The organism is Streptomyces sp. NPDC048516 (assembly GCF_043199875.1).
Classification (GTDB): Bacteria; Actinomycetota; Actinomycetes; order Streptomycetales; family Streptomycetaceae; genus Streptomyces.
The window spans coordinates 84859-198036 of sequence record NZ_JBICWS010000014.1 but is presented as its reverse complement, the minus strand read 5'-3'; the positions used below and the strand labels follow the sequence as shown (position 1 = coordinate 198036).

Annotated in this window: 105 protein-coding genes, 1 tRNA gene, 2 pseudogenes and 1 riboswitch (1 of these 109 only partly in view); of the genes and pseudogenes, 51 read left to right on the top strand and 57 right to left on the bottom strand. The window is 71.0% G+C overall.

What is annotated here, in order from left to right; all coding sequences use genetic code 11:
- From ACGFR7_RS26445 to ACGFR7_RS26430, 4 genes are all read right to left on the bottom strand, one after another.
- Positions 1 to 935, bottom strand: the 5' portion of a protein-coding gene (locus tag ACGFR7_RS26445; protein ID WP_393323986.1) for an ABC transporter substrate-binding protein. It extends 103 nt beyond the left edge of the window; the window shows 935 of its 1038 coding nt (coding positions 1-935); its start codon is at positions 933 to 935; its stop codon lies off the left edge, out of view.
- Positions 936 to 945: 10 nt separating this feature from the next.
- Entirely contained in the window at positions 946 to 1770 is an 825-nt protein-coding gene (locus ACGFR7_RS26440) for an ABC transporter ATP-binding protein (RefSeq protein ID WP_393323983.1), read from the bottom strand.
- Complete coding sequence (locus tag ACGFR7_RS26435) at positions 1770 to 2864, bottom strand: FecCD family ABC transporter permease (RefSeq protein ID WP_393323980.1); 1095 nt, start codon at positions 2862 to 2864, stop codon at positions 1770 to 1772. Before ACGFR7_RS26435 ends, ACGFR7_RS26440 begins: the two co-directional genes overlap by 1 nt.
- 125 nt (positions 2865 to 2989) lie before the next feature.
- A riboswitch (cobalamin riboswitch) is annotated at positions 2990 to 3063 on the bottom strand.
- Positions 3064 to 3105: 42 nt separating this feature from the next.
- Positions 3106 to 3693, bottom strand: a complete 588-nt coding sequence (locus tag ACGFR7_RS26430) for an FABP family protein (RefSeq protein ID WP_328385282.1) — start codon at positions 3691 to 3693, stop codon at positions 3106 to 3108.
- A 333-nt stretch (positions 3694 to 4026) separates the two neighbouring features.
- Here ACGFR7_RS26430 and ACGFR7_RS26425 point away from each other — a divergent pair, with 333 nt between their 5' ends.
- Positions 4027 to 4392, top strand: a complete 366-nt coding sequence (locus ACGFR7_RS26425) for a DsrE family protein (protein ID WP_392377216.1) — start codon at positions 4027 to 4029, stop codon at positions 4390 to 4392.
- Between the two features lie 21 nt (positions 4393 to 4413).
- Here the strand turns inward: ACGFR7_RS26425 and ACGFR7_RS26420 are convergent, their stop codons facing one another.
- The 7 genes from ACGFR7_RS26420 to ACGFR7_RS26390 form a co-directional block, all read right to left on the bottom strand.
- The gene (locus ACGFR7_RS26420) at positions 4414 to 4701 is read right to left on the bottom strand and encodes a DUF3099 domain-containing protein (RefSeq protein ID WP_086718475.1); all 288 of its coding nucleotides are present in this window, start codon (positions 4699 to 4701) and stop codon (positions 4414 to 4416) included.
- A 193-nt stretch (positions 4702 to 4894) separates the two neighbouring features.
- The gene (locus tag ACGFR7_RS26415) at positions 4895 to 5182 is read right to left on the bottom strand and encodes a DUF1416 domain-containing protein (protein ID WP_030085405.1); all 288 of its coding nucleotides are present in this window, start codon (positions 5180 to 5182) and stop codon (positions 4895 to 4897) included.
- 37 nt (positions 5183 to 5219) lie between these two features.
- Positions 5220 to 6065, bottom strand: a complete 846-nt coding sequence (locus ACGFR7_RS26410) for a sulfurtransferase (RefSeq protein ID WP_393323975.1) — start codon at positions 6063 to 6065, stop codon at positions 5220 to 5222.
- Positions 6066 to 6256: 191 nt separating this feature from the next.
- On the bottom strand, positions 6257 to 6364 hold the full coding sequence (locus tag ACGFR7_RS26405) for a putative leader peptide (RefSeq protein ID WP_350252853.1): 108 nt from the start codon (positions 6362 to 6364) through the stop codon (positions 6257 to 6259).
- A gap of 284 nt (positions 6365 to 6648) precedes the next feature.
- On the bottom strand, positions 6649 to 7350 hold the full coding sequence (locus ACGFR7_RS26400) for a DUF2993 domain-containing protein (protein WP_393323972.1): 702 nt from the start codon (positions 7348 to 7350) through the stop codon (positions 6649 to 6651).
- Positions 7351 to 7539: 189 nt separating this feature from the next.
- A complete protein-coding gene (locus tag ACGFR7_RS26395) occupies positions 7540 to 8991 on the bottom strand; it encodes a hypothetical protein (RefSeq protein WP_393323969.1) in 1452 nt (483 codons plus the stop codon).
- Positions 8992 to 9001: 10 nt separating this feature from the next.
- Entirely contained in the window at positions 9002 to 9247 is a 246-nt protein-coding gene (locus ACGFR7_RS26390; protein WP_129298521.1) for a MoaD/ThiS family protein, read from the bottom strand.
- A 206-nt stretch (positions 9248 to 9453) separates the two neighbouring features.
- Here ACGFR7_RS26390 and ACGFR7_RS26385 point away from each other — a divergent pair, with 206 nt between their 5' ends.
- The 7 genes from ACGFR7_RS26385 to ACGFR7_RS26355 all read left to right on the top strand — a co-directional run bounded on the left by ACGFR7_RS26385 (position 9454) and on the right by ACGFR7_RS26355 (position 19447).
- Positions 9454 to 11187, top strand: coding sequence for an ABC transporter ATP-binding protein (locus tag ACGFR7_RS26385; protein WP_393323967.1), 1734 nt, complete (start codon positions 9454 to 9456; stop codon positions 11185 to 11187).
- Positions 11188 to 11300: 113 nt separating this feature from the next.
- Complete coding sequence (locus ACGFR7_RS26380) at positions 11301 to 13196, top strand: ABC transporter ATP-binding protein (RefSeq protein ID WP_393324116.1); 1896 nt, start codon at positions 11301 to 11303, stop codon at positions 13194 to 13196.
- Between the two features lie 522 nt (positions 13197 to 13718).
- Positions 13719 to 14573 carry a response regulator transcription factor gene (locus ACGFR7_RS26375; protein ID WP_393323964.1) on the top strand — a complete coding sequence of 285 codons (855 nt, stop codon included), beginning with the start codon at positions 13719 to 13721 and terminating at the stop codon, positions 14571 to 14573.
- A gap of 80 nt (positions 14574 to 14653) precedes the next feature.
- The gene (locus ACGFR7_RS26370) at positions 14654 to 15679 is read left to right on the top strand and encodes a LacI family DNA-binding transcriptional regulator (RefSeq protein WP_393323961.1); all 1026 of its coding nucleotides are present in this window, start codon (positions 14654 to 14656) and stop codon (positions 15677 to 15679) included.
- 115 nt (positions 15680 to 15794) lie between these two features.
- Entirely contained in the window at positions 15795 to 16931 is a 1137-nt protein-coding gene (locus ACGFR7_RS26365; protein ID WP_393323958.1) for a S1C family serine protease, read from the top strand.
- Between the two features lie 282 nt (positions 16932 to 17213).
- Positions 17214 to 17951 (top strand): response regulator transcription factor, encoded by a 738-nt coding sequence (locus ACGFR7_RS26360; protein WP_350252863.1) that lies wholly within the window; start codon positions 17214 to 17216, stop codon positions 17949 to 17951.
- Complete coding sequence (locus tag ACGFR7_RS26355; protein WP_393323954.1) at positions 17948 to 19447, top strand: ATP-binding protein; 1500 nt, start codon at positions 17948 to 17950, stop codon at positions 19445 to 19447. Before ACGFR7_RS26360 ends, ACGFR7_RS26355 begins: the two co-directional genes overlap by 4 nt.
- Before the next feature lie 132 nt (positions 19448 to 19579).
- Here ACGFR7_RS26355 and ACGFR7_RS26350 read toward each other — a convergent pair whose 3' ends face one another.
- Complete coding sequence (locus ACGFR7_RS26350; RefSeq protein WP_393323950.1) at positions 19580 to 20968, bottom strand: DUF2993 domain-containing protein; 1389 nt, start codon at positions 20966 to 20968, stop codon at positions 19580 to 19582.
- A 299-nt stretch (positions 20969 to 21267) separates the two neighbouring features.
- Here ACGFR7_RS26350 and ACGFR7_RS26345 point away from each other — a divergent pair, with 299 nt between their 5' ends.
- Positions 21268 to 22149, top strand: coding sequence for an NAD(P)H-binding protein (locus tag ACGFR7_RS26345; RefSeq protein WP_393323947.1), 882 nt, complete (start codon positions 21268 to 21270; stop codon positions 22147 to 22149).
- A gap of 35 nt (positions 22150 to 22184) precedes the next feature.
- Here the strand turns inward: ACGFR7_RS26345 and ACGFR7_RS26340 are convergent, their stop codons facing one another.
- Both ACGFR7_RS26340 and ACGFR7_RS26335 read right to left on the bottom strand, forming a co-directional pair.
- Complete coding sequence (locus ACGFR7_RS26340; RefSeq protein ID WP_393323944.1) at positions 22185 to 22439, bottom strand: hypothetical protein; 255 nt, start codon at positions 22437 to 22439, stop codon at positions 22185 to 22187.
- Between the two features lie 248 nt (positions 22440 to 22687).
- Positions 22688 to 24526 carry a bifunctional metallophosphatase/5'-nucleotidase gene (locus tag ACGFR7_RS26335; RefSeq protein ID WP_393323942.1) on the bottom strand — a complete coding sequence of 613 codons (1839 nt, stop codon included), beginning with the start codon at positions 24524 to 24526 and terminating at the stop codon, positions 22688 to 22690.
- Positions 24527 to 24749: 223 nt separating this feature from the next.
- Here ACGFR7_RS26335 and mshD point away from each other — a divergent pair, with 223 nt between their 5' ends.
- Entirely contained in the window at positions 24750 to 25688 is a 939-nt protein-coding gene (gene mshD / locus ACGFR7_RS26330; protein ID WP_393323939.1) for a mycothiol synthase, read from the top strand.
- A 127-nt stretch (positions 25689 to 25815) separates the two neighbouring features.
- On the opposite strand, the gene ACGFR7_RS26325 is transcribed toward mshD, so the two are convergent.
- A complete protein-coding gene (locus tag ACGFR7_RS26325; RefSeq protein WP_393323936.1) occupies positions 25816 to 26433 on the bottom strand; it encodes a GNAT family N-acetyltransferase in 618 nt (205 codons plus the stop codon).
- A gap of 93 nt (positions 26434 to 26526) precedes the next feature.
- Between ACGFR7_RS26325 and ACGFR7_RS26320 the strand changes: the two genes are divergently transcribed.
- The 6 genes from ACGFR7_RS26320 (at position 26527) to ACGFR7_RS26295 (ending at position 33855) form a co-directional block, all read left to right on the top strand.
- Positions 26527 to 27678, top strand: coding sequence for an ATP-binding cassette domain-containing protein (locus tag ACGFR7_RS26320; RefSeq protein WP_393323933.1), 1152 nt, complete (start codon positions 26527 to 26529; stop codon positions 27676 to 27678).
- Positions 27675 to 28715 carry an ABC transporter permease gene (locus ACGFR7_RS26315; RefSeq protein WP_393323930.1) on the top strand — a complete coding sequence of 347 codons (1041 nt, stop codon included), beginning with the start codon at positions 27675 to 27677 and terminating at the stop codon, positions 28713 to 28715. Before ACGFR7_RS26320 ends, ACGFR7_RS26315 begins: the two co-directional genes overlap by 4 nt.
- 432 nt (positions 28716 to 29147) lie before the next feature.
- The gene (locus ACGFR7_RS26310) at positions 29148 to 31430 is read left to right on the top strand and encodes an RNA degradosome polyphosphate kinase (RefSeq protein ID WP_393323927.1); all 2283 of its coding nucleotides are present in this window, start codon (positions 29148 to 29150) and stop codon (positions 31428 to 31430) included.
- A 190-nt stretch (positions 31431 to 31620) separates the two neighbouring features.
- On the top strand, positions 31621 to 32820 hold the full coding sequence (locus tag ACGFR7_RS26305; protein ID WP_393323924.1) for a CHAD domain-containing protein: 1200 nt from the start codon (positions 31621 to 31623) through the stop codon (positions 32818 to 32820).
- Between the two features lie 106 nt (positions 32821 to 32926).
- Positions 32927 to 33346: an NUDIX hydrolase gene (locus tag ACGFR7_RS26300; protein ID WP_393323921.1), complete on the top strand. Its 420-nt coding sequence runs from the start codon at positions 32927 to 32929 to the stop codon at positions 33344 to 33346.
- A gap of 332 nt (positions 33347 to 33678) precedes the next feature.
- Positions 33679 to 33855, top strand: a complete 177-nt coding sequence (locus ACGFR7_RS26295) for a hypothetical protein (protein ID WP_393323918.1) — start codon at positions 33679 to 33681, stop codon at positions 33853 to 33855.
- A gap of 9 nt (positions 33856 to 33864) precedes the next feature.
- Here the strand turns inward: ACGFR7_RS26295 and ACGFR7_RS26290 are convergent, their stop codons facing one another.
- Together ACGFR7_RS26290 and ACGFR7_RS26285 are read right to left on the bottom strand one after the other, a co-directional pair.
- Entirely contained in the window at positions 33865 to 34062 is a 198-nt protein-coding gene (locus tag ACGFR7_RS26290; RefSeq protein ID WP_393323915.1) for a DUF397 domain-containing protein, read from the bottom strand.
- Positions 34059 to 34895 carry a helix-turn-helix domain-containing protein gene (locus ACGFR7_RS26285; protein ID WP_393323912.1) on the bottom strand — a complete coding sequence of 279 codons (837 nt, stop codon included), beginning with the start codon at positions 34893 to 34895 and terminating at the stop codon, positions 34059 to 34061. The genes ACGFR7_RS26290 and ACGFR7_RS26285 overlap by 4 nt, the downstream gene beginning before the upstream one ends.
- Before the next feature lie 192 nt (positions 34896 to 35087).
- Between ACGFR7_RS26285 and ACGFR7_RS26280 the strand changes: the two genes are divergently transcribed.
- Positions 35088 to 35246, top strand: a complete 159-nt coding sequence (locus tag ACGFR7_RS26280; protein WP_393323910.1) for a hypothetical protein — start codon at positions 35088 to 35090, stop codon at positions 35244 to 35246.
- A 773-nt stretch (positions 35247 to 36019) separates the two neighbouring features.
- Complete coding sequence (locus tag ACGFR7_RS26275; RefSeq protein ID WP_393323908.1) at positions 36020 to 36343, top strand: Lsr2 family protein; 324 nt, start codon at positions 36020 to 36022, stop codon at positions 36341 to 36343.
- A gap of 154 nt (positions 36344 to 36497) precedes the next feature.
- Here the strand turns inward: ACGFR7_RS26275 and ACGFR7_RS26270 are convergent, their stop codons facing one another.
- On the bottom strand, positions 36498 to 37505 hold the full coding sequence (locus ACGFR7_RS26270) for an aldo/keto reductase (RefSeq protein WP_393323905.1): 1008 nt from the start codon (positions 37503 to 37505) through the stop codon (positions 36498 to 36500).
- Between the two features lie 171 nt (positions 37506 to 37676).
- Here ACGFR7_RS26270 and ACGFR7_RS26265 point away from each other — a divergent pair, with 171 nt between their 5' ends.
- Positions 37677 to 38564, top strand: coding sequence for a helix-turn-helix domain-containing protein (locus ACGFR7_RS26265; RefSeq protein WP_393323902.1), 888 nt, complete (start codon positions 37677 to 37679; stop codon positions 38562 to 38564).
- Between the two features lie 161 nt (positions 38565 to 38725).
- Here the strand turns inward: ACGFR7_RS26265 and ACGFR7_RS26260 are convergent, their stop codons facing one another.
- Positions 38726 to 39703: a class I SAM-dependent methyltransferase gene (locus tag ACGFR7_RS26260; RefSeq protein ID WP_393323900.1), complete on the bottom strand. Its 978-nt coding sequence runs from the start codon at positions 39701 to 39703 to the stop codon at positions 38726 to 38728.
- Positions 39704 to 39881: 178 nt separating this feature from the next.
- Here ACGFR7_RS26260 and mshA point away from each other — a divergent pair, with 178 nt between their 5' ends.
- From mshA to ACGFR7_RS26245, 3 genes are all read left to right on the top strand, one after another.
- The gene (gene mshA, locus ACGFR7_RS26255; RefSeq protein ID WP_393323898.1) at positions 39882 to 41252 is read left to right on the top strand and encodes a D-inositol-3-phosphate glycosyltransferase; all 1371 of its coding nucleotides are present in this window, start codon (positions 39882 to 39884) and stop codon (positions 41250 to 41252) included.
- Complete coding sequence (locus ACGFR7_RS26250) at positions 41245 to 41874, top strand: YbjN domain-containing protein (RefSeq protein ID WP_393323896.1); 630 nt, start codon at positions 41245 to 41247, stop codon at positions 41872 to 41874. Before mshA ends, ACGFR7_RS26250 begins: the two co-directional genes overlap by 8 nt.
- Before the next feature lie 274 nt (positions 41875 to 42148).
- Entirely contained in the window at positions 42149 to 43075 is a 927-nt protein-coding gene (locus tag ACGFR7_RS26245) for a class I SAM-dependent methyltransferase (protein ID WP_393323893.1), read from the top strand.
- A 147-nt stretch (positions 43076 to 43222) separates the two neighbouring features.
- Here the strand turns inward: ACGFR7_RS26245 and ACGFR7_RS26240 are convergent, their stop codons facing one another.
- Together ACGFR7_RS26240 and ACGFR7_RS26235 are read right to left on the bottom strand one after the other, a co-directional pair.
- On the bottom strand, positions 43223 to 44632 hold the full coding sequence (locus ACGFR7_RS26240; RefSeq protein ID WP_393323890.1) for an alpha/beta hydrolase family protein: 1410 nt from the start codon (positions 44630 to 44632) through the stop codon (positions 43223 to 43225).
- A gap of 234 nt (positions 44633 to 44866) precedes the next feature.
- Positions 44867 to 46378, bottom strand: a complete 1512-nt coding sequence (locus ACGFR7_RS26235) for an MDR family MFS transporter (RefSeq protein WP_393323887.1) — start codon at positions 46376 to 46378, stop codon at positions 44867 to 44869.
- 296 nt (positions 46379 to 46674) lie between these two features.
- On the opposite strand from ACGFR7_RS26235, the gene ACGFR7_RS26230 reads away from it, so the two are divergent.
- Positions 46675 to 47436: a phosphoglyceromutase gene (locus ACGFR7_RS26230; RefSeq protein ID WP_393323884.1), complete on the top strand. Its 762-nt coding sequence runs from the start codon at positions 46675 to 46677 to the stop codon at positions 47434 to 47436.
- On the opposite strand, the gene ACGFR7_RS26225 is transcribed toward ACGFR7_RS26230, so the two are convergent.
- Positions 47370 to 47708, bottom strand: coding sequence for a tyrosine-type recombinase/integrase (locus ACGFR7_RS26225; RefSeq protein WP_393323882.1), 339 nt, complete (start codon positions 47706 to 47708; stop codon positions 47370 to 47372). The two genes, ACGFR7_RS26230 and ACGFR7_RS26225, sit on opposite strands and share 67 nt — an antisense overlap.
- Before the next feature lie 331 nt (positions 47709 to 48039).
- Here ACGFR7_RS26225 and ACGFR7_RS26220 point away from each other — a divergent pair, with 331 nt between their 5' ends.
- Entirely contained in the window at positions 48040 to 48513 is a 474-nt protein-coding gene (locus tag ACGFR7_RS26220) for a DUF3592 domain-containing protein (RefSeq protein WP_392747803.1), read from the top strand.
- A gap of 245 nt (positions 48514 to 48758) precedes the next feature.
- On the opposite strand, the gene ACGFR7_RS26215 is transcribed toward ACGFR7_RS26220, so the two are convergent.
- The 5 genes from ACGFR7_RS26215 to ACGFR7_RS26195 form a co-directional block, all read right to left on the bottom strand.
- The gene (locus ACGFR7_RS26215) at positions 48759 to 48884 is read right to left on the bottom strand and encodes a hypothetical protein (protein ID WP_393323879.1); all 126 of its coding nucleotides are present in this window, start codon (positions 48882 to 48884) and stop codon (positions 48759 to 48761) included.
- Between the two features lie 62 nt (positions 48885 to 48946).
- Complete coding sequence (locus ACGFR7_RS26210) at positions 48947 to 49210, bottom strand: hypothetical protein (RefSeq protein WP_393323877.1); 264 nt, start codon at positions 49208 to 49210, stop codon at positions 48947 to 48949.
- A gap of 235 nt (positions 49211 to 49445) precedes the next feature.
- Positions 49446 to 49715: a hypothetical protein gene (locus tag ACGFR7_RS26205; protein ID WP_393323874.1), complete on the bottom strand. Its 270-nt coding sequence runs from the start codon at positions 49713 to 49715 to the stop codon at positions 49446 to 49448.
- A 271-nt stretch (positions 49716 to 49986) separates the two neighbouring features.
- Positions 49987 to 50691, bottom strand: a complete 705-nt coding sequence (locus ACGFR7_RS26200; RefSeq protein WP_393323871.1) for a hypothetical protein — start codon at positions 50689 to 50691, stop codon at positions 49987 to 49989.
- Positions 50692 to 50999: 308 nt separating this feature from the next.
- Entirely contained in the window at positions 51000 to 52259 is a 1260-nt protein-coding gene (locus ACGFR7_RS26195; protein ID WP_393323868.1) for a lanthionine synthetase LanC family protein, read from the bottom strand.
- Between the two features lie 433 nt (positions 52260 to 52692).
- On the opposite strand from ACGFR7_RS26195, the gene ACGFR7_RS26190 reads away from it, so the two are divergent.
- The gene (locus ACGFR7_RS26190; protein ID WP_393323865.1) at positions 52693 to 53082 is read left to right on the top strand and encodes a hypothetical protein; all 390 of its coding nucleotides are present in this window, start codon (positions 52693 to 52695) and stop codon (positions 53080 to 53082) included.
- Positions 53083 to 53154: 72 nt separating this feature from the next.
- Here ACGFR7_RS26190 and ACGFR7_RS26185 read toward each other — a convergent pair whose 3' ends face one another.
- Both ACGFR7_RS26185 and ACGFR7_RS26180 read right to left on the bottom strand, forming a co-directional pair.
- Entirely contained in the window at positions 53155 to 53766 is a 612-nt protein-coding gene (locus tag ACGFR7_RS26185; protein ID WP_393323862.1) for a hypothetical protein, read from the bottom strand.
- A gap of 87 nt (positions 53767 to 53853) precedes the next feature.
- Complete coding sequence (locus ACGFR7_RS26180; protein ID WP_393323859.1) at positions 53854 to 54603, bottom strand: hypothetical protein; 750 nt, start codon at positions 54601 to 54603, stop codon at positions 53854 to 53856.
- A 342-nt stretch (positions 54604 to 54945) separates the two neighbouring features.
- On the opposite strand from ACGFR7_RS26180, the gene ACGFR7_RS26175 reads away from it, so the two are divergent.
- The gene (locus ACGFR7_RS26175; protein ID WP_086721184.1) at positions 54946 to 55194 is read left to right on the top strand and encodes an SCO4226 family nickel-binding protein; all 249 of its coding nucleotides are present in this window, start codon (positions 54946 to 54948) and stop codon (positions 55192 to 55194) included.
- 611 nt (positions 55195 to 55805) lie between these two features.
- On the opposite strand, the gene phoU is transcribed toward ACGFR7_RS26175, so the two are convergent.
- A complete protein-coding gene (phoU, locus tag ACGFR7_RS26170) occupies positions 55806 to 56483 on the bottom strand; it encodes a phosphate signaling complex protein PhoU (protein ID WP_129294800.1) in 678 nt (225 codons plus the stop codon).
- A gap of 626 nt (positions 56484 to 57109) precedes the next feature.
- Between phoU and ACGFR7_RS26165 the strand changes: the two genes are divergently transcribed.
- Positions 57110 to 58378, top strand: a complete 1269-nt coding sequence (locus ACGFR7_RS26165; protein WP_093492019.1) for a cell wall metabolism sensor histidine kinase WalK — start codon at positions 57110 to 57112, stop codon at positions 58376 to 58378.
- A complete protein-coding gene (locus tag ACGFR7_RS26160; protein ID WP_086721180.1) occupies positions 58375 to 59055 on the top strand; it encodes a response regulator transcription factor in 681 nt (226 codons plus the stop codon). The genes ACGFR7_RS26165 and ACGFR7_RS26160 overlap by 4 nt, the downstream gene beginning before the upstream one ends.
- 396 nt (positions 59056 to 59451) lie before the next feature.
- Here the strand turns inward: ACGFR7_RS26160 and ACGFR7_RS26155 are convergent, their stop codons facing one another.
- Positions 59452 to 60096, bottom strand: a complete 645-nt coding sequence (locus ACGFR7_RS26155) for a DUF461 domain-containing protein (RefSeq protein ID WP_393323854.1) — start codon at positions 60094 to 60096, stop codon at positions 59452 to 59454.
- Between the two features lie 1043 nt (positions 60097 to 61139).
- Between ACGFR7_RS26155 and ACGFR7_RS26150 the strand changes: the two genes are divergently transcribed.
- From ACGFR7_RS26150 to ACGFR7_RS26120, 7 genes are all read left to right on the top strand, one after another.
- Positions 61140 to 61622 (top strand): CarD family transcriptional regulator, encoded by a 483-nt coding sequence (locus ACGFR7_RS26150; RefSeq protein ID WP_003953493.1) that lies wholly within the window; start codon positions 61140 to 61142, stop codon positions 61620 to 61622.
- A 417-nt stretch (positions 61623 to 62039) separates the two neighbouring features.
- Positions 62040 to 62786, top strand: a complete 747-nt coding sequence (ispD, locus tag ACGFR7_RS26145) for a 2-C-methyl-D-erythritol 4-phosphate cytidylyltransferase (RefSeq protein ID WP_393323851.1) — start codon at positions 62040 to 62042, stop codon at positions 62784 to 62786.
- Entirely contained in the window at positions 62779 to 63324 is a 546-nt protein-coding gene (gene ispF, locus ACGFR7_RS26140) for a 2-C-methyl-D-erythritol 2,4-cyclodiphosphate synthase (RefSeq protein WP_393324114.1), read from the top strand. Before ispD ends, ispF begins: the two co-directional genes overlap by 8 nt.
- Before the next feature lie 146 nt (positions 63325 to 63470).
- Positions 63471 to 63875 carry a PPOX class F420-dependent oxidoreductase gene (locus ACGFR7_RS26135; protein ID WP_350252936.1) on the top strand — a complete coding sequence of 135 codons (405 nt, stop codon included), beginning with the start codon at positions 63471 to 63473 and terminating at the stop codon, positions 63873 to 63875.
- A 122-nt stretch (positions 63876 to 63997) separates the two neighbouring features.
- Positions 63998 to 65392 carry a cysteine--tRNA ligase gene (gene cysS, locus ACGFR7_RS26130; RefSeq protein ID WP_393323848.1) on the top strand — a complete coding sequence of 465 codons (1395 nt, stop codon included), beginning with the start codon at positions 63998 to 64000 and terminating at the stop codon, positions 65390 to 65392.
- A 128-nt stretch (positions 65393 to 65520) separates the two neighbouring features.
- On the top strand, positions 65521 to 66477 hold the full coding sequence (rlmB, locus tag ACGFR7_RS26125) for a 23S rRNA (guanosine(2251)-2'-O)-methyltransferase RlmB (protein WP_393323845.1): 957 nt from the start codon (positions 65521 to 65523) through the stop codon (positions 66475 to 66477).
- Between the two features lie 202 nt (positions 66478 to 66679).
- A complete protein-coding gene (locus tag ACGFR7_RS26120) occupies positions 66680 to 68347 on the top strand; it encodes a DoxX family membrane protein (RefSeq protein WP_393323843.1) in 1668 nt (555 codons plus the stop codon).
- A 387-nt stretch (positions 68348 to 68734) separates the two neighbouring features.
- Here the strand turns inward: ACGFR7_RS26120 and ACGFR7_RS26115 are convergent, their stop codons facing one another.
- From ACGFR7_RS26115 to ACGFR7_RS26105, 3 genes are all read right to left on the bottom strand, one after another.
- A complete protein-coding gene (locus tag ACGFR7_RS26115) occupies positions 68735 to 69463 on the bottom strand; it encodes an NDP-sugar synthase (protein ID WP_393323840.1) in 729 nt (242 codons plus the stop codon).
- 30 nt (positions 69464 to 69493) lie between these two features.
- Positions 69494 to 69910 (bottom strand): hypothetical protein, encoded by a 417-nt coding sequence (locus ACGFR7_RS26110; RefSeq protein WP_350252942.1) that lies wholly within the window; start codon positions 69908 to 69910, stop codon positions 69494 to 69496.
- Between the two features lie 424 nt (positions 69911 to 70334).
- Positions 70335 to 71471, bottom strand: a complete 1137-nt coding sequence (locus ACGFR7_RS26105) for an ABC transporter ATP-binding protein (protein WP_393323837.1) — start codon at positions 71469 to 71471, stop codon at positions 70335 to 70337.
- Positions 71472 to 71649: 178 nt separating this feature from the next.
- Between ACGFR7_RS26105 and ACGFR7_RS26100 the strand changes: the two genes are divergently transcribed.
- Positions 71650 to 71723: transfer RNA gene (locus ACGFR7_RS26100), tRNA-Thr, on the top strand.
- Between the two features lie 91 nt (positions 71724 to 71814).
- Here ACGFR7_RS26100 and ACGFR7_RS26095 read toward each other — a convergent pair.
- Positions 71815 to 72105, bottom strand: a pseudogene (locus ACGFR7_RS26095) (tyrosine-type recombinase/integrase); the annotation flags it as partial.
- Between the two features lie 326 nt (positions 72106 to 72431).
- Between ACGFR7_RS26095 and ACGFR7_RS26090 the strand changes: the two are divergent.
- The 4 genes from ACGFR7_RS26090 (at position 72432) to ACGFR7_RS26075 (ending at position 76432) form a co-directional block, all read left to right on the top strand.
- Positions 72432 to 72866 carry a hypothetical protein gene (locus ACGFR7_RS26090; protein ID WP_393323835.1) on the top strand — a complete coding sequence of 145 codons (435 nt, stop codon included), beginning with the start codon at positions 72432 to 72434 and terminating at the stop codon, positions 72864 to 72866.
- Positions 72867 to 73608: 742 nt separating this feature from the next.
- Entirely contained in the window at positions 73609 to 73953 is a 345-nt protein-coding gene (locus tag ACGFR7_RS26085) for a hypothetical protein (protein ID WP_393323834.1), read from the top strand.
- A 95-nt stretch (positions 73954 to 74048) separates the two neighbouring features.
- A complete protein-coding gene (locus ACGFR7_RS26080) occupies positions 74049 to 74255 on the top strand; it encodes a hypothetical protein (RefSeq protein WP_393323831.1) in 207 nt (68 codons plus the stop codon).
- Positions 74252 to 76432, top strand: coding sequence for a permease (locus tag ACGFR7_RS26075; RefSeq protein ID WP_393323829.1), 2181 nt, complete (start codon positions 74252 to 74254; stop codon positions 76430 to 76432). The genes ACGFR7_RS26080 and ACGFR7_RS26075 overlap by 4 nt, the downstream gene beginning before the upstream one ends.
- Before the next feature lie 81 nt (positions 76433 to 76513).
- On the opposite strand, the gene ACGFR7_RS26070 is transcribed toward ACGFR7_RS26075, so the two are convergent.
- Positions 76514 to 77497: a helix-turn-helix domain-containing protein gene (locus ACGFR7_RS26070; protein WP_393323826.1), complete on the bottom strand. Its 984-nt coding sequence runs from the start codon at positions 77495 to 77497 to the stop codon at positions 76514 to 76516.
- A gap of 370 nt (positions 77498 to 77867) precedes the next feature.
- On the opposite strand from ACGFR7_RS26070, the gene ACGFR7_RS26065 reads away from it, so the two are divergent.
- The 3 genes and pseudogenes from ACGFR7_RS26065 to ACGFR7_RS26055 all read left to right on the top strand — a co-directional run.
- On the top strand, positions 77868 to 78002 hold the full coding sequence (locus ACGFR7_RS26065; RefSeq protein ID WP_393323823.1) for a hypothetical protein: 135 nt from the start codon (positions 77868 to 77870) through the stop codon (positions 78000 to 78002).
- Positions 78003 to 78333: 331 nt separating this feature from the next.
- Positions 78334 to 78705 (top strand): VOC family protein, encoded by a 372-nt coding sequence (locus tag ACGFR7_RS26060; protein ID WP_393323820.1) that lies wholly within the window; start codon positions 78334 to 78336, stop codon positions 78703 to 78705.
- 170 nt (positions 78706 to 78875) lie between these two features.
- Positions 78876 to 79357 (top strand): annotated as a pseudogene (locus tag ACGFR7_RS26055) (IS701 family transposase); the annotation flags it as partial.
- A gap of 609 nt (positions 79358 to 79966) precedes the next feature.
- Here the strand turns inward: ACGFR7_RS26055 and ACGFR7_RS26050 are convergent.
- From ACGFR7_RS26050 to ACGFR7_RS26015, 8 genes are all read right to left on the bottom strand, one after another.
- Entirely contained in the window at positions 79967 to 80293 is a 327-nt protein-coding gene (locus tag ACGFR7_RS26050; protein WP_393323818.1) for a MerR family transcriptional regulator, read from the bottom strand.
- Positions 80294 to 83046: 2753 nt separating this feature from the next.
- The gene (locus ACGFR7_RS26045; RefSeq protein WP_393323815.1) at positions 83047 to 83355 is read right to left on the bottom strand and encodes an SCO5918 family protein; all 309 of its coding nucleotides are present in this window, start codon (positions 83353 to 83355) and stop codon (positions 83047 to 83049) included.
- A gap of 60 nt (positions 83356 to 83415) precedes the next feature.
- Complete coding sequence (locus tag ACGFR7_RS26040; RefSeq protein WP_393323812.1) at positions 83416 to 83808, bottom strand: CBS domain-containing protein; 393 nt, start codon at positions 83806 to 83808, stop codon at positions 83416 to 83418.
- Positions 83809 to 83868: 60 nt separating this feature from the next.
- Positions 83869 to 85389 carry a DEAD/DEAH box helicase gene (locus tag ACGFR7_RS26035; protein ID WP_393323809.1) on the bottom strand — a complete coding sequence of 507 codons (1521 nt, stop codon included), beginning with the start codon at positions 85387 to 85389 and terminating at the stop codon, positions 83869 to 83871.
- 338 nt (positions 85390 to 85727) lie between these two features.
- Positions 85728 to 85931 (bottom strand): cold-shock protein, encoded by a 204-nt coding sequence (locus ACGFR7_RS26030; protein WP_006604711.1) that lies wholly within the window; start codon positions 85929 to 85931, stop codon positions 85728 to 85730.
- A gap of 814 nt (positions 85932 to 86745) precedes the next feature.
- Positions 86746 to 88146: an MFS transporter gene (locus ACGFR7_RS26025; protein WP_393323806.1), complete on the bottom strand. Its 1401-nt coding sequence runs from the start codon at positions 88144 to 88146 to the stop codon at positions 86746 to 86748.
- Entirely contained in the window at positions 88146 to 89729 is a 1584-nt protein-coding gene (locus ACGFR7_RS26020; protein ID WP_393323803.1) for an FAD/NAD(P)-binding protein, read from the bottom strand. Before ACGFR7_RS26020 ends, ACGFR7_RS26025 begins: the two co-directional genes overlap by 1 nt.
- Positions 89730 to 90321: 592 nt before the next feature.
- On the bottom strand, positions 90322 to 91803 hold the full coding sequence (locus ACGFR7_RS26015; protein ID WP_393323800.1) for an amidase: 1482 nt from the start codon (positions 91801 to 91803) through the stop codon (positions 90322 to 90324).
- A 92-nt stretch (positions 91804 to 91895) separates the two neighbouring features.
- On the opposite strand from ACGFR7_RS26015, the gene ACGFR7_RS26010 reads away from it, so the two are divergent.
- Together ACGFR7_RS26010 and ACGFR7_RS26005 are read left to right on the top strand one after the other, a co-directional pair.
- Complete coding sequence (locus ACGFR7_RS26010; RefSeq protein ID WP_393323797.1) at positions 91896 to 92531, top strand: TetR/AcrR family transcriptional regulator; 636 nt, start codon at positions 91896 to 91898, stop codon at positions 92529 to 92531.
- Positions 92532 to 92687: 156 nt separating this feature from the next.
- Positions 92688 to 93569: a GNAT family N-acetyltransferase gene (locus ACGFR7_RS26005; protein ID WP_393323795.1), complete on the top strand. Its 882-nt coding sequence runs from the start codon at positions 92688 to 92690 to the stop codon at positions 93567 to 93569.
- Positions 93570 to 93659: 90 nt separating this feature from the next.
- On the opposite strand, the gene ACGFR7_RS26000 is transcribed toward ACGFR7_RS26005, so the two are convergent.
- The 11 genes from ACGFR7_RS26000 to ACGFR7_RS25950 all read right to left on the bottom strand — a co-directional run bounded on the left by ACGFR7_RS26000 (position 93660) and on the right by ACGFR7_RS25950 (position 103602).
- Positions 93660 to 94196, bottom strand: coding sequence for a hypothetical protein (locus tag ACGFR7_RS26000; RefSeq protein WP_393323792.1), 537 nt, complete (start codon positions 94194 to 94196; stop codon positions 93660 to 93662).
- Positions 94197 to 94289: 93 nt separating this feature from the next.
- The gene (locus tag ACGFR7_RS25995) at positions 94290 to 95183 is read right to left on the bottom strand and encodes a phytanoyl-CoA dioxygenase family protein (protein ID WP_393323789.1); all 894 of its coding nucleotides are present in this window, start codon (positions 95181 to 95183) and stop codon (positions 94290 to 94292) included.
- Between the two features lie 77 nt (positions 95184 to 95260).
- The gene (locus ACGFR7_RS25990) at positions 95261 to 96547 is read right to left on the bottom strand and encodes an MFS transporter (RefSeq protein ID WP_393323786.1); all 1287 of its coding nucleotides are present in this window, start codon (positions 96545 to 96547) and stop codon (positions 95261 to 95263) included.
- 14 nt (positions 96548 to 96561) lie between these two features.
- Entirely contained in the window at positions 96562 to 98121 is a 1560-nt protein-coding gene (locus ACGFR7_RS25985) for an amino acid adenylation domain-containing protein (protein ID WP_393323783.1), read from the bottom strand.
- Entirely contained in the window at positions 98121 to 98363 is a 243-nt protein-coding gene (locus ACGFR7_RS25980; protein ID WP_393323780.1) for a phosphopantetheine-binding protein, read from the bottom strand. Before ACGFR7_RS25980 ends, ACGFR7_RS25985 begins: the two co-directional genes overlap by 1 nt.
- Positions 98363 to 99487, bottom strand: coding sequence for an acyl-CoA dehydrogenase family protein (locus tag ACGFR7_RS25975; RefSeq protein ID WP_393323777.1), 1125 nt, complete (start codon positions 99485 to 99487; stop codon positions 98363 to 98365). Before ACGFR7_RS25975 ends, ACGFR7_RS25980 begins: the two co-directional genes overlap by 1 nt.
- Positions 99484 to 99933: a hypothetical protein gene (locus ACGFR7_RS25970; RefSeq protein WP_393323775.1), complete on the bottom strand. Its 450-nt coding sequence runs from the start codon at positions 99931 to 99933 to the stop codon at positions 99484 to 99486. The genes ACGFR7_RS25975 and ACGFR7_RS25970 overlap by 4 nt, the downstream gene beginning before the upstream one ends.
- On the bottom strand, positions 99926 to 100204 hold the full coding sequence (locus ACGFR7_RS25965; protein WP_393323772.1) for a hypothetical protein: 279 nt from the start codon (positions 100202 to 100204) through the stop codon (positions 99926 to 99928). Before ACGFR7_RS25965 ends, ACGFR7_RS25970 begins: the two co-directional genes overlap by 8 nt.
- 77 nt (positions 100205 to 100281) lie before the next feature.
- Positions 100282 to 101058 carry a hypothetical protein gene (locus tag ACGFR7_RS25960; protein ID WP_393323769.1) on the bottom strand — a complete coding sequence of 259 codons (777 nt, stop codon included), beginning with the start codon at positions 101056 to 101058 and terminating at the stop codon, positions 100282 to 100284.
- Positions 101059 to 101102: 44 nt separating this feature from the next.
- The gene (locus ACGFR7_RS25955; protein WP_393323766.1) at positions 101103 to 102242 is read right to left on the bottom strand and encodes a YcaO-like family protein; all 1140 of its coding nucleotides are present in this window, start codon (positions 102240 to 102242) and stop codon (positions 101103 to 101105) included.
- On the bottom strand, positions 102235 to 103602 hold the full coding sequence (locus tag ACGFR7_RS25950; protein WP_393323763.1) for a TfuA-like protein: 1368 nt from the start codon (positions 103600 to 103602) through the stop codon (positions 102235 to 102237). The genes ACGFR7_RS25955 and ACGFR7_RS25950 overlap by 8 nt, the downstream gene beginning before the upstream one ends.
- 920 nt (positions 103603 to 104522) lie before the next feature.
- Here ACGFR7_RS25950 and ACGFR7_RS25945 point away from each other — a divergent pair.
- The gene (locus ACGFR7_RS25945; protein WP_393323760.1) at positions 104523 to 105776 is read left to right on the top strand and encodes a hypothetical protein; all 1254 of its coding nucleotides are present in this window, start codon (positions 104523 to 104525) and stop codon (positions 105774 to 105776) included.
- A gap of 21 nt (positions 105777 to 105797) precedes the next feature.
- On the opposite strand, the gene ACGFR7_RS25940 is transcribed toward ACGFR7_RS25945, so the two are convergent.
- A complete protein-coding gene (locus ACGFR7_RS25940; RefSeq protein WP_393323758.1) occupies positions 105798 to 107231 on the bottom strand; it encodes a sensor histidine kinase in 1434 nt (477 codons plus the stop codon).
- A 1-nt stretch (position 107232) separates the two neighbouring features.
- The gene (locus ACGFR7_RS25935) at positions 107233 to 107895 is read right to left on the bottom strand and encodes a response regulator transcription factor (protein ID WP_393323755.1); all 663 of its coding nucleotides are present in this window, start codon (positions 107893 to 107895) and stop codon (positions 107233 to 107235) included.
- A gap of 394 nt (positions 107896 to 108289) precedes the next feature.
- Here ACGFR7_RS25935 and ACGFR7_RS25930 point away from each other — a divergent pair, with 394 nt between their 5' ends.
- The 5 genes from ACGFR7_RS25930 to ACGFR7_RS25910 all read left to right on the top strand — a co-directional run bounded on the left by ACGFR7_RS25930 (position 108290) and on the right by ACGFR7_RS25910 (position 113047).
- Positions 108290 to 109069 (top strand): DUF3159 domain-containing protein, encoded by a 780-nt coding sequence (locus ACGFR7_RS25930; RefSeq protein ID WP_393323752.1) that lies wholly within the window; start codon positions 108290 to 108292, stop codon positions 109067 to 109069.
- A gap of 66 nt (positions 109070 to 109135) precedes the next feature.
- Complete coding sequence (locus ACGFR7_RS25925) at positions 109136 to 110353, top strand: cytochrome P450 (protein ID WP_393323749.1); 1218 nt, start codon at positions 109136 to 109138, stop codon at positions 110351 to 110353.
- Between the two features lie 53 nt (positions 110354 to 110406).
- Entirely contained in the window at positions 110407 to 110601 is a 195-nt protein-coding gene (locus tag ACGFR7_RS25920; RefSeq protein ID WP_350253000.1) for a ferredoxin, read from the top strand.
- The gene (locus ACGFR7_RS25915; protein ID WP_393323746.1) at positions 110601 to 111782 is read left to right on the top strand and encodes an NAD(P)/FAD-dependent oxidoreductase; all 1182 of its coding nucleotides are present in this window, start codon (positions 110601 to 110603) and stop codon (positions 111780 to 111782) included. Before ACGFR7_RS25920 ends, ACGFR7_RS25915 begins: the two co-directional genes overlap by 1 nt.
- Before the next feature lie 161 nt (positions 111783 to 111943).
- Positions 111944 to 113047, top strand: coding sequence for a M24 family metallopeptidase (locus ACGFR7_RS25910; RefSeq protein ID WP_393324111.1), 1104 nt, complete (start codon positions 111944 to 111946; stop codon positions 113045 to 113047).
- Positions 113048 to 113178 lie beyond the last annotated feature (131 nt).

Sequence of the window (113178 nt, the reverse complement as noted above, 5' to 3'; positions counted from 1 at the left end):
CGGTGGTGCTTGACCGCCGGGACGCCGGCGAGCGGGGCGTAGGACTCCAGGAACGCCTTCTTCCGTGCGGCGGAGGTGTCGCCGTAGTTGTTGATCACGATGACGTCGGGATTGCGGGCGACGACGGTCTCCCAGCCGACGGTCGTCCAGGAGTCCGTGAGGTCCTTCATGATGTTCTCGCCGCCCGCCTTGGTGATGATGTCGTGCGGTCCGGCGTACTTGCCCGAGGTCAACGGCTTGTCGCGGCCGTCGTCGTAGAGGAAGACGGTGGGGCGGTCGCCGGGCGCGGGGGCCAGGGCCGCGGCGTCGGCCACCTGCCTCTTGTACTTCTTCACCAGGGCGGCCGCCCGGTCCTCGACGCCGAAGATCTTCCCGAGCGTCGTCAGGTCGGTGTAGAGCGCCTTCAGGGGCGGCATCACGCCGCGGGCCGTGCCGTCCGTGCCGTGGTGGCAGGACTCGGTCAGGACGTAGCTGCCGATGCCGAGCTTGCCGAGGGCGGCGGGGGTCAGGCCGGTGTCCTCGCCGAAGCCGTAGTTCCAGCCCGCGAAGACCAGATCGGCACGGGCGTCGAGGACCATCTCCTTGGTGAGCGGCTTCTCGGAGAGCCGCGGGACCTTGTCGTACGCGGCCTTCCAGGGCAGGCCGTTGAGGTCGCCCTTGTCGTCCGGCATGGCATAGCCCGCCATCCGGCCCTCCAGGCCCAGCGCGAACATGATCTCGGTGATGCCGACGTCGTTGGTGACCACCCGGCGGGGCGCCTTGTCGTAGGTGGTGCGGGTGCCGCAGTTCTCGACGGTGACGGGGTGGTGGCCGGCGGCCCCGGCGGAGTGCCGGCCGGATGCGTCGCTGCCGCCGTCGCCGGAGACCTTCGCGCCGCAGCCGGTCAGGGCGAGCGCGAGGGCGAGGACGGTGAGCGGGGCGGTGGGGCGGCGCATGGCGGGGTCCTCAGGAGTCGGCTTCGGCGGCGGGGGCGGGGGTGGCGAGACGGTCGAACAGCAGCTGGACGGCGCCCGATCCGGGATGCCGTACGCGGTGGGCGCGGACCCCGAAGACCTCGGCGAGCAGTTCGGGGGTGAGCACGTCGTGGGGCGGGCCCGCGGTGACGATCCGGCCGCCGTCGATGACGTACAGCTCGTCGCAGTGCACGGCGGCCAGGTTGAGGTCGTGCAGCGCGGTCAGCACCGTCAGCCGTCGCCCGGGCTTTGGCGGGGAGGTGCCGCCGGCCCGCACCAGCGCCAGCACCTCCAACTGCTGGGCGATGTCCAGGTGGTTGGTCGGCTCGTCGAGGACCAGCACCTGCGGGTCCTGGGCCAGCGCCCGGGCGATCAGCACCCGCTGTTTCTCGCCGCCGGACAGGCCGAGGAAGCCGCGCCGGGCCAGGTGGTCCGCGCCGACCCGGGCCAGCGCCTGAGCGCACCGTGCGGTGTCCTCGGCGCTCGCCCGGCCCGCGCCGCGCTGATGCGGCAGCCGCCCCATCGCCACGACCTCGGCCACGGTGAAGTCGAACTCCGTACCGGACTCCTGGGGCAGCGCGGCCAGCAGCCGGGCGCCCTCGCGCGCGTCCATGGCGTGCAGGTCAGCGCCGTCCAGCCGGACGGAGCCGGCGGCTGGGCGCAGCGCGCGGTAGACACAGCGCAACAGGGTCGATTTGCCGCTGCCGTTGGGACCGACCAGGCCGACCATCCGGCCGCTGCCGGCCCGGAGCGTGATGTCGTGGACCAGCCGCCTCCCGGCCACCTCCACGGACAGGTCCGTGAGCTCGATCCGCATCAGGCGCCGCCTCCGAAGGTGTAGCCGCGCCGCCGCATCAGCAGCACGAAGCAGGGCACGCCGATGACGGCGGTGAGCACGCCGACCGGCAGCTCGACGGGCGCCAGCAGCACCCGCGAGAGCAGATCCACCCACACCAGCAGCACCGCGCCGAGCAGCGGTGCGACGGCCAGTACCCGGCGGTGGTCGGCGCCGACCAGCATCCGGGTCACATGCGGCACCATCAGCCCGACGAAGCCGATCGCGCCGCTGACCGCGACCACCGCGCCGGTGACGGCGGCCGCGACGACGAACAGCTCGCGGCGCAGCCGGTGCGCGTCCACGCCCAGGGCGGCGGCGGTCTCGTCGCCCATCGCCAGGGCGTTCAGCCGGCCCGCGGAGAGCAGCAGGTGGACCAGGGCCGCGGCCACCGCGGCAGCGGCGATCGGCACCGAGTTCCAGCCGGCCCCGCTCAGGCTCCCGAGCAGCCACATCATCGCCGAGCGGGCCGCCTCGCCGCGGTCGGCGGTGAAGACCATGAGGGTGGTGACGGCGGAGAAGCCGTAGTACATCGCGGTGCCGGTCAGCACCAGGCGCAGCGGGGTGAGCCCGTGGGCGGTGCGGGCGGCCGCGTAGACCAGGGCCATGGCGATCAGCGCGGAGACGAACGCCGACACCGACAGCGCCCAGACGCCCAGGCCGCCGAGCGCCCCGAAGAGCAGGACGGCGTTGGCACCGACGGCGGCGCCGGAGGAGATGCCGAGGACGAACGGGTCGGCGAGCGCGTTGCGGACCAGGGCCTGCACGGTGACACCGATGGCGGAGAGCCCGGCGCCGACCACGGCCGCCAGGACGGCCCGGGGGAAGCGCAGCTCCCACACGATGGTGTACGCGGAGACCTCATCCGCCGAGATCGTGCCGCCGGTCAGCCCGGCGCCCAGACAGCGCAGCGCCTCGGACCAGCTCAGACCGGCGGCGCCGAAGCCGGTCCCGCACAGCAGGGAGCCGAGCAGGACGGCGGCGAGGACGGCGACCAGGGGCGGCAGGGGCAGCCGCCGGGGCGGCGGCGGTGCGCCGGCCCGGTCCGTCCTCGGGTGCGCGGTGGGGGTCGCCACGGTCGGTCGGCCGCCTCGGGGTCGGGCCGTGTCCGTACGTACCAAGGGCCGGCCCCCGACCGCGCCGGTCCGGTGGCGTCCCCTCGCAGTCCACGGCGAGTTGTGCGGGAAGCTGCGCGCACCACGGGCAATCGGGCTTGCGGAAGGATTCCTTCCGCCTACCGTTGCGGGTCAGCGCCGGACTTCGACCGGCTTCCCCCGCGGGGCGCTGGGCAGGGAGAGCGGGGCTCTCCCGTCATGCTTACGGGTTGTAGGGCGTGCCGTCGGGCCGGAAGAAGGAGACGCCGTCCGGCGTGTCCTCGGGGAGGCTTTCCGCCCACTCCTTGAGGTCGGCGACCTTCTTCAGATGCGCCGACATGTACGGCCGCAGCGGGACGTCCGGGGTGGACTTCTCGCCGACCCACATCAGGTCGCTGTTGACGTAGCCGTAGAGCCGCTTGCCACCGCTGTACGGGCCGGAGGCGGCGGTGCGGGCGATGGCGTCGGTGGCCAGGTCGATCTGCGGCTTCTGGTCGGCCAGCTCGCCGTACCAGACCTCCACCACGCCCTGGTCGCGGCACATCACGATCTCGACCTTGCGGTCCGCGTCGATGCGCCAGTAGCCGCTCTCGCTCTCCAGCGGGCGCACCTTCTTGCCCTCGGCGTCGAGCACCCAGCTGTGCGAGGTGTACTCCAGGAAGTCGCGGCCGTCGTGGGTGAAGCTGACCTCCTGCCCGAAGTTGCACTTCTCGGTGCCGGGGAATTCGGCGACGCCGGCGCCCTCCCAGTTACCGAGGAGGAAGGCGAGCGGCACCAGGGCCGGGTTCAGGTCGGACGGGATCTCGATCATGAGAGCTCAGGCGATCTATGTGGAGGGGAACCGACAGGGGCGCGCAAGGCGCTCCGTGGAGGCTGGTGGATGGGCTGCCACCCGCTGAGGGGGGCTGCCACCCGCCGGTGGCTGGGGGAGCGAAGGCTCAGCGCTGGCCCTGGTACAGCTTCTTCCAGGTCAGACCGGCGAACGAGATCACGCCGATGGCGACCAGAACCAGCAGGGTGGTGAAGAATGCCTCAAGCACGAGCGCGCTCCCTGAACGGAGTGAGGGTGTAACGGACCGCCTGAGAGTCTAGTCGGCGGCGGTGACAACGGCGCTGTGAGGTCCACCGCCCCTACTCTTGGCTCATGGCGAAGAAGCTCGTGATCAAGGTGACGGCGGGTGCGGATGCGCCCGAGCGGTGTTCGCAGGCATTCACGGTGGCGGCGGTGGCGGTGGCCAGCGGTGTCGAGGTGTCGCTGTGGCTGACCGGGGAGTCGGTGTGGTTCGCGCTCCCGGGGCGGGCGGCGGATTTCGAGCTGCCGCATTCGGCCCCCCTGCCGGAGCTGATCGACGGGATCCGCGCCGGTGGCGGCGCGATCACCGTCTGCACCCAGTGCGCGGCCCGGCGGGACATCGAGCAGAAGGACCTGATCGAGGGGGCCGGGATCGCCGGTTCCCAGCTGTTCGTCAGCGAGATCATGCCGGACGACGTCCAGGCGCTGGTGTACTGAGGCCGGCGGTGCCCGGGGCGGCTACTGCGTGTGCTTGTCGTCGCCCCGGTCGTCCAGCTCGCGCCACCAGCGGTCGGACTCCGGGTCGCCGGACTCGTCCCACCAGCGCTCACCGGGCTCCCGGCGGTTGCCGATGATCGCCGCGACGGGCGGGATCACCATGGCGACCACACACATGCCCACCGCGGCCGGCACCGACCACAGCCGCACCACGCCCCAGGCCAGGACGAACAGCACCAGGCACACGCCCATCAGGACGAAGTACCTGCGATGGCGGCGCTGTACGGGCGACCGGCGGTGCGCGTCCATGAATCCACGGTAAGTCCGCGCGGGGCGGGACAGAAGTCGGCGGCGGAAACGCTGTTCGCGCCCGGACGGCACGGAGGCGCACGGCACGGAGGGCCGCACCCCGGCCAAGGCGTCCAAACCTCCGGGGTGCGGCCCTCCGGCCGTACGGATCGTGGCGAGGGCCCCTGCTGCGGAGCCGCGGCCACTCCCGCCGTCAGACAGCGATGGCGACCTCCGCCAGGCCGCCCTGCTGGGCGACGACGGTGCGGTCGGCGGTGCCGCCCGGGACGAGCGCACGCAGCGTCCAGGTGCCCTCGGCCGCGTAGAAGCGGAACTGTCCGGTCGCGGAGGTGGGAACCTCGGCGGTGAACTCACCGGTGCTGTCCAGGAGGCGGACGTAGCCGGTGACGGGCTCGCCGTCGCGGGTCACGCTGCCCTGGATCGTGGTCTCACCGGGCTTGATGGTCGAGGCGTCCGGGCCGCCTGCCTGTGCTCCACACATAGGTACTTCCTTGAGGGGTGAGGGAGAAGCTGCTTGCTTACTTGTTGGCGCCGAGCTCGATCGGGACACCGACCAGCGAGCCGTACTCGGTCCAGGAGCCGTCGTAGTTCTTGACGTTGCTCTGGCCGAGCAGCTCGTGCAGGACGAACCAGGTCAGCGCGGAGCGCTCACCGATGCGGCAGTAGGCGATGGTGTCCTTGGCGAGGTCCACCGACTCACCCTCGTAGAGGGCCTTGAGCTCGTCGTCCGACTTGAAGGTGCCGTCGTCGTTGGCGTTCTTCGACCACGGGATGTTGCGGGCGCTGGGCACGTGGCCGGGGCGCTGCGACTGCTCCTGCGGGAGGTGCGCCGGGGCGAGCAGCTTGCCGCTGAACTCGTCGGGGGAGCGCACGTCGACCAGGTTGAGGTTGTCGATCGCGGCGACGACGTCGTCCCGGAAGGCGCGGATGGCGGTGTTCTGGGCCTTGGCCTGGTAGGCGGTGGCCGGGCGCTGGGGAACCTGGGAGCCGTCGACCAGGTCGCGGGAGTCCAGCTCCCACTTCTTGCGGCCGCCGTCGAGCAGCTTGACGCTGTCGTGCCCGTAGAGCTTGAAGTACCAGTAGGCGTAGGAGGCGAACCAGTTGTTGTTGCCGCCGTAGAGGACCACCGTGTCGTCGTTGGCGATGCCCTTGGCCGAGAGCAGCTTCTCGAAGCCCTCCTGGTCGACGAAGTCGCGACGGACCGGGTCCTGGAGGTCCTGCTTCCAGTCGATCCGGACGGCGTTCTTGATGTGGTTCTTGTCGTAGGCCGAGGTGTCCTCGTCAACCTCGACGAGAACCACCTTCGGGTCCTCCAGGTGGGCCTCGACCCAGTCGGCGTCTACGAGGACGTCGCTACGGCTCATGTTCTTCTCCTCCGGGGCAGTTACGGGGGGCAGTGGCAGAGTGGCACGCGGGTACGCCGGGTGCGCGCCGATGACTTCCGGACCGGGGTCCGGGGCGGCGCTGGGCCGGAACGCGTGAGGGTGCGGCCTCAGTGGCCGACCGGGCTGGGAACACCTCCCAGCCGGAGCTGGGGGAGGGTGCGAAAAGCCCGTCAGACAGGGCGACAGAGCATGGCGGCGACGCGGCACAGGTCTACTGCCCGCCGCTTCGTCAGTACCGCACGTCCCCGCGGACGGAGACCGCTCAATGAGCTCTGCATGGCACCGATCGTAGGGACGCAGGGCGGCACGTGTCACCGGCGTGTCGAATGGCGAGACGCGTTTGTCCGCAATGTGGGATCGGTGGTGTCGCCACGCGTGGGTGCACGGGTCCCGGGTGCCCGTACGCCGGTGGGGGGTCTGGCGTACGGACTCGGTCGTCTCAGGAAGTGGACGAAGGGTGGATCAGCCGGAGGATGGGCGGCGGAGGGGCGGCGGGCCGGTGGGGCGGCCCGCCACGGCGGTCCGGTCAGCCGGAAGTGTCCGGTCGGTACCGGACGGCCGGTCAGCCGGGGAGCTTGACGTTCTTGCCGGCGGCGGAGATCGAGAGCCCCTCGGGCGTGGTCACGACCTTCTCCAGCTTCAGGTTGCCGGGCAGCTGGTCCAGCTTCCAGTCGTGGTCGGTCTGGGCGCGCACCTTGCTCTCACAGCCCGGCAGGGCCCTGCACACCGCCGGGAGCCCGTCGGCGCGCAGCCGGACGGTGTTGCCGCCCACGATCGTGATGGAGCCGGTCACGTCCAGCGAACTGAGGACCGGGATCTTCGGCGAGATCTTGACCTGGCTGCGGCCGTCCTTCTGTCCGCCGTAGCCGATCGTGACGCCGCCGCCCGCCGCCTTGGTCAGGTCGGCGTAGTTGATCCGGGCGTTGCCGGTGGCCGTGGCGGCGCTCTCGATGGAGCTGTAGTCGCTGGTCAGCCCGACCTCGTGGAACTGCGCCGACAGCCGGTCGATGCGCAGCGCATGCCCCTGGGCGCGGGCCTCGATCCCCCCGAGCTCGGCGTCCACCTCCTCGAGGCTGTGACCGGCGACCTGGGTCAAAAACGGGAAGCCCTTGATCGAGACCTCCGGGGCCTTGTCGAGCCCCTGGCTGCCGCGGATCTTGTCCGCGGCCATGTCCTCGGCCAGATTCACCGCCACCCGGTCGGCGGCCACGAACAGGCCGCCGAATATGACGAGGATGATCAACAGCACACGAAGTGCACGCATCGAACCACTTCCCCCACACCTGGGCCGGATCCCGGCCGTGTCCGTGCAGGCCCCCTGCCTGCGCTCCGGGGAGCCTAGACGACGTGGTCGGGGAAACGGCAGCGGCGGCCGCCGGAACGCGCCAGGGGCGCTTCCGGCGGCCGCCGCCCGGTGCCGCTCACGGCTCCGCGGGGAAGTCGCAACCGGGAGTTATCCCAGCGCCCGTCCCAGGACGTACACCGCGGGCGCGGCCAGCGCCAGCGGCAGGGCCACGCCCGCCGTCAGGTGGACGAAGCGGGACGGGTAGTCGTAGCTGGCCACCCGCAGACCGATCAGGGCACAGCCGCCGGCCGCCAGGCCCAGCAGCGCACCGGACGCGCCGAGGCCGGTCAGCTGACCGGCCGCGATACCGGCGCCCGCGGCGGCCGCCAGGCAGATGCCGATCGAGGCGGCGGAGGGCAGCGGCAGCGCACGGGCGAGGGTGGCCACCGCGACCGCGCAGGCGCCCGCCACCACCGCCTGCGGGCTCGCCGCGAGGTGGCCGGCGGCCAGCACCGCGAGCGCGGACGAGGTCAGGCCGGCGGTCAGCGCGTACATCCGCTCGTCGGCGCTGCTGCGATTGCGCAGTTGCAGGACGAGGACGAGCAGACACCACACCCCGAGCGTGCCGATGCCGACCAGCGGCGCGCTCGCGCGGTCGGTGGCGAGCAGCGCGACATCGGTGGTCAGTCCGCCCAGGAAGGCGAGCGCGATGCCCTGACGGGCCGGCCACATACCGTTGAGCCGGAACCAGCCGGCGGCGGTGACGGCCTGCAGCAGCGCCACCGGTACGGCGAGCACCGGGCGGCCCAGCGACGCGGTCAGCGCCAGCAGCAGGGCGAGCCCGGCGGTCAGCGCGGCCGGCTGGATCCCGGGCGGGATGATCGGCGAGCGGCCCTCGGCGCGGGCGCGCTGGTTGGGGGCGAGCGGCGCGGAGGAGACCGAAGCGGTGGAGACGGGCGCGCTCGCGGCCGGTGCGGCGGCCGCCGGCCGGGGCTGCTGGGCCTGCTGGGGCTGCTGGGTGTGCTGGGGGTGCCGGCGGGCGTACGGCTCGTCGGCCGGGCGGGCGGTCTGGTGCTGGAGGGGCAGCGGCGCGGTCTCCGCCGGGTGCGGGCCGCCGTAGCCGTCCTGGCCGTGGGCCGGCCGCTGCGACTGCGGCTGTTGTGGTTGCTGCGGCTGCCGGTGCTGCTGCGGTGGCTGCTGCTGTCCGTAGGTGTCGTACCCGTACTGGCCGCGTCCGTACGGGTCACGCCCGTACGGGTCGGGCCCCGGCCGGCCGTGTCCGTGAGGTCCGTGTCCCTGCGGTCCGTGCCCGTACTGCTCGGACCTCGGCTGCTGCTGCGCATAGGGGTCGTAGGCCTGCTGACCCTGCCCGTAGGACGACGGCTGCCCGTGCGCTGCCTGGTGCCCGTGTGCTGCCTGCTGCCCCTGCGACTGCTGTCCCTGCGACTGCTGCTGTCCGTAGGGGACCTGCGGCTCGTACGGCGCCTGCTGCCCGTAGGCCGCCTGTGCGGACTGCGGTGCCTGCTGCCCGTAGGGAGCCTGCTGCCCGTAGGGGGCCTGCGGGGCGTAGGGATCGTGCGGCTCGTACGGATGGCGGTGCTGCGGCTGGTTGTCGCTCATGGTCGTGTGTTCACCCTCCCGCGAACGGCGGCAGGACCTCGACGGTGCCGCCCTCGGCAAGCGGCACCGCCTGATGGTCGCGGGTGCCGACCGGATCGCCGTCCACCAGGAATGAGCAGCGCAGCAGGACGCGCGCGAACTCGGGGTTCGCGGCGTGCGCCGTGCGCGCCGCGTCGAGCGCCTCGGCGAGCGTCGCGGCCGCATACGGCTCCTCTGCCGTGCCGGCGGCGGCCTTGGCCGCGGCCCAGTAGCGCACGGTGCCAGTTGTTGTCACGGCGGCCTCTTCGTCGTGTCGGTCGGGGGACGCCCCCGTGGTGGCGGGGCCCCGTCGTTGCCGCCTCCATGATGGCCTACGCGCCGGGTGATCCGGCTCCGGACAAGTTCTGGCAAAGGCTCCGTGCCCGTGCAGGCCGTACGCGGAAATTCGATTGCCGTGGGCAAGTGTTCGCCTAGGCTCATGTCGTGTTGGTCCGACTCGCACGGGCGCATTTGCGGCCCCACCGGCGCTCGATATCCGTGATCGTGCTGCTTCAGCTGATCCAGACCCTGGCAACCCTCTATCTGCCCACCCTCAACGCCGACATCATCGACAACGGTGTCGTGAAGGGGGACACGGGCTACATCCTCGGCGTCGGCGGTTTCATGGTCGCCGTCACCCTGCTGCAGATCGTCTGCGCGACCGGTGCCGTCTACTTCGGTGCCCGTACGGCCATGGCGCTCGGCCGGGACATCCGTGCCGCGGTCTTCGACCGGGTGCAGTCCTTCTCCGCCCGCGAGGTGGGCACCTTCGGCGCGCCGTCGCTGATCACCCGCACCACCAATGACGTCCAGCAGGTCCAGATGCTGGTGCTGATGACGTTCACGATGATGGTCTCGGCGCCGATCATGTGTGTCGGCGGCGTCATCATGGCGCTCAACCAGGACGTGCCCCTGTCCGGCCTCCTCCTGGTCATCGTCCCGGTCCTCGGGATTCTCGTCTCACTGATCGTGCGCCGGATGCGTCCGCTGTTCCGCGGGGTGCAGGAGCGCATCGACACCGTCAACCGTGTGCTGCGCGAGCAGATCACCGGCATCCGCGTCATCCGCGCCTTCGTCCGCGACCGGCACGAGCGCGAGCGGTTCGCCGGGGCCAGCACCGATCTCTACGACGTGTCGCTGCGCGCCGGCCGGCTGATGTCGATGATGTTCCCGCTGGTCATGCTGATCGTGAACCTCTCCAGCGTGGCCGTGGTGTGGTTCGGCGGGCTGCGGATCGACAGCGGGTCCATGCAGATCGGCGCGCTGACGGCGTTCCTCAGCTACCTGATGTACATCCTGATGTCGATCATGATGGCGACGTTCATGGTGATGATGCTGCCGCGCGCCGAGGTCTGTGCCGAGCGCATCCAGGAGGTGCTGGGGACCGACTCCAGCGTCACCCCGCCCCGAAGCCCCGTCACCGAGCTCCGCCGCCATGGCGAACTGGAGCTGCGCAACGTCGAGTTCCGTTTCCCGGGCGCCGAGCAGCCGGTCCTCAGGGACATCTCGCTGATCGCCCGCCCCGGTGAGACCACCGCCGTCATCGGCTCCACGGGCTCCGGCAAGTCGACCCTCCTCGGGCTCGTCCCGCGGCTGTTCGACGCGACCGGCGGCACGGTCCTGGTCGACGGCGAGGACGTCCGCACCCTCGACCAGGAGACGCTGGCCAGGGCCATCGGCCTGGTCCCGCAGAAGCCGTACCTCTTCTCCGGCACCGTCGCCACCAACCTGCGCTACGGCAATCCGGACGCCACCGACGACGAGCTGTGGCACGCCCTGGAGACCGCCCAGGCGCGGGACTTCGTCGAGCGGATGGAAGGCGGCCTGGAGGCCCCCATCGCGCAGGGCGGCGGCAATGTCTCCGGCGGCCAGCGCCAGCGGCTGGCGATCGCCCGCGCCCTGGTGCGACGCCCGGAGATCTACCTCTTCGACGACTCCTTCTCCGCGCTGGACTACGCGACGGACGCCGCGCTGCGGGCCGCGCTCGCCCGCGAGACCGACCGCGCCACGGTGGTGATCGTCGCCCAGCGGGTGGCCACCATCCGCGGCGCCGACCGGATCGTCGTCCTCGACGAAGGCCGGGTCGTGGGCACCGGCACCCACACCGAGCTGATGGCCGGCAACGAGACCTACCGGGAGATCGTGCTCTCCCAGCTCACCGAGCAGGAGGCGGCGTGACCACCGCGGACAAGGGGGCGGCCCCCCGGGCCGAGACCCCGGCGGCCACCGAGGAGACACATCGGGCGGCCCCGAGAAGAGGCCCGGCCCCCGCGGTCGGGCCCGCCCGGATGATGGGCGGCCAGCCCACCGAGAAGTCGATGGACTTCAAGGGCTCCGGCAAACGGCTGCTGGCCCAGATGCGGCCCGAGCGCGCCGTCATCTTTGCCGCGCTGGCGCTGGGCGTGCTGAGCGTGGCGCTCACGGTCGTGGGCCCCAAGATCCTCGGCCACGCCACCGACCTGATCATGTCCGGCGTCATCGGCCGCCAGCTGCCCCGCGGCGTCGCCAAGGACCAGGCAGCGGAGCAGCTGCGCGCCCACGGCCAGGACGGGCTCGCCGACATGATCGGCGCGATGCCGGTCCACCCCGGCCACGGCATCGACTTCGGCGCCGTCGGCCAGGTCCTGCTCTGGGTCACCCTGATCTACGCGGCGTCCTCGCTCTTCGGCTTCGTCCAGGCCAGGATCGCCACCCGCGTCGTCCAGCGCACGGTCTTCCGCCTGCGCGAACAGGTCGAGGAGAAGCTGGCGCGGCTGCCGCTGAGCTACTTCGACCGGCAGCAGCGCGGTGAAGTGCTCTCCCGGGCGACCAACGACATCGACAACGTCCAGCAGACGCTGCAGCAGACCCTCAGCCAGATCGTGACCTCGCTGCTGACCATCGTCGGGGTGCTGGTCGTGATGTTCTGGATCTCGTGGCTGCTGGCGCTGGTCGCCCTGATCACGGTCCCGGTCTCCGTCGTCGTCGCCACCAAGGTCGGCAAGCGCGCCCAGCCGCAGTTCGTCCAGCAGTGGAAGACCACCGGCAAGCTCAATGCGCACATCGAGGAGATGTACACCGGCCACAGCCTGGTGAAGGTCTTCGGCCGCCAGCGGGAGTCCGCCGAGCTGTTCCGCGAACAGAACGAGGCCCTGTACGCCGCCGGGTTCAAGGCCCAGTTCATCTCCGGGATCATCCAGCCCGCGATGATGTTCATCGGCAACCTCAACTACGTCCTGGTGGCCGTGGTCGGTGGCCTCCGCGTCGCCTCCGGGGCCCTGTCCATCGGCGACGTCCAGGCCTTCGTCCAGTACTCCCGGCAGTTCAGCCAGCCGCTCACCCAGGTCGCCTCGATGGCCAACCTCGTCCAGTCCGGTGTCGCCTCCGCCGAGCGGGTCTTCGAACTCCTCGACGCCGACGAGCAGGACCCCGACCCCGAGCGCCCGGCCCGGCCCGGCCGCATCGAGGGCCGGGTCGCGTTCGAGGACGTCTCCTTCCGCTACGCGGAGGACAAGCCGCTCATCGAGGACCTGTCGCTGGCCGTCCACCCCGGCCAGACGGTGGCGATCGTCGGGCCGACGGGCGCCGGCAAGACCACCCTCGTCAACCTCCTGATGCGCTTCTACGAGGTGCGCGGCGGCCGGATCACCCTCGACGGCACCGACATCGCCGCGATGTCGCGCGAGGAACTGCGGGCGCACATCGGCATGGTCCTCCAGGACACCTGGCTCTTCGGCGGCACGATCGCCGAGAACATCGCCTACGGAGCCCCCGCCGGCACCCCGATGGACAAGATCGTGGCGGCCGCCCGGGCCACCCACGTCGACCGCTTCGTCCGCACCCTGCCGGACGGCTACGACACGGTGCTCGACGACGAGGGCAGCAATGTCTCCGTCGGCGAGAAGCAGCTGATCACCATCGCCCGCGCCTTCCTCGCCGAACCCGCGATCCTCGTCCTGGACGAGGCCACCAGCTCGGTCGACACCCGCACCGAAGTCCTCATCCAGCACGCCATGGCCCAGCTCCGCACCGGCCGCACCAGCTTCGTCATCGCCCACCGTCTCTCCACGATCCGCGACGCGGACGTCATCCTCGTCATGGAAAACGGGGCGATCGTGGAACAGGGGCCCCACGATGCGCTGTTGGCCGCGAACGGCGCGTATGCGCGGCTTTATGCCGCGCAGTTCTCCGAGGCGATTACCGGGTGACCCGCACGGCGGGAAAGCCGGAAACGCGGGAGGCGGTCCACATCGTGGGACGGTCCAGAAGAAATACCCGGCCTTCCGCCGCGCCCGGCGCAGCCAACGGCGGAGCCGGTCCGTGGAGCCCCGGCCGAGAAGGCCGGATCCGCTTCAGACCGGGGTCGACCGGGGGTGCGGGAGCCCCCGGAGCCGACCGTCGGCGGCGGTCACCACACCGCCCCGGCGAGCACATGACGTGACCGGCGGAACACAAAAAGCTGCAAAGTCGACCCCCGGTCGGGAGGCCAGGTGAGCTATCCTGCTGGGCAAGAAGGATCCGGGCAGCGTTGCCCCCGGGTCCTTTTGTGCTTTCAGCCGCCCCGTCGCGCGGCTGAAAGGATCGTACGAAGCAGTGCCGCAGACTCCCCCGGCCGAGGCCGGGAGCCCCGTCGCAGGGACCGAGGAGGAACCAGACGTCATGGGCGAGCGAAGCAGGCAGGACCGCACACAGAGGATGGAATACCCCAAGATGAGGGTAGGTGGTCGCAAGTGAGTTCACTTCTGCTGCTGACCAACGCACTCCAGCCGTCGACGGAGGTGCTTCCCGCGCTCGGCCTGTTGCTGCACAGCGTCCGGGTGGCTCCCGCCGAGGGCCCGGCTCTCATCGACACCCCAGGTGCCGACGTCATACTGATCGACGGCCGCCGTGACCTCCCGCACGTACGGTCGCTGTGCCAGCTGCTGCGGTCCACGGGGCCCGGCTGCCCGCTGGTCCTGGTCGTGACGGAGGGCGGACTCGCCGCCGTCACCGCGGACTGGGGGATCGACGACGTGCTGCTGGACACCGCGGGCCCCGCCGAGGTCGAGGCGCGGCTGCGGCTGGCGATGGGCCGCCAGCAGATCACGACCGACGACAGCCCGATGGAGATCCGTAACGGTGATCTCTCGGTGGACGAGGCGACCTACAGCGCGAAGCTGAAGGGGCGGGTCCTGGACCTGACCTTCAAGGAGTTCGAGCTGCTGAAGTACCTGGCGCAGCACCCGGGCCGGGTGTTCACCCGTGCCCAGCTCCTGCAGGAGGTGTGGGGCTACGACTACTTCGGCGGTACGCGGACGGTCGACGTCCATGTCCGCCGGCTGCGCGCCAAGCTCGGCCCCGAACACGAATCGCTGATCGGCACGGTCCGGAACGTCGGCTACCGCTTCGTGACGCCGGAGAAGGTGGAGCGGGCGGCGGAGGCCAAGGCCAAGGAGGCCAAGGCCAAGGAGGATGCGGCGAAGGCGGCGAAGCCCGCCCCGGACGCGGCACAGGACGAGCGCCGCGCGCCCGAGAGCGGTGGCGGCTCAGGGAAGACGGTCGCCACCGGCGCGGACCCCCACGGCGTACGGGCCGGACGCAGGTAGCGGCAAGTGGTGCGGCAGGCCCGTGAACCCGCGGAGAACTGCCGCACACGCCCTTGCACCACCCGCGTAGACTGCCGCGCGTGGCCAAGGTGACGCGGGATGACGTGGCAAGACTGGCGGGTACCTCGACCGCCGTTGTGAGCTATGTCATCAACAACGGACCACGGCCGGTCGCTCCGGCCACGCGCGAGCGGGTGCTCGCCGCCATCCAGGAGCTCGGCTACCGGCCGGACCGTGTCGCGCAGGCGATGGCGTCCCGCCGTACCGACCTCATAGGCCTGATCGTGCCGGACACCCGGCAGCCGTTCTTCGCGGAGATGGCGCACGCCGTCGAACAGGCCGCCGCCGAGCGCGGAAAGATGGTCCTGGTCGGCAACGCCAACTATCTCGACGAGCGCGAGGTGCACTATCTGCGCGCCTTCCTCGGGATGCGGGTGTCCGGGCTGATCCTGATCAGCCAGGGGCCCAGTGAGCACGCCGCCGCCGAGATCGACGCCTGGGACGCCCGGGTGGTGCTGCTGCACCGCCGGCCGGACGCCATCGACGATGTCGCGGTGATGACCGACGACGTCTGGGGCGCGCAGCTGGCGACCCGGCACCTGCTGGAGCACGGCCATCCCTACGTCGCCTTCCTCGGCGGCACGGAGGAGACCCCGAAGTCCGGCGACCCGGTCACCGACCACGTCGAGGGCTGGCGGCGGGCCATGCTGGAGTCCGGGAAGCCCACGGACGGCCGCTACTTCCAGGCGCCGTACAACCGCTATGACGCCTACCAGGTCGCGCTGAAGCTGCTGGCGGGTCCGGACCGGCCGCCGGCCATCATGTGCGCGACGGACGACCAGGCGATCGGGGTGCTGCGGGCCGCCCGCGAGCTGCGGATCGATGTGCCCGGCGAGCTGGCGGTCGCGGGCTTCGACGATGTGAAGGAAGCCGGGCTGACCGATCCGCCGCTGACCACGGTCGCCTCGGACCGCCAGGCGATGGCGCGCGCGGCGGTGGATCTGGTGCTGGACGACGGGCTGCGGATCGTCGGCTCCCGGCGCGAGCGGCTGCGGCAGTTCCCGTCGCGGCTGGTGGTGCGGCGCTCCTGTGGCTGCGGCGGCTGACGGAGCCGGGACGTACCGCTGATCCGGGCGCCTTTATATCGGTCATACCCTCTTCTGTCGGGTCTCTCAGGGCATTCTCAGGCCGTTCTCATGGACCGGCGGCAGAGTGATCACCATGACCGAGAGCTACCGCCGAAGCGGCGATGAGGTGCCACAGGACCGGCCGTACGCGTACGGCAACGATTTCGGTAACGGCCACGGCAATGAGCGTGGCGACGCCTACGGCAACGATCACGGCCGTCCGTACGGCCACGGGGTGGGTCAGGGTGTGCCGGGCGCGGCGGGCGCCGGGGGCGCTGGGGAGCGGGCGTTTCCGCCACCGCCCCCGTACGCGCCCGAGCCGCGGCGGCGGGCCCGCCGGCCGGTCGCGCTGATCGCGGCGGTGGCACTCGTCTCCGGTCTCATCGGGGGTGGGAGTGCGGCACTGATCGCCGGTGCCACCACCCAGGCGGCACAGAGCGGTCCCTCCACGCCGCTCGTCAACGCGGGCAAGACCGGCGGCAGCGGCGTCTCGGGGGTGGCCAAGGCAGTCAGCCCGGCGATCGTGGAGATCAAGGCGCGGACCGGCAGCGGCGAGTCCACCGGCTCCGGTGTGGTCGTCACCAGCAGCGGCGAGATCGTCACCAACAACCACGTGGTGGCCGGCGCCCGCACGGTCGCGGTCACCTTCAGCGACGGCAGCCGGAAGACGGCCGAGGTCGTCGGTACCGACCCGGGCAAGGACCTGGCGCTGATCAAGGTGCGCGGCGCCAAGGGCCTGACCGCGGCCTCGCTCGGCGACTCCGACAAGATCACGGTCGGCGACCAGGTGGTGGCGATCGGCTCGCCCGAGGGCCTGACCGGGTCCGTGACCAGCGGTATCGTCTCCGCCCTCAACCGGGATGTCACCGTCCCCAAGGAGGAGGGACAGGGGCAGGACCAAGGCCAGGGGCAGGACGGGCAGGGCGGCGGCGGTGGCTGGCCCTTCGAGTTCGGCGGCAACCACTACAACGGCGACACCGGTTCGTCGAAGACCTCGTACAAGGCCATACAGACCGACGCCTCGCTCAACCCGGGCAACTCCGGTGGCGCCCTGATCAATATGCAGGGACAGATCGTCGGCATCAACTCCGCGATGTACTCGCCGAGTTCGGCGAGCAGCAGCACGGCAGGCAGCATCGGCCTCGGCTTCGCCATCCCGATCAACACCGTCAAGGACGATCTGGACTCTCTGCGTGGCGGCGGGAGCGGTGGCAGCAACAGCGGCGTCTGATCGCCCGCGCATCCCTCTCCTCCCCAAGCGGTCGCCGGGAAGTACCCCGGCGGCCGCTGGAGCGTGCCACCGGCTCGCCCCGACGCCGACGCCGACGCCGACGCCGACGCCGCCTCCGGCCCGACCCGGCCCCGACACGACCCGTCCCGGCCCCGGCACGGGGCTCCCCGGATGCCGTCCAGGAGTACCCCTCTCGCGCCTCCCCCTGTCAGACGGCCCCCGCCGTGCAAGGCTGAGCACCAGCCGTTCCGACGTTCCGTTTCCCACCCGAGGTAGCCACGCATGAGTCCCGCCGAGCACGGTGATCATCCCGCCCGCATCCTGATCGTCGACGACGAGCCCGCGGTCCGGGAGGCCCTGCAGCGCTCACTGGTCTTCGAGGGGTACGTCACCGAGCAGGCGGTCGACGGTCTGGACGCGGTCGAGAAGGTTGCCGCCTTCGACCCCGAACTGATCGTGCTGGACGTCCTGATGCCCCGGATGGACGGGCTGACCGCCGCCCGCAGGCTGCGGGCGAGCGGGGTGCGGGTGCCGATCCTGATGCTGACCGCCCGTGACACGGTCGGCGACCGCGTCACGGGGCTGGACGCCGGCGCCGACGACTACCTGGTCAAGCCCTTCGAGCTGGACGAGCTGCTGGCCCGGATCCGCGCGCTGCTGCGCCGCAGCTCGTACGCGGCGGCGGCCGGTGCGCAGCCCGAGGAGGGCGAGACGCTGAGCCTGGGTGATCTGCGGATGGACCTGGCGACCCGCGAGGTGACCCGGGGCAGCCGGCAGGTCGAGCTGACCCGTACCGAATTCACCCTGCTGGAGATGTTCCTCGCGCACCCACGGCAGGTCCTCACCCGTGAGCAGATCCTGAAGGCCGTATGGGGCTTCGACTTCGAGCCCACCTCCAACTCCCTTGATGTGTACGTGATGTATCTGCGCCGCAAGACGGAAGCGGGCGGCGAGCCGCGGCTGGTGCACACCGTGCGGGGGGTCGGCTACGTCCTGCGGGCGGACGGCGGCGCGGAATGACCGGGCCGGCCCCCGCGCACGGAGCACACGGCACGGGCTTTGCACGGAGCCGGCTCGGCGCCCGGATCACGCGGCTGCCGTTGCGCTCGCGGCTGACCCTGCTCACCGCGACCGCGGTGGCGGTGGCGGTGGCCGTCTCCGCGCTGGCCTGCTGGCTGCTCACCCGGGCCCAGCTGCGCGACGAGGTGGACAACTCGCTGCAGAACGTCAGCGTCCCCGCGGAGTATCTGCAGGTGACCTACGCCAACTGCCAGCCCACCGACCCGACCGAGAACAAGAACGCCCCGCCCTCCTACTACAACGTCCAGATCGTGCAGGTCGACGGCTCGCGCTGCATCGGGCCCAACTCCCAGCCCCTGCAGGTGCAGCACTCGGACGTCGCCGTGGCACGGGGCCTGCAGCGCGACACCCTGCACGACGCCGTCACCACCGACGGCACGGACGTCCGGGTACTGACCAAGCACATCGGCGTCCAGGGCGTGCAGTTCGCGGTCTCCATCTCCCACCCGCTGACCGAGGCCAACAGCGCGCTGAACCGCCTGGCGCTGCTGCTGGCGGCGGTCGCGGGGCTGGGTGGCATCGGCGCGGGCACGGCGGGACTGGTCATCGCGCGCTCCGGCCTCAAGCCGGTGGACCGGCTGACCGGCGCCGTCGAGCATGTCGCCCGTACCCAGGACCTGACCATCCGCATCCCGGCCGACGGCGAGGACGAGATCGCCCGGCTCTCCCGCTCCTTCAACGCCATGACCGCCGCGCTGGCCGCCTCCCGCGATCTCCAGCAGCAGTTGATCGCGGACGCCGGCCATGAGCTGCGTACGCCGCTGACCTCACTGCGTACCAACATCGATCTGCTGGTGCGCAGCGAGCAGGCCGGCCGGCCGATCCCGGCGGCCGACAAGGCGGCGCTGCTGGCCTCGGTGAAGGCACAGATGGGGGAGCTGGCGGCGCTGATCGGCGATCTGCAGGAGCTGTCGCGGCCCCCGGCCCCTGGAGAGAGCGCCATCGAGGTCGTGGCGCTGCACGAGATCGTCGGCTCCGGGCTGCAGCGGGCCCGGCTGCGCGGCCCGTCCCTGACCATCGCGGCGGACCTCGCCCCCTGGTACGTACGGGCCGAGCCGGCCGCGCTGGAGCGGGCGGTGGTGAACCTGCTGGACAACGCGGTGAAGTTCAGCCCGCCCGGCGGCACCGTCGAGGTCCGGCTGGCGGGTGGCGAGCTGACCGTGCGCGATCACGGCCCGGGCATTCCGCAGGACGAACTTCCGCATGTCTTCGAGCGGTTCTGGCGCTCGCCGTCCGCCCGCAGCCTGCCCGGCAGCGGTCTGGGACTGTCGATCGTGGCGCGTACGGCGGAACAGGCGGGCGGCGCCGTACGGCTGCGGTCCGCGGACCTCGGCGGCACGGAGGCGGTACTGACGCTGCCGGGCGCCAAGACGCCGCCGCCCGGGATACCGGAGGAGCCGCCGAGGCCCCAGGGCCCGCCTCCGGGAGTGCGGTAGGGGCGCAGTAACGGCGGAGTGCCGGGAACGCAGTGAGGGCGGCGTCCCGGGAACGCAGCAGGGGCGGCGTCCCCCAAGACGCCGCCCCTGCTGCCCGCCCCTGCCGGGGCGAGCCCGCACTTTTCTGCCTTGCTATTTCTCCGCCTTCTTCGCCGCGTCCCCGAACGGCAGGTTCGACCCCGAAAGGTCGGCGCGGATGCCGTCCCGCTCGACGGAGATATGCCGCAGCCGGACGTTCCCGGGCGTCTTGGGGAGCTGGAAGGACAGCGACAGCCGGTCCGCGAGCTGCGGCTTGGTGAGCCCGGTCAGCGTGCCGAGGATCTTCGGGTCGATGCCCACCTTCTGCAGCAGCCAGGGGTGGTCCGCGACCACATCGACGAGATTGACCTTCATCAGCTTCTGGACGAAGCGCGGCGACCCGGTCAGCTCGTGCAGCTTCTGCTCGTTGCTCAGCGCGTCCTGGATGTAGGCCTTGGGGATGCCGATACGGTCGACGATCGCCGGGATGCTGAGCATCGCCTTGACCTTCTCGGCCTGCCGGCTGAGCTCGGCGGCGGTCTTGCGGGTCAGCCGCAGGCCCTCTTCCTTGCCGGTGCCGGGGCGGTAGACGGCGATGTCACCGATGTCCAGGCGCATCCGGCTGATGTCGGTGGAGATGCCGCGGTCGCCGGCCCGCTGAATGCGCGCCTCGGCCCGTACCCGCAAATCATGGCCGGCGATCGGCAGTTGACCGACCGCGCGAACGGAATTCGGGCCCATCTCGCTGAATTTCACCTGCGAGGCGCCCAGTTCGCGGTTCATGTCGTCGAAGGCCAGCAGCACGCTGCCGTGCATTTGGCCGATCGTGGCGCCCTTGATGGAGCTGGGCAGATCGCCGTCAATACGGACGTCGTTGGCGGTGGCCTCGAATTTCGCCAGCGAAACCCGGTCGGCGGCCAGGTCGGGAATGGTGACCTTCACCTGGTCGACGTGCTTGTCCATGACCTGGGTGAGGAACGGGAACCCCTCGATATCGACCTCGGGAGTGGCGTTCAGATGCAGGGCATCCTTCACCTTTTCCGCGGTCTTGTTCTGCGCGTACAGCACCGCGAACCGGTCGAAGAGTCCGAGGAAGGAGGTGCCGACGAGGACGGCGACCAGCAGCTTCAGGGCGAGCGGTATGGCGGCGAACCGGCTGAGGCCGCGCTTCTTGCGGCGGTGGTTCGGCGGCTTCCAGGCCTCGCCGTCCGTCTCGTCGTCCGAGCGCAGGCCGAGGCCCAGCGGGTCGTCGCTGTCGTCGCGCTCGTTGAGGTAGGTGCGGCGGCGGGGAGCGCCGGCGGCGTCCAACGAGTCGGGTCCCCACTCCGGTTCGGGCTCCGGCTCGGGATCGGCGAGGGCCGCCAGATCCGCGTACGGGTTGACCATGTCGAGCTTTCTGGTGTCGCCCGTGGAATCGTCCGGGGCGCCCGTCGTGGCGGTGGCGGAGTGCGGCCGGCCGGCGGGCGGGGGCGAAGGTGAAGGTATGCGTGTGGGGGTTCGCATCCGTACATCTGACCACGGTCAGGACCCTTGAACGCAAGTTGTACCGGCAGTAAGTCGGATACGTGAGGGTTGTCCCGCCGGTCTTGATAAAAATTTGCCGCGCTTGTGGGGTGACCTGAACTACCGTCACCCTCTTGGTGACCTGACCGGCAGCGTGCGCCTTGTCGGGATCCGTCGCACTCTCTCCGCCGTATCGGTCGTATCCGCCGTGGCGCACCTTCGTCGATTCCTTCCGCTCCCTCAGTCCGTTCGACTCATTCGACCCATTCGACCGACAAACCGAAGAGGGCAGTCATCCCATGACGTCTCACGAAGGCCGTTCCATGATCGTCGTTACCGGGGCAACCGGCAATATCGGCCGCAGCCTTGTCGGCCGGCTCCTCGCCGAGGGTGCCGCCGTACGCGCGCTGACCCGTGATCCGGCGCGCGCCGCGCTGCCGTCCGGGGCCGAAACGGCCGGCGCCGACCTCAACGGCACCGACGACCTCGCACCGCTGCTGGCCGGCGCCGATGCGCTGTTCCTCAATCTCGCGGCCGGCGGCGAGAGGGCCGCGCGGGCGGTGCTCGACGCAGCCGTCCGGGCCGGGGTCCGCCGGGTGGTCCTCAACTCCTCGATGGCGGTGTCCGATACCCCGGACGACGACGCCCATGTCATCTCCCGGCTGCACGCCGGTCTGGAGCGCGCGGTAGGCGATTCCGGTCTGGAGTGGACCTTCGTCCGTGGCGGCAACTACGCCACCAACGCCCTTGCCTGGGCTCCCTCGATCCGCGAGTCCGGCGTGGTGCGCGAGGCGCACCCGGGCGCGCAGGGCGTCCCCGTCCACGAGGCCGACCTCGCCGACGTCGCGGCCGTCGCCCTGCTGGACCGCAGCGGCGCGCACCTGGGCAAGGCGTATACCGTCACCGGTCCGGAGCGGATGACCCTCGCCGAGCAGATCGCCGAGATCGGGCGGGCGACCGGCAGGGAGATCCGGGTCGAGCAGATCTCCGAGGACGAAGCGGCCGAGGCGATGTCCGGGGGGTTCCTGACCAAGGAGGACGCGCTGGAAGTCGTCCGGATGTTCGGCCGGATGGTCGATGCGCCGCCCTTCCCGGTCTCGGACGCCGTCGAGCGGATCACCGGCCGTCCGGGCCGGACGTTCGCCCGGTGGGCACGGGATCACGCCGCCGACTTCTCCTGAACGCCCCTGAGGGCCGCCGGTGCCCCCGGCGGCCCTCAGGCGTTTTCGGTGACCCGCGGGAGCCTTCGGTGGAGCACGGTCAGCGGCACCATCACCACCGCGCCTGCGGAGAAGTACCCATCGACCGCCATGTCCGTCCAGAACGTCCCGGACGCCAGGTCGGCCGGCCGCTCCGCGAGCCCCAGCAGGCCGTAGGGGGTGAGCCCGGTGACCATGGTGAGGTCTTCGATGAGCCCCGGCACACCCCGTACGACCAGCAGGGCCGCCCCGAACCGCAGCGGCAGCCACACCGTCCATGGGGGGGCGGCGGCCCCATGGCCGTACGGCGGCCAGGGCGGGCACGGCACCCGCCGCCGACATCGCGGTGATCAGCCCGTCGTAGGCCCGTAGGGCGGTCCCCCGACTCCCGCTGGGGGACCGCCCACTCCCCCTCGGGGAGCCCGGTGCCGCGACGGCCCGGCAGGGAACTCCGCGCCGGGCCGTCACCGCCGCTGCCGCGTCCCGACCGTGCCCGTTGCACACGGTCGGCTGCCGCGGCCTACTTCACGACCGTGATCCGGTCCGCTTTCGGCGGGGTGAGGGGGCTGCCGGCCGAGGAGTGGGCGGTCAGGTAGCCGGTGAAGGCGTCCAGGTCGGAGGGGCCGACGTACTTGTTCTTGCCGTCCTTGAAGGCGGCGAAGCCGTCACCGCCGCCCGCCAGGAACTCGTTCATCGCCACGCGGTAGGTCTTGGCGGGGTCGAGGGCGGCGCCGTTGAGCTTGACCGAGTCCTTGACGACGCGGTCGGCGCCCTTCTTGGTCATGTCGAGGGTGTAGGTCAGGCCCTGAGAGATCTGGAGGACCTTGGAGGAGGCCTCGTTGGGGCCGCTGACCTGCTGCTGGAGTGCGGTGAGGAGCTGGGCTCCGGTGAGGTCGACGACGTTCATCATGTTGGTGAAGGGCTGGACGGTGAACGCCTCCCCGTAGGTGACCACCCCGTCGCCCTCCGAGCCGGACGCCTTGAAGGCGAGGTCGGAGCGCACCCCGCCGGGGTTCATCAGGGCGAGCTGGGCGCCGCCCTTGCCGTCCGCCTTGGTGGCCTCCAGCTGGGCGTCGGCGATGACATCGCCGAGCGGTGACTCGGGGGCGGCGGCGCCGCGGCCCGCGATATCGGCGGAGATGTGGCCGACGGGACGGGCCGCGACCGGTGCGGCCAGCTTGTTCCAGCGGGTGATCAGCGACGTCAGGTCCGCGGCCTTGGGCTGGGTGCGGTCGACGACGTGGTTGACCGCGCCGGGCGCCTTGACGCTGGTCCGCACGATGTCACGGGTGCGGCGGTCGTAGGTCAGCGTGGTGTCGGTGTAGAGCTTGCCGTAGGACGCGGCGGAGGTGACGGTGCGCGGCCGGCCGGACGGGTCCGGGATGGTGCAGCTGTACGCCTGGTGCGTGTGGCCGGTGACCAGCGCGTCGACCTTCGGGGTGACGTGCTTGGCGATGTCGGTGATCGGGCCCGAGATCCCTCCCCCAGAGCTGGACGCCCGGGAGGACCCCCATCCGGGGCCGGGGCCGTCGCAGCGGTAGTTGTAGGAGGTGGAGGCCGGCAGGCCGCCCTCGTGGATGAGGGCGACGATCGCCTTCACGCCCTGGTGGTTGAGGACCTTGGCGTACTTGTTGATCGTCTCGACCTCGTCGTGGAACTTCAGGCCCTTGACGCCGCCCGCGCTGACGACGTCCGGGGTGCCCTCCAGCGTCACGCCGATGAAGCCGATCTTCACGCCCTTGTGCTTCCAGACGGTGTACGGCTTGAGCAGCGGCTTGCCGGTCTTCTCGTCCGTGACGTTGGCGGCGAGGTACGGGAAGTCCGCGCCCCGGAACTTCTTGCCCTTCTCGTAGCAGCCGTCCTTGGGGTGGCAGCCGCCGTTCTGCAGGCGCGTCAGTTCCGCCCGGCCCTCGTCGAATTCGTGGTTGCCGACGGAGGTGACGTCGAGGCCCAGCTTGTTCATCGCCTCGATGGTCGGCTCGTCGTGGAACAGCCCGGACATCAGCGGGCTGGCTCCGACCAGGTCGCCGGCCGCCGCGGTGACCGAGTAGGGGTGGCCCTTACGGGCCGTGCGCAGCGACTGTGCGAGGTACTCGACGCCGCCCGCGGGGATGCTCTTCTTGCTGCCGTCCGGCTGGGCCTCCTCGACCGTGCCGGAGGAGCCCTGCGGCGGTTCGAGATTGCCGTGGAAGTCGTTGAAGGAGAGCAGCTGCACATCGACGGTGCGGCCGGTGCGGGCGGGGTGGCCGGTGTCGGCCCCGGCCGGCAGGGCGGCGGCGGTGAGCCCGGCGGCGGCCAGTACGGCGGCGCCGATCGTCAATCTTCGCAGGGCGCGGCCCCGTTGCGGTGTCGCTGGCATGTGTTCCCCTCCTGGATGGTCCTGAGCGGACGGCAGCTTATTGTCGACGCGCGTAGTGCAACAGGGGTTGCCGGGTGACGAGCTGGTTGCAGGGCGGGTGACGAGCTGGTGCCGGGAAGGGCGGGGGAACGCGGGGGCTGCCCCTCCGGGGACGCGGGGGCTGCCCCTCCGGGAACGCGGGTGGTGCCCCTCCGGGAACCCGACTGGGTCGTACGCTTCACACATGACTGACGCTGCACAGGAGATGGGCCGGGCCGGCCGCCGGATCCAGGTGGTCGACGAGCTCGCGCCGGAAGAGGCCACGGCCGTCGCCGAGCTGATCGAGCGGGCGGCTCGTACGGACGGGCAGCCCGCCGTGTCCGAGCAGGGGCGGCTGCAGCTGCGCGGGGGCGCGCGCCCCGGCGTACGCCATGTGCTGCTGTACCTGCGGGGCGACGAGGCCGAGGAGCTGGTCGCGTACGGGCAGCTGGAGGACACCGACCCGGTGGAGGCGCCGGCCGCCGAGCTGGTGGTGCACCCGGGCTACCGCGGCCGCGGGCACGGCCGGGCGCTGGGCAGCGAGCTGCTGGAGCAGTCCGGGCGCCGGCTGCGGGTCTGGGCGCACGGCGGGCATCCGGCCGCCCGGCGTCTCGCCCAGACCCTGGGGCTGACGATGTTCCGGGAGCTGCGCCAGATGCGGCGCTCGCTGACGGACCTGGAGCTGCCGGAGCCGGTGCTCCCCGAGGGGGTGTCCCTGCGGACCTTCCAGCCGGGCATCGATGACGAGGCCTGGCTGGAGGTGAACGCGGAGGCCTTTGCGCACCACCCGGAGCAGGGTTCGCTGATCCAGCGCGATCTGGACGACCGCAAGGGCGAGGCGTGGTTCGACCCGAAGGGCTTCTTCCTGGCGGAGAAGGGCGGCCGGCTGGTCGGCTTCCACTGGACCAAGGTGCACGCCGACGAGGGCCTGGGCGAGGTCTATGTGCTCGGGGTGCGGCCGGGCGCCCAGGGCGGCGGCCTGGGCAAGGCGCTGACCTCGGTGGGGCTGCGGCATCTGGCCGGCCAGGGCCTGCCGACGGCGATGCTGTACGTGGACGCGGACAACGCGGCGGCGGTGAGCGTGTACGAGCGGATGGGGTTCGCCACGCACGAGACGGATCTGATGTACCGCTCGGAGACCTGAGGCCGCTCGGAGACCTGAGGCCGCTCGGAGCGGTGAGACCGGGCGAAGAGGTGAGACCGGGCGGCGGATGAGCGCGCGGCGGACGAGCATGCAGCGGGGCGGGCCCACCAGGGTCCGCCCCGCTGTGTCATTGCTGCCGCGTGGGCTCTTCCTGCTGCGCCCGCCACTCGCGCGCCAGCATCGCGTAGACGACCTCGTCGGACCATTCCCCGTCGAGGAACTCGTTCTCCCGCAGATGGCCTTCCCGGCGCATCCCCAGCCGTTCCAGCAACCGGGCTGAGGCGGTGTTGCGGCCGTCCAACTCGGCCTGGATGCGGTGCAGGCGCAGTTCCTCGAAGCCCAGCCTCAGCAGCGCCCGGCTCGCCTCGGTGGCGTAGCCGTGGCCGGTGTGGTCCGGGTGGAAGACGTAGCCGATGCCGCCCTGGCGGTGGGTGCGGCTCTCCCAGACGAAGGTGACGTCGCCGACCAGGGTGCCGCTCTCGCGCACGACGACGGCGAGCTGGAGGACGTCGCCGGACTCGCGCAGCACGGTGCGGGTGGTCTTGGCGGTGACGGAGGCCCGGGACCCGGCCTCGTCGAGGGGGCCCCAGTAGAGGTAGCGGCAGACCTCGGGGCGGCGCTGGTAGGCGTGGATCGCGGCGAAATCGTCGTGGATGACCGGGCGCAGGTCCAGGCGTTCGGTGCGTATCGGGTAGTCGGGCGTGTACGGCAGCGGCGGCGTCACGGGCGCGGAGAACGGGGGCACGGCGGCAGCGTAGGCAGCGGAGGTTGACAGGTGCAGCCCATTTCCCCCACCCTTTCACTACTTAATTAGTGGAATGGCTCAGGGGGACGAGTGATGCGGCCAGTGGATACGGACGAGGTGGCCGGCCGGGCCTCCGGGCGCACCGCCATCGAGGCGATCGGCCTCGGCAGGCGCCACCGCCGCCGCTGGGCACTGCGCGACTGCACCTTCCGGCTGCCGGCCGGCCGTATCTGCGCACTGGTCGGTCCCGGCGGTGCCGGGAAGAGCACCCTGCTCTCGCTCGTCTCCGGCCTGACCCGCCCCAGCGAGGGGGCCGTACGCATCGGTGGCGAGGGACCGGCCGGCGCCGCGGTCCGCGCCCGGACCGCCCATGTCACCCAGGACAAGCCCCTCTACCCGCGGCTGACGGTCGCCGAGACGCTGCGGATGGGCCGCGCGCTCAACCCCGGCCGCTGGAACGGGGCGTGCGCCGAACGGATCGTCCGGGAGGGCCGGCTGCCCCTCGACGCCCGGGCCGGCGCCCTCTCCGGCGGGCAGCGCACCCGCCTCGGGCTCGCCCTGGCCTTCGCCAGGAGCCCCGAACTCCTGCTCCTCGACGAGCCGTTGGCCGGGCTCGACCCGATCGCCCGGCACCGGTTCACCGCACTGCTGCTGGCCCAGGCGACCGAGCACGGCACCACCGTCGTGCTGTCGTCGGACCTGCTCGCCGAGCTCGACGGGGTCTGTGACCACCTGCTGGTACTGGGCGGCGGCCGGGTGCGGCTGGCGGGCGAGGTCGATGACGTCATCGGGGCGCACACCCTGGTGATGGGGGCGCACCGGAACGGCGCGCTGCCGCCCGCGATCGCGGCGCACACGGTCGTCGAGGCGCAGCTGTCAGGGCGTCACTTCACCGCCGTCGTGCGGCGGAAGGGCACGGTCGCCGCCGGCCCCTGGGAGACCGCGGACCCGTCCTTGGAGGAGCTTCTGCTTGCCTATCTGCGCGCGCCCGACGCGCCCGGCGCGCCCGTGCTGATGGCGCCGAGCGCGGAGCCGGCCTCGGCGCGGCGGTGCCGCCGGCCCGGCAACAAGCCGGGGATCCCCGGTATGCCGCGCAACGGACCGCCCGGCCCGGCAGGCCGTACGGGCGGATGGAACAGGCTGCCGGGCGGACGGGAGCGCCCGCCCGGCGCAGGGAACGGCCCGCCGGGCGGCGCGGCGGGCACACGGTATGACCACCACAGCGGCAAGGGAGCGGCAGCATGACCACCACGGCACACCCCGGTACGAAGGGGCGCGGCACAGCGGGCGATCCGGGCGGGATCCGGGAGGCGGGCCTGGCACCGCTGGGCGGTCTCGTCTGGCTGGTGTGGCGCCAGCACCGACTGGTCTTCGGCGTGCTGCTGGCCGTGGCGGCCGCCGGCGCGGTCTGGTGCGCGGTGCTGCGCGGTCAGACGGCCGGATTCATCGACGCCCACCACATCGCCGGCTGCTCGCAGATCTCCCTCGATCCGCGCTGCGAGCACACCCAGGAGGCGGTCACCACCTTCCGCGACACCTACGGCTCGCCCCTGCGGCTCGTCGAAGTGGGCCTGGTGCTGCTGCCCGTCCTGGTCGGGCTGTTCCTCGGCGCCCCGCTGATCGCGCGCGAGCTGGAGGCCGGTACCCACAAGCTCGTCCTGACCCAGTCGGTCGGCCCGCTGCGCTGGCTGGCGGCGAAGATCTGCCTGCCCGCGCTGGTCGTCCTGACCGCCGCCACGGGGCTCTCGCTGGCCTTCAGCTGGCTCTGGCAGGTCGCCGGCGACGAGGTCTCCGGCTTCTACTGGTACTCGACCCTCGGCTTCCACGCGCTCGGCCCGGTGCCGGTCGCCTACTCCCTGCTGGCCCTGGTGGTCGGCGTACTGGCCGGTCTGCTGCTGCGCCGTACGGTGCTGTCGATGGGCGTCACGCTCGCCGCCGTCGTAGCGCTGCAGGTGGCACTGGCCCAGCTCAGGCCCTATCTTCTGCCGGTCGTGACGACAAAGTTCCCGCACCACCGCCCCGCCCAGCTGCCGGACGACGCCTGGCTCGTCGGACAGGGCAACTACACCCGCTCCGGCGCCCGGCTGCCCGACGCCCCGTGCGATCCCGGCCCGAGCAACGAGAGCTGTATGCGGCAGCACGATGTGGCCGGCCAGTACATGGACCACCACCCGGCGTCGCACCACTGGCCGCTGGCGTGGACCGAGGCCGGGATCGTGCTGGCGGTGGCGGCGGTGCTGACGGTGATCGCCTTCCGGGTGATGCGGCGCCGGCACGGCTGAACCGGCCGCAGGGGCGCCTCCCGTGGTGGCCCGCAACCCGGAAGGCACCATGCGTGTGACAAAGGCCGCCCCGGGGGAGGCACAGGGGGACGCGCCCCGGCGGCGGCTCCCGGGCCCGGCCTCTGGGGCACGGCACCCCAGGAGCCGCCGGCCGCGGCCCCGGCCCCGGCGCCCGCCCGTGGCGCCGGGCCCCCGCCCGTGACAACCGGCAGCCCGGCAACGGCCCCCGGCCGCCCCGGACAACGCCTGACGCCGGGGAGTAGCACCCCGCTTGCCTGGCCGCCATATCCGCGTTACCGGCGATTCAATATCGCTTGCGAGCATCGGTGAATGCAGCCCGCTGTGCCGAACGGCCCCCACCCGAGGCTCCATCTCGCGCCGCCGCCTCCGCCTGACGCGCCTGGAACCCCCCGGACGCGGAAGAATAGGTTCATGAACCAGCAGCCCAGCGCTCAGGCACAGGCTCAGCCCGAGGTGCCCACCCCGCAGCCCCCGCGGGCCGCGGCGCCCTCGGCCCAGCCGTCCGTGGGTTCCATCGCCGCGCACCGCCCGCAGGCGGTCCGGGGCACGGTGCCCGGCCTGGAGCCCGACCTGGACGCCGACCCCGACGCGTACGAGGACGAGGGCGTGGTCGGCGCGGACGGCGAGGAACTTCCCAGCGGACGGTTCCTGGACCGCGAGCGCAGCTGGCTGGCCTTCAACGAGCGGGTGCTCGAACTGGCCGAGGACCCGGCCACCCCCCTCCTCGAACGGGCGAACTTCCTGGCGATTTTCGCCAGCAACCTGGACGAGTTCTTCATGGTCCGGGTGGCCGGACTCAAGCGACGGATAGCCACCGGCGTCGCCACCCGCTCCGCGTCCGGACTCCAGCCCCGCGAGGTGCTGGACCTGATCTGGACCCGCTCGCGCGAACTCATGGCCCGGCACGCCGCCTGCTTCCAGCAGGACATCGCCCCCGAGCTCGCCGACCAGGGCATTCATCTGATCCGCTGGCCCGAGCTGACCGAGAAGGAGCAGGCCCGCCTCTTCACCCTCTTCCGCCAGCAGATCTTCCCGGTGCTCACCCCCCTGGCGGTGGACCCGGCGCACCCCTTCCCGTATATCTCCGGCCTCTCGCTGAACCTGGCCGTCGTCGTACGCAACCCGGTCAGCGGCCACGACCACTTCGCCCGGGTCAAGGTGCCACCGCTGCTCTCCCGCTTCCTGGAGGCCTCCCCGCAGCGCTACGTCCCCATCGAGGACGTCATCGCCGCCCACCTGGAGGAGCTGTTCCCCGGCATGGAGGTGCAGGCGCACCACATGTTCCGGGTGACCCGCAACGAAGACCTGGAGGTCGAGGAGGACGACGCGGAGAACCTTCTCCAGGCCCTGGAGAAGGAGCTGATGCGGCGCCGCTTCGGGCCGCCGGTCCGCCTGGAGGTCGAGGAGTCCATCGACCCGGCCGTGCTCGATCTGCTCGTCCAGGAGCTGAAGATCTCCGACGCCGAGGTCTATCCGCTGCCCGGCCCGCTGGACCTGACCGGCCTCTTCGGGATAGGCGCGCTGGACCGGCCCGAGCTCAAGTACCCCAAGTTCGTCGCCGGCACCCACCGTGACCTCGCCGAGGTGGAATCGGCGTCCGCGCCCGACATCTTCGCCGCCCTGCGCGCCCGCGACGTCCTCCTCCACCACCCTTACGACTCCTTCTCCACCTCCGTGCAGGCGTTCTTGGAGCAGGCCGCCGCCGACCCGGACGTCCTCGCCATCAAGCAGACGCTCTACCGCACCTCCGGCGACTCACCGATCGTGGACGCCCTGATAGACGCCGCGGAATCCGGCAAGCAGGTCCTCGTCCTCGTCGAGATCAAGGCCCGTTTCGACGAACAGGCCAACATCAAGTGGGCGCGCAAGCTGGAGGAGTCCGGCTGCCATGTCGTCTACGGGCTGGTCGGCCTCAAGACGCACTCCAAGCTCTCGCTCGTCGTCCGCCAGGAAGGCGAGATGCTGCGCCGCTACTCCCATGTGGGGACCGGCAACTACCACCCCAAGACGGCCCGGCTCTACGAGGACCTGGGCCTGCTGACCGCCGACCCGCAGGTCGGCGCCGACCTCTCCGACCTCTTCAACCGGCTCTCCGGCTACTCCCGCCGCGAGACCTACCGCCGTCTCCTGGTCGCCCCCAAGTCCCTGCGGGACGGCCTGATACAGCGCATCAACAAGGAGATCGCGCACCAGCGGGCGGGCGGTCCCGCCTACGTCCGCATCAAGGTCAATTCGATGGTCGACGAGGCCGTCATCGACGCGCTCTACCGCGCCTCCCAGGCCGGCGTCCCGGTCGACATCTGGGTACGCGGCATCTGCGCGCTGCGCCCGGGGGTCACCGGCCTGAGCGAGAACATCCGCGTGCGCAGCATCCTCGGCCGCTTCCTGGAGCACTCCCGGGTCTTCATCTTCGGCAACGGCGGCGAGCCCGAAGTATGGCTGGGCAGCGCGGACATGATGCACCGCAACCTCGACCGCCGGATCGAGGCACTGGTACGGGTCGCCGACCCGGCGCACCGCGTCTCCCTCAACCGGATGCTGGAGACGGGGATGTCGGACACCACGTCCTCGTGGCACCTCGGCCAGGACGGCGACTGGACCCGGCACGCGGCGGACGCGGACGGCGCGCCGCTGCGCAACATTCAGGAAATGCTCATCGACGCCCGGAGGCGCCGGCGTGGCCCAGCGACATGACCAGCCGACCGGAGGGCCCGCGGGTCTCATCGGCACCGGATACGAGCCCGGCGGAGCGCCCGGAGCCCGTTCGGCAGTGGTGGACGGCCCGTACCCAGAAGCCGACGGCCTGTACCCCTGCGGGGACGGCACGCCACGGCCGGATGATGACTCCGGCCGCGGCCGGGACGGTGCTGCGTACCGGCCGGTCATGACTGACGACTTCGCCGACACCGGCGCCGCCCTCGCCGGGCGTACGGCCGAGGAAGTCCTCGCCGGCTATCTGCACCAGCAGTCGGCGGAATTCCTGCGCAGCCTGCGCCTGCACCGGGAGAGCGGTTCGGACGCGGAGGGCGCCGGCGAGGCAGCCCGTCAGCTGCGCCGCGCCGCCCGCCGGATCAGCGCCACCCTGCACACCTTCCGCCCGCTGACCGAGGAGGTCTGGGCCGACCAGCTCACCTCCGAACTGGGCTGGCTGTCCGGCGCCCTGGCCCGCGAACAGGCCTGCGCCGCACGCCGCGAACGGCTGATGACCGCACTGCAGCGCCTGACGGGCCGCACCGACCGGACCGACCGAGCCGACCGCAAAGACCGTGCCGACCGGAGCGACCGGTCCGACCGCCAGGGACGGCCGGACAGGAGCAAACGGGGCGACCGCGCGACCACGGGCTCCGCCACGGGCGTCGCTACGGGCTCCGCCAGGGGGCCCGCCACGGGTTCCGCCACCGGTCCCGCCGCCCGGACCACCGCGTCGTCCGCGACTTCCGCCGCGACTACCGCCACCGACGCGGATCCCGACGGCGCCCTGGCGGCCGGTGCGGCGCGGGCCGGAGCCCTGCTGGACCGCCAGCTCACCCTCGCCCGCACCCGCGCCCACACCGCCGCGCTGCAGGCCCTGGGCTCTTCCCGCTTCCACGCCGTCGCCGACTCCGTGGCGGTACTCGCCTCCGAGGCGCCGCTCGCCCGTAAGGCCACCGAGCGCTCCGCCGCCGAGGCGCTGCCGCCACTCGCCGAGCAGGCCCACCGCCGGCTCGCGGAGGCGGTCGCCGCACTGCCGCTGTCCCGCGCCGGATACCCGTACAACGCCGCCGCACTCGCCGCCGACCAGCGCCAGGACGCGCCCTGGCACCAGGTCCGGCTGCTGGTGCGACTGAGCCGCTACGCCCGGGAGGTGCTGGCGCCGGAGTACGCCGACTTCCGGCTGGCGGAGGCCGGCCGGGCGCTGGAGTGGCACCGCGACGCCGCGGAGGCCGCCGCCGCTGCCGCCGCCGCGGCCCGTACCCCCCGGATCGCCCCGGCCACGGCCTACGCCCTCGGAGTGCTGCACGCCGACCAGCGGCACGAAGTGGAGGCGGCCCGCTTCGCCTTCGGCCGCGTGTGGCTGCCCCGGACACCGGAACGGACGAGCTGAGAACGGAGGGAAGCGCAGTGAAAACGGATCGAAGCGCAGAGGAAACGGAGAAGGGCTGAGGAAACGGCGTGGACCGAAGGGACGGCAGACCCAAAGGGGTGATGATGTGACAGTGCCTCAGAATCCAATCCGAGCGGCGGGGTGTGTCCTGTGGCGTCGCGCGGCCTCCGAGGACGGCCTGGAGATCGCGCTCGTCCACCGTCCCAAGTACGACGACTGGTCCCACCCCAAAGGCAAGTTGAAGCGCGGCGAGGACGCGCTGGCCGGCGCGGTGCGCGAGGTGGCGGAGGAGACCGGCATGGACTGCCGCCCCGGAGCCCCGCTGCCCACCTCCTACTACGTGGCCAACGGCCGCCCCAAGCAGGTCCGCTACTGGGCGGCGGAAGCGGTCGCCGGAGCCTTCACCCCGAACAGCGAGGTCGACCGCATGGAGTGGCTCTCCCCGGACGACGCCCGCCTCCGCCTCACCCAGGAACGGGACCGGCCCCTGGTGGATGCGCTGCTCGCGGCGCTGCATTTGGCGTGAGTGCGGGCGCGTTGCCCGCTGCCCGCTGCCCGTGAACGACTCACCTGGGCCAGAGGCCGGGAACTGATCCCCGCCCTTCTCGCCACCCTCGGGAGGCGTGACGCCTTGAGAAGACGAAGACGAAGACGATCGTTTCACGGTGGCTGTGGGGGGTGACGGGAGAGGGCGGGAGCTGATCCAAGGGTCATCGAGGTCTGCACCGCGCTCCAGAACGCCGCCGGCATGGCGGGCAACGACGACTACGGCCACAAGTTCGGCAAGAAGTACGCTCCGGCTGCCAACGCCCTTTTCCGTGCCTTGTCCGGAATTATCGTTTGGCCGTAGGAGCGCATGTGAGCAACTATCGCTACCTCTTCATCCACCCGGGCTATCCGGTCGAGCCGGTGATCGCGGACATCTCTGCCGCCTGCGGGGTGCCGCTACGTCAGGCTGAAGATGAATTCATCGACTTCAGCGCTCCTCTCACGAGGGCCCTCCCCGGGATACCTGGGGAGGGCCCTCAGGTGTGAGTGTCGGGATCAGATGGACTGCCCCTTGGCGTACGCCACGAAGTGAGCCCACTGCGGGGCGGGGAAGAGGAGAGCAGGCCCCTGAGGGTTCTTGCTGTCCCTGACGGGGACGGCACCGTGGGCGTGCGCGTGCTCCGGTGCCCATTCGATGCACTGTCCGCCGTTGTTGCTGTACGAGGATTTGACCCATCGGAGGGATTCGGTCACGAGGTGCCCTTTCGAAAGTCATCGATCATGGCAACGGACGCCGTTTGGGAGAGGGCGTCGGCCTGTAGTTGATGGTAGGCCGTCAGTATGGGCAGCACCGAGGTGCTTTCCCGCTCAAGATGGCCCCGTTGGGCGGACTCGGCATAGGACATGAGCGAGCGGTCCGGCAGCGTCAGCACGGTGATGGGTAGATCGAACGGTCGGTGCTCCCCCATGCCGAACGGGGCGACGTGAAGCACCGTATTCGGACGCTCGGCGAACTCGACCAGCCGCGCCAACTGTGCGTCCATGACGGCCGGCCCGCCAATGGGTCGAAGGATGCAGCTCTCGTCCAGCACCACGAACACCAGCGGTGGGGGAGTGCGGACGAGCGCCGCTTGCCGTTCCGCGACCAGCGACATCCGTTCGTCCGCCTGCTCGGGCGTGATGGCTCCGCGCTTGACGGCACTCCCCGCGAGCACGGACGCATACTCCGGGGTCTGCAACAGGCCCGGAATGATGCCCACTTCGTACAACCGGATCTCCGCTGCCCGGCCCTCGTGCCCGACGTATTCCGGGAAGCCCTCCAGCAGGCTGCCCTGCCGGATCTCGCGCCAGTCGCGCTCGAACGTGTCCACGGTTCCTTCGGTGCCGAACGTGCGATCAGCGCTGCGCGAAAAGCGCAAAGTCGGGGGCTTCCGACCAGTTTCGACCGCTGACACGTGGGTGCTGGAATATCCCATACGCACGGCAAGCTCATCTTGGGTCCAACCACGGGCTTCCCGCGAGCTGCGTAAACGCGCTCCAAAGGCTTCCCGGGGGCTGCTCTCCGGCGTCAACTCCTTGCGATTCAACGGGCTTTCACCAAAGCTTCCTCCTGCTCTGACAGGTTGAAGGGGCTTCCGACTCTAGGTCACGCTGTGCCGCCCCGGTAGTGGAATCACTACAGAGAGGAGCGGACGTTGCCCCGGAAGCACACTGTCCCCGAACGCCCCACTGCTCAGGGCCGCAACGACGCGGACGAGCGGCCGGAAGGACCCGAGCCAGTGACCGGGCCTGCACTCAACACCCCTGACCACGACGGCGATCCGGAGCATGAGCGGGCCGCTGACGACGACAGCGAGGCATTGACGCGTCTTCGCGCGCGGGTGCATCAGGACTATGCGCGGCGACAGCAGTACGGACCGCTGGGGCGGTCGCTGTGAGCTGTGAGAAGTGCCGGACCTTGGCAGCCGAACTGGCAGCTGCGGTGCAGCGTGGCGACAGGACGAAGGCCGTTGACTGTCGCGTACTGCTGCGGCGGCATCCCCAGCATGACGGCGTGCCGGTGGAGGGGAAGGGGGAGCCGTGGGTGCCCCGGCCGTAGAGACCACTACCGCTGCCGACCCATTCGCGGGCACGCCGTACGAGAACAGCCCCGAAGGGCCATGGACGCGGTACGGGGGCGCGCTGGACACGAGGTCCGGTGTGGTCCACGTGCCCCGCCCCGGTGCCCTCGATCCGGACGACAGGCCCATCCGCCATCGGCGCCGACGGGCCGTGCGACAGGCAATCCCTGACCCAGCCGGGCCAGGGCCTCACAAGAGAAGGGAGATCGCGCGATGAACGCGAGCACCGAAACGACCGAGACCATCACTCGTCCATGGGGTGCCGGGCGGCTCGCACCGTACCCTGCCTGGCAGGGGCAAGCACCGCAAGCCGCCGCAGTGAATGAACGCAATCCCTGAAACCCGCGGGCCATGCGCCACGTCGAAGGGCCCTGTGAGGCATGGCGTGGGGCCGGTTCCCGGACGACCGCGCCGGGATCTGCAGCGCCCGCGCGCTTGGCGCCTTTCCCTCCGGCGCGGCCCGGTTGCTTGAAGCGCCACCCGCCGAACGAAGACCGCCCGGGCACGATTCTTACCCGTCAACCAGTTCGTCGCACCAGCAGGCCGAGGGAAAGGGGCGACCCCCAATTTCAGGGGTTTACACTGCCTGCATGGCACAGAAAGTAATCACCATCTTCACGGACGACCTCACGGGCGAAGAGTCCACCGAGGCCGCCACGCACACGCTTTCTCTTGACGGTGTGACTTACGAGATCGATTTGAGTCCGGACAGCTACGACCAGCTGCTGGAAGCCGTTGGGCCGTTCTTGAAGGCCGGTCGCAAGACCGGGAAGGGCCGTAAGTCGCGTAAGGCGACGGCCAGCAATGAGGACACCGCCGCGATCCGGGCCTGGGCCAAGTCGAGCGGCTACAACGTCAGCGACCGCGGGCGGGTGCCCGCCGAGATTCGTGAGGCGTACCAAAAGGCCAAGTGAATTTTTTGGATAAACCGGAAGCCCCTCACCACGTGTGAGGGGCTTCTTTGTGTCCGGTTCCGGTGGTCCTGTCCGTGGTGTCAGTGGCGGCCTACCGTTCCGGGAAAGGAAAGGACACCGCGAAACCATTCTTTTCCCCGGACAATCCGAACGCTCAGCGGCGCCGCAAGGACGCGTCCGCGATGGCCGGCGGCGCGTAGTAGTTGTCGGCCGGGTTGAGGTCCGTGCCGGGCGGCACGATCGCGTCGATCCGGTCCAGGACGTCCGTGCCGAGCGTGACCTCGGAGCCCTCCAGCATGCTGTCGAGCTGGTCCAGGGTGCGCGGGCCGATGATCACGGAGGTCACCGCGGGGTGGGACCGTACGAAGGCGGTCGCCAGGTGCGGCAGCGTGAGGCCCGCCTCGGCCGCGACCTTCGACAGTGCGGCGACCGCCTCCGCCTTCCGGGCGTTCGCCGGGACCGACAGGTCGAACTTCTGGCTCTCCAGTCCGGCGCGCGAACTGGCGGACAGATCGCGGCCCGAGAGCCAGCCGGCGCTGAGCGGTCCCCAGGTCAGCACGCCCATTCCGTAGCGCTGCGCCGTGGGCAGTACCGCGCTCTCCACGCCGCGCGCCAGCATCGAGTAGGGCGGCTGCTCGGTGCGGAAGCGGACATGGCCGCGGCGCTCGGCGGTCCACTGCGCCTCGACGATGCGCTCGGCGGGGAAGGTCGAGGTGCCGATCGCCCGCACCTTGCCGGACCGTACGAGGTCCGAGAGCGCGGAGAGCGTCTCGTCGATATCGGTGGCCGGGTCGGGCCGGTGCACCTGGTAGAGGTCGAGGTAGTCGGTGTCCAGCCGGCGCAGGCTGTCCTCCACCGCGCGCATGATCCAGCGCCGGGAGTTGCCGCCGTGGTTGGCGTCCGGCCCCATCGAGTTGAAGAACTTCGTGGCCAGGACGACGTCCTCGCGGCGTCCCTTGAGCGCCTTGCCGACGATCTCCTCGGACTCGCCCGCCGCATACACGTCCGCGGTGTCCACGAAGTTGATTCCGGCGTCCAGCGCACGGTGCACGATCCGTACGCAGTCGTCGTGATCGGTGTTGCCCCAGGCGCCGAGCATCATCGTGCCGAGCGCGTACTCGCTGACCGAGATGCCGGTACCGCCGAGGATCCTGCGCTGCATGGGCTGCTCCTTGTGCCAGTTGCGAGATTCGAGATGCGAGATACGAGTTCTCAGGGGTGCCTCCGAAGGAGGTGTGCACCACCCTGCTGTCCGTACGGGGAGCGCACCAGGCCCGTCGCAGCCTGGGTCCGGCGGAACCACCCGACCGGCGGTACATCGCATACTGGAGCGATGCTGCACGCGGAAATCGAGATCAGCTCGTTCCTCAAGGCGCGCCGGGCGGCGCTCGACCCGGCGGACCTCGGCCTGCCCGACGGGGTCAACCGTCGCCGGGTGCGCGGCCTGCGGCGCGAGGAGGTCGCCCAGCTCGCCGGCATCAGCGTCGACTACTACACCCGGATCGAACAGGGCCGCGCGCCCGCCATCTCCGACTCCGTCCTGGACGCGATCGCACGGGCGCTGCGGCTTTCCGACGGCGAAATGACCTACCTGCACAATGTCGCGGCACCCCGGGGCCGCCCGGCGGACTGCGCCGCCGCCCCGGGCCCGGACGGCGGCCCGTGTCCCGCCCCCCGGCAGACCGTGCGCCCCGAGATCCAGCGGCTCCTGGACGCGATGGAGGCCACCGTCCCGGCCATGGTCCTCGGCCGCGGCCTGGACATCCTGGCCTGGAACGCGCTCGGCGGCCGGATCGCCTTCGACCTCCCGGCGCTCACCCCGGACCGCCGCAACACCGCGCTGCTGGTCTTCCTCGACCCGGCGGCCCGCGCCCTGCACGCGGACTGGGAGGCGAAGGCCGTGGAGGTGGTCGGCAATCTGCGCGCCGACAGCGGGCGGCACCCCGAGGACCCGCGGATCTGCGGGGTGGTCAATGAACTCCTCGCGCAGAGCCGGGACTTCAGACGGCTGTGGGAGACGCAGTCGGTGTACGAGTGCCTGCGCGGCACCAAGTCCCTCCTGCATCCGCACGTCGGCGAGCTGGTCCTCACCTTCGAGAGTTTCCGGCTGAGCGCGGACCCGGACCAGGCACTGGTGACGTATACGGCCGCGCGGGGGTCCAAGACGGAGGGGCGGCTGCGGGAGCTGGCGGCACTCGGGGACCCGGTGCTGACCGCGTAGCGGGGGCTGCGGCGCTGACCGCGTAGCGACGGCCGCGGTGCTGACCGCGTAGCGGAGGCTCGCGCTGCTGACCGCTTATCGCTGACCGCTGACCGCTGCCGGAGGCCGGCGGGGTGCCACGGGGGCGGACCGCGAGCCGGCTGGGGCCGTGCGGAGCCGCCTCAGCGGACGGTGCTTCCCGCAGCGTTTCCGGCCGGGCTCGCCACCGCGCTCCCCACCCCGCCGCCCCTGGGCGCAAGCGCCTCCCACCGCACCGTGACCTCCCCCTGGCGCCGGCGCCGCGGGTCACCGGTCAGCGGCCAGTCCGTGGCCAGGGCCTGTACGGCGGCGCGCCACCGCTGGCGGGCGCCGAGTGCGCCGAGCGGGGCGGCGGTGGCCCAGGCGCGGTCGAAGTCCCGCAGGAAGGCGTGCACCGGCTCGCCCGGCACATTGCGGTGGATCAGCGCCTTGGGGAGACGTTCCGCCAGGTCAGAGGGTGTGCGGAGGGAGCTGAGGCGGGTGGCGAAGGTGACCGTGCGCGGGCCCTCGGGGCCCAGCGCCACCCAGACGTGCCGTCGCCCTATCTCGTCACAGGTGCCCTCGACCAGCAGCCCGCCGGGTGCCAGCCGGGCGCAGAGCCGTTGCCACACGGCGGCCACTTCGTCCTCGTCGTACTGCCGCAGCACGTTCGCGGCCCGGATGAGGACCGGCGCCCGCTTGCGCTGCCCCGGCAGCGGCACCTCGAAGCCGCCGTGGAGGAAGTCCAGCCCCGCCCGCTCGTACGGCCTGGCGGCCTCGACCCGCGCCGGATCTATCTCTATGCCGACGACCCGGGCGTCCGGGCGCACCGTCCGCAGCCGTCCCAGCAGCTCCACCGCGGTCCAGGGCGCGGCGCCGTAGCCGAGATCGACCGCCACGGGGTCGGCGGCGCGGCGCAGCGCGGCGCCGTGCTCGGCGGCTATCCAGCGGTCCATGCGGCGCAGCCGGTTGGGGTTGGTCGTCCCGCGGGTGGCATTTCCGACGGGCCGGGACTGCGCGGGCACCAGAGCGGCGGCGGAGCCGGGGGAAGCGAGAGAGGCGGGGGAGCGGGGTGAGGCCTGGAGGACGGGGGAGCGGGGGGAGACCAGGGGGACGTGGGAGACGCTGGGGCGGCGGGCCATGTCCTTGAGGGTATGGGGTGGCCGCGGGAAACCCGCCCGCCCAGGAACCTGTGGCCCTCGCTTGGTCACGCTTTGGCAAAGTGCGGTCAGAGCATGCCGGACGGAAATGGATGGCCGCGGTGCATTGTTGGAGGGGGTCGGAGGCGTGCCGCCCGCCCCGACTAGGAGGTAGCTCGACGTGAGCCCACACGTGTCCCGGCTCCGCAGTCGGCCGCACGGCCAGTTCCCGGGCCAGGCCCGCCTGCGCCTGCCCGGCAGCGCACGCCGTCCGCGCCGGGTGGCGATGCTCAGTGTCCACACCTCCCCGCTGCACCAGCCCGGTACGGGCGACGCCGGCGGTATGAACGTCTACATCGTCGAGCTGGCCAGGAAGCTCGCCTCGATCAACATCGAGGTGGAGATCTTCACCCGTGCCACCACCGGCACCCTCCCGCCCGCCGTCGAGCTCGCCCCGGGCGTCCTCGTACGGCATGTGGACGCCGGCCCGTACGAGGGTCTGGCCAAGGAGGAGCTGCCCGCCCAGCTCTGCGCCTTCACCCATGGCGTGATGCAGGCCTGGGCCGGCCACCGCCCCGGTTACTACGACCTGGTGCACTCCCACTACTGGCTCTCCGGCCATGTCGGCTGGCTGGCCGCCGAGCGCTGGGGCGTCCCGCTGGTGCACGCCATGCACACCATGGCCAAGGTCAAGAACGCCGCGCTGGCGGCCGGCGACGCCCCCGAGCCGGCCGCCCGGGTGATCGGCGAGACACAGATCGTCCGGGCCGCCGACCGCCTGATAGCCAACACCGCCGAGGAGGCGGGCGAACTCGTCCGGCATTACGAGGCCGAGCCAGGCAAGGTCGCCGTGGTGCACCCCGGGGTCAACCTCGACCGCTTCCGGCCCACCGGCGGCGAGGTCGCCGAGAGCCGGGCCGCCGCCCGCGCCCGCCTCGGCCTGCCGCAGGACGCGGTCATCCCGCTCTTCGCCGGCCGAATACAGCCGCTGAAGGCGCCCGACATCCTGCTGCGGGCCGCCGCCGCCCTGCTGGCCGAGGACCCCTCGCTGCGCTCCCGGATGGTCGTGCCCGTGGTCGGCGGCCCCAGCGGCAGCGGCCTGGCCAAGCCCGAGGGGCTGCAGAAGCTGGCCGCCCGGCTCGGCATCGCCGACCTGGTGCAGTTCCGCCCACCGGTCGGCCAGGAACAGCTCGCCGACTGGTACCGCGCCGCATCCGTGCTGGTCATGCCCTCGTACAGCGAATCCTTCGGGCTGGTCGCCATCGAGGCCCAGGCCTGTGGGACCCCGGTCATCGCGGCCGCGGTCGGCGGACTTCCGGTGGCCGTGCGCGACGGCGTCAGCGGCTTCCTCGTCAGCGGCCACGACCCGGCCGACTACGCCCGCGCGCTCGGCCGCTTCGTCGCGGACCCGGCCCTGCCCGCCCGGATGGGCACCGACGCCGCCCGGCACGCCCAGTCCTTCGGCTGGGACACCGCCGCCGCGGCCACGGGCGACGTCTACACCGCCGCCATGCAGGAACACCGCCGTCACCTACGATCCCTCCATGGGTGACGAGCGCGACTCCTCCACGGGCGACGAGCGAGAGACGAGCGGTGCAGTGGGCAACGGCAACACCACGGACGGGACGGTGGCGGCGGCGCAGGCCGAGACGGTTCCGGTGGCGCAGGTCGTGACGGCTCCGGCGGCGCAGGCCGTGATCGAGCGAACCCTGACCGACGCCGAGCTCGAATGGGAATCGCCCTCCGCCGGCACCTACGTCATCAAGCTCCCCGGCACCCGCAAGCTCTCCACGACCTGCTCGCTCATCGTGGGCAGGCACTCCCTGTCCATCAACGCCTTCGTCGTCCGCCACCCCGACGAGAACCACGAGGCCGTGCACCGCTGGCTCCTCGAACGCAACACCCGCCTCTATGGCGTCAGTTACGCGATCGACAAGCTCGGCGACATCTACCTCGTCGGCAAGCTCCCGCTGGCCGCCGTCACCCCCGACGAGCTCGACCGCATCCTCGGCACGGTCCTGGAGAACGCCGACGGCAGCTTCAACACCCTGCTGGAGATGGGCTTCGCCACCGCCATCCGCAAGGAGTACGCCTGGCGGGTGTCCCGCGGTGAGTCCACCCGCAACCTGGACGCGTTCGCGCATCTGACGCGGGGGAGCGACGCGGGGGCGTAGGCCGCGGAGCCGTCGGCTGCGGGGTCGTCGGCCGCCGAGCGTAGGCCGCCGAGTCGTCGGCTGCGGGGTACTCGGTCGTCGAGTGAAAGCCGCCGAGGGGCGGGCCGAGGGGAGAGCCCCTGCCCCTTCGCACGCACCGCCATTTGCAGAAACGGCAACAATGTTTGCCGTACTCGGCGGCCCTGGCGCATGGTCGGCGCCAGAAGGTTCTCGCGGTGAACGCGGACCTGATCGAGGAAGCACCGGCGGAGCACGAATCACTGGAGAAGGTGCGATGACCGACAACGACCACACCCACGACGGCAACCCCTCTCAGAGCGGCAACCACCACCACGGCCACGACCACGGCCACGCTCACGGCCACACCCCCGACCCCGACTTCGACTGGGCCGCCATGGCCGACCTGCTGGAGCTGGAGGGCGAGACGCACAGCCCCTACGTCCAACAGGCCGTCGCCGAGCTGACGCACCTCACGCCCCGCCGGATCCTGGACATCGGCAGCGGCCCGGGCGTCGCGGCCTGCCGACTGGCCGCGACGTTCCCGCAGGCCGAGGTCACCGCGGTGGACGGTGCTCCGGAGTTGCTGGCCCGTGCCGGGGAACGGGCCGGACGGCTCGGCGTCCGGCTGCGCACGCAGCAGGCCGACTTCCCCGAGGGGCTGACCGGTCTCGGGCCGGCGGACCTGGTGTGGTCCGGACAGGCTCTCCACCACGTAGGCGACCAGCAGGGCGTGGTGAAGCAGCTGGCCGGGCTGCTCGAACCCGGCGGGGTCCTGGCTGTCGTCGAGGGCGGCCTGCCCGCCCGCTGGCTCCCGCGCGACCTCGGTTTCGGACGCCCCGGACTGCAGGAACGGTTCGATGCGGCGCAGGCGGACCGCTTCAGCCGGATGCGGGCCGAGCTGCCCGGCTCGGTGGCGGTGGTCGAGGACTGGCCCGGCATGCTGCGCGCCGCGGGGCTCACCGACGCCCGGAGCAGGACCTTCCTCGTGGACCACCCCGCACCCCTGGCCGACGGGCCCCGGCAGTTCGCGCGACGTTCCCTGGAACGGGCACGCCAGACGCTCGCCGAACTCCTGGACGCCGAGGACCGGGCGACCCTGGACCGGCTCCTCGACCCGGCCGACCCGGCAGGCGTCGACCGCCGTACGGACCTGTTCCTGCTGACCGCGAAGACCGTGCACTTCGGGACGGCGGCTGCCTGAGCGCTGCGGCTTCCGCGCTTCCGCGTTCCCGAGCCCGGGGGCCGGCCGGAGTGCCGGCCGGCCCCCGGCCCCCGGCCGGGGGCCGAGTCGTGGCCACCGCCGCGCGGCCGCCCCCGTCCCGCTTCGCCTCGCCCGACCGCACCCCGCCTACGGCACGAACTGCACCTCCGGAAACCGCCCCGAGGGCCCGTCCAGCAGCCCGCCGTCGTCCCGCCCGCGCAGCCACCGGTCGAAGAACGCGGAGACGTACGCCCGCTGCGCCGCGACCGCCCGCGCCGGATCGACCGTCCCGATCAGCGCCGTCACATCCTTGCGCGGCAGCCCCGACCGACGCGCGATCTGCGGCACCAACGCCTCCGCATCCGTATAACTGGCGTGCCTGCTGCCGCGCAGCGTCAGATCCCGCAGCCAGGTGCCCGTACTGTGCCGCCACACCGCGCCCCAGGACGCCACCGTGTGATGGGTGTTCCCTGCCATCCCCATCAGCAGCAACGGCCGGTCCACACCCTCGCGTCCCACCGTCGACGGATTCGAGGGGTCGTCATCCCGCTGGGTGTAACCCATCACCCCGTCCAGGTTCACCGCGGCCTTGATCCGCCGGTCGTCATGCATCGTCTGCACCGCCGTGAACCCGCCGGCCGACTGCCCGAACATCCCGACGGCGTGCAGATCCAGCGCCCGCCGAAGACCGGGGGGCAGCGGCGAGTGCGCACCCCGCCCGGCCAACTCATCCAGGACGAAACGGGTATCGGCCACCCGCACCCCGCTGACCTTCTTCAGCAACTCCGTGATCCGCCCGCTCTTCTGCGCCTTCGCCAGCTCCGCCGCCAGCACGCTGCGCGCCAGCCGTCCGTCCGGGAACTCCACGGCGGGCGCCTCATAGGTGTGGTCGATGGTGACCACCGCGTAGCCGCGGGAGGCCAACTCGTCGCAGAGCGTGCTGCCGAACGAGCGCGGATCGCCGACGCCGGGAGAGTAGAGCACCACCGGCAGCCACCGCCGGGAAGCCCGGTGGGCGCCCGCCGGGCTTCCCGGCGCCAGGGGCGCCCCCACGTGCGCCGAGGTACGGGTGGCCGCCCACTGCGCCTTCCCCGGCGGCACCTGTTGCGAGAAGTTGTTCCGTGCGTCGAACGCCGCCGCCTCGCGCGCCGACAGCTGCGGCGCGGGCGGATACCGTCCGGCGCCGGCCCGCGCCGGGTACCGGACGCTCACCATCAACTCCCGGTGCGTTTGCCCGCCGGCCCATGGATCGGTACGCGTCCAGTGGGTCAGGTGAAGCGCGACCGAACCGACTTGGTACCGGCCGGTGGGCGCGGGCAGCGTCATGGCACCGGCCGGGGGCCCGTCGGCCGATACCGGGGGAGTCCCGCCCCCGGGCCCGGCCACCCCGTTCACCCCAGCCACCCTGTGCACCCCAGCCATGCCGTCCACCCCTGCCACCCCGTCCACCCCGGCCGACTTCCGGCCCCCCGCCGGCACCGCGACCAGCACCCCCGCAGCCATCAGCGCCCCGGCCATCACGAACCGCCGCACCCTCCGTCCGCCTGTACCGAGCACCCTCACCACTCCTCCACGCCACACATCGCACATCACCGTCGCCAACGACGGCACCCACGGCGGCGACACCGGCAGCGACACGGGTGGCGGTACGGCTGACGGCCCGGCCACCTGCGCGGCGGCCGGGCGGCCCAGCGACAGCCACCAAGGAGGCGACCGAGGGCGCTTTGGTGGCCGCGCGGGCTACAGGTGTTCGGTGCGTGCGTGCGTGCGTGCGTCCGCGTCCGTGCGGGCTTACAGGCGTGCGGCCGCTTCCCCGCCCGCGGGGGCTCCCAGGTGCAGCGGCGCTTCCACCTCGGTGGACGCTTCCCTGCCCGCGCCCGCGCCCCTGCTGTCCCTGCCCGCGCCCCTGTCCCTGCCCGTGCCCGTGCCCGTGTCCGTGTTCGGGTTCGTGCCCGTGCCCGTGCCCGTGTTCGGGTTCGTGCCCGTGCCCGGGTTCGTGTCCGTCGGCCGCGGTGAGCGGACCACTGCCGCCTCCTGCCCCGGCAGGCTCCGCAGCAGCAGCCCGTACCCCGTCGCCGCCACCGTGCCGACGGCCGCGCAACCGGCCCAGAGCGCATCGGCGCCGTAGCGGTCGATCACCATGCCACCGAGGAGAGGCGCGGTCAGAGAGGCGACGGACCACGACAGCGAGTACATGCCCTGGTAGCGGCCGCGGCCGTGCAGCGGCGAGAGGCGCACCACCAGGCCCATCTGGGTGGGGGAGTTGATGATCTCGCCGAGCGTCCAGACGGTGACCGCGAGCGCGTACAGGGCGACCGAGTCCGCCAGCGCCGTCAGCCCGAAGCCGTAACCGGCGAGCAGGGCCGAGCCGATGAGGAGCATGGCCGGGCTGCGGTGCTCGATGAAACGCGTCACGGGGATCTGCAACAGCACGATGAGGACGCCGTTGACCGCGATGACCATGCCGAAGTCGGCGCTGGAGAACCCGTTCTGACCCATCGACACGGGCATCGAGACATACGCCTGCTGGAAGAGCAGCGCGAGCAGCAGATTGAGGCCGACGACGGTCATGAAGCGGCCGTCGCGCAGGACGGTCAGCATGGAGACGGGAGCCGGGGCCGCGCCGCCGCCGTCGTCCGGGCCATTCAGGCCGCCGGCCGGGGGGTCCGGTGTCCCCGCGGCGGGCCGCGACTCGGGGAGCTTCCAGAAGACGACCAGCGCGCAGGCCAGTACCAGCGCGGACTCGCCCAGGAAGAGGGACAGGTAGCCGTGCTGGGCGATGAGTCCGGCGGCGGTGGAGGAGACGGCGAAGCCGAGGTTGATCGCCCAGTAGTTGAGGGAGAAGGCGCGGACGCGGTCTTCCGGGGCGACGAGGTCCGCCATCATCGCCTGTACGGCCGGGCGCGAGGCGTTGGTCGCCATGCCGACCACGCCCGCCACCGCCGCGATCGCGACCGGGTGCTCCATGAAGCCGAGCAGCGCCACGGACGCCGCCGTGGACAGCTGGGCGATCAGCATCGTGGGCCGGCGGCCGAGCCGGTCGGTCAGCACCCCGGCGCCTACGGACGAGATCACCCCGCCGAGGCCGTAGAGCGCGCCGACCAGGCCCGCGTACGAGGCCGAGTAGCCGCGCTCGACGGTCAGGTAGAGGGCGAGGAAGGTGGCGACGAACGCGCCCAGTCGGTTGATCAAGGTGCTGGTCCACAGCCACCAGAACTGCCGGGGGAGACCGGACACGCTCTCGAGGGCGGCTCGCTTGAGACGAGCCGCCCGCCCGGAGGTTTTCGTTGCGGATGCGGACATGACAGTTCCCCCGTGGCGTGGTGATGGTGGTGATGGTGTGTGGCGTGGTGATGGTGGTGGTGCGGCGCATGGAAGGGGCGCGGGACGGCGGGAAGCGGCGACGAGGCGAGCCCCCCTCCCGCCACGTAAGGGGCCCACGCAAGCGGCTCATGTAAGTGGCTCTAGCGACATGCGCAACCTACACAGGAGGCGGTCCCCGCCACCAGCCAATTGACGGGAAGCGTCAAACGACGCCGGAATGCCCAGGTCCTGGACCCACGCAAGGAGCCGCGCCGACTTGGATTACGCTCGACGCCATGGCCGACGCACCGTACAAGCTGATCCTCCTCCGCCACGGCGAGAGCGAGTGGAACGCGAAGAACCTGTTCACCGGCTGGGTGGACGTCAACCTCAACGAAAAGGGCGAGAAGGAGGCAGTCCGCGGCGGAGAGCTGCTCAAGGACGCCGGCCTGCTCCCCGACGTAGTGCACACCTCCCTCCAGAAGCGCGCCATTCGCACCGCGCAGCTGGCTTTGGAGTCCGCCGACCGGCACTGGATCCCGGTCCACCGCAGCTGGCGGCTGAACGAGCGCCACTACGGTGCGCTGCAGGGCAAGGACAAGGCGCAGACGCTGGCCGAGTTCGGCGAGGAGCAGTTCATGCTCTGGCGCCGCTCGTACGACACCCCGCCGCCCGCCCTCGACCGCGACGCCGAGTACTCGCAGTTCTCCGACCCGCGCTACGCCGGCCTCCCGCCGGAGCTGCGCCCCCGGACGGAGTGCCTGAAGGACGTCGTCGTCCGCATGCTCCCGTACTGGTTCGACGGCATCGTCCCGGACCTCCGCGCCGGCAAGACGGTCCTGGTCGCGGCCCACGGCAACTCGCTGCGCGCCCTGGTCAAGCACCTCGACGGCATCTCCGACGAGGACATCGCCGGCCTGAACATCCCCACCGGCATCCCGCTCGCCTACGACCTGGACGCCGACTTCCGCCCGGTCAAGCCCGGCGGCACCTACCTCGACCCGGAGGCCGCCAAGGCCGCCATCGAGGCTGTCAAGAACCAGGGCAAGAAGAAGTAGAGAACGTGATCATGCCTCCCACCTGCACAGATGGTGCAGGTGGGAGGCATTTTCATGCGCTGGAACCCCTCTGGAACCTCAGCCCGTGGGACCTTGGGCGCGAAGGTCGCGCTGAGAGCCTGCCGGGCCCTGTCGCGACTGCTCGGCATGAGGTGCGCGTACACCTTCAGGGTCAGCCCCGGATCGGAGTGCCCGAGGTATTCCGCTAGGGCCTTGATGCTCTCGCCGGCGTCCAAGAGCACCGACGCGTAGAAGTGCCGGAGTGCGTGCATCCCGTGCTCGCGGGCGGCAGCGTGCTCGCGGCTTGCTGTACGACGTGCAGCGTGCCGCTCTCCAACCGCCGACGGGATGGCTGGGGGCGCCCCTTCTGGGAACAAGGGGGTGCGGTCCGGGTGCGGAAGTTGGCCGCGCGGGGCTGGGCCACCGAGCTGCGAGGACGACTTCTCAGTCACCCACGAGAGCCGTGCGGGGGTGTTATTCGTGCCTGTGGCAGCCGGGATAGCGTGGCCTGCGGCTCAGCCGTGACGCGGCTCGGTGACCTGCTGTCTTTCACGTTCACGCCTGAGCCGGGCGCCGGGACACATGCGGTGCCCGTGGGAGTACATGAACGGTAGCAAGACGGAGGTATCGGTGCTGCTCGGCATTTTTCTGCTTCTTATCGGCCTTGCGGTGCTGGTCTTCGGCGCGCGTGAGGTGCGCGTCGAACGGTGGCTGCGGCTCAAGGGAGTCCGCGTCCAGGGGAGCGTGGTCCGTCACGTGAGAGGCGGTACGAGCTCGGACCGCACCCTGGACCTCGATGGGGACACGCACGTCGCCCGCCGCCGTCCCCGGTTCGCGATGATCGGGTACGTCGACGCGGACGGTAATCCGGGCGAGATCAAGGCGACCTCCAGCAGTACCGAGGGCTGGCCGATCGGACAGGAAGTGCCGGTGGTCTATCTCCCCGCCCGGCCCTCCACGGCTCGCGTCGACCTGGGCTCGGAACGGCGCGCCAGGGCGAGGGCCTGCTTGGTGGTCGGCATCGGCTTCACCGTGGTGCCGATCTGGATCATAATCTCCAGCGCCGGCCGCGGCTGAGGCCGGGCGAGGCTACGCGCCCCGAGTCGGGAACCTCTGTGGAACCTCCGACGGCGACCGGTAACGACCAATGACGACAAACTGACAACCGTCCAGGCGCAGGTCAGCTTGGGCATGCACCCCTCTGGCCTGGCCGGAAATCCGGGCCCGCCAGACCCGGGGCAAGAAGAAGTAACCCGACGCGATCAGCCCCCTACCTGCGACTTTCCCTCGAGTAGGGGGCTTGTCGCTGTCCTGGGGCCGCCTCACGGCTCGACATCACCGCCGACGTACCCCACGTGTTCCAGTCCTTCGCCGGCGTTCTCGACGAGGGCGGTCAGGTGCTGGACCGGGCAGCCCTCTTCCTCGCGCAGCACGTCCGCATTCCCCACACGGCGGCCGCGTCAGAGAACCCATCCGGGTAACCGTGAGCCGTCCGTCACCGACGCCGCGATCAAGAAGCGGCAGTGACCTTGGCGGTCAGCCCATAGTCCAGCTCGGCACCATCGACGAGCACCGCCTCGACCGTGCGCGTACGGGGGTCGATGTCGGCCACGATCCCGTGCCCGATGTAGCGGGGGTAGCCCGAGGCACCCGACTCACCCGTCGCCTCGACGACCGCCGATCGCACGGCTGAGTCCTCCACGGAGGCATCACCTCTGTCCTCGACGTGTTCGGGGACCAACAAGATCGTGAAACGCTGCGGCTCTGTAGTCATGCTCTGATATTTAAGTGCCGGCCGGACCGGAAGCGTGACGCCACGGCGAACGCTTCCGGCCGGACGCCGGTTTGCAGCAGACTCACTCCTCCACGGCCTTCGTGCTGGTCCTGTGCCTCTTTGCCTCGTTGGCCGGAGCACAGGATCAGCACGAAGGCCGTGTTCACGTCCCCGGAACCCTCGTACGGGCGATCAGGTTCAGGAAATCGTGCGAGGCGGACGGCGAAGAGCAAGCTCAGCGCATCCACTCCGAGTAGAAGTTGGGGAGGCCGGGCTGGGGGTCGCTGACGCAGGTGGCCTCGTGGTACTTGGGGTTCTGTGACAGGTCACTCTGCATCTGGTCATAGCACTTCTGCCAGGAGCCGAACGACTCGCCACCGACCGCCTGCCAACCGTCACCGGGCGGCGGGCCGGCGGCGAAAGCGGCCGTGGCACTCAGCGGCACAGTGACCACCGCGGCACCCACGGCGAGACCGAGAGCGATGCGAGTGCGCAAGGACTTCATCAATTCCTCCATCGTGTCTTCGGATCTTTTACGCACGGCTCTCCCGAGAGAGGCCGGCCAAAGCCGCCTGCTCTGTGCCTCGTTCACTTGGTTTGATGCACGCGCTGGGCCCGGTGGCGCAGGTTGACGTTCGTTCGTCACGGTCGGGACGTGCAGGACGCGTGGTGCGTGTGAGCGTGCAGATCGCTTCCGCCGCGGTGGCGGTGGGGCTGCCTCGCCGGAGGGTGTTGCCCGGCCGGAGGGGGTTGCCCCGCCGCAGGTGGGCGGGTCTTTACTCGTGGGCGCTGATCACGCCGCCGGCGCTGAGCACGACGTACACGCCGTTGGCGTCGACCCCCACGTCGTGCCCCTTCGTCTCCAGCGTGGCGGCCACGCCGTCATGGCCGATGATCTGCGCGCGGTAGCGCAGCTCGCCGACCTTCGTGACCTTGGCCGTCCAGCCGCCCGCGAGTTGGAAGGTGCCCGGTCCCTGGTGCTCGCCGCCCATCCAGGAGTGGACCTCGCCGCCCATCGTGAGCACGACGTACATGCCGTTGGCGTCGAGCCCGGCGTCGGCGTCCTGCCCCGTCGTCTCCATCGTGGCCACGACCGAGCCGTCACTGACGATCTCGGCGCGGTAGCGCTGGGAGCCGAGGTCGTAGATCCTGGCCGTGCTGCCGTCCACCAAGGTCTGGGTGCGGACCGTGGATCCCGTCTCGGCCCTGGCGGGCTGCGCACCGCCCGACTGCTTGCCCGCAGCGACCGACTTGGTGCCGGTCCCGGCAACGGGGCTCTCCTTGCCGGCAGAGCTCTGGATGCCGGACCAGCCCGCGGCGGTGGCCTTGGCGGCGGCCGAGCCCGTGTGGCCCGCGGACTTCGCGACGGCGTCCGAGCCGGAGCAGGCGGTCAGGGTCAGGCCGGCGGTCGCGACCAGGGCCGCCGCGGCAACGCGCAGGGTGCGGCGACGAACGGTGCGGACAGTGGCGCTGGAGCTCATTACGGGGTCCCCTGGGGCAGTCGGTGTCGTTGTCTTCTCGGTACGTCACCCACCCTGGTCCGGGCCGCTACCGCACGGCTGCCGCTCCGCTAACAACCGGCTAACACGGGCGTGAGCAGGGGAAGAAGCCACGCGAGCCGTCGGACACGTCCCAGCGGCAGACATCCATCCGAGGCGCTGGACCAGGCGGCCACGCCGGTTCATGGCCCTGCATGTGGCCCCGCTGAGACACCAACACGGTTGGCAGACAGGCGTGCACACCCGACCCGTCACGACGCGGCACCGCCACCACAGCGGCGGATCGGGGCCTAAGCGCGTACCTGAGGCTGGTCCGGCCAGGCGAATGCGTACCGGGGGGCGCCCCCGCGGCTCAGCCGTACGAAGCGCAGGAGTTCGCGCACGATGCCCGCGTTGCCCGTCGCCCAGCCGGTGCACGGTTCGAGGTCGCTCGGGGTGGGCCGCTGCTCAAAGTTGGACCAGCGGGCGCCGTCGGTGTCCCGAATCGCGCGGGCGACGAGATCCGCGACGAGGACGTGGGCGAAGTCGTACGGGTCCTGCTGTTCGACGAGCCGGTCGCAGGCCAGGGCCAGCACGCCCGCGGTGCCGCAGCAGCGGCCGTTGTTGTCCCAGAAGCCGGGGCGCAGCCGCTGGGGCAGGCCGGAGTGGGTGACCGTGTGCCAGCAGCGATCGGCCAGGGCGGGCCAGACCGGGTCGGCCGTGATGTCCCGCAGCAGCCGGAAGACCTGGGCGTCGCCGGCCGGTCCGTGGCACCAGCCGTAACTGATGGGCTCGATCACATCGGGGCGGAACTGCGGAGTGGAGTGCAGCACCAGAAAGCCCTCGGGCCCCGCTTCGTCACGCGCCACTACGTCTGCGGCACCGGCCAGCGCCAGCTCGAGCAGGTCCTCACGGCCGGTGGCCCGGCCGACCCTGGCAAGTCCCAGGGCGATGCCGAGCGTGCCGTGCGAGATGTGGTGCAGACGGGCCTCGACGCCGGTGCGGTGGGGCCAGTGGACGCCTGCCGGGGTCTGCTCAGCCGTCCGTAGATACGGCTCCAGGGCGAGAACGGCCAGTTCCGCGTCGCCGGCCACGAGCGCGCCGAGGCCGATCCCCGCGTTGCCGCCCATCAGCTCGTACAGCTCGCCCCAGCGCGCCCCGTCGAAGCGCGACCGCACGAGTTCCAGCGCGCGGTCCGCGGCGGCGCCGGCGGCCGTGTCGCCGAGTTCGTCGTGAACGGACCGCAGGACGAGGGCCATTCCGGTGCGACCGAAGTAGAGGGAGTCGTCGTCGACGCCGTCGACGGAGTCAGCGAGGCTGCGGGCCGCGCGCAGGGCGGCGTCGGCATAGGTGTCATCGCCGAAGTGCCGCCACGCCTCCAGGAGCACGGGGACGATTCCGGCCGTACCGCCGTAGAGCATCGGGTTGACCGCGTCGTCCGAGGCCCTGGTCGGCCAGCCGAGGCCTCCGCCAGCGGTTTCCCGCGCTGCCCCGGTAAGCCACCGCAGGCCCTCCACCGCGAGTCCTTCGACCTCGTCGACCGCCACCACCGTGGCTTCTGGAGCCGTCATGGGGCCACTCTCGCATGATCTTCCGGAACCGCCCAGTGGAACGCGGCCTTCCGCGAAGGACCACAAAACAGCAGCGAGGGACGGGAGTTCGGCCCGGCGCAGAGCCTCACAGCGCTCACAGCGCTCACAGCGCTCACAGCGCTCTACGGATCCCCCCGCCGGGGCGTCGGGGGACGGGGCTTTGTCGTGCCGTGCGGCAGTGCGGTGCGGCAGTGAGGTGCGGCAGTGAGGTGCTGCACCGTGCCGGGTTTGCTGTGATGCGGAAGCCGGCCTTCTCGCACATTGCCGCCCGACCTGGGTGTATTCCTGTCTGGTTGATGGTGGCTGGGGGGAGGGGGCAGGCGATGGCAACAGTGCGGGCGAGGGCTCACGGCACGGGCGGACGGCCGGGCAAGGGCGGTGCGCCCGGCGGTCGCCGGGTCGGGCGCGGTTCATGGGCGTGCTGCTGATCCTGCTGTCTTTGATACCGGCGGAGTTCTGCTACGTCGCGTTCGCCGCGTGGTTGCCCGCCGACCGTGAGCTCTACCGGGACTACCAGGCAGCCGAGCCGTGTCCCGCTCGTGCAACGTTGCAGGTAGCGAGTGACTGCCTGACCACCTGGCCTTTCACCGTCGTGAAGACGGTCGTCAAGACCGGGAAGAATGCCACCTACGAGGCGACTCTGAAGGATGAGGACTCCTGGCGGGGAGTCGTGAGCTTCGGCGACCCGGGACCGCTCCTCGAGCGACTGGAGCCGGGCGACCGGGTCACCGCCGCTCTCTGGCGCCGTCGCATCGTGGTGCTCAGCCGGGACGGAGTCCGGCCGTGGTCTGCACGGCGGTGATGATGCACCAGAGCCTACGACCCCGCGCCGCAGACGGAGGGTGAGGGCCCTCCCGAATGCCGGAGTGCTTTCTCACGGAGAGCCGTTGGTAAGAAGCAAGTAGCAGACGGGGCCGCGGTGGATGAATGTCGCGGTATCGGAGTCACTGCCGTGGAAATACACCGGAGGCAGAGGCTCTTCGCCGCTGTAGTAGCCGGTCGAGCGCAAGAAATCGGGCTTGACCGAAGCGAACGACCATGCGGAACCGTCCTGGCCGAGCAACTCGTGAACGAAATCTCGTATGAGCTCTTCGGCATGCGCCGGCGAACGGTGGTCTCCGTAGGGGCTGAAAGCCTCGCAGAGCATCCAGCGCAGCCGGGCGAGGAACTCCGCATAGCGGAGCGGGCTGGTCGTCGCGAGGAATCCCTCACGGATGAGCGGGCGCTCGTTGGGGAGGCCGCCGAATTCTTCGGCTACGGACAGGTTGTCCCAGTCGCGCTGACGGTCGGCGGCGAGCATCATCTCCTCGAACAGCCCGCTGCGCAGGTAGGCGTGGAGGACATGACGCTGGTTCTCCGCCGTGACCGGAACGTCGGTGGCAACCTTGAGCAGCAGGGTGTTGCTGTTCATCGCCGAGTCCACGGCCGACAGGAACGCGTCGATGGCAGGACGGTCGACATCGTCCGACAAACCGGTGAATCTCACGGCACTCCCTTGCAGTTCTCCCATGGCCTCTCTCCCATGGCCTCTCTGCCATGGCCGCACCCGCCAGACTGGTGCGTGGATGGTTTCTCACGCCGGCAATTCCCGGTCCCCTTGCCACGCCACGCACGTCATCGCGGCCAGGCCGCCGTTCGCCAGGCCCTTGTAGGTCACCGTCCGGGTGGGGCCGAGTTCGTGGGCGAGCTGCCTGGCCAGGCTTCTGCCCTCGTGGAACAGGCGCTGCCAGGCGTCGTCGTACTTGCCCTCCACCCGGTCGCGGAGGTCCAGGTTCAGGGTGGTATCGATCTCGTCCGCCCAGCCGTACAGAGCGGTGACGAGGCCGTCGGACAGGTCCAGGGCGGCGGCCGGGTCATCGGGGAAGAAGTCCCCGAATCCGTCGGAGCGCAGCGGACCGTACTGGAACTCGCCCTCGACGGTGAGGTCCACCGGGTGCGGAGGGGTGCCGTGGCTGTCGCGCTCCCAGTGCAGACGCTCGCAGCCCCAGCACACCCACTTCGATGTCCGGTGGCGCTCGTCCCAGTAGCGCACCGCCCACGACGGCCCGAGGTGCCCGGCCAGTCGCTGAGCCGCCACCAGGCCCTGCTTGACGTGCTTCCGCAGGTCCGGACGGGAGGCGAAACCGCCGGGCGGACGCAACAGTGACCAGGGGCGCAGCGCGTGGGTCAGGTCTTCCGGCAGCCCCAGGGCGGGGTCGTCCAGCGGGACGTTGCCGGTGAAGGACTCGATGTCCTCGTACGTCCCGCGGCTGTACGGCTCGTAGAGGGGGGAGGGTTCGGAGCGGGCCCGTACGAGCAGGTAGCGCGGTCCTTCGAGGGGCATGCGGATCTCCGCGGTCGTCTCGGGAGGCGGCCCGTAGATGTAGAAGTAGATGTAGACGTCGACGGCTGTCGAAATCAGGGGCGCGAACCCCCAGTCTGTGGAGGCGACCCACCCTGTGGAGAGAGTCCACCCTGCGGGGGAGGGCTGCGGCCCCGCCTCACGGGCCGAGCTGACCGGCGCATCGGAAGCTTACGGGGCCAGGGCCGGGGCCTGGGCTGGGGCTGGGGCCGAGGGCGGGGGCGGCCGCGCCACGGGCGGTGAGCCGTGAAGGGGAGGACCGCGGTGTTCGGATGCAGCATGGAAGAGGGGACGTATTCGTCTGCAACCGGAAGGATGAGCCTGATGCCCAAGTTCATGGATATCCATCACGGTATGAAGGGCGTGACGCCCGACGAGCTCAGCGCGGCGCACCAGGCCGATCTCGCCATTCAGAGCGAAGAAGGCGTGACCTTCGAGCACGCCTGGGCGGATACCGACTCCGGAGACGTCTTCTGCCTGTCGGACGCGCCGTCGGCGGGGGCCGTGCAGCGCATTCACGAGCGGGCCGGCCACAAGGCGGACGAGATCCATCCCCTGTCGATCTCCCTCTGACCGACCTCGGCCCGGCCTATGTTCTCCCTCTGGCCGGCCGATGACCTCTCTCTGACCGGCCGCGGAGGGGCCGACCGATCGGCAACGGCCCCGGCCGGAATGAATCCAGCCGGGGCCGCAATGGCGCTGTGCCGTAGTGGCGCTGTGCCGCAGTGGCGCCGTGCTCCAGTGGAACCGTGGCGCCGTGCAGTAATGGCGCCATGCCTGCGGTTCTCCAGCGCTCCAGTACTGCAGTACTGCAGTGTGCGCCTAGCAGCCGCCGCCGCACTGGCACGGGCCGCCCGACTGGCAGCCGCAGCTGCAGCCGGAGCCGCAGCCGCAGGCGCCGAGCAGAGGGAGCAGTGGATGCCCGACGGCTGTCGGGGCGTCCTGGAGTGCGGGGTTGGGGGAGTCCGCCATGGGTGCCATGCATTGCCTCCTAGGGGTCACCTGGTGCCCATTGCAAGCCCGGGTGACGAGGCGCGTCAACGGCGCGTGGAGGCACACGTCAACGGCGCACGACGGCTCACGGGGCGGACCCGCGCCCTCCTCGCGCTGTCGTGGCCATGCCTCGCGCTGCTGCGGCTATGGCTCCCGCTGCCGCGGTTACCGTTCCCGCTGCTCCGCCCCCACTACGCGCCTTCCACCGCCGTCGGCGGGGCGATCTCGTCGGCGTGCTCGCCGGTCACGAGGTAGACGACCCGCTTGGCGACGGAGACCGCGTGGTCCGCGAAGCGCTCGTAGTAGCGGCCCAGCAGGGTCACGTCCACGGCCGTCTCGATGCCGTGCTTCCAGCGGTCATCCATCAGGTGCTGGAAGAGGGTGCGGTGCAGCATGTCCATCGCGTCGTCGTCCTGCTCCAGCTGCAGCGCGAGGTCGACGTCCTTGGTGATGATGACCTCGGCGGCCTTGGCCATCAGGCGCTGCGCCAGCTGCCCCATCTCCAGGATGGTGGCGTGCAGATCCTGCGGAACGGCCGACTGCGGGAAGCGCAGCCGGGCCAGCTTGGCCACATGCTGGGCCAGGTCGCCGGAGCGCTCCAGGTCGGCGCTCATCCGCAGCGAGGTGACGACGATCCGCAGGTCGGTGGCGACCGGCTGCTGCCGCGCCAGCAGGGCGATCGCGCGGGCCTCCAGATCGCGCTGGAGGTCGTCGACCTTCTCGTCGGCGGCGATGACGTTCTCGGCCAGCTTGAGGTCCGCGTCGAGTATCGCCGTGGTGGCGCGCCCGATCGCGGAGCCGACGAGCCGGGCCATCTCGACCAGGCCCTCGCCGATCGAATCCAGCTCCTCGTGGTACGCGTCCCGCATCTGTGACCTTCTCTCGCATCGATGTGGTGGTGTGGCGTGGTGGGAGGTGGAACGGGGTGCAGGGTGACCTGTGCCCACGCTCTCACGACGGGTGCCCGCGCGGCCGGTACCCCGAAGGAGCCGGTGCTCCACGGAGCTGGTGCTCCACGGAGCCGGCCCGCCACGGAGCCGACCCTCCGCGGGGGCAGTGCTCCGCGGAGCACCGGTGCTCCAGAGGGGCCGTGACCCCGCAGTCGCTCAGGGTGTCCGGTCGCGCGTCGGTGCAAACCGTTGCGGCGCCCGCACTGTCCGGGGCACCCGCACCGTCTGCGGCACCCGCACCATCACCCTGCGGGTACCGCGCGACCTCCGGTGCCACCGGGGGTGAACCGGCGCCGACGTGAAGGTGAACTCTGGGCGACGCATCCACGGCCCCGGGGGCGGGGGTGCGGTTCACCTGGCCGAGCGCCGCAGCGGCAGGCTGCCCGCGCCGCTCTCCCTAGGGACATCCGCCGGGCAGGCGCCCGCCCCGCACCGGCCTCCGGAGTGAACCAGCGCGGACGGCACGGTGAACTCTGGGCGAAGGCTGTTCGGGCAGAGCCCCGCATGGCTGGGGAGGTGTCCGACCCGGCGCATAACCTGGAGTCATGAACGTGGACGCGGCCGTCGCCGCAGTGGCTGCGATCGCCGGGCTCTGTACCGGTGTCTTCGCCATGCTGGCGTTCCGCTGGAGCGAGCGCGACCAGGCCAAACCCACCCGTACCTCCCTGCATACGGAAGCCGTGCTGCCGCCCGGGGTCGACACCGTGCTGTCGGTGCTCCGCTCCTCGGCCGTGGTCCTCGACGAGGCCGACGCCGTCGTCAAGGCCAGCTCCGCCGCCTACGCCCTCGGGCTGGTCCGGGGCGGCAAGCTCGCCGTCGAGCCGATGATGCAGATGGCCCGCGACACCCGAAGGGACGGCGAGATACGCCAGGTCGAGCTGGACCTGCCGCGCCGCGGCACTGGCCGTGGCGAGGCGCTGGCGGTCTCCGCCAGAGTCGCCCCGCTCGGCTCCCGGCTCGTGCTGCTGCTGGTCGAGGACCTCACGGAGGCCCGCCGGATAGAAGCGGTCCGCCGCGACTTCGTCGCCAACGTCAGCCATGAGCTCAAGACGCCGGTCGGCGCCCTGTCGCTGCTCTCCGAGGCCGTGATGGACGCCAGCGACGATCCCGAGGCCGTCGAGCGCTTCGCCGGCCGGATGCAGAACGAGGCCACCCGCCTGACCAACCTCGTCCAGGAGCTCATCGACCTCTCCCGGGTGCAGAACGACAACCCGCTGGAGGACGCCGAGCCGGTCCGGGTCGACGAGCTGGTCGCCGAGGCGATGGACCGCTGCCGCCAGCAGGCCGGCGCGAAGCAGATCACCATGGCCGTCGGCGGCGCTGCCGACCTGCACGTATGGGGAAACCGCGGCCAGCTCGCCGCGGCCCTGGGCAATCTCGTCGAGAACGCCGTCAACTACTCCCCGGCGCGCACCCGCGTCGGGATCGCCGGGCGCCGGGTCTCCGCGCCCGGCGGCGACCTGATCGAGATCGCGGTGACCGACCAGGGCATCGGGATATCCGAAAAGGACCGTGACCGCGTCTTCGAGCGGTTCTACCGTGTGGACCCGGCGCGCTCGCGCGCCACCGGCGGGACCGGCCTCGGCCTCGCCATCGTCAAGCATGTGGCCGCCTCGCACGGCGGGGAGGTCACGGTGTGGAGCGCTGAGGGACAGGGCTCCACCTTCACCCTGCGTCTCCCGGAAGCCGGAGCCGTACGCGACCGCGAACGGCCCGCCGACCCCTCCGCGGAGGGCCTCGACGACGAGGACCGCCCGTACGAGACCTTCAACGATCCGCTCCCTGCTCACCCAGCCCCGGAGGTCCTTCCGTGACCCGAGTGCTTGTCGTCGAGGACGAGGAATCGTTCAGCGACGCACTGTCGTACATGCTCCGCAAGGAGGGTTTCGAGGTCGCCATCGCGGCTACGGGCCCCGACGGACTCGACGAGTTCGAGCGCAACGGCGCCGACCTCGTCCTGCTCGACCTGATGCTGCCGGGCCTGCCCGGCACCGAGGTCTGCCGCCAGCTGCGTGGCCGCTCCAACGTCCCGGTCATCATGGTGACCGCCAAGGACAGCGAGATCGACAAGGTCGTCGGTCTGGAGATAGGGGCCGACGACTACGTCACCAAGCCCTTCTCCTCCCGCGAACTGGTCGCCCGCATCCGCGCGGTGATGCGCCGCCGCGGCGAGCCGGAGGAGGTCACCCCGCAGGCCCTGGAGGCCGGCCCGGTCCGGATGGACGTGGACCGCCATGTCGTCACGGTCTCCGGCGGCAAGGTCGACCTGCCCCTGAAGGAGTTCGACCTCCTGGAGATGCTGCTGCGCAACGCCGGGCGCGTGCTGACCCGGATGCAGCTCATCGACCGGGTCTGGGGCGCCGACTACGTGGGCGACACCAAGACCCTGGACGTGCACGTCAAGCGACTGCGCGCCAAGATCGAGCCCGACCCGGGCGCGCCGCGCTACCTCGTCACGGTCCGTGGCCTGGGCTACAAGTTCGAGCCGTAAAGGCCGTACGTACGCCGCGCTCGTAAGGGCCGTCGAGGCCCCAAGGCGCGCGGGCCCGGCCACTCCCGCCTCGGGGCGAGCCTCCGCGGCCCGGCGATGCCGCGCCACGCTGCCGGGCGATGTCGCGCCACGTCGCCCGGGGAAGCCGCGCCACGTCACGCCGTTCAGCGCCGACCCGGCCGTACGCGGCGGCAGCACGCCTCAGGGGCGCCCCTCCGGATCGGATGGGCGCCCCTGAGGCGTGGCTGTGACGACGCTGGGACGGCCTGCCTGCTGTCGTCGCGCGGGCGGTGTCGGTGACCCCGACACGCGTGCCACGTGCGGTGTCAGTGACCCCGAGACGCGTGCGGTGTCGGTGACCCCCGAGAGGGGTGTCCGTGAGTTCCCCGAGAGGTGTCAGTGACCGCCGTGCGCCGACGCGGAGGGCGAGCCGGAGCCGGAGGGGCTGGCCGACCCGGACGGCTTGCCCGACTGCGACGGCTTGGCGGAGCCGGACGGAGACGCCGAGCCGGACGGCTGCGGCAGCTGCGAGGGACCGTAGCCCTCGAAGAAGTTCTTCGCGGGGACGACGTAGGAGCTGACCTTCACCTTGCCGATCGAGGTGAAGGTGAACGTCAGGGGCTGCACGTTCCCGTCCTTGACGGCCTCGCGGCCGCTGGCCAGGACGGCCGAGGCGTTGCCCTTGCCGCCGATCATCACGGAGCCCCCGGCCGGCACGGTGATCGGGCCCGAGCCACCGCCGACCGGCGCGAGCTTGGCCGACTGGCCGGTGCCGTCGACGGAGATCCCGGTGAGCTTCTGGTCCTGGTCGCCGTTGTTGAACACCGTCGCGGCCACCACGGCCGGGCCCTTGGCGTTCACATCGGGCTGCGTGATCACGTTGACGTTCTGGATCTTGATGCCGTCGACGGAGGTCGCGGCGTTGTCCGGCTTGACCTGCAGCGTCTGGGCTTCGTTCCCGGCCCCGCAGGCGGACAGCGTGGCGATCGAGAGCGAAAGGACGGTGGCGGCGAGGACGCCGCGTCGAAGGCTGCGGCTCACGGCGGCGGCATCTCCTTGACGAGCTACGGCGGCCGAACGTTCGTGCCCGGTCGCGGATGGGCGGCTGGGGCGGCCCTGCGTACGCGTCATGACGACGGGTGCGTAAAGCCGCCCTAAGGGTGTGTCAGCGCCGCTAGGTTACCGAGCCGTCCTCGCGCTGCCGCACCCGACCCGCCCCCAGCGTGATCGGCGGCCCGCCACCGCGGTCCGGGCCCGGTGGCCCGGCCCCCGAAGCGGAAGCGCACAAGGAAAGCTGACGGTGGATCAAGAGGCGGTGGATCAAGAGGCGGTGGATCAAGAGACGGTGGATCAAGAGCGGTAGTTCAAGATCCATCGAGCGGCGGCCGGGAAAACACGCCGGCCGGCGCGCCCGGCACCCGCCGGCCAACATGCCCGGCACCCCGCCGGCCAACACGCCCGGCCGGTCGCCGGACAACGCCGGCCCACCCCCACGGACATCCCCCACCGAGAGCACCCCAAGATCACTCCCCAGGATCACCTCTCAAGATCACCGACTGAGATCAGCGACTGAGATCACCGACTGAGATCAGCGACCGGGGTCCCCCGCCGAGATAGTCCTCAAGAACCGAGACCGACCAGCGAGAACGGGGAAGGAATATTCGGCAAGCGGCCGTTCGGGTGGAGGGCCGTGCGTTTCTCGCCGGGGAAAAGCAGTATTCGCAGGGAATGTGAAGGCCTCGCGGAATTGATCACACTCTTCGGGGTGCCGGATCGTGATCAATTCAGGAATCGCCCTCGAAGGGCCGGGAGCAGCCGAACGGAGTAGCGGAACTCGCTCATCTGGATCCATACAAAGCGGGACATTCCGCCTGTCGATCACCGCGCTCCCGGTATGTGACGGGCGGGTTTCCGCTCGCCCGTGCAGCCCCTCCGACCTGCGAATACCCGCCTCCGAGGGTCCTTCGCAGCACGTTCCGGTCATGGTTGTCAAGCCCCGAGATATGCCCTGACCTGCGAAAACGCCATTCAGAACGGCCCGTTCCCGTGTTAGCATGGATAGCCACGGAAGGGGTACCTGTCACATGACGTTCAAGGTTGGCGACACCGTGGTCTATCCCCATCACGGGGCCGCGCTGATCGAGGCCATCGAAACTCGCCAGATCAAAGGCGTGGACAAGACCTACTTGGTGCTGAAGGTCGCCCAGGGCGACTTGACTGTTCGTGTTCCAGCGGACAATGCGGAGTTCGTCGGCGTACGCGACGTGGTTGGCCAGGACGGGCTGGACCGGGTCTTCGAGGTGCTTCGTGCACCGTATGCCGAAGAGCCGACGAACTGGTCCCGTCGCTACAAGGCAAATCTCGAGAAGCTCGCCTCCGGTGACGTCATCAAGGTTGCCGAAGTGGTGCGTGACCTGTGGCGGCGTGAGCGGGAGCGCGGACTGTCCGCCGGTGAGAAGAGGATGCTCGCGAAGGCGCGCCAGATTCTGGTGAGCGAGCTCGCTCTCGCGGAGAACACCAACGAGGACAAGGCCGAGGCCCTGCTCGACGAGGTACTCGCGTCCTGACGACGTATGCGTCGGCGAGAGCCGGCGCAGCGACGACGTAGCAATGCCGCGGTGCCCGAGTGACGACCGTTTCCCAGTGAAACGGCCTGTTGCCGGGCGCTGCGGCATATCTGCTGCTGTGTCGTGAGCCTCGTCATGAGCCTCATGAACCGGGTCATGAGAACCGGGTCATGAGCTGTGCGATCTTGACTTATGAGGTTGTGACCTGCCGGGACCGGCAAGCGCCGGGCCCCTGTGGTGTGTGCCGGGCCCGGGCAGTTGCCTCGACCGGTGTCACGGAAGGGGCCGGTCAAGGCGTCGCGCCCGGCACTTCCCCAGCCTCCGGCCGGGGCTACCCCCAGGGCCATACCCACCTCTCCCGAGGAAACAAACCTGTCTGCGTCAATTCCGGGCTCGCCCCGGACTCCGGAGCCGTCGATGCCAGATTCCTCCCGTCCGATCCGCACCGCCGCGGTGATCCCCGCCGCCGGCCGTGGTGTCCGGCTCGGTCCCGGCACCCCCAAGGCGCTGCGCGCGCTGGGCGGCACCCCCATGCTGGTGCACGCAGTCCGCGCGATGGCCGCCTCCCGTGCCGTCTCGCTGATCGTGGTGGTCGCCCCGCCCGACGGCGCGGCCGAGGTCAGCCACCTGCTCCACGAGCACCCGCTCGCCGAGCGCACCGACCTCCAGGTGGTCCCCGGCGGCCAGACCCGCCAGGAGTCCGTACAGCTCGGGCTGGCCGCGCTCCCGGACACCATCGATGTCGTGCTGGTGCATGACGCCGCGCGCCCGCTGGTCCCGGTCGAGACCGTCGACGCGGTGATCGCCGCCGTACGCGACGGTGCGCCCGCCGTCGTCCCGGCGCTGCCGCTCGCCGACACCGTCAAGCAGGTCGACCCGCAGCCGCCGGGCACCCCGGAGCCGGTGGTCGGCACCCCGGAGCGGGCCCTGCTGCGCGCCGTGCAGACGCCGCAGGGCTTCGACCTGGCGACCCTGCGCAAGGCGCATGACACCGTCGTCGAGGGCGAGGGCGCCACCGATGACGCCGGGCTGGTCGAACGGCTCGGGTCGCCGGTCGTGGTCGTCCCGGGGCACGAGGAAGCATTCAAGGTGACCCGGCCGCTGGACCTGGTCCTGGCCGAGGCCGTACTCGCCCGCAGGAGGGCCACCGATGGCTATGTCTGAGCAGGACGCAACCCGGCCCGCCGGGGACGCCCCGGCCGCGGTCCCGCCCGCCGTCCTCCCCCTCGTCGGCATCGGCACGGATGTGCACGCCTTCGAGCAGGGCCGTGAGCTGTGGTGCGCCGGACTGCTCTGGGACGCGGCGGAGAGCGACGGCTACGGCCTGGCCGGGCACAGTGACGGCGATGTGGCCGCACACGCCGCCTGCGACGCGCTGTTCTCGGCGGCCGGCGTCGGCGACCTGGGAGCGCACTTCGGCACCGGCCGACCCGAGTGGTCCGGTGCCTCCGGGGTGACGCTGCTCGCCGAGGCGGCCCGGATCGTCCGGGCCGAGGGCTTCACCATCGGCAATGTCGCGGTGCAGGTCATCGGCGTCCGCCCGAAGGTCGGCAAGCGGCGGGACGAGGCCCAAAAGGCGCTGTCGGCGGCCGTGGGCGCGCCGGTCTCGGTCTCCGGTACGACCTCGGACGGACTGGGGCTGACCGGCCGCGCCGAGGGCCTGGCCGCGGTCGCCACGGCGATCGTCTTCCGTACGGCCTGAACGGCGGGCGCGTCCGTCCTTCCGCGTGCGGTGCCCGGCATCCCCCGTATGGCGTGGGAATGCCGGGCGCCGCACGGGTGTTGGAGGGAGGATCGGAGTATCCCTGTCCCCGGAGGGCCCCGGAAGGCCCGCAGGAAGGACCGCTCGTGACTGCCACCCTGTCCGACGACCTCAAGCAGCTCCTCGACACTCCGGTCTTCGTGACCGTGGCGACCGTCCAGCCCGACGGCAGCCCCCAGGTCTCCCCGGTCTGGGTGAAGCGGGACGGCGGCGACCTGCTGTTCTCGACGACCGTCGGCCGGCGCAAGGAGGCCAACCTCCGGCGTGACCCGCGGGTCTCGGTCGTCGTCCAGCCCTTCGACGCCCCGTACACCTACGCGGAGGTCCGTGGCTCCGCCTCCCTCACCACCGAGGGCGGGCAGGAGCTGATCGACGAGCTGTCGCGGAAGTACACCGGCAAGCCGTACGCCGAGTTCAACCCGGAGTCGGGCAAGGACGCCGAGCGGGTGGTCGTCCGGATCACGCCGCGCAAGGTGGTCGGCAGCATCTGACGGGCTCGCCGGCCGCGCCGGAAGCGGCGGCGGGTCCGGCGAATCGGACGCCGATGACGGATACGTCACCCTGTGGCCCAATGGGTCGCGGGGCACTGCCTCGTTCCGACTACCCTGGTTCCGTGACGATTCGCCTGTACGACACCAGCGCCCGGCAGATTCGCGATTTCACCCCGCTCACGCCGGGCTGTGTCTCGATCTACCTGTGTGGTGCGACCGTGCAGGCCGCCCCGCATATCGGGCACATCAGGTCGGGACTGAACTTCGACATCATGCGCCGCTGGTTCGAGTACCGCGGCTACGACGTGACGTTCGTGCGCAATGTCACGGACATCGACGACAAGATCATCAAGAAGTCCGCCGAACAGGGCCGCCCGTGGTGGTCCGTGGGCTATGAGAACGAGGTCGCCTTCAATACGGCGTACGACGCTCTCGGCTGCCTGCGCCCCACCTACGAGCCGCGTGCCACCGGCCACATCCCCGAGATGACCGAGATGATGCGCGGCCTGATCGAGCGCGGTCACGCCTACGCCGCCGACGGCAACGTCTACTTCGACGTCAAGTCCTTCCCGGACTATCTCCGGTTGTCCAACCAGGAGTTGGACAACCTCCTCCAGCCGTCCGGCGAGGGGGAGACCGGCAAGCGGGACCCGCGCGACTTCGCCATGTGGAAGGCGGCGAAGGAGGGCGAGCCCAGCTGGGAGACCCCGTGGGGCCGCGGCCGGCCCGGCTGGCACCTGGAGTGCTCGGCGATGGCCCACAAGTACCTGGGCGCCGCGTTCGACATCCACGGCGGCGGCATCGACCTGATCTTCCCGCACCACGAGAACGAGATCGCGCAGGCCAAGGCCTTCGGCGACGCATTCGCCCGGTACTGGACCCACAACGCGTGGGTGACCATGAGCGGCGAGAAGATGTCCAAGTCGCTGGGCAACTCCCTGCTGGTCTCGGAGATGGTCAAGCGCTGGCGCCCGATCGTGCTGCGCTACTACCTGGGCACCCCGCACTACCGCTCGATGATCGAGTACAGCGAGGACGCGCTGCGCGAGGCCGAGTCCGCTTTCGCGCGGATCGAGGGGTTCATCCAGCGGGTCGTCGAGAAGGCCGGGCCCGTCGAGCCGGCGCCCGACGTGCCGCCGGCCTTCGCCGAGGCGATGGACGACGATCTGGGCGTCCCGCAGGCGCTGGCGATCGTGCACACCACCGTCCGCCAGGGCAATTCCGCACTGACCGCCGACGACAAGGAAGCCGCGGTGGCCCGGCTGGCCGAGCTGCGGGCCATGCTCGGGGTGCTCGGTCTGGACCCGCTCGACGAGCGCTGGTCCGTCGGCGGCACCGACCGCGGAGAAGACCTCCACGGCGTGGTGGACTCCCTGGTGCGCCTCGTCCTCGAACAGCGCCAGGCCGCCCGCTCCCGCAAGGACTACGCCACCGCCGACGCCATCCGCGACCAGCTCCAGCAGTCCGGACTCGCCATCGAGGACACCCCCTCGGGCCCGCGCTGGTCGCTGTCCTGACCCCGGTCCCGCGCCCCGTCGGCCACCCGGATTCGCCTCGCACGGTGGCCGCGGGCGACACTCAATCCATACGTACGTACCCACTCCACGTCGCGAGACGTCGAGAGCAGTGAAGAAACAGGTGACCCATGGCCGGCAACAGCCAGCGCAGGAACCGCCGCACGTCCAACAAGAAGGGCGCGCAGGTCGGCAGCGGCGGTAAGCGGCGCCGGAGCCTGGAGGGCAAGGGCCCGACCCCGCCCGCCTCCGCTCGCAAGGGACACGTCAAGAACCGCGTCGCCAATGCCCAGGCGAGGCAGGCCGCCTCGCGCCGCCCGGCCCCGCGCCGCGGCGGCGCCAAGGGCACCGCCGAGCTGGTCGTCGGCCGTAACCCGGTCTTCGAGGCGCTGCGCGACGGCGTGCCCGCGACCACCCTCTACGTCCAGCAGTTCATCGACACCGATGAGCGGGTGCGCGCCGCACTGCAGCTCGCCTCGGAGCGCGGCGACATCAACCTGATGGAGGCGCCGCGCCCCGAGCTGGACCGGATGACCAACGGCCTCAACCACCAGGGCCTGGTCCTGCAGGTCCCGCCGTACGACTACGCCCACCCCGAGGACCTGGCCGCGGCCGCGTTCGACGTCGGTGACGACCCGCTGATCGTCGCGCTCGACGGCGTCACCGACCCGCGCAACCTCGGCGCCGTGGTCCGCTCCGTGTGTGCCTTCGGCGGCCACGGCGTGGTCGTGCCGGAGCGCCGCGCGGCCGGTATGACGGCCGGCGCGTGGAAGACCTCGGCGGGCACCGCGGCCCGTACGCCGGTCGCGCGCGCCACCAACCTGACCCGGACCCTGGAGTCGTACCAGAAGGCCGGTCTGACGGTCGTCGGGCTGGCCGCGGACGGCGAGCTGGAGCTGCAGGACGTCGAGGCGCTGGACGGCCCGGTCGTCATCGTCGTCGGCAGCGAGGGCAAGGGCCTGTCGCGGCTGGTCGGCGAGACCTGTGACGTGCGGGTGCGGATCCCGATGCCGGGCGGCGCGGAGTCGCTGAACGCCGGTGTCGCGGCCGGTGTCGTCCTGTGGGAAGCGGCGCGCCGCCGCGCCTGAGTCCCCGGTGCCCCGGGGCGGTGCGCACCTGTGCGTCACACCCCGGGGCACGACCTGACCCTCTGTGCGCCCCCCCGTGTCCCGGAGGGCGCCTGTCCAGTCTCCCGGTGAGGCGTCTCTCCCGGCTCTCGTGATCCTTTGACGGGTCTCGGACAGATCGACCCGGTCAAGGCAGTGTCTTAACCGGGGGTCACTCGGTTAGATGAGCGTGGACACCAGAACACCCCGCACGCCTACGGGGGGACGCTCGCCGGGCTTCGATGACGAGCCGGGCCTGAGCTCGGTCAAGGTGCCGTGCGATCCCGCGCAGGTCATCGTCAACCACGCCAGTTTCCGCGTACAGCTCGCCGCGCCCGCGCCCGCGGCGCGCGGCGCCCTGGCCGACGCCGCGCGCATCCCCGCCCTCCGCGGCTCGGCCGCCGGCGCCAGACGCCGGGCGCCCGTGGTGTGGAGCGGCCGCACCGATCCGGGCGGCACGGCCGGCGCCACCACCCAACTCCTGCACGCGGTGCGCAACGCGGGCGTCGGCCTCGACGGCGGCCAGGGCGAGGACGTCGGCACGACCCAGGTCCTGCCCCGGGTCCGCCTCGGCGACGCCGCCCCCGCCGCGACCGTGATCGGCCAGCGCGGCCCCGCCGACTCCGACCGCACCCCGCTGCTGCGCGGCGTACGCCCCGTGGGCAGCGCGTACGGCGACACCTACCACGACCACCCCTACCGCGGTCCCTACGACGGCCGCGGCCACACCGACGACGGTCACGACGACGGCTGCGACGACGGTTACGACGACGACCGGTTCCAGGCACCGGACGGCTACGACCCTGGCGCCAAGCGGCGCGGCACCGACAGCGTGCGGCACGCGTACTACCCGGGCCGCCGGATGAACCTGGGCGTCGTCCTGCTGCCGCTGCGCATCTTCCTCGGACTGATCTCCGTCTACGCCGGGATGGGCAAGCTCTGTGACCCCGTCTACTTCGACGGCGGTGAGCGCGGCTCGATGGTCAAGTGGCTGCAGTCGCTCGATCCCTGGGCGCTGGCCGTGCCACTCCGCGACTTCGCCGTCTCGCACCCCGTCGGCGCCGGCCTGACCGTCGCCTTCCTCCAGGTCGTCGTCGGCGTCCTGACCATCTGCGGACTGTGGCAGCGGGTCGCCGCGTCCATCGGCGGGCTGCTCTCCGCGGTACTGCTGATGACCGTCAGCTGGCGCACCCTCCCCGCCTACGACGCCCCCGACATCATCTACCTCGCCGCCTGGAGCCCGCTGATCATCGCGGGTGCGCCCGTCTACTCCATGGACGGGCGGCTGGCCGGCGAGGCCTGGCGACGCCTCGGCCCCCGCGTCGAGGTCGCCGACCTGCGGCGCCGGGTGCTGCGCCGCGGAGCGGTGATGACCGCGGTGGTGGCCGGACTGACCCTGCTGATCGGCTCACTGCTCGGCGGCGCCGTACGCTCCGCGACGGTCGCGACCGTCCCGCGGCCCGGCGAGCCCGCCATCAACAACCTCCCCGGCTCCCCGCTGCCCCGCCCCGGCAAGCACACCGCCCGGCCCGGCCAGCGCCACAAGGGCAGCGCCGCACCGCGCCCCGGAACCCCTTCGGCAAACGCCTCGCACAAGGCCCGTAAGCCCGGTACCCCGTCCGCGTCGACCTCCGGCACGGGACGGTCGGCGGGCAGCAGCGGCCTCTCCCGGCAGCCGGGAGCGACCACCAGCGCACCCCAGCAGACCGTGCCGACCCGCGACCCGGTACCGACCCATGCGCCGACGTCGGCGGGCGGCACCGGCGGCGGCACCACCGGCACCGGCAGCACCGGCTCCAGCGGCTCCGGCGGCGACTCCGGCGGCGGAAGCCTTGGCGGGCTCCTGGGCTGACCGGGGCCCGCATCTGTCCCTGATCTCGTACCTGTCCCCGAACCCGTACCTGTCCCCGATCTCGTACCTGTCCCCGATCTCGTACCTGTCCCTGATCGTCCCGCTCCTCGTGCGGCCCGGATCCACCGGCTGTGAACGGGGAGGGGGAGCGGTCAGGGACAGGTGTGTGTGGGCGGGCGGGGAGCGGGGCGGGCGCGTGCCGGGTGGGTCAGGGGTGGGTGAGGACCGGGCGAGCGCGACGGGCGCGTGCCGGGTGGGTGAGGGCCGGGGGGAGCGCGGCGGGCGGCAGGGAGGGAGCGCGCCTGGTGCCGGTGGGTGGGGCTTGAGGGGCCCGCGAAAGGGGCTGAGGGGGCCTGCGGGGGCTTAGGGGCCCGGGGGCCTCCCTCCTCAACCTCCGTGCGCGCTCAGCTCCTTGGCGGCCTCGGTGAGGTCCTTGGCGGTATCGATGGCGCGCCAGTACGCGCCCTGGGGGAGCGGGAATCCGGCGAGCCGGCGTTCGCGGGCGAGGCGCGGGAAGGTGGTGCGCTCATGGTCGCCGCGGTCGGGCAGGAGCTCGGTGAACGCGGCGGAGAAGACATAGACGCCGGCGTTGATGAGATACGGCGAGGGCGGCGACTCGATGAAGTCCAGGACGTGTCCGAACGCGTCGGTCTCCACGGCGCCCCAGGGGATACGGGGGCGGGCAAGCGCGAGGGTGGCCTCGGCATCGCGCTCGTGATGGAAGGCGGCCATCTCCCGGAGCGGGAAGCGGGTCCAGATGTCGCCATTGGTGGCGTACCAGGGCTCGTCCGGGCGGGGGAGGGAGCCGGCCGCGTACTTGAGGCCGCCGCCGCGGCCCAGCGGCTCGGTCTCGACAACGGTCGTGACGCGCAACGGCAGTCGGGCCCGGTCCAGCCATTCCTGGAGTACCCCGGCGAGGTGCCCGCAGGAGACGACGGCGTCCGTGACGCCTTCCTCGGCCAGCCAGTTCAGTTGGTGGCCGATGATCGGGGTCCCGGTGCCGGGAATCTCGACCATCGGCTTGGGGCGGTCATCGGTGTACGGGCGGAGACGTGAGCCCTGGCCGCCGGCCAGGACCACGGCCTGCGTGGGGTGAGGATGCTGGGCACCTGTCATGGTTCGCACCCTAGGGGGTGCGAGCTGGGGTCACTGGGCGGCGGCGACGCCGGTGGCGAAGGAGGTGTCGCAGACCGGGCGGGAGAAGGCCTGGGCGCGGTGTGCGGCACCGTACTTGGCGACCGCGGCACGGCCGAGGTCACGGGCGATGGAGACGCAGTGCTTGGCCAGTGAGGGCCGCTTGGTGGTCGCCTCCTGGAGGTGGGTCAGGGCGACGCCCGGGTCCTTCTCCTGGAGCTCGACCAGGAGGCGCTTGCGCAGGGCCTCCTGGGGGGCGAGCGGGCCGGCCTTGGTGGAGGCCCTTCCGGACGACGCGGTCAGCACCTGGGAGTCGGTGGCCGTCGAGGCCCACGGGACGCGGGTGACCGCGAGGGTTCCGGAGAGCACGAGGACGACGGGAAGGACGAGGGCGAGAGTTCTGCCGATGCGGCGGGCTGCGGAGTTCACGGTCGCGATGGTAGCGAGGAGTGATGATTTGGCGACATTTGGTCACCTTATCGAGGGATGCATTGGCTCGTCGGTGCGGTTTCGATGTTGACGCACGGATACGAAAAGCACGGTTATGCCCCTATGGTGCCGTCCTGGCGCGGCCGCACCACACAGCGGCCGCACCACACAGCGGCGGCGGTGCCGGGTAGTACCGGGTACTACCCCCCACCGCCGCCGCCGCTCTCACGCGCGCCAGTCACCCGCTATCAATGGGTCCCGCATCAGCGGGCTGCCGCATCGGCCGGGCCGGGTCCCGCATCGGCCGGTGCGGACGCCCGCATCGGTTGGGTCGGGTCCCGCATCGGTTGGGCCGGGTCGGGCCGGGTCGGGCCGGGCCGGGTCGGGCCGGGCCGGGTCGGGCCGGGTCGCGTCGGCTCCCGAATCAGTCGGTGAGGCGCTCCCCGGACGACGTCGAGAAGACGTGCGTCTCGCCGGGCCGCGGTACGACGTGCAGCCGGGCGCCCTTGTCCGGGACCTGGCGGCCGTTGACCCGTACGACGAGGTCCTTGACCTCGCCGCCGACCTCCGCGGTGCCGTAGACATAGCCGTCGGCGCCCAGTTCCTCGACGACATTGACCGTGACGGCCAGACCGGCCGGTGCGTCGGCGGACTCCTTGGACAGCGACTTCGCGGCGGCGCCGTTCTGCTCGACGATCTCGAAGTGCTCGGGGCGTACGCCCACGGTCACCGTCGTGTCGCCCTTGTCGGCGGCCGCGGTCAGCGCCTCACGGCTGACGGGGACGACGCTGTTGCCGAACTTCACGCCGCCGTCCGTGATCGGCACCTCGACCAGATTCATGGCCGGCGACCCGATGAACCCCGCCACGAAGAGATTCGCCGGCCGGTCGTACATGTTCCGCGGCGAATCGATCTGCTGCAGCAGACCGTCCTTGAGCACGGCCACCCGGTCGCCCATGGTCATGGCCTCGACCTGGTCGTGGGTGACGTACACCGTCGTGATCCCGAGCCGCCGCTGCAGCCCCGCGATCTGCGTGCGGGTCTGGACGCGGAGCTTGGCGTCCAGGTTGGAGAGCGGCTCGTCCATGAGGAAGACCTGCGGTTCCCGGACGATGGCACGCCCCATGGCGACCCGCTGCCGCTGACCGCCGGACAGCGCCTTGGGCTTGCGCCCCAGGTAATCCGTGAGGTCCAGGATCTTGGCCGCGTCCTCGACCTTCTGCCGGATCTCGGCCTTCGGCACCCCGGCGATCTTGAGCGCGAAGCCCATGTTGTCGGCGACCGTCATGTGCGGGTAGAGCGCGTAGTTCTGGAACACCATGGCGATGTCCCGGTCCTTGGGCGGAAGGTGGGTGACATCGCGGTCCCCGATGCGGATGGCGCCTCCGTCGACGTCCTCCAGCCCCGCGAGCATCCGCAGCGAGGTGGACTTGCCACATCCGGAGGGGCCGACCAGGACAAGAAATTCGCCGTCTTCGATGGCGATGTCCAGTTTGTCGACGGCGGGCTTGTCGGAACCCGGGTAGATACGGGTTGCCTGGTCATACGTGACCGTAGCCATGGTGAAAATCCCTTCACCGGCAGGAACGTGCCGGACGATCCGAGTAAAAGGAGGTGGTTTGGCCCACTGACGTGGGCTCGCCGTGACGCTACCCGCAGCCGCCCCCGGTGTCAGTAGCCCTGCACTCACAAATTCGGGAACCCGCACCCGGCCCACCTGGGTACACTGCTTCACGCACGCCTCCTTAGCTCAGCTGGCCAGAGCACCGCTCTTGTAAAGCGAAGGTCGTCGGTTCGAATCCGACAGGGGGCTCTCAGCTTGAACAGGGACGAAGCCCCGGGCCGGAGGTGGCCTGGGGCTTCTGACATCTACGGATGACATCAACGCGGGTGGTCGGTCGAGATCACTGCCGATCGAGCCGCCGTTTCAGCAGCCGGTCCATGTGGCTGATCGCTTCCCGCTGGGTGTCCTGGGCGACGTGGGTGTAGACGTCCATGGTCATGCTGATCTGGCTGTGGCCAAGGGTCTCCATCAGGACGCGAGGGGCGACGCCGGCCGCGGTGAGCAGGGTGGCGCAGCCGTGCCGGGCGTCGTGGAGGCGGATGGGGCGGAGGCCGGCCGAGACGGTGAGCCGGGAGAAGGAGCGGTTCAGGTTCCGCGGCTCGATCGGACGACCGGAGCGGGTGGTGACGACGAGCCGGGGTGGTCAAGCTGGCGCCCCGCATTGCCGCGGCGTCCTGACCGCTGGACCGGAAGGTACCTGAGTTCTGCGGCGAGAAGCGGAAGTCGCCGGCCTGACCGCGTGGGGAGGTGTCCCAGATGCGGCGTTCGGCAGCGTTGAGCTCGGTGGTTCGGTGAGCTCGCCCTCGGGTCAGGGCCCGGACCGCACTCGGCCCCACTGGTGCTGGAGGGGCTCAACTCGCCGACCTCTCAATGGAAAACGGGCGTGCCGGTACCAATGCCCGTTCCGTCATGGGTCGTTATCGCTCCCCGTCATGCACGGTCCGTATGGTCGCGGGCATGACGGGGAACGAGAGCTGGATCGCAAACGCCACACTGGTCAATTGGTTGGCTACCCAGAAGGACGCCTTCGCCGCGTGGGAGGCCGAGGTGGGCGGAGTGTGGGACTTCACCATGGAATCCCTTGACCGGCTGGAAGAGGCGATCCGCGACCGGTTCACCAGCTACGAGGAAATCCAGGACGCCGAGGACAGCCCGTTTGTGCAGGTCGCCTACTGGTACTTCGGCGAAGTCTTCGTCCGCAACCACGCCATGGTTTGGCAACGGCGCCCCACCAACGACCCCAGCGACCGGCCGTTCATCATCGGCCTTGGTGACGAGGGCCTGGAAGAAGGCGACGACCGGCCGGCGACCGCACCGGACACCGAGATCCCCGCACTGTTCCTGCGTGATCCGGGCAACCACCTGCGTGACGCCCTGGAGGGACAGCTATAGCGAACCCGCCGTCCCCGCGCGTGAGGGGCCGGGCCCCTTGCCAGGCGCTGGAGGGCCCCGCAGCATGTGGCGGCAGCGGCAGCGGCAGCGGCAGGGTGGCGGGCGGCGCCCCTGGGGACGATGTCGGCGGCGAGGGGGATGTGCGGCCGAGGTCGCAGACCCTCGCGGTGTGGTGCTGGAGTTGCCACGCGAGGCGGGGGGGCGGCTCCCACACATGCAGGGCTGCGATCGCGAGTCCGATGCCTGCCAGGGATGCGAGCAAGAGCACCAGCCCTTCGTGATGCAGCGTCGGACTGACTGACTTCGCGCTCCCGGCCTCCAGGACCGCCGTCCGGCCGCTGGAAGTCCGTCAGGGGAAGAGCCCGCGGACACGCCCTCGATCCCAGGAACGCCACGCCGGTCACCCCCGGTACCGCGGAGCATGAGCGCAAGCCGTACGGCCCGCACCGGCCCCGCGACCGCCGGCTTCAGGTTGGACAACGCTCTGTGGAAGCAGAGCCAAGGGACTGTGGAACCACAGCTAACGACGCCTGGGTGGCCTCCCGGCATTCTGATGGAGGCAGCCGGATGAATCCGCACCGAAGTCGCCCTACTCCACCGCGCAATCGGGGGTCGGCGGCGTACGGGGAATCGGTTGCGAAGAATGCGGCGCCGGCTTGCGGTCGGCCCGCTCAGAGAGGGGAATCGGATGCGACCAAGTCGAGGATTTCCTAAGCCTTTTCATCAAGAAGGGGGAACAAGAATGACGAAACTCAAGTTTGTTGCCGGAGCGCTGCTCGCCGCCACGCTCGTGGTACCCACCACCACCGCGGTCGCGACGTCCGCGAAGGGGGGCGGTGCCACCGCGTGGACCCCGGCGGCAGGCAGCTCCGGGCGGATCGCCGTCAAGGACGGCAGTCGTGACGGTGACCCGGCGAAGGCGGAGTACCGCCGCAAGGCCAGCCCCGGCACCAAGCGGACCCTGTGGAACAAGAACGGCCCCAACACGACCGCGTACTCCGGGAGCGGGTCCCGCATCATCAGTTTCCAGGCATGCGACGTGAATTACGGGGACGGTGACGACTGCTCAGGCTGGAAGGCGCCCTGACAGCCGGTCTAGTGCCCATCCGCCGGGCCGGCCGCGTGACGTCCGGCCCGGCGGCTATTTTTCGAACCTGTTCCACGCACCCCGAGATGGCCGGGGTGACGACGAGGGAGCCGACCGTGGTGACGGCGGGGGAATCGACCGGCCTTCAAGTGGCCGGTCTTCGCCATCGGCTGGGCGAGCGAGTGCTGTTGGGCGCAGTCGACCTGGATGTCGAGCCGGGCTCGTCGGCCCGGCGGACGCTCCGGCTGGGGGCCGGGGTGCTGACGGAAGCCATGAACGGGGCGAAGGAGGTGGTCATATGAGCACGGTCGCAGGCCAGACACCCGGAGCGGACGCCGCTGCGCCGGAGCGTCGCGGCGTATTGCTGTGGTGGCGGTGGGTCCGCATCGGCTGCGCCGCCGGGCGTGATGGCACCGGCGGGCGCCTGGGGTTCTGGGCACGGTACGCCGCCTCCGCGGCGGTCGCCGTCGTCGCCCTCGCCGCAGTCGCCACGATCGCCACCTACGACGGGCGGGCGGCGCGGAACCAGGCCCGCGGACCCGTGATCACCGAACGGCAGCAGGACGCGGTCGCGCTGTGGCGGGAGGGCTTCGACTCCGTTGGCAAGGTCGCGCACAGCGTGGTCTACCTCCGTCCGCTGAAGCCCGGGGCCCAGCCCCCACCGGGCCTGACCCGCTGGCCGGCGCCCGGCGAGGTGATGCTCTCGCCGGAACTGGTCCGGGCGGGGCAGCACGAGGGGATCACCAACCGGTACGGCCACTACGCGGGCATGATCGGCAGGTCCGGTCTCGTCTCCCCCTCGGAGCGCCTCGCGTATGTCGGGCCCTCCCACGCCCCTGACGCCCGCGAACGGGAATCCTGGTCGTACGCACGAGGGTTCGGGCAGAGCTACCCGATGGGGGAGTCCCTCTACACCCGCCCGCTCACCCATGCGCTGCTCGCCCTGGGGGTGCTGACCGGTGTACCGGCGCTGGCGCTGCTGGTCGTCGCCGCGCGGGCCGGCTCGCGCGGCCGGCGCAGCGGTCCGTCGCCGACGCCGGGAGGGACCCCGTGCCACCGTGCGGCGGTCCGTATCGGCGAGGCTGTGCGGCCCACCGCGGCCGGAACGGCCCTGGCGGCCCTCCCGATGCTCGGCGCGATGACCACCGACCTCCGGATTCCCGCCACCGGCTATCTGCTGAACAGCGGCGACCTGCGGTCGGCATGGCCCATGGCGCTCGCCGCACTGGTCCTGTCCTTCACCGTCACCCTGGTCGCGGTGGCCGTTCTCCCCAGCCCGGCATGCCGGGGTGCCGCAACCGGACGGCGGTCATCGGCCGCCACGGTTCCGCGGTGGCGGCCGGCCGGGTGCGGTTTGGGCCTCGCCGCCGTCGTGTTCAGCCAGTACCTCGTGGGGCCGGCCGGCCTCTGCACCTTCATCGGCGGCACGGTCGTCATGTGGGCACTACTGCCCTCCGTGGCCACTGTGGCGAGCCGCGCGCTCGGGGCGAAGCTCGCCGCACACGGGCTCCGCACCGGCCGTCCCGGTCGACTGGTCGGAGGACGGTGGACGGTCGCGCACCCCGGTGTCGTGGTCCGGCCGGCCGTTGCGCTGATCATCGGGCTCGGGCTCGTCTGCCAGCTCCAGATAGCGAACAGCGACGTGGGCGAGAAGGCGACCGCGGCTCGCGCCACCGAGGCCCGGATCGGCGACGGCGTGCTCAACGTCCAGAGCCGTGACCTCCCCCCATCAGCGATCGAGGCGCTGTCCGGCTCCCTGCCGGCCGGGACCCACGTACTCGGCCTGACCATGGACCTCGACCAGCAGGGGGCGCTACTCCAGGGCTCCTGCCGTACTGTGCGGACGCTCGGCCTCGGGTGCCCCGCCACGCCGAGGGCGGTCACCGGCGGCGACCTACGCGTGACGGAGATCCGCGACTGGTACGGGCGGCTGCGCGTCCAGGCCGCGCCCTCCGGGCTGCGTCTCGACCGGCTGCGCGGCTCACTGCTGGTGATCAGCGACGGCCCGGCCCGGCGTGCCGCGGTGGAGAGAGCCGCGTACTCGCTGGCTCCTGCGGTGAATGTCGAGGCCCCGGGAGAGACCTGGCTGGTCGGCGCCGGCACCAAGACCCGGCTGAACAACTGGGTTCTGCTGTTCGGGTCGCTGGGACTCGCTCTCCTGCTGCTGGCCGGCGGCTTCAGCGCGGCTGCGGAGTTCGCGCGGGTCCGGCACACCCTTGTGCCGCTCGCCGACCCGGCCGGTGGGCACACCGTCCTCCGGGCGGCGGCCGGATGGCATCTGGCCGTCCCCCTGCTGGTGTCGACGATGATCGCCGTCGTCGTCACCGCCTGGCACGCCGGGTTCCTGACCGCCGTGCTGGGGACCGGGACATACTCCTGGTGCTTGCTCGCCGCCGCACTGTGCGGCGGCGGCCTGATGGCCGCCGTGGTCACTGTCCTGGGCGGACGGAGTGCCATCCGCGCGGCTCAGCGAGGGTGACCCGCGGACGGCTGACGCGACCAACTCCCCCTACGCCGACTCTGATTCGCCGCCGACAGCAGGCGGAGGTCCGGGGCCGGCCTACTCAGCAGCCCGGCACACCTCGTTCCGGTAGTCCGTGGGGGGCATGCCGTAGGCGGTGCGGAAGGCGCGGGTGAAGTCCGCGGCGCGGGGGAAGCCCCAGCGGGCGGCGATGGTGTGGACGGGGGTGTGGCGGAGGGCGGTGTCGGCGAGGTCGCGGCGGGCGCGTTCGAGGCGCTGGCGGCGGATCCAGGCGGCTACGGTGGCCTCTTCGTCCTCGAAGACGCGGTAGAGGTAGCTGAGGGATATGTGATGGGCGGCTGCGACCAAGCTGGGCGTCAGGTCGGGATCGGCCAGGCGTTGTTGGATGAACGCCTGGATGCGTAGGAGCAGGGTGCGCCGACGGGTCTCCGGGGCGAGCGTGTCCTCGTCCAGGGTGTGGGCGAGCAGCGTGGAGACCAGGTCGAGCGCCACCGTTCCCAGCCGGGGCCCGTCGGCGGGCCGGTAGGAGCCGCTGTCCCTGCATACCTGGGTGAGGAACTGGGCCAGCAGGGCGCCGACGCCCTCCCGCCCCGACATCGGCCGGTTGATCAGCTTCTCGACGCCCTTCGCCGGCAGGGGCAGCAGCTCCCGGGGGACGAAGAGGCCCGTCCCCCGCACCTGATCCTGGCTCTCACCGCTGTCCATCTCCACGTGATGGGGGCGTGAGGTATCCATGATGATCAGGTCGCCCACGCCGTACCATGCGTCGCCGCCGGGGTCGACGACCTTGGCACTCCCGCTGGTAGCAAGTGACAGGTGGTAGTGCTCCGGGTCGGACCGCCGGACCAGCTGCGCCGTGCGCCGCAGGGTCATCGGCGTGTGCTCAGTCGTACGCAAGCGCACGGCGCCGAGGTCCACGATGCGCTGTGAGACAGCGAAGTCGGTCACGTGGTCACTGAGAACTTCCATGGGCATAAAGCTCCCGACGACCTGCTCACGCCAGTAGTCGAACCGGTCCGCCGGAGCCACGTCGTCGCTCCGGAACACCATCTCTCCGAGCATGAATTCATTCCCCCTTCTTGTCCCCGCGAGTACGCCGGTCCGCCCTCACGGTATGCCTGAAGCGGATGCTCTTCTGCAGCCGGTCACGCGACGTTTCGCGCAGTCGCCACTTCCACGCCGGTCGGCAGGCAGCTTCTTGCGGCCGGCATGGATGAATGTGATGCCATAAGGCCGTGTCCTATGTGGTGAGAAGCTGTTGTCCTTCCGAATGTGATCATTGAGTTTCCGCTGTCCAGGCATGGTTTAGTGCTGCCGCGGGAGAGTTCGGGCGATCAGTTCATTCTCGTTGGTGCGGAGGTGACCGGTGCCTTCGGTGCTGGGGTTATCGGAGGAGCGGGTGGCGACTGCCCGGGTGCGGGAGGCGCCAGACGTGAGCGAGAAGACCCTGGGTCCGGTTGTGGGGTCCGTCGTGCCGCGCCGGCACGAGGCGGCGACATCGGACGCGCTCGCGGTGGACTACCGGCGGATCGTCGAGCTGGTGGAATCCGGTGCGCGCGGCCAGTGAGGGCGGGCAGGAGGCGGTGACCCAGGTCGAGGCGGGACTCCCGCATCCGCCGCCGTCGCGCGGCGGGCAGGTTTTCGCCCCTGGCGAGCGGACCCGCAGCGAGAACGGCAGACGGTTCGACTGGTATGCCCGAGGCCTACGCGTCGCTCCTCAGTGACGACCAGCGGTTACGGGACACCTTTCAGTGCTCCAGCTGTAGATCGTGATGTGCCGGCCGAGTGGCGGAAGATGCGGCTAAGGTCTAGGCGCTCGGCGGTCCTACGTTGCGCCTTCCCACGCGTCGGGCCGTGGCTCACCGGAGCCAGGGGCCCGTGATGTTGGAGGAACACCGGTGATCGGCAGGCTGCAGTGCGTGGTTCTGGACTGTCCGGATGTCCTTGAACTCGCCCGGTTCTACCAATCGCTCCTCGGCGGCGCGGTCAACCAGCCCGATTCCAGGTGGGCGGTCGGTGACGACTTTTCGACCCTTCACACGGGCTCTGGCCTGGTCTTGGCGTTCCAGCGCGTGAAGGATCACCGGGCGCCGCGGTGGCCGGACAGCACGTACCCGCAGCAGTTTCATCTGGACCTCGATGTCCCGGACCTTGACCGGGCCCAGGAACAGGTCCTCGGCTTCGGCGCCACGCTGCTGCACGTCGACACCCGCGGTTGGAGGATCTTCGCAGATCCGGCGGGCCACCCCTTCTGTCTCCTCAGAGGCTGACAGAGAGGCCGGAGCTTCGCTTTCGCTCAGCGATGTCCGTCTTCCGGGGGGAAAGGCAGGTGCGGCCACCGTTGATCATCGGTGTGTGAAGACTAACGATCACGTGGTGGCGCAGGTCACAGCGTAAACCCTGCCCGCTGGCAGGAGGCGTTCGAAGGCCTGATGGGCCGATCGCGGGACGGTTCACACGGGTCGAACCCCGGCGTCGGACAAGACAGTTGGTGCTCGGGCTGCTGTCGGGCCTGCCGCGCAAGAGCCGCTGGACCACCGCCGCATGGGCCGGGGAGACCACCCCGGAGGGCATGCAGCACCTGCGCGGCCGGGCCAAGTGGGACGCCGACCAGGTACGCGACGACGTGCGCGAATACGTGGTGGAGCACCTGCACGACGACCAGGCGGTGCTGGTGGTCGACGAGACCGGGTACGTGAAGAAGGGCACCGGAACGGTCGGCGTCCAGCGCCAGTACACCGTCACCGCGGGCAGGATCGATAATGCCCGGGCGCGGTCTACCTGGTCTACGCCGGCCCGCGCGGGCACGCGGCAGTGGACCGGGAACTGTACGTCCCCCGTTCCTGGAGGGCCGACCCCGACCGCTGCCGGGCCGCCGGACTCGGCGAGGACACCGCCTTCGCGACCAAGCCGGAAGCCGCCCGCGCTTGGCGTACATGCGCGCACGACGTCGAGGACTGCACGGTCGCTTGACACCAGAGGGTCCAGGGTCCCGAGCAACCGCGGCCCGGCGCGTCGAGTGCACCGGACGCGGACCTGCTGAGGGGGACAGAGGGCGGATCGAACCCAGCGGTGTCGCAGCGGCCTCATGACCGCATGGCTCGGTCACGGCCGGCGCGGCGCTCTGCGCGTGAACCGTGTGGTGCGAGTCATCCGTTGGCCGTCGCCAACCCAGCTGGTGAAGCTTGGACGTCTCGAACACCTGCCAGTGGCGTCTGGTGATCAGTGTCCGCAGAAGAGTGGGCCTTTGAGCCAGCAATCCCCCGATGGGTTCCGGTCGGCTCGTCGGTTCGACGGTAGCCCTGCAATGCCGCCATACGGGAGTGAGAGCTGCCGTGTGCGTGCGGAGCCATGGCGGCCGGGGTTGGGGCTTGGCGAGGTGGCCGAGCGGCCCAAGGCCCTCCTGGACCTCGGCGCAGCGGGCGGCCTGGTTCACGGGGCTGGCCCGGCCGCCGGGGCAACGTCTGCCGTCGCGGGTCAGGCCGCGGTCCCAGCGGTGCGCAGCTCGGGCAGGTCGGTCTCGGAACGCTGTTACGAGGTGGCGCCGCGGGTGTGCAGGTCTTCGTTGATGCGCTGGGCTTCTTCGAGTTGGTCTTCGAGAATGATGATGCGGCAGGCGGCTTCGATGGGGGTGCCGGCGTCCACCAGTTCGCGGACGCGGGCGGCGATGCGTAGTTGGTAGCGGGAGTAGCGGCGGTGGCCGCCTTCGGAGCGCAGCGGAGTGATCAGGCGGTGCTCGCCAAGGGCGCGGAGGAAGGCGGGGGCGGCGCCGATCATTTCGGCGGCCCGGCCCATGGTGTAGGCGGGGTAATCGTCGTCGTCGAACTTGTCGGCGGGGCGGGGATCGCGAGGGGGCATAGACCTCTTCTTTCGGGGACGCGTCGAGGGGCCCGAATGCCGTTCCGGCACCCGGGCCCCGAGCTTTCAACACCATCTACCGGCTGACTGCGCCGGCCATTTTGTTCCGCGTGTCCGCCTGGGAGGGCGGAAGTGCGGGGATCGCGGATGCGTGACCGGGGACCACCTTCCAATCCGGGGCCTGCGGTACCCGAGCGGTGTTTCTTCCTCGCCCGGGCGATCCTGATGGCGTCTGCTCCTTACCTCATTCGGTTATTCGGTTGCACTGCTGGATATCGCGGGTACTGCATGCGGCCCCTGGAGCCGCTCGGCCCGGCAGTCAGTGAAGGAACCATCCTTTCCGGCCCCGTCACTCCACTGCCGTTCCGCATCCTGCCTGACCTGCTTGCGCGGCAGTTCATCTCTGCCGTGCCCTCTTCGACTTCTTCGGGTACGAGAAAACACTAACCTCCGCACGCATCCATGTCTACGCTCGCCGTGACAGATTTTCTCAACAGCCAGTGAGTGGAGTTCTGTCTCATGCACCCCCGGAAGAGTGCCATCCGGGGGGACCGGCCCGGCGGGCACAAGCTGAGCCCGGCGGCACCACCGATCCAGGCGGGGTGTGAGCGCATGAACGGCACGATGACAACCCGCACGACAGCTCCGAGGCCCCCTGTCGCCCTCGAAGGCAACAGCCCCGCCGGCATCCCGCGCGCCCGCGGCATCGCCCGTGCTTTCGCCGACAGTCTCGATGCGGCCCTGCCTTCCGGGCCTTCCGGGGCTGCGGGAGCCCTCGCCCCGAGTCTCCGAACTCGCCGCCAGCGCCCTGCGCCACGGAGGGTCATGACACCTCGAACTCAGCGCTACCGCCGATGCAGTGAACGTTGCCGTCAGCGACGCAAGCCCCCCGGCGCGAACGCGCCCGCGACTCACCGGCGGCACCGGCGGCTTCGGATGGCACATGATCCGCCGCCTCACCGGCAACGTCACCACCACCCCAGGCCCCGGACGGGCGACGACCGGGCACGTCTGCCGCGCACGATGACCCTCGCCCACGAGGGCGGCTCAACACGGCGACGGCACCTTCAGCGGGTCCGGTCCACGCGGGACCTCCCGCACCCCTGCTCATACCGGAGAGCGCGCCATCCGGACGCTCCCCAGCCCGATCACCTTGCCCGGCCGGCTTCGGCGGTCAGGACCCCGGATCGCGACCTGCCGCGGAACCGGGCGAGCGCGTCCTGTGCTTCTCGGACGGCTTGATCGAGGAGCGCGAAACCGGCGGGGAGGAGTGCGGTGAGGAACAGCTCATCGACTGGGTGGACCGCCTCGCGCGCACCAGGATCAAAGTACGGCGGGCGGTCCGCTCCTTCTCCCGCCCTGACGCTGCGCCGAACGTTGAGCTGTGCGCTGGTTGGTCGCTGACGGCCGCACCCTCCTTGGCCACCGGTTTGGGCCGCCGCCGTGGCGCAGTGCATTGGTGGCGAGTTCGGAAACCACCAGGAGGAAGGTGTCCGCGCGCTCGGGATCCGGTGCTGGGCTGGGGTGAGGTTGTCGGTGAACGTGCGGGTCGCCTCTCGGGCCCGGTGGATGCTGTCCGGGCTTTCGCCCCGCATCGCGGTCGGTACGGGGTGAGGGGCGCCGCTGGTCTTCATGCCGTTCATGCACGTACACCCCACCCGTGATCTGTTGCACCTTCTTGCCGTGGCAGGCGGTGTGCCCGCCCGCTCGGTTGCCACGCTCCGTCAACGCGCTTCCCGGTGCAGTTTTCACTAGGCGTGGCCGACAGAAGATCGGACACCACCTTCACGGAAAATCTGTCATGTCGGCGATAGACATGCGGTCTCCCAGGGGTTAAGGTTTTTGTCGTAGCCAAGAGATCGAAAAGCGCGGCAGAGGTCGAACTGCCGCGCGTGCAGTACCAGAAGAGGCACGGCAGTGGAGTCGCGGGGCCGAGAGGTATGCAGGTGGGCCCCGCGACTGACTGCCGGGCCGGGCGGCCCCCGGGGTCGCGAGCGGAACAGTGGATCCGCAGGAGTAAGAGCAGGTCGGCAGGAGGATGAGAAGGAGGCAGGCGCCATCAGGATCGCCCGGGCGAGGACGGTAAGTCCGCTCGGGTACCGCAGACCCCGGATTGGAAGGTGGTCCCCGGTCACGCAGCTGCGATCCCCGCACTTCCCGCCCTCTCCCGGGCGACGGTGCGGAAACAGAAGGCCGGCACCGCAGTAAGCCGGCAGATGGTGTTCAAATCCCTGGGGGCCCTGGTGCGTGTTCGGCACCAGGGCCCCGCGGTGCATTCGAGTGCTGCCGCCGCGCCCCGGGACGTTCAGCCGGCGTCGGACAGCGTGACCCCACAGCAGCCATGCGGACGAGCACCGTCGATATCGTCGCCGGAGCTCTTCGCCATCAGCCTGATGGGCACCGCGGTCGAGGTGTCCCCTGATCTCTCGGCGGCGTCCGAGGTTCCGCGCCTCTGATGCATCGGGGCCCGGGAGGGCCATCGGGACATTGAAGGACAAGGCCCACGAGCAGGCACATCGCCGTGGTCAGCGGACGGCGGGGGAGGAGCACGGCCAGGGGGTGCAGGGGCCGGCGCTGATGTGGGCTGCATGTCCATGCCATGCCGCCCGCAGGGAAGTCCCGGACTTCCCGAGACGAGCGGTATGTACCGCGTCGCCATGGGGGATGCCGGCGCCTGGACAGTAGGAGCCTGGCGCTCTTCCGGCCGTTGAGTTGGCTGCTGCGGGGCGGATTCTTTGCCCACAGCGGTCCGGTCAGGCTCGGGCCGGGTGCCCCAGCAAGGCCGACGCCGTCTCCAGTGGTGTGAGACCGGTCGGCGGCACGAGCGTGGCAGCCGGGCGGCACACGAAGCCGAGGCGGCTCAGGGCTCGGGTCACTTCACCGGCGGAGAAGTCACGGCGATCCTGCCGGGTGATGATCTCCCCGACCTGCTTGACGGGGTAATGGCGGCGACCGATGAGCACGGACTCACCCGTGATGGGTTCGGCTTCGATGCCCTTCATCGCATCCTGCACCTCGGTCTTGAGCAGGTCGAACGGGAAGCGGGCGATGACGACGCGCATAGTGCCTCTACAAGGTCGAAGAGAAGCCGGAAACGGATCGCCGGCCTGGACGGAGAGGGGTCAACGGGTGAGGACGACGACGCCCAGGGCGTGCCCGTCCTCACCGATCACGGGTGAGGCCCGCAGCTCGCGCTGACGCATGGCGCGTTCCGCGTCGTGTGCGGACATCACTGACGAAGTGAAAGGCCCACGATCGTAGATGAGGTCCCGCAATCGGGTCTCCTCGGTGTACCAGGAGCCTTGGTCGTGGGCCGCCATCTGGGAACGGGTGATCAGGCCCGTACACCGCCCGTCCTCGTCACGGACGAGGAGATGGTCGGCACGGGACCCGATGAGGACGGACAGGGCCACGTCGACGATCATGTCGTCGCCGACCTGTGGTCCCGGCGACGACATGACGTCGCCGGCTGCCTTGCCGGAGTGGTCCGCCTGGGGGTAGCTCTGCAGCGTCAAACGAAAGCCTCCGTGACGATGGTGATCCGACGGGCCGAGCGTGATCGTCCGGGACAGGGCCTAGGCGGCCGGAGCCGAAGAGGTTTGCCGCGCAGCCGGAATCGCGGTTCGGGCGGATCCGGATCCGGAGGCACGGCGGGCCTGGGCGGGGCGGCTGCGGCGGCCGCGTGTGGAGGAGCCGCCGCGCTTGGCACGTTCGACGACTGGTGCGGCGATGGTGACCGGGGTGCCGGAGGGGGCCTGGGCGCCGGTGATGCGGCTCAGTTCGGCCTCGCCCGAGCGGACCTGGGTGGTCTGCGGGGTGATGCCCGCGTCCGCCATCAGGCGGTTCATGGTGCGGCGCTGGTTGGGCAGTACGAGGGTGACGACGCTGCCGGACTCTCCGGCGCGCGCGGTGCGTCCGCCGCGGTGCAGGTAGTCCTTGTGGTCGCTGGGCGGGTCGACGTTGACGACGAGGTCGAGGTTGTCGACGTGGATGCCGCGGGCGGCGACGTTGGTGGCCACCAGGACGGTGACGTGGCCGGTCTTGAACTGGGCCAGGGTACGGGTGCGCTGGGGCTGGGACTTGCCGCCGTGCAGGGCCGCGGCGCGGACACCGCTGTTCAGCAGGTGTTCGGTGAGGTTGTCCACGGCGTGCTTGGTGTCCAGGAACATGATCGACCGGCCTTCGCGGGCGGCGATCTCCGTGGTGGTGGCGTGCTTGTCCGCGCCGTGAACGTGCAGCACGTGGTGCTCCATCGTCGTGACCGCGCCCGCCGAAGGATCGACGGAGTGGACCACCGGGTCCGTCAGGTAGCGCCGGACCAGCAGGTCGACGTTGCGGTCCAGGGTGGCCGAGAACAGCATCCGCTGGCCCTCGGGCCGGACCTGGTCGAGCAGCGCGGTGACCTGGGGCATGAAGCCCATGTCGGCCATCTGGTCGGCCTCGTCCAGCACGGTGATGCCGACCTGGTTCAGCCGGCAGTCGCCGCGCTCGATGAGGTCCTTGAGCCGGCCCGGCGTGGCGACGACCACCTCGACCCCGCCGCGCAGCGCGCCGGCCTGGCGGCCGATCGACATTCCGCCGACGACGGTGGTCAGCCGCAGCTTGAGCGACCGGGCGTAAGGGGTGAGGGCGTCGGTGACCTGTTGGGCCAGTTCCCGGGTGGGGACCAGGACCAGGGCCAGCGGCTGACGGGGCTCGGCGCGCTGCCCGGCGGTACGGGCCAGCAGGGCCAGACCGAAGGCGAGAGTCTTGCCCGATCCCGTGCGGCCGCGGCCGAGAACGTCGCGTCCGGCCAGCGAGTTCGGCAGCGTGGCGGCCTGGATGGGGAACGGGGCGGACATGCCTTCCGCGCTGAGGGCCGCCAGCAGCGCCGACGGCATGTCCAGCTCGGCGAACGTCTCAGCCGGGGGCAGGGCGGGAGTGTGGGTGACGGGAAGGGCGAACTCTCCCTGCAGTGTCGCGGGGCGCCGTCCTGAGCCCCCGGAGCGACCCGTGCCCGAGCGGTTCGGACCACCGGAGCGGTAGCCGCCGCGGCCTGAGCCGGACGAGCCGGCGGAGCGGGAGTAGCGGTCGTTCGTGCGAGCTGTGCGGTTCATGGAGAACCTTCCTCGATGCGGTACGTCGAGGAATTCCCGGCGGCAATGAGCCGCACACAAAGAATCGCAAGAACGAACCGATGAAATGGGATGGAACGAAGCGGGGAGGAGATGTGCCGACCCGGTACGCCGAGGCGGGACCGGCGCCTCCGCAAAGAAGAGCGAAACAGCTGCCGGACCATAATTCGGGCGGATTGCTGCCGTGTCATAGCGGTCGGGGAGTCGGGATCGCTGCCCGCTTGCCGCGTGTGCGGCCGTGGTGGGGCGCATGGGAACCCCGAAAAGCAACGAGCTGGGGCCCGCACCCAAGGTGCGGGCCCCAGCTACGGTGTGACGCGTCAGGCGGGGACGATGTTCTCGGCCTGCGGGCCCTTCTGGCCCTGCGTGACGTCGAAGTTCACCTTCTGGCCTTCCTGCAGCTCGCGGAAGCCCTGGGCGGCGATGTTCGAGTAGTGGGCGAAGACGTCGGCGCCGCCACCCTCCTGCTCGATGAAGCCGAAGCCCTTTTCCGCATTGAACCACTTCACGGTGCCAGTAGCCATGTCATATCTCCTTCGGGGCAGTGCCCGGAGCCCACGCCGTGCGAGCTCCGTATCGCTGCGTTGATTGCCCGTCCGGAAATAAACACCGGAAATACGAAAGCGCTCCGCCGTGTACGACAGCGGGCACGCTTGAAGTCTTGGGAACCACAACTGCAACTGAGATGGACGGTAGCACGGTATTGGCAGCCATACGCGGCACATGATCCCGACGCTTTCGAGAGCGTCAAAAAACCCTTGCCGCACCGGTGGTCATTTCTGTAGTTGCGGCGTGAGATATTCAGCAGCGGCGCCCGCCCGTATTCGACCGAAAATGCATCGACATCCCCGGCCGCCCGGGCTCTGCAGAGGCGGGCCGGGCACCATCGGTGCCTGGCCGAACCGCACTGCGCAACTGTCGGGCAGGGGGCAGTCTCGTTCTATTGCTGCAGCCTGAGGGAAAACTATGCTGGCAACAGTAAATATTCATAGTCCGTGGGGCCAGTTTTTGTGGCGTCCTTGACCGCCGCGATGCGCGCGAGCCCCGCCAAGGCCCTCGTGGGTGCGGCGGCGTAGAGGACGACGGTGGTGCCGGGAGGCGGCGACGCGCTGCCGGCGTACCTCGACTGCCGTACAGCCACGGCGTCTGGCGGGAGCCCCCGGCCACGACACGTGGTGTCGTGGCCGGGGGCTCTGTGAGCTGTGCGGAGGTGTCTGGTTTTTGGTTCCGGTTCCCTTTCCGGTTCCGGTTCCGGTTCTGGTTCTGGTTGCAGTTCCGGTTCCGGTTTCGGTCTCGGTTCCGGTTTCGGTTTCGGACTGCGTTGATGTGTAGCGCCGGTCAGGGGCCTGGTTTTTCGTGGTGGAGTGCCGCTGCCGCGGATGCCTCCGGCCGGCCGGGGGGCCGCTTGGCTTCCGTGCCCGGCTGCCGCTCGGGTGCCGGGCGTGGTGTGCCTGCCGGTTCCTGTGGTGAGCGTCCCGCAGCGGGGCGCATCAGGACGGCGCAGACCAGCAGCAGGGCGAGAGCGGGCAGTGCGATGGCCACGGCGAGTCCTGGGAACTCCGGGTCACCGCCCAGCCCGGTCACTCCGGTGTAGGCGGCGCCGGATGCCATCTGCAGCGCGAAGAACAAGCCGGAGGCGGCGCCCGCGTGTGGACCGTCGTAGCGCATCATTCCGGCCTGGCAGGTCGGGAACATCGCCCCGACTCCCACCATGCAGAACGCCATGGGGACGACCAGGCTCAGGGGCTCGTCCGGCCAGATCCGCACGCTGACGGACATCACGAGCGCCGCGGCCGCCGCGACGGAGGCAGCAAGCCGGGCGACCAGTTCCAGGGAGCGCACCCGTCCCAGGCGCTTGGCCGCGCTGCTCCCCGTCACGTAACCGGCGATCACCAGCGTGTACAGGGCTCCGTACTCCACGGGGGAGGCGCCGAGGCCGACCTGGATGGCGTGGCTGGAATAGGTGGTGAAGGTGAAGTACGCGCACCAGGCGAGGCTGATGGCGGCGGCGAAGACGGTGAAGTCGCGGTGGGCGAGGATGCGCCGGTATGCGGTGAGCGGTCCTTGGGAGGGGGCCGGTGACGCCGTCGGTGCCGGTTCCGCTGCCTGTGGTGATGACGGTGACGGTGACGTCGTCTGGCGGGTGGCGGGTGTCTGTGGGCTGTTGCGCGGCTTGTCGGGGGGGAGCAGGAGCAGCGCGCCTACGAGGGTGCCGATGCCGAGTGCCGTCATACAGGCGAACAGCACGCGCCAGGAGGCGTACTGCACCAGAAGGCCCGCGAGCGGCGGCGAGACGGCCGGGGTCACCGCGATCACTGTGGTGAGCGCGGTGAGCACATTGAGCCGTTCCCGTTGCGGCAGGTCCTTTTGGACCCAGAGCCGGGCGATGACCGTGCCCGCGCCGGCGCCCAGGGCCTGGAGGACCCGGCCGGCGATGAAGACGGCGACGTTCGGGGCCAGGAGGCAGAGTGCGGAGGCGCCCGCGAACAGGGCGAGGGCCGCCAGCTGGGTGCGCTTCGCCCCGTACCGGTCGGCCAACTGGCCGGTGACCAGCATGGAGATGGCGTACGCCGCCATGTAGCCGACCATCGAGCGGCTGAGGTCCGACTCGCCCGCGCCGAAGTGGGTCCCGATCTGCGGGATGGCCGGAACGAAGGCGGCGAGGGCGAGTTGGGGCACACACACCAGCGACATCAGGCACAGGGTGAGGCCCCGGGAGAGGCGGATGTTGTCGGTCATCAGACCGCCTGCAGGGCGTACCGGTCGTGCTCGTCGACGCTGTAGCGGGCGACTCGTGCCGCCTGCCGGGCGACGTACTCCATGGAGCTGGAATGGAAGTGGACGCCCGAGGCCAGATCGCCGACCACATGGAAGCCCGGCCGGGGGGTGCCGTCCGGACGGAGCGCACGGTTGCTCTCCGGTTCCACCTGGATGCCACCTGCCGGGTGCGCGGCCACCAGGGACCGGCGCGCGAGGTCCCGCAGCAGGGAGCCTTCGGGGGCGGCGGTGAGGTCGTTGGTGCGGCCGACGGCGTTGACGACACGGTCGTACCGCTCGGTGGAGCCGTCGGCGAACGCGGCCGTGAATCCGCCGCTCGGTTCCCTGCGTACCGCGGTGACACCGCGCCGGAAGCTGACGTCCCCTGCCTCGGCGAGAGTGACCAGCTTGCGTGCGTTCACCGGCGGCATGGGGTTCCGCAGGCAGGCGAAGGCGCGGTGGTGTCTTCGCAGGAAGGCCCGCTGCTCCCCCGGGGGCAGGGCACGCCAGAGCGCGGAGTACGCGGGGGTGAGTGTGGTGACGCAGCGCTGGAGCAGGCCGGCGGGGCCGGGGTCCGCCAGCCGCGACCGCAGCAGCTCCGCCGCGGGCCACCGTTCCGCGTACGGTCGTACCGCGTCCCGCAGGCTGGTGCCGTGGTCACGGAGCGAGGAATCGATGAGGGCGTAGATGTCCCTGAGCGTCACGGCACCCCGGGAGGCGAGTTCCAGGCCGCCGAAGGAGTGTTCCGGATCATCCCAGCGCGATACCGGACTGGACCTGACATCCGGTACGAAGCCGGAGCGGGAGGCCAGGGTGACCCGTACGCCCTGCTCGGTGAGCACGAGCGCGCTGTCGACGGCGGTCAGTCCCGTGCCCAGGACCAGTACCCGGTCCGCGGGGTCCACGCAGGCCAGGGACGGTGCCAGCGGATAGGGCTGGGCGATGAAACCCGGTGCGCCGGCCAGGCCGAAAACGTCGACGGGAGGCAACGTTCCCACCGCCAGGATCACGCTGTCGGCGGTGAATCTCATGCCGTCCGCGGTCGTGATGGTGTAGGCGTCCGGTCCCTCGGTGAGCCCGGCGGTCCCGGTGAGCCCGGCAACCGCGGTGGCCTCGGTGACCTCCGTGACCTCGGCGATCTCCGTGACCGAGCTGCGCACGGTGGTCACCCGGGCGCCGAGGTGTTCCAGGTCGTCGCAGGCCTGGGCGAACACCCCTTCCAGGTAGTGGCCGAAGGCGGTGCGGGGTGCGAAGGCCGAGGCGGCCTTCCAGTCCAGGGGGATGGCGGTGGAACGCAGCTGCTCCGCGGAGCGATTGAGCCATCGACGGAACTGGCCAGGGTCGTTGTAGTCCACGGACATTGCCGACAGCGGACGGTTCAACAGGGCGGCGTGGGTGTCCCGTGCGTAGGCGACGCCCGGACCGAACCGGTCCGTCGGGTCGAAGACATGGATGTCCGCGGCGAACTCCCGGCTGTCCGCGGAGAGTTCACGGGCGCAGGCGGCCAGGAAGGCGGTTCCGGCGGCACCACCGCCTATGACGGCGATGACGGGGCGAGATGTCACAGAAGTCTCCAGCAAATCATGAAAAGCAGCAGGTCGGCGATCGCGACGGCACGCCACGGGCGGCCCTCCCGATCAAGGCCGGTGGGGGCCGGTGGTTCCATGAAGCAAGAAGCAAGGAGTACGGGGCTGTTCGCGGACGATCGCGTCGGCCCGTGGCGGGCCGTTGGCCGGCCCGCTCCTTCCGTACCCAGGTGCCGAGATGACGGCGCACCCCGCCCGCCGTGGTTCTCCGCGCACCTCATGGAGTGCCGCCATTCCAGGAACGGCGGCACCCCGTAGTTCTCCCCCGGAACCGGTGCAACGGCATCGGCCAGGCGGGCGACCGGCCGATGTGGCTGATTCTAGGCTGCTGCTCGTCGATCGCCATCCGAATTTGGCGGTCCAAGTGGCTCAAAAGGGCCATGACAGCGCTTCCGAGCCACTTATGGCCAAATTGCAGTGCACAGCCGGTAGTTGACCATCTGAGTGGAACCTGGGCTTCCGTACGGTCGGGCCTCTCCGGCTGCCGCGGGCCCTTTCGGTGAGGAGTCACGCCCGCTCCCGTCGGTTCTCCGCTCCGCCGGTCCGTCGCTCTCCGTCGCTCTCTGCCGGTTCAGTGGCTTCCGTCGGCCCGATGGCCTCCACCGGCCCGATGGCCCCCGTCAGGCCGGTGGGGGCGTGGGTCCAGCGGAGCGAGTACGCCCAGGCGTTCCTCGATCTGCCGTGCCGCGTCCAGGCACCGGTCCTCGCGGTACATCCCCGCCACGACCTGCACGCCCTGCGGCAGGCCGGCCGCGAGACCGGTGGGCACGGCCACGGCCGGCACCCCCACGTACGTCGTCGCGGTCAGCAGTCGCATCGGCGTCATCATCGCGTCGTGCTCCTCCGCGGTCCGCGGTATCACCGGCTCCGGTGCCGGCTGTGTGGACACCGGCCCGAGCAGCAGCGGGCAGTGCTCGAAGAAGCGGGCCCAGTCGCGCTGGACGCCGAGGCGTACGCCGGTCTGCCGGAGGTATTCCGCCAGGCCTACGGCCGGGTGGCGTTGGGTGTCCAGCTCGATATGGCGGGCGCTGTCGTCGGTGAGCAGCCGCCTGAGCACGGGCCAGGCCAGGGTGAACTCGGTCCGCAGGAGCGCGCCGTAGCCGTCGAGGGCGTCCTGCAGCCGTGGCACCTCGACCTCCTCGACCGGGTGCCCGGCGTCCTCCAGGGCGGCGGCCGCCGCCTCGATCGCCGCGCGCACGTCCGGGTGGACGTCGCCGCGGCCGCCGGGGTCGAACACCACACCGACCCGCACCGGCGTTTCCGGCCGCGGGCCGTAGAGCGGTGCCGGGACCGCCCGCGGGTCCTGCGGGTCCGGGCCCGCCAGCACCTCGTAGGCCGCCCGCAGGTCCGCCACCGACCGGGCCAGCGGCCCGTCCACGGGGAAGAGCTGGTGGCCGAGGACCGGCTCCTGGTCGTTCATCCGGTGATCGGCCGGGAACCGTCCGTAGCTCGGTTTCAGCCCCGCGACGCCGTTGAACGTCGCCGGGTTGCGCACCGACCCGCCGGAGTCGTTGCCCAGGCCCAGCGGCGCCATGCCGGTCGCCACCGCGACCGCATCGCCGCCGCTGGTGCCGCCGGGAGTGCGCCGCGGGTCCCACGGGTTGACGGTGTCCCCGAACAGCTGGCTGACCGTGTGCACTCCGGCGATCGCCAGGTCGGGCATGTTGGTGCGGCCGACCGGAATCGCCCCGGCCGCGCGCAGCCGGCGCACCGGGGGAGCGTCAGACGGTGCCACCCAGTCGCGGAAGTACGGGACGCCGTGCGTGGTCGCCGAACCGGCGACGTGGATGTTCTCCTTCACCGTGAACGGCACCCCGGCCAGCGGGCCCAGCCGCTCCCCGGCCGCCCGGCGCCGGTCGGTCTCCCGTGCCGCCTGCCGGGCGCTGTCCTCCAGCAGCCGGGTCACCGCGTTCACCTGCGGGTTCACCGCGGCGATCCGCTCCAGGTGCGCCTCCACGGCCTCCGCCGCTGACACCTCCCCCCGGGCCACCAGCGCGGCCAGCTCCGACGCCTGCAGCGCCCACAGGTCCGTGAATGTCGTTGTGGTCCCCATCGGACCCTCCTTTCGCTCAGGCGATTAAGATACAGAGCTGTATTTGGATACAGAAATGAATATCGAGCCGGGGTGCGCCGTAGGATGCCGTCGTGACACCCGAACGCAAGCGCCTGACCCGCGAAGAGAGCCGGCAGCAGACCCGTGGCCGACTGCTGGACGCCGCCGCCGAACTGTTCACCGAACGCGGTGTCAACGGCACCTCCGTCGAGCAGATCGCCGAACGCGCCGGCTACACCCGCGGCGCCTTCTACGGGAACTTCGACGACAAGAACGCCCTCGTCGCCGAGCTGCTGCAGCACCGCACCGGCCGCGAACTGGACGAAGTCCGCACCCTCACCCAGGACGCCACCTCCTTCGCCGACGCCCTCGACAAGCTCAGGGCCTGGAACCGCGCCCGCGCCCGGCACCTGCCCGCATGGCTCGCCCTGCGCATGGAGCTCGTCCTGCACGCGCTGCGGAACGAGGAACTGCGGCCGCTGCTCGCCGAACGGGAACTCCTCGCCCGCGACGCCCATGCCTCCGGCCTGCAGCAGGCGTTCGCCGCCCGCGGGGTCGAGTCGCCCGCGGACCCCGCCTTCCTCGCCCTGATCGTCCACGCCCTGGAGGACGGACTGCTCATCCAGCGACTGCTGGCCCCCGCCGGCATCCCGGACGACGTCGTCGTCGACGCCTTCGACCTGCTCCTGCGCTCCTGGACCACGCTGGCGCAGCATCCGGGCGGGTAAAGCCTTTGCTGTTCCGGACGGGAGAAGCTACGTTCCCCGGGCCGCCGGCCGCCCAGGCCGACGCCGTCGCCAAGGAGGTGTGCCGCACATGCGCACGACCGGTCAGCAGTCGACACCAGGCCCCGACAGCTTCCCCCTCTCTCCGACGGAGACACCTTGTCCGTTCGCCTCACCGCGCTGACCGACCCCGACACCGGTGCGGCCCACCGCCGCCTGGCGTGGCTGGCATCCGACTCCGACGGAACCCCCGTCGGGTCGGCGTTCCTGCGCCTTTACACCGAGACCGGCCAGGACCACCTCGCCGCCCTGGAACTCCACGTCCATCCGGCCGAGCGGCGGAACCGTACCGGCTCCCGGCTCCTGGACGCGGCGCTGGCCGCCGCTCGCCGGGACGGCCGGCGCTGCGTCATCACCCAGGCCGAAGCCGGCTCTCCCGCTGACCGGTTCCTGCCGGCCCGGGGCTTTTGCAAGGTCCTCACCCTGATCCACACCCGGCTTGCGCAGGCGGAAGCGGACATCCCCGCTCTCACCGGCATCGCCGAACGGCCGCATCCCGGCTATCGGTTGGCGTCGTGGGAGGGCATGGTCCCCGACGACCTCGCCGAGACGTTCGTGGCCTCGCGCCATGCCATGGACGACATGCCGATGGGCGGCGCCGACTTCGGCACGGTGGCCTGGGACCTGGACCGGGTCAGGGCCGCGGTGGCGACCGTCGAAAAGCGTGGCGACCTGCTGCACACCGTCGTTGCCCTCGACGAGTCGGACGGCTCGATCGCCGGCTTCACCGAGCTGGTCGTTCCCGGTGAGGGCAAGGGCGATGGCCAGCACTACGGCACCGGCGTCCTGCCCGGGCACCGCGGGCACGGCCTCGGCCGGTGGATGAAGGCCGCCTCGATACTGCAGGCCTTCGAGCGCCATCCGGCCCTTGGCGGCCTGCTGACCGACACCGCCGACATCAACGCGCACATGAGGCACATCAACGACGCGCTCGGCCATGCGCCGACGCACACGACATTCGAGTACCAGCGCGGCCTGTAGGAGGGCAGGGCCTCACCCACCGGGCCGCACCTCAAGCCGGGTGGTGCCGAGCTGCACGGACAGCACCACCCGGCGGGAGCCGTGGAGGATTCAGCCCCGCACATCGGAGAGCGAATGGAACGTGCGGACCCGGCCGGGCCGTGAGGTCTCCGCGGCCGGACGCAGATGCCAACGGGCCGCGGGTGCCCGGCCGTCGCGGTCCGGTGACTCGTCGGCCACGGCGACGATGTCGTCCTCGTACACCTCCGCGAACGCATAGCCCATGGCCGGGTCGCCGAGCACGGGGCAGTACTGCACCGCCAGGCGAAGACACGCGGGATGGATGGCGGCGGAGGAGACCACCGCCGACCCCTCCGCGGGCTCCTTGAGCGCCACCCAGGCCGTGCTGTCGAGGTCGTTCCCGCACACCTGGCAGCCCCAGAGACGGCGGCAGAGTTCCGCCTTCACCCGCTCGATCTCACGGAAGAGCGGCTTGCCGTCCGCCATGGGGGTGACCCAGGGAAAGGGCAGCCCGCCCACCACGGGGCGTGGCAGTCCGGCGGGGTTCGGGAACTCCTCGCCCTTGTAGCTGGGCGGATGGACGTAGACGACGTCCTTCATCCGCTGGCCGTCGTCTCGGTCCTGCATATAGACGACTCTCTGCATTTCCTGGTCCGCCCTTCCCCGGGCCCCGCCGCGGAGCCATCTGTGCATTCGTCGAGTCCGCTGTGCACGCCCGGTTCAGCGCGCGACCGTGCCTTCCCGCAGCCGTTCGATCATGCGCTCGGTCGTGGTGAGGGGCGCTTCCCCGGCCGGGGGGCCGGCCGGGGCGACGCCGGGCCGGTCGTTCCACGTCTCATGGCCGGCGAACGGAATGCTTTCGCCGGGGGAGTAACGCGGCAGGTCACGGTAGTTGTTGACGCCCTCGGCACGTGTGCCGCGCACCAGTACGGGGTCCAGGTAGAGCCCGTCGCTCTCGATGCGGGTGGCGGTGGAGATATAGCCGATGTCGAGTCCGCAGCGCCGCTTCGGTGAGGTGTTCGCCTCCGAGCAGTGCAGCAGGTGTGGATGGTGAATCGAGACATCGCCGGGGTTCAGCTCGATGTCGACGATGCCCTGCTGCTCGGCCCACTCGTCCACCAGCCCGCTGTCGGCCTCCGAGAAGAGCATATTGGGCTGGTCCGTGCGCAGGCTCGGTTCGTGCAGCGGCAGCTTGTGGCTGCCGGGGATCATGCGCAGGCAGCCGTTCCGGGTGGTGCTCTCGTCGATGGCCAGCCACACCGTGAGGGCGTTCATCGGCGTCAGTTTCCAGTACGCACCGTCCTGGTGCCACAGCACGGGATGGCCGTCGTAGGGCGGCTTGCAGACGTAATGCGCCGTGAAGCAGGCAAGGTCCGGGCCCAGGAAGTGCTCGCCGATGTCCACAAGCCGCGGGTCCGATATGAGGCGGACCCAGAAGGCGTCATTGCGGATCAGCGGGTGGTGGAAGTGCTCGGGGCGAAGCTCCGGATACTTGGCCGTCAGCCACTCGACATGGGCGCGTGCCTCTGCGAGCAGGTCCTCGGGGATGACATTGCGGATGATGGCGAAGCCGTGCTCCTCATATGCGGCAGCGGCCTGGTCCAGTGCGGTCATACGGGATTCTCCAGGTGAAATATGCGGTGGTGGGGGGAGGGGGAGGGGGGACGCGGCTCGTCGGCGAAGAGGGGGGATCAGACCTCCCACTCGGCGGGGAGCGTGCGATAGCGGCGCAGGGGGGAGAGCAGCAGCAGGAGAAGAGGGAGGCCCATGGCCAGCCCGCCCGCCCACAGGGCCGTACCGGTGGACCACTGGTTGGCGATCAGGCCGCCGGCCAGCGCGCCGAGGGGCGTGGCTCCCTGTACGACGACGCTGTACGCCGCCGTGACCCGGCCCATGTACGCGTTCGGTGTCACCCGGGCCCGCAGTCCGGCCGTGGACACCGACCGGCCCACGAGGGCGAAGCCGATCAGGATCTCCGCCAGCGCGATCAGCGGCACGGCGACCTCTCGGAAGACGCCGGCCAGCGGTGCCGCAAGGACCGCGACCGGGGCCACGGCGGAGAAGACCAGCGTCATCCGTATCTCGCCGAACCGGCGCCGGAACCCGGGGGCCACCAGGGAGGCGGCGAGCCCGGCCAGCGCACCGAGCGTCGACAGCAGCCCGAACTGCCAGGGGGCGACGCCGATCTCCTTGAGGAGGAACACCGGCAGCATCGCCAGGATGATGCCCGCGCCGATGTTGTTCAGGGCCGCTTGGTTGAGCAGCAGGCGGAGCAGCGGCTGCCGGAAGAGGATGCCGATGCCGTCCGCGATCTCACGCCGGAACTTCCGCTCGGACCCCCCCTTGCCGCGGGCGATGTCCCCGTCCGGCCGGATACGGCGCAGCAGCACGACCGACGTCAGGTGACAGACAGCGGCGAAGCAGTAGAGAACGGGGGCCGCGACGCTCTGCGTCAGCACGCCGGCAACGCTGGGGGAGATTGCCTGGAGGGTGCTCTCGGACGTCTGCAGCCGGGCATTGCCGTCCGAGACCCGGCGTCTGGGCAGCACATAGGGCAGCACACTGCTGTGCGCCACGTCGAAGAAGACGCCCGCCAGGCTCACCATCAGTGCCACCACGAGCAGTTGGGCCACGGTGAGGACGTGGAGGAAGTAGGCGGCCGGCACGCTGCCGAAGGCCACGGCGTAGACCACATCCGCCCAGATCAGTACCGGCTTCTTGCGCCAGCGGTCGATCCAGACACCGGCCGGGAGCCCCATCACCAAGAAGCCGGCCCGGCTGCAGACGAAGATCAGACTCATCATCAGCGGCGGTGCACGCAGCACAAGCAGCGCGGTGAGGGGCAGCGCGAACCCGGCAACCTCGGAGGCCGCGTACCGGAAATTGTTCGCGGCCCACAGCAGCCGGAAGTCCACCACCTTGAGGACCTCGACGGTCTCATCGGCGGAGGCACTGACGTCGGCGGAGGGGAGGGTCACAGTTCTGTCTTCCTTCAGTGGACGACCGTCAGCCCGGGGGTCTCACCGAGCTCCGGCCGGGCGGCAAGCTCCGACAGAGCCTTCCGGTCGGCCTTCCCGTTGGAGTTCCTGGGCAGCTCATCCGCGACCAGGACAAGGCGCTCCGGCACCATGTAGTGCGGCAGCCGGGCCCGCAGCACATCGGGCAGCGGCTTGACGTCGTCGAGGTGATCCGCCGTCACGAAGGCAGTGATCACGTTGGAGAAGACGGCGTCCGGTGTCGCCACCACGACACACTCGTGGATGCCGTCGAGCGCGTGGAGGTGCCGTTCTACCTCCCCCAGCTCGACCCGGAAGCCACGCGACTTGATCTGGGTGTCTTCGCGGCCGATGAATTCGAGCTCGCCCGCGGGGTTCTCCCTGACCAGGTCACCGCTGGCGTACCACCGCCGGCCGTCAGCGGTGCGGACAAAGGCGCGGGCGGTCTGCCCGGGGTCCAGGTAGCCCTCCATCAGCATGCTGCCGCGGACCAGGAGCTGGCCCGGGCAGCCGGGCTCCACCCCTTCCAGCCGCTCGTCCACCACAGCGATCTCCGCGCCCGGCAGCACCCGCCCGATCGGGATCACGGCATCGGGCCGCTGACGGCCACGGATCTCGTAGAACGTGCACACGTTGCTCTCGGTCGGTCCGTACACATTGAGCAGCCGGATCCCCGGCAGGGCCGAGAGCAGCACGTTCACCTCGTCCGGCGGCAGCACCTCGCCGCCGACCACGGCCGCACGCAGCCCCCGCAGTTCCGGCAGCAGCTCCTTGCCCCTGCGGGTGAGCCAGGCGAGGGTCGAGGTCACCGCGTACCAGACGGTGCCGCCGACCCGGCGGCAGAAGTCGATGTGCGCGGCGGGGAAGGGCGCGGCCGACGCGGGCATCAGGGCGACCGCGGCACCGACGCGGGCGGCGCCGAAGAGGTGCAGCGTCGTCGGGTCGAAGTGCAGCGGGGCGGAGTTGATGATGACATCGCGCTCCGTGAGCCCCAGCTCCCGGACCGACCAGTCGACGAACGCCGAGGCGCTTGCGTGGGTGTGGACCACGCCCTTGGGGTGACCGGTGCTGCCGGACGTATGGAGCACATACGCGAGGTCTTCCAGCGGGGCGCGTGGCGCATCCGTGGGAACTGCGTACCACAGTTCACCGACCGGTTCGGGGCCCAGGGGCAGCCTTTCCCATACGAGCCCGGGTGCGACCGTGCGCCACTGGTCCCGGGCCGCGGCGTCCGCCACCATGGCGCGGGGGAGGCAGCGGCCGGCGATGAGCTCGGCGCGGGCGATGGGCCCGTCCGGATCGATCGGGACGTAGCCCGCCCCGGAGCGGAGTATGCCGTGGACGGCCGCCACCGCCAGCGAGGATTTCGCCCCGTGCCAGACGACACAATCGCCGGGAGCGACGCCCAGGGCGCGCAGCGCCTGTGCGAGGTGTTCCGCGATGCCGTCCAGTGCGGCATAGCTGAGCGTGAGGGTTCCGTCGATGACGGCGGTACGGTCGCCGTGGCGTGCCGCGGTCGCCCGCAGATCGCCGGCAAGGGATCGGCCGGCCGCCATCAGCAGCCCTTGGACTTCAGGAAGGCCCGGACGGCGAGCGGGCTCTCGAAGTGGGCCGGGAGGATTTCCGAGTCCCTGATGGTGACGGAGAATTCCTTCTCCAGGAGCGAGACCAGGCTGAGCAGGGACAGTGAATCGATGACCCGTTCGGCGATGAGGGCGGTGTCGTCGGAGATCTCGGCTCTCGGAGCCACCTCGCGGACCGCGGCGAGGACGGCCTTGAGTACGGAGTCTTCTGTCATCACAAACCCAGCCCTTCAGCAATGATCTTCATCTGCATATCGGAGGTGCCGGAGTAGTACCGGCTGGCCACCGCGTCGGCCGTCAGCGCGAGGGTGCCCGTCTCCGGTAGCAGCGCGTAGCCGCCGTACAGATCCGGCAGCTCCTGGCAGAACCGGTTGAACTCCGTGCTGACGTGCAGCTTCGTCAGGGACGACCGGCTGTGTTCGAGCCGGTTTCCGTCGGCCGCCCGGGCCGTGGCGTAGAGCAGTTCCCGCGCGCTGGTCAGGCTCATGTGCATCCGGACCAGGCGTTGGCGGATCGTGTCGTACGAGCTGAGCGGGCGGCCGAACTGGTGGCGGGAGCGGGCGTGTTCGACCGCGTGGCGCAGCGCCCCGGCCATCAGTCCCAGGGCAGGCGCCAGGATGAAGGCGCGCTCGTAGCGCATCGCGTGCATGAGGACGGCGAATCCGCCGCCGGCGCCGCCCAGCCGGTCGGCGTCGGCCACCACGCAGTCGTCCATGAGCAGCGAAGACAGCTGCGCGCCCGCCAGCGCGGACTTCTCGATCACCTTGCCGATCCGCAGGCCCGGGGTGTCCCGGGGGACCAGGAAGGCGGTGAGGCCGGAGAGCGAACTGCCCTCGGCGGTGCGGGCGATGATCACGAAGATCTCGGCGGTCGGGCCGTTGGTGACGAAGGTCTTGGCGCCGTTGAGGCGCCAACGCCCCTCGGCGTCCTGCTCGGCGTGGGTCTGCAGGGACAGCAGGTCCGAGCCCGCGTCGTACTCGGTGGCGGCGAAGGCACCCACGGTCGTGCCCGCCATGAGGGGGTGCAGGTACCTCGCGTGCTGGGCCTCGCTGCCGAATTCGAGAAGGGGCTCCTGGCAGGCCCACATCTGTGCCGCCATGGAGAAGGGCAGTCCGCTCAGCCCGCTCTCCTCGGCGAACGCCTCCAGGGCGAGGCAGGCCGCCTCGTAGCCGGTCCCGGTGCCGCCGGCGCCCTCGGGAACGGCCAGGGACAGCAGTCCCTGAGCGCCCGCCGCACGCCAGGCGGTGGCTTCCTCCCGGGCCTTCCCGGCCCAGGATCTCAGTCCCGCGAGCCAGTTGGTGAACTCCGCGCTGTGCAACAGCTCTCGATCCTCCGTCATGTGGGGATGCCTCCGTCCCGGACGGGCCACTTGAACGCCTGGTGGGACTCCGTCAACCCGAACCGCTGGAAGCTGGAGGGCTGCTGGCCCAGCGGCGCCAGCGTGAGCAGTTCCCGCTCGGTGCCCACCCCGAGGCCGGTCGCCAGCCAGCCGAGGATGTCCTCGGCGACGCTGGTGCCCCGGTAGCTGGGCCGGAGTTTGATCTCGTGCAGCATCAGCCGGACCTTGCCACCGGGCCGCAGCCGGCCGAGCGCGGTGAGCGCGAAGGCCGCGACGATCTGGCCGTCCGACTCGACGACGTAGTGCGTGGTGCCGGGCGCCGTGTGCCGGTCCGCCAGCCGGAGGGCGAACTCCTCGGCCTCGCCCGCTCCGTAGAGCTCGCGGACGGCCCCGGCGTCGCCGGCGGCGGCCTGGCGGATGGTCCGCCGGGTTCCGGGACTATCCACCCGCCACCGCCGACATGATCATCACGGTGGTCCGCGGGGGCACCTCGATGTCCGGGCTGCCGAGATCGCGGATGTTGTCCTCACCGACGTAGACGCTGACGAAGGGGAGGAGCGCCCCCGCGCCGTCCGCCAGGCGCAGGCGCAGCGCCGGGTGGCGCTCGTACACCTTGTCGATGACCTCTTGGAAGGTGCCGGCCGGCACCTGGAACTTGGTCTCGCCGTCGGCGAACCGGGCGAGCGGGGTGGAAAGGATGACCTTTACCTCAGACACTGCGTACTCCTCTCTGCGATCCGGCGGATGCGTCATGCCGCGGTGCGTCACTCGGTGGTGCGTCACTCGGCGGTGCTTCACTCGGCGGTGGCTGCCGCGGCGGCGGAGTGACGCGCCCGGTGGGTCTCCCAGCGGTGGATCGCCTCGTCGAGCTGGGAGTCGTAGTCGGCGTCCTTGATGAATCCGTGGCCCCGGCCGTCCCGGAGCATGACCGCCCGGGCGCTCTCGTGACCGTGCAGGCTCCGCATCAGGGGCCGCAGGTGCTCCAGCGCGAAGTAGGAGTCCTTCTCCGACACCAGCGCGTGCAGGAAGCGCGAACTGCCGGGATCGGTCCAGTCCTTGATGATGTCGGTCATGGTCTCCGGCGCGGCCATGCCGGGCAGCCGGCAAAACGGCGCGGCCTCCTGCTCCCACTGGGGAAGAATGGTCGGATCGTTGTGCGGCGAGATGACGAACGCGAGATCGTCGCCGCCCGCCCGCATGCAGTGCTTGAGTGCCGCGTATCCCCCGGACGACAGGCCGTGCCACACGGTGCCCCGGAGCCCGTGGCGCTCCAGCAGGGAGGCACGCAGCTCGTACATCTTCGGTACGAACTCCTCCTCGCCCAGCAGGAACCAGCCGCAGCACGAGTCCCGGGAGAAGCGGTGGACGGGGTCGGAGAAGGAGAGGCACACGGACCGGTCCGCCTGCTTCCACTGCTTGCGCGCGAACACCGGGGGGACGTGCTTCTCGATGCGGCTGAAGCCGTGGAAGAGGATGTGCAGATAAGGGCTGGAGAGAGTCTCGGGTTCGGTCACCTCGTACTCGAGAACGTAGCCTTCCGAGTGCTGGAAGCTGCCCCGCTGAATGTTCACTGGAAACCTCGCATCACTGATCCTGCGCGTCATGGCCCTGGCGGTCAGGGGGAGAGAGTGCGCCCTTCCGCATAGGAGAGCCCGGGGCAGACGACCCGTACGACACTGAACGGATCGGCCGGCCCGGACAGCCGTACCGCGAGGGGGGCGTGGCCGGTCACGTCCGTCAGTCGTTGGGTGACCACCGCCAGCTCCTCCTCCAAGTCGTCGTAGCTGCCGCCGTGTCCGCTCAGCGCCTCGTCGACGCTCACCCCCTCGGCGTGGGGACGGAAGCCGGGGTCCGCGCTGGCGTCCCGCGCCGTGTCCTGGTCCGACGGAATGTCATCGCGGGTGGCGCTGATTTCGGTCAGCCGGCTCTGTACGGCCTCGGTGAGCGCACGGGACAGCGCGACATCGGGGTCCATGTGGCTGCCGGAACCGGCGCACACGATGGGGAAGAGCGGCGACCAGACGAAGGCGGCGAACGTGGGTATCCCCCACCGGTTCGGGATGCAGGTGATCTCGAACGCGACCCCGGCGTCGGTGAGCCGGCGCATCAGGGAGCGCAGATGCGCGTCGCGGACGGTCGCCGGGTCGATGAAGAGGCGTCCGGGGTCGGTACGGGACGGGTGGGCGGCCAGCACGTCCCGTTCGGCCGCTTCATAGAGCCCGTGGAGACATGCCTCGGCGAAGGTGTTTCCGGAGGCGAGGCCGGTGCTGCTCGTCTCGAAGAGGCGGCGGCGCCAGTAGTGCGCTCCGCTGTACGAGAGCCGGACGAGGTCCAGCGGAACCGGCACCGGGCGGTCGTCGGCCAGCGAAGAGGCCTGGACCCAGTCCAGTTCGAGCTGCTGGATCCACTCGCCCGTCGTACGCAGGTTCAGATCGGTCAGGCCATACGGGAGACCGAGGCTTTCGGCCGTGGCGGTGAAGGTGTCGAGCGCCGGCCGCTCGGCGTACCACAGCTCGACGGATTCCATCACGGCGGAGAGCTTCGCGAGGATCGGCGAGGCGCCCTTGCCCTGGGAGACGGCCAGGGTCTCGGACTCGGGCCGTACGGCGAGGAAGACGGGGATGCCGATGTTGTCGAGGCGGGTGACGTCGGCGACCCGGCTGATGCCGTACTGACGCAGCCGGGGTGCGAGCCGGGCCCAGGTGGTCTCCGGCGCCACCGCTCGGTGCGTCCCGGGCAGTCTGACCTTAGACATGGCCGCGCGCTCCGCTCTTCCGGGCCGCTGGGGCTGTTGGGCCCGCTGGGGCTGCTGGGTCTGCTGGTGCCGTCTCGGCCGTCCGGGCGGTGTGGGCGGTCCGGGCCGTCTGGTCGGACACGTAGGCGAGGGCGAACGGACGGAAGGCCCCGGCGGCTTGGCGTGGCGAAGCAAATCCCCTCCGGCCGCACTCCATGGCCAGCTCGCTGCCGGTGTCCACGCCCCAGATCCGCGCGAGCAGGCGAGTGCACACCGCCTCCCGGATCTGGCCGAGGCTGCGTGCTGGACGGGCTTCGAGGTGCTGCCGCATCCGGTCCAGCCAGTCGGCGACCCGGGCCCGGTCCTCGGCCGATTCACGGCGCAGCAGCAGCTTGGCTTCCCGGGGATCCGCGAGGTCGGGAAGCGGGCAGATGACCGCGGTGATCCGGGTCCGCAGCGCGGGGTCGTCGAGCCACTGGACGGCCACCGGGCCCAACTCGTGCCGCACATGGCCCCGGAACCCGTCGGAGTCGGCGGGGGCCCCGGCGGCGGACGAGCCGTTCAGGAAGTCCCACCAGACGTCGGGGAAGCCGGGGTCGAATATTTGCTGGTAGGCGAGCCGGTGGTGCAGGTCGGGGGTGGCCGTCGCGAAGCGGTTGCGCCAGCGCCGGTGGTACTCGGTGCGCCAGTCGCGTTCGCCGCTCGCCACGCCGGGCGGAGAGGGCTGCGCCGGGGAGTCGAGCCGTTCGGCGAGCGCGAAGGCCTCGCGCGCGTCGGCCCGCTTCTGGTCGAAGGCGTCCGGCTCGGCGGCCAGGCGCTGCTCGTACCAGTCGGCGAATGCGGTCTCGCCGCACTGCTTGATCAGGGAGAGCACGCGCTCGGGGGTGCGCAGCGGGTAGTACTCGCGCTCCAGCCGCGCCATCAGGCGGTGGGCCGCGTCCCGTCCCAGGACACGGGCGTCGCAGCCGGCCAGCATCGCGGTGTGGAGGTTGACCAGGGGGGTGTTGAGGCCGGCCGGCGAGCCCGTTTCGCTGTGGGCCACGCTCACCGCGTCATCGCCCTCGAAGACGCCGGTGCGGTACCAGTGGTGGACCCGGCCGACGCCGATCATGCCGAACCCGTCGAGTTCGGCCGCGCGCAAGGCGCCGATGCTGGCAGCCCCGATCACGGTGATGCCCCGCGCCAGGACGTCAAGGATCTCCTTGTGGCGCAGCGCCAGACGATGGTGGTAGATCCCGTCCACGATCACGGCCACATCCCCCTCGGCGAGCGCGGCCGAGAAGAGGTCACCGTGTTTGACCGGCCCGTGCAGGACGAAGCCCGGGTGGTGCAGTACGAGAGGTTCAGGGCACGACGGCCCGACGAACACATGAACCGCCATGCCCTGCCCCCCTTGTTTCAGCGCTGTGCCGGTCGAACCGAATGGGGCGGTTCAATCAGCACGAACCGCCGGGCGTGACGTGATCAGTCACGAACCTCGCTGTCGGTGATCACCAGCGGGGCGTCCGCGAACAGGCCCTCGAAGTCCTCGCCGGAGAGCTCCGCAACGTCACTGGCGGTGTCGAGAATTACCTCAGCCATGTTTTTCTCCCAATCATTAATTGAGGGAAGTGCCGACGCTTCCGTAAGCGCCGACGGCACGCTACCCCGGGCTCTGATCACCCGTCCAGGGATTTATCGGATTCCTGTTCCCGCCTGCTGATGGACGTCAGTATTCCGTTTTCGCGTCCCGTCTTGGTTCGCGCGAATAGCATGCTCAAAGAAAATGGCGACGCAGTTTTGGAGTTATTTGCCGAAGCCGCGGACTCGCCGGTCATCTCTTGGTGGGAATCTTCCATTCCGTGACCAATGGCAGAAGGGAGAAAGGGGCGAATTCGATGAATCTGCAGGTCAGTGGCGCTGCGTAGGCGCGGACGGGTCTCGGTGGGTCTCGGTCGGTCCTCGGCGGGCCGTGGCAGGCCCTCAAACAGGCCCCAAACGGGCCTCGATCGGACCCGCATCGCGGCGCGCCGGCAGCGGCGCGGGCGAGTCCGCGGCGGCCCGCAGGACTCTTGACGGCCGGCATGACTCCATGCAGGATCTTGAATCCGTGGAAGCCGAGCATCAGCCACGCGGGGTTTTCGGCATGCGCGCGCAGCCAAAGGGCTCCGGTGTGCCGTCATGTGGCATCCACCCCGAAGGCGCAAAAGGTAACCCATCGGGGGACTCGGAATGACTTTCCAGATCACACCCATGGCTCTTGTCGTGGCCAGTCTGCTTTTTCACCAGGTCAATAGGCACTGGGAATATGGATTCTCCGGAGTGGGGCACCACTTTGCGCCGGTATTCGGTATAAGACTGCCCCGTGCGGCGGCGGTGTTCGGTCAAGTGGCGGCCCTTCCGCTGGCTCTGGCCACCGTTTTGACCGTCCCTTCGCCCGGCGGGCGCGCCCTCGCTGTCGTACTCGCCTTCTATTGGATGCTCGCGACGCACCGGCGCCTTTCCGACCATTCCTGGCTCGGGGCGGTGGTGGCAGCGGTCATGGCGTTCACCCCGGTGCACCTGCATCCCGCTTTCGCGCAAGACGTCCTTGCCGGCGTCTACCTGACCGCGGCACTGCTCAAGGTCAATGACGAATACCTGTTCACCGAGCGGAGCGCGGGCCGCGTCGTCACCGCCCACTACTTCCGTCTGCTCGGCGTGCCGGTCCACCGACGGCTGCTGAAGGCCGTACCGGTTGGGGTGATCGTGGCGGAGCTCGCCGCCGGCCTCCTGCTGTGCGTCCCGGGCGGGGTGCGCTGGAGTCTGTGGCTGGCGATCCTGATGCACCTGGTCTTCGGAGTCTCGGGCAACTTCCCCTTCTCGGTGGTGGCCATGGCCTTGTGGGTGGTGGCGTTCTCCCCGGACGGCCGGGCCGAGCTGCCCGGTGGCTCCGGTGCCGTCTGGCTCGCGGCGCTGTTCACCGGCCTGCTCGCGCTGGCGACCGGGCGCACGGCCACCGGCCGCCGGTCACACAGCTGGCTGTACAAGGACTTCTACCAGGGGGCGGCCTACGGGGCGCTGTGCGCGGTCGCGGTGTCGTCCCAGGCGCTCGGCCCGGTGTCCTCGGGCGGTGGGAACACGCTCGTCCACGCACTGGTCGCACTGGCCTTCGTCCTGAACTTCCTGCTGGTCGTAGCAGGGGTGAAGCTCGAATGGAGCTTCGCGATGTTCACCAGCCTCCGCCCCTTCGGCCGCTCGTGGCTGGAACGCCACCGGCTGAAGAACTGGCCCCGTTACTACGCTCTGACCCTCCCGGCCCGGATACCGAAGCCCCTGCTGCGCGAGATCGACCCGCAGTTCGTCTATCTGGCGACCCGGGCGGAGAACGTCGTCCACGAGGGCGTCGTCTACCACCTCGAGGCGGCGGCCCGGAAGTTCCACGTCTCCTTCGCGCCGAGGGTGATGACGGTCGACCCCCTCGTCCGTGAACTCGTCCCCGCTCCCACCGAACCGCCTCAGCCCCCACCCCGCCGGCGTTTCCTCGGCTATCCGGCCCTCTCGCCGAAGAGCCTGGACCAGCGCTACCTCGTCTGAGGCGAGGACGCCGCCGGCCGTTCATCGTGGCGCAGGCAGCGTGACGGTGAAGGTGCTGCCCTTGCCCGGCGAGGTGCGGACCGTCACCGTGCCGCCGTGTGCTTCAACGATCGACTTGACGATGCTCAGGCCGAGGCCCGTGCCGCCGGCGGCCGGATCGCGGGACTCCTCGCCGCGGTAGAAGCGTTCGAAGACGCGCTCCGCGGTCTCGGGGGGCATACCGGGGCCCTGATCGCAGACCGTCAGCTCCACCGTGTCGCCGGGCAGCGCACGTGCGCCCACCGATATCGGCGTGCCCGGCGGGGTGTAGCGCAGCGCGTTGCTCAGGAGGTTCTGCAGCACCTGCCGGAGCCGGTCCTCGTCGCCGCAGGCGAAGACCTCGCCCTCGATCTCGACGGTGACCGGCTTGCCGGGGTCGCGGACCCGGGCATCGCCGACGGCGTCCTCGGCGAGCGTGCCGAGGTTCACCGGTGCGCCGGCCAGCGGGCGGCCCTGGTCGAGCCGGGCGAGCAGCAGCAGTTCTTCGACCGTGGCGTGCATCCGGGCCGCCTCACCCTCGATGCGCAGCATCGCCCGTTCGATGAGTTCGGGATCCTGGGCCAGACCGTGCAGATGCAGTTGCGCCCAGCCGCGGATCGTGGTCAGCGGGGTGCGCAGTTCGTGCGAGGCGTTGGCCACGAACTGCCGTAGCTGTTCCTCGGACCGCTGCCGTTCGTCGAACGCCCGGTTGAGGGCGGTGGCGACCTCCCCCACCTCGGAGTGGCGCCGGGCGACCTCGATGCGCTGGTCGATGTCGCCGTCGGCGACGGCCGTCGCGGTGGCGGCCATGTCGCGCAACGGCCGCAGGCCCACCCGGAGTACTCCACGGCTGAGGAGCACGATGCCGCCGAGCGCGGCCAGCGTGGCGGCGGCATCGGCGCCGATCAGCCAGTAGACGACGTCCTCCGCCGGCTGGAGGCTCTTGGCGACCACGACCGTGCTGAACCGCTGGGGCGGTGCGCCGGGCGCGGGCCGGACCGTGGCGGACGGGCCGACGGGGAACCTCAGGGCGCGGTAGCGGGGCACCGGCGCTCCCTTCGCCGACAGGGTCAAAGGCTGGTCGGCGTAGCCGTCCGGGACCGGCGCCGGCAGGTCGGGGCGGGCCCGGAGCTGCCCGTTGAGGTCACGTGACGGGGTCTGGGCGATGACCCGCCCGCGGTCGTCGACCAGCGCGACGTACACGCCGTCGGGGATGAGGGAGTTGAGGCCGGCCGAGTTGACCGGGGCCGCCCGGTCGCTGACCCGGTGCTGCACGGCGGTGCGGGCCTTGGTGAGCGTGGCGTCGGCGACATCGACGAGGTTGAGGCGCAGCCCGATCAGTGACACCGCGTTGACGGCCACCATGCCCCCGGCCGCCAGCAGGACGACCCCGATCATCAGGCGCGCCCGCAAGGAGCCGCGCCAGGCGGCGGCCACCTCAGCCGCCTTTGGGCAGGCGCAGGCTGTAGCCGAAACCGCGCATCGTGTGGATCAGGGCGGGGGACCGGTCGTCCACCTTCGCCCTCAGCCGGGACACCAGCTTCTCGACGACGCCCGCTCCGAAGCGGTGCTGCCAGACGTGGTCCATGATCTGTTCTTTCGACATCACCCGGTCTGCGTTGATCAGCAGGTAACGCAGCAGCTTGTACTCGGTCGGTGACAGCGCGATCAGCCGGTCACCGCGGCGCACCCGCCTGCTGCGCTCGTCCACGCTCAGGTCGGCGAAACGCAGCATCGGGCTCTCCTCCGCGGACCGGCCGGCCCGCCGCAGCAAGGCGTGCACCCTGGCCAGCAGCTCGGGGAGGCTGAAGGGCTTGGTGAGGTAGTCATCCGCGCCCATGGCGAAGCCCGTCACCCGGTCCTCGACGGAATCCCGCGCGGTCAGGAACAGCACCGGCAGCCGCGCTCCGTTCTCCACCAGCCGCCGGCACACGCTGAAGCCGTCCATGTCGGGCAACATGACGTCCAGCACCAGCAGATCCGGGGGCTGCGCCGCGTACGCGCGCAGGGCCTGCGCACCGCAGCCCACGGTCGCCACCGTGTAGCCCGCGAGGCCCAGGGTGGTCTCCAGCAGCTCCGCCATCCGCGGGTCGTCATCCACGACGAGCAGCCGTTGCCCGGCCCCCCGGGGCAAGGGCGCGTCACTCGTCGGCGGGGCGGAGGGCATGGCGGGCACCAATCGGTCACGGAGTCTGCGACGACAACGAGTCGCCGCGACCGGCGGTTCCCTGGCCGGCGGTTCACCGGCTGCCGTTCCCTGGCCGGCGGTTCCGCGGCCGCGGCCCCCGGCTCCGGCCCCTGGCCCCAGGCCCCTGGCCCCTGGCTCCGGCCCCTGGGCGCGGCAGACGTTCCCCCCGGCGCGGCAGACATTCCCCCGGTCCGCGGAGGCTGTCAGGAAACGGTCAGGTTGCTGACCGCGACGGGTCAGCGAGGGCGGTTTCTCTTGAGCCACGACACCGGAAAGAGCACCGTCCGTCGAGAAGCCTGGAGACCCCGTGGACCCTCCCGCACATGAGCAAGCCGGCGGTGTGGATGCCGTCCGGGCCGCCGTGCGGAGCCGGCTGCGCGGCACCGTGACCGATATCGCGCCCGTCTTCGGCTTCACCCTGACCTTCGCCCTCACCCACCGACTCGGCGTCGCGCTGACGCTCGCCTTCACGGCCGGGGCCGCGGGCTTCGTGCACCGGCTGGTGCGCAAGGAGCCCGTGGGGCGTGCGCTGGGGATCCTCGGCTTCGTCTGCGTCCAGGGCGCGTTGGCCGCACGGACCGGGCAGGCCACCTCCTTCTTCCTCCCGCACCTGGTGCTGCACTGCGTGATGGCCGTGTCGGCGCCGGTGCTGATCCTTCTCGGGTGGCCGCCGCTGGGGGTGTTGGTGGGGCTGCTCACGGGCGAGCGGACCGCGTGGCGCCGCTGCGCGGTGCGCCGCCGGGCCTTCACCAAGGGCAGCCTCGTCCTCTTCGCGGGGAACGTCCTGATGCTGACCATCCAGCTCCCGCTGTACCTGTCCGGGCAGGCCGTCGCCCTCGGCTCGGTCGATGTCTTCGGGCCGCTCGTCTTCGCGCTCGGCGCACTGCTGGGCTGGCGCGTCTACCGGCGCGCCCTCGGTGACCACCGCTGCGACGCTCCGCTTCCCGCGAACGCTCCCGCGAACGCTCCCGCGAACGCCGACCTGAGCAACGGCCCGGCTCGCGCCACCGGCCCCGCACGTGCCACCGGCCCCGCCCGCCCCGCCGACCCGGCACACGCCACCGACCCGGTACGCACGCCCGACTGACCCCGCTCGCTCCACCGACCCCGCACATCCCACCGACCCGGCACACCCCATGGAAAGGACCGTCCGATGACCGACACCCAGCCCACCACCCGGCCCCGGCCCGACGCCCGGCCCCAGCCCACCGAGCGGACCTGCCCGTTCAGCCCGCCGGACGGGTACCGGACGCTGCGCGAAGAGGCCCCGATCACGCCGGCGACCTTCTCGGACGGTACGGAAGGCTGGATGGTCACCCGGCACGAGGACGTCAGGGCGGTGCTCGCCGACCCACGGTTCGGCGCGAACCGCAGGCCCGCGCGGGCCGATGCCTTCGCGCCCACCGGCACACCGGTGCCGCCGCCCCCGCCGGGGATGTTCATCATGATGGACGCCCCGGAGCACACCCGGATCCGCCGGCTGCTCACCGGCCAGTTCACGGTGCGCCGGATGCGGCAGCTGGCGCCCGCGGTGGAGCGGATCGTCGCCGGGCACCTGGACGCCATGGCGTCCGCCGAGCAGCCGGTCGACCTCGTCCAGGACTTCGCCCTGCCCATTCCGTCGCTGGTGATCTGCGAGCTGCTGGGGGTGCCGTACGAGGACCGTGCCGACTTCCAGCGGAATTCGAGCGCCATGCTCCGGCTGGACGCGAGCCAGGAGCAGGTCCAGCAGGCGCACCTGGCGATGAACCAGCACATCCACGAATTGGTCCTCGCCAAGCGCGCCCGCCCCACCGACGACATCCTCAGCGGCCTGGTGCAGGACGGCCGGCTCAGCGACGAGGAGATGGCCGGCGTCGGGGCGCTGTTGCTGCTCGCCGGGCACGAAACGACGGCGAACATGATCGCGCTGGGCACCATGTGCCTGCTGCACCACCCCGACCAGCTGGCGGCGCTGCGCGCGGACGCCTCGCTCTGGGACAACGCCGTCGAGGAACTCCTCCGCTACTTGACGATCATTCAGTTCGGTCTGCGCCGTGTGGTGCGGGAGGACCTGGAGCTGGACGGCCACCGCATCGAGGCCGGCACCACGGTGCTCGCCTCCCTGACGTCGGGCAACCGTGACGCCGCGCAGTTCCCCGGCGACCCCGACCAGTTGGACGTGCGCCGGCCCCACAGCCCGCACCTGGCCTTCGGACACGGTGCCCACCAGTGCATCGGCCAGCAACTGGCCCGCGTGGAGATGAAGGCCGCGCTCTCCGCCCTCTTCGACCGGTTCCCCTCGCTGCGGCTGGCCGTACCGGCAAAGGAGGTGCCCATGCGCAACGACATGCTCATCTACGGCGTCCACGCACTGCCCGTGACCTGGTAGCCGGCGCCACGGCTGCCGCCCGGGACCGCAACCACCCGAGAAAGGGAATCTTGATGAAGGTCGTCATCGACGAGGACAAGTGCGTCGGCGCAGGACAGTGTGTGCTGGCCGCCGAAGAGGTCTTCGACCAGCGGGAGGACGACGGCATCGTCGTCCTCCTGGACGCCCTCCCGCCCGAGGGGCAGCACTCCTCGGTGGAGGACGCCGCCGCCCGTTGCCCGGCGCTGGCCATCGAGGTGCTGAAGTAGTGCCTGAGAAGGAACGGATCGTCGTGGTGGGCGCCTCGGCCGCGGGGCTCACCGCGGCCGAGGCCCTGCGCCGCGAGGGTTTCGCCGGGACGCTGACCATGGTCGGGGAGGAACCCCGGGCGCCCTACGACCGGCCGCCGCTGTCCAAGCAGGTCCTGGCCGGTGCGCGGGAACCGGAGACGACCGTGCTGCGCCAGGACGCGGACCTCGGGCGCCTGCACGCCGAGCTGCGCCTGGGCTGCCGGGCGACCGGCGTGGACACGACGGCGCGCACCGTCACCCTTGAGGACGGGGACCGGCTGCGCTACGACGGCCTGGTCATCGCGACCGGGCTGCGGCCCCGCGAACTGCCCTTCGGCCACGACCTGGCCGGGGTGCACGTCCTGCGCACGCTCGATGAGGCCCTGACGCTGCGTGCGCAGTTGCTGGGCGGCCCGCGGGTCGTCGTGATCGGCGCCGGATTCCTCGGCAGCGAGATCGCCGCGACCGCACGGGGGCTGGGCCTGGACGTCACCCTCGTCGATATCGCGCCCACCCCGCTGGCCGCGCAAGTCGGCCCCCGGGTGGGGAACTTGGTGGCCACTCTGCACCAGGACCACGGGGTCCGGCTGCGGATGGGCCGCGGCGTCGCGGGCCTGACCGGCGGACACGGCCGGGTCACCGAGGTGGTGCTCGACGACGGCGACCGGCTCCCCGCCGAGGTGGTGGTGGTCGCGATCGGCTCGGTGCCGGCCACCGACTGGCTGGCGGATTCCACGATCCCCCTGGGGGACGGGGTGCTCTGCGACAGCCACTGCCGCGCCGCGCCCGGGGTCTATGCGGCAGGAGACGTCGCCAACCGGCCGGACCCGGTCACCGGCGGCCGCGTCCGCCTCGAACAACGCGCCAACGCCACCACCCAGGCCCTCGCCGTCGCCAGGAACCTCCTCGCCGGGCCCGGGGAGGAGGTGCCCTACGCGCCGGTGCCGTTCGGCTGGACCGACCAGTACGACGCCAAGATCCAGTTCCACGGCCGGTGCCCCGTGGACGCCCGGGTCACCTGTGCCGAGGGCGATCCGCAGACGGGCAAGTTCGTCGCGCTCTACCAGGAGGGCGGCCGCGTGGTGGGCGTCCTCGGCTGGAACAGCGCACGCGCCCTGCACGCGTACCGCGGCCGCATCGGCGAGCGGGTGCCGGAGTAACGGATGCCGGAGTAACGGATGCAGGCGTCCGCCGGCGACGCGCCCGTCGGGGCCAGGGGCGGACGGCCGGGTGAACCGGAGGGAGAAGGGGCCGACGGGAGAGGGATTTTGACGAGCCGGAGGGGACGTACCGGCGTAAGTTCACCGGCATGGTGACTTCGATGACGCACGAGGACTACGAGCGGCGGATGGACCGGGCGGGCCGGGCCGCCGCCGATGCCGGGCTGGCCGGGCTGATCGTGACGCCGGGTCCGGATCTGGTGTGGCTGTGCGGCTACCGCCCGCCCGCCGCCACCGAGCGGCTGACCGCCCTGGTGATCGAGCCGGGGCGGCGCCCGCGGCTGCTGGTGCCCGTCTTGGAGTATCCGGACGCGGAGGGCTCGCCCGGCGCCCCGGCGATGGTGGTGTCGGGGTGGACCGACGGCTCGGAACCGTATGCGGAGGTCGCCAAGTGGGTGGATCCGCAAGGGCGTTACGGGGTGTCCGACGCGACGTGGGCGTTGCATCTGCTGGGACTGCAGCGGTGGCTGCCGGGGACCGCCTACACCGCGCTGACGGAGGCGCTGCCGATGCTGCGCGCGGTCAAGGACGCCCATGAGGTGGCGCGGCTGGCCGCGGCCGGCGCCGCGGCGGACGCGACGTACGAGGAGATCCTGGGGGTGCGCTTCGGCGGCCGGCGGGAGCAGGAGGTGGCGGCGGACCTGGCGCGGCTGCTGATCGAGCACGGGCACAGCCAGGTGGACTTCACGGTCGTCGGGTCGGGCCCCAACGGCGCCAATCCGCACCACGAGGCCGGGGAACGGGTCATCGAGGACGGCGACATGGTCGTGCTCGACTTCGGCGGCCTCAAGGACGGGTACGGGTCGGACACCTCGCGGACCGTGCACGTCGGGGAGCCGGGCGCCGAGGAGCGCAAGGTGCACGACATCGTGCGGGAGGCGCAGCAGGCGGCGTTCGAGGCGGTGCGGCCGGGCGTCGCCTGCCAGGACATCGACCGGGTGGCCAGGAAGATCATCAAGGCTGCCGGGTACGGCGAGTACTTCATCCACCGCACCGGCCACGGCATCGGGGTCACCACGCACGAGCCGCCGTATCTGGTGGAGGGCGAGCATCTGCCGCTGGTGCCCGGGATGTGCTTCTCGATCGAGCCGGGGATCTATCTGCCGGGGCGGTTCGGGGTCCGTATCGAGGACATCGTGACGTGTACGGAGTCGGGCGGGCGGCGGCTGAACGCGACGGCCAGGGAGATGGCTGTGGTGCGGTAGAGACCCGGCCGCTCCGGCCCCGCCCGCCGCCCCCCCCCCCGGGGGCCGGGCCGCCCGGGGAACCGGCGGGGGGGGGGCAGCCGCCCCGCCGCCGCCGCGGCTTCTGCCCGGGACGGGCCCGGGTCCCGGGG

Bases quoted from the DNA above. Each gene is read 5' to 3' on its own strand.
- ACGFR7_RS26320 (WP_393323933.1), top strand. From the start codon at position 26,527: ATGCGGCCAGTGGATACGGACGAGGTGGCCGGCCGGGCCTCCGGGCGC.
- ACGFR7_RS25910 (WP_393324111.1), top strand. From the start codon at position 111,944: ATGACGCACGAGGACTACGAGCGGCGGATGGACCGGGCGGGCCGGGCC.
- ACGFR7_RS26305 (WP_393323924.1), top strand. From the start codon at position 31,621: ATGACTGACGACTTCGCCGACACCGGCGCCGCCCTCGCCGGGCGTACG.
- ACGFR7_RS26420 (WP_086718475.1), bottom strand. From the start codon at position 4,701: ATGGACGCGCACCGCCGGTCGCCCGTACAGCGCCGCCATCGCAGGTAC.
- ACGFR7_RS25920 (WP_350253000.1), top strand. From the start codon at position 110,407: ATGAAGGTCGTCATCGACGAGGACAAGTGCGTCGGCGCAGGACAGTGT.
- ACGFR7_RS26030 (WP_006604711.1), bottom strand. From the start codon at position 85,931: ATGGCTACTGGCACCGTGAAGTGGTTCAATGCGGAAAAGGGCTTCGGC.
- ACGFR7_RS26165 (WP_093492019.1), top strand. From the start codon at position 57,110: ATGAACGTGGACGCGGCCGTCGCCGCAGTGGCTGCGATCGCCGGGCTC.
- ACGFR7_RS26355 (WP_393323954.1), top strand. From the start codon at position 17,948: ATGACCGGGCCGGCCCCCGCGCACGGAGCACACGGCACGGGCTTTGCA.
- ACGFR7_RS25980 (WP_393323780.1), bottom strand. From the start codon at position 98,363: ATGACAGAAGACTCCGTACTCAAGGCCGTCCTCGCCGCGGTCCGCGAG.
- ACGFR7_RS26200 (WP_393323871.1), bottom strand. From the start codon at position 50,691: ATGAGCTCCAGCGCCACTGTCCGCACCGTTCGTCGCCGCACCCTGCGC.
- phoU (WP_129294800.1), bottom strand. From the start codon at position 56,483: ATGCGGGACGCGTACCACGAGGAGCTGGATTCGATCGGCGAGGGCCTG.
- ACGFR7_RS26425 (WP_392377216.1), top strand. From the start codon at position 4,027: ATGGCGAAGAAGCTCGTGATCAAGGTGACGGCGGGTGCGGATGCGCCC.
- ispF (WP_393324114.1), top strand. From the start codon at position 62,779: ATGTCTGAGCAGGACGCAACCCGGCCCGCCGGGGACGCCCCGGCCGCG.
- ACGFR7_RS26250 (WP_393323896.1), top strand. From the start codon at position 41,245: ATGGGTGACGAGCGCGACTCCTCCACGGGCGACGAGCGAGAGACGAGC.
- ACGFR7_RS26000 (WP_393323792.1), bottom strand. From the start codon at position 94,196: ATGCAGGACCGAGACGACGGCCAGCGGATGAAGGACGTCGTCTACGTC.
- ACGFR7_RS26150 (WP_003953493.1), top strand. From the start codon at position 61,140: ATGACGTTCAAGGTTGGCGACACCGTGGTCTATCCCCATCACGGGGCC.
- ACGFR7_RS25985 (WP_393323783.1), bottom strand. From the start codon at position 98,121: ATGGCGGCCGGCCGATCCCTTGCCGGCGATCTGCGGGCGACCGCGGCA.
- ACGFR7_RS26105 (WP_393323837.1), bottom strand. From the start codon at position 71,471: ATGGCTACGGTCACGTATGACCAGGCAACCCGTATCTACCCGGGTTCC.
- ACGFR7_RS26205 (WP_393323874.1), bottom strand. From the start codon at position 49,715: ATGAAGTCCTTGCGCACTCGCATCGCTCTCGGTCTCGCCGTGGGTGCC.
- ACGFR7_RS26410 (WP_393323975.1), bottom strand. From the start codon at position 6,065: ATGAGCCGTAGCGACGTCCTCGTAGACGCCGACTGGGTCGAGGCCCAC.
- ispD (WP_393323851.1), top strand. From the start codon at position 62,040: ATGCCAGATTCCTCCCGTCCGATCCGCACCGCCGCGGTGATCCCCGCC.
- ACGFR7_RS26350 (WP_393323950.1), bottom strand. From the start codon at position 20,968: ATGCGAACCCCCACACGCATACCTTCACCTTCGCCCCCGCCCGCCGGC.
- ACGFR7_RS26115 (WP_393323840.1), bottom strand. From the start codon at position 69,463: ATGACAGGTGCCCAGCATCCTCACCCCACGCAGGCCGTGGTCCTGGCC.
- ACGFR7_RS26405 (WP_350252853.1), bottom strand. From the start codon at position 6,364: ATGCAGAGCTCATTGAGCGGTCTCCGTCCGCGGGGACGTGCGGTACTG.
- ACGFR7_RS26245 (WP_393323893.1), top strand. From the start codon at position 42,149: ATGACCGACAACGACCACACCCACGACGGCAACCCCTCTCAGAGCGGC.
- ACGFR7_RS26225 (WP_393323882.1), bottom strand. From the start codon at position 47,708: ATGCACGCACTCCGGCACTTCTACGCGTCGGTGCTCTTGGACGCCGGC.
- ACGFR7_RS26275 (WP_393323908.1), top strand. From the start codon at position 36,020: ATGGCACAGAAAGTAATCACCATCTTCACGGACGACCTCACGGGCGAA.
- ACGFR7_RS26090 (WP_393323835.1), top strand. From the start codon at position 72,432: ATGACGGGGAACGAGAGCTGGATCGCAAACGCCACACTGGTCAATTGG.
- ACGFR7_RS25975 (WP_393323777.1), bottom strand. From the start codon at position 99,487: ATGACGGAGGATCGAGAGCTGTTGCACAGCGCGGAGTTCACCAACTGG.
- ACGFR7_RS26220 (WP_392747803.1), top strand. From the start codon at position 48,040: ATGAACGGTAGCAAGACGGAGGTATCGGTGCTGCTCGGCATTTTTCTG.
- ACGFR7_RS26025 (WP_393323806.1), bottom strand. From the start codon at position 88,146: ATGACCGACAACATCCGCCTCTCCCGGGGCCTCACCCTGTGCCTGATG.
- ACGFR7_RS26120 (WP_393323843.1), top strand. From the start codon at position 66,680: ATGAGCGTGGACACCAGAACACCCCGCACGCCTACGGGGGGACGCTCG.
- ACGFR7_RS26415 (WP_030085405.1), bottom strand. From the start codon at position 5,182: ATGTGTGGAGCACAGGCAGGCGGCCCGGACGCCTCGACCATCAAGCCC.
- ACGFR7_RS26175 (WP_086721184.1), top strand. From the start codon at position 54,946: ATGCCCAAGTTCATGGATATCCATCACGGTATGAAGGGCGTGACGCCC.
- mshD (WP_393323939.1), top strand. From the start codon at position 24,750: ATGACTGACGCTGCACAGGAGATGGGCCGGGCCGGCCGCCGGATCCAG.
- ACGFR7_RS25995 (WP_393323789.1), bottom strand. From the start codon at position 95,183: ATGACCGCACTGGACCAGGCCGCTGCCGCATATGAGGAGCACGGCTTC.
- ACGFR7_RS26270 (WP_393323905.1), bottom strand. From the start codon at position 37,505: ATGCAGCGCAGGATCCTCGGCGGTACCGGCATCTCGGTCAGCGAGTAC.
- ACGFR7_RS26050 (WP_393323818.1), bottom strand. From the start codon at position 80,293: ATGCCCCCTCGCGATCCCCGCCCCGCCGACAAGTTCGACGACGACGAT.
- ACGFR7_RS26180 (WP_393323859.1), bottom strand. From the start codon at position 54,603: ATGCCCCTCGAAGGACCGCGCTACCTGCTCGTACGGGCCCGCTCCGAA.
- ACGFR7_RS26345 (WP_393323947.1), top strand. From the start codon at position 21,268: ATGACGTCTCACGAAGGCCGTTCCATGATCGTCGTTACCGGGGCAACC.
- ACGFR7_RS26430 (WP_328385282.1), bottom strand. From the start codon at position 3,693: ATGATCGAGATCCCGTCCGACCTGAACCCGGCCCTGGTGCCGCTCGCC.
- ACGFR7_RS26440 (WP_393323983.1), bottom strand. From the start codon at position 1,770: ATGCGGATCGAGCTCACGGACCTGTCCGTGGAGGTGGCCGGGAGGCGG.
- ACGFR7_RS26360 (WP_350252863.1), top strand. From the start codon at position 17,214: ATGAGTCCCGCCGAGCACGGTGATCATCCCGCCCGCATCCTGATCGTC.
- ACGFR7_RS26045 (WP_393323815.1), bottom strand. From the start codon at position 83,355: ATGCGCGTCGTCATCGCCCGCTTCCCGTTCGACCTGCTCAAGACCGAG.
- ACGFR7_RS26265 (WP_393323902.1), top strand. From the start codon at position 37,677: ATGCTGCACGCGGAAATCGAGATCAGCTCGTTCCTCAAGGCGCGCCGG.
- ACGFR7_RS26315 (WP_393323930.1), top strand. From the start codon at position 27,675: ATGACCACCACGGCACACCCCGGTACGAAGGGGCGCGGCACAGCGGGC.
- ACGFR7_RS26365 (WP_393323958.1), top strand. From the start codon at position 15,795: ATGACCGAGAGCTACCGCCGAAGCGGCGATGAGGTGCCACAGGACCGG.
- ACGFR7_RS26070 (WP_393323826.1), bottom strand. From the start codon at position 77,497: ATGCTCGGAGAGATGGTGTTCCGGAGCGACGACGTGGCTCCGGCGGAC.
- ACGFR7_RS26195 (WP_393323868.1), bottom strand. From the start codon at position 52,259: ATGACGGCTCCAGAAGCCACGGTGGTGGCGGTCGACGAGGTCGAAGGA.
- ACGFR7_RS26235 (WP_393323887.1), bottom strand. From the start codon at position 46,378: ATGTCCGCATCCGCAACGAAAACCTCCGGGCGGGCGGCTCGTCTCAAG.
- ACGFR7_RS25925 (WP_393323749.1), top strand. From the start codon at position 109,136: ATGACCGACACCCAGCCCACCACCCGGCCCCGGCCCGACGCCCGGCCC.
- ACGFR7_RS26380 (WP_393324116.1), top strand. From the start codon at position 11,301: ATGGGCGGCCAGCCCACCGAGAAGTCGATGGACTTCAAGGGCTCCGGC.
- ACGFR7_RS26260 (WP_393323900.1), bottom strand. From the start codon at position 39,703: ATGGCCCGCCGCCCCAGCGTCTCCCACGTCCCCCTGGTCTCCCCCCGC.
- ACGFR7_RS25955 (WP_393323766.1), bottom strand. From the start codon at position 102,242: ATGTCTAAGGTCAGACTGCCCGGGACGCACCGAGCGGTGGCGCCGGAG.
- ACGFR7_RS26015 (WP_393323800.1), bottom strand. From the start codon at position 91,803: ATGGGGACCACAACGACATTCACGGACCTGTGGGCGCTGCAGGCGTCG.
- ACGFR7_RS26190 (WP_393323865.1), top strand. From the start codon at position 52,693: ATGGGCGTGCTGCTGATCCTGCTGTCTTTGATACCGGCGGAGTTCTGC.
- ACGFR7_RS26075 (WP_393323829.1), top strand. From the start codon at position 74,252: ATGAGCACGGTCGCAGGCCAGACACCCGGAGCGGACGCCGCTGCGCCG.
- ACGFR7_RS26230 (WP_393323884.1), top strand. From the start codon at position 46,675: ATGGCCGACGCACCGTACAAGCTGATCCTCCTCCGCCACGGCGAGAGC.
- ACGFR7_RS26335 (WP_393323942.1), bottom strand. From the start codon at position 24,526: ATGCCAGCGACACCGCAACGGGGCCGCGCCCTGCGAAGATTGACGATC.
- ACGFR7_RS25950 (WP_393323763.1), bottom strand. From the start codon at position 103,602: ATGGCGGTTCATGTGTTCGTCGGGCCGTCGTGCCCTGAACCTCTCGTA.
- ACGFR7_RS26310 (WP_393323927.1), top strand. From the start codon at position 29,148: ATGAACCAGCAGCCCAGCGCTCAGGCACAGGCTCAGCCCGAGGTGCCC.
- ACGFR7_RS26085 (WP_393323834.1), top strand. From the start codon at position 73,609: ATGACGAAACTCAAGTTTGTTGCCGGAGCGCTGCTCGCCGCCACGCTC.
- ACGFR7_RS26035 (WP_393323809.1), bottom strand. From the start codon at position 85,389: ATGAACCGCACAGCTCGCACGAACGACCGCTACTCCCGCTCCGCCGGC.
- ACGFR7_RS26400 (WP_393323972.1), bottom strand. From the start codon at position 7,350: ATGCGTGCACTTCGTGTGCTGTTGATCATCCTCGTCATATTCGGCGGC.
- ACGFR7_RS26395 (WP_393323969.1), bottom strand. From the start codon at position 8,991: ATGAGCGACAACCAGCCGCAGCACCGCCATCCGTACGAGCCGCACGAT.
- rlmB (WP_393323845.1), top strand. From the start codon at position 65,521: ATGGCCGGCAACAGCCAGCGCAGGAACCGCCGCACGTCCAACAAGAAG.
- ACGFR7_RS26210 (WP_393323877.1), bottom strand. From the start codon at position 49,210: ATGACTACAGAGCCGCAGCGTTTCACGATCTTGTTGGTCCCCGAACAC.